The 92,961-nt window shown below is 46.5% G+C and carries 88 protein-coding genes and 2 riboswitches; of the genes, 81 read left to right on the top strand and 7 right to left on the bottom strand.

From position 1 onward, the window contains the following. Nucleotides 1–391 precede the first annotated feature (391 nt). From HP567_RS29675 to HP567_RS29485, 39 genes are all read left to right on the top strand, one after another. Entirely contained in the window at nt 392–1,228 is an 837-nt protein-coding gene (locus tag HP567_RS29675; RefSeq protein ID WP_173612171.1) for a hypothetical protein, read from the top strand. A 543-nt stretch (nt 1,229–1,771) separates the two neighbouring features. Beyond that, on the top strand, nt 1,772–2,719 hold the full coding sequence (locus HP567_RS29670; RefSeq protein ID WP_173612172.1) for an accessory Sec system S-layer assembly protein: 948 nt from the start codon (nt 1,772–1,774) through the stop codon (nt 2,717–2,719). Nucleotides 2,720–2,809: 90 nt separating this feature from the next. Then, entirely contained in the window at nt 2,810–3,757 is a 948-nt protein-coding gene (locus HP567_RS29665) for an SLAP domain-containing protein (protein ID WP_173612173.1), read from the top strand. A 41-nt stretch (nt 3,758–3,798) separates the two neighbouring features. Then, entirely contained in the window at nt 3,799–4,794 is a 996-nt protein-coding gene (locus HP567_RS29660; protein ID WP_173612174.1) for an SLAP domain-containing protein, read from the top strand. A gap of 179 nt (nt 4,795–4,973) precedes the next feature. Beyond that, nucleotides 4,974–7,550 carry a S8 family peptidase gene (locus tag HP567_RS29655; RefSeq protein ID WP_173612175.1) on the top strand — a complete coding sequence of 859 codons (2,577 nt, stop codon included), beginning with the start codon at nt 4,974–4,976 and terminating at the stop codon, nt 7,548–7,550. A gap of 61 nt (nt 7,551–7,611) precedes the next feature. Beyond that, a riboswitch (SAM riboswitch) is annotated at nt 7,612–7,713 on the top strand. A gap of 133 nt (nt 7,714–7,846) precedes the next feature. Continuing rightward, entirely contained in the window at nt 7,847–9,052 is a 1,206-nt protein-coding gene (gene metK / locus HP567_RS29650) for a methionine adenosyltransferase (protein WP_015893578.1), read from the top strand. Nucleotides 9,053–9,203: 151 nt separating this feature from the next. Continuing rightward, nucleotides 9,204–10,220 (top strand): polysaccharide deacetylase family protein, encoded by a 1,017-nt coding sequence (locus HP567_RS29645; protein WP_173612176.1) that lies wholly within the window; start codon nt 9,204–9,206, stop codon nt 10,218–10,220. Beyond that, nucleotides 10,217–11,359 (top strand): sensor histidine kinase, encoded by a 1,143-nt coding sequence (locus HP567_RS29640; RefSeq protein ID WP_047069765.1) that lies wholly within the window; start codon nt 10,217–10,219, stop codon nt 11,357–11,359. The genes HP567_RS29645 and HP567_RS29640 overlap by 4 nt, the downstream gene beginning before the upstream one ends. Nucleotides 11,360–11,392: 33 nt before the next feature. Further along, complete coding sequence (locus HP567_RS29635) at nt 11,393–12,100, top strand: response regulator (protein ID WP_015893575.1); 708 nt, start codon at nt 11,393–11,395, stop codon at nt 12,098–12,100. Between the two features lie 70 nt (nt 12,101–12,170). Next, the gene (locus HP567_RS29630) at nt 12,171–12,536 is read left to right on the top strand and encodes a glycosyltransferase family A protein (protein WP_173612244.1); all 366 of its coding nucleotides are present in this window, start codon (nt 12,171–12,173) and stop codon (nt 12,534–12,536) included. Nucleotides 12,537–12,684: 148 nt separating this feature from the next. Then, nucleotides 12,685–14,673, top strand: coding sequence for a DEAD/DEAH box helicase (locus HP567_RS29625; protein ID WP_173612177.1), 1,989 nt, complete (start codon nt 12,685–12,687; stop codon nt 14,671–14,673). Further along, nucleotides 14,670–15,449 (top strand): ComF family protein, encoded by a 780-nt coding sequence (locus HP567_RS29620; protein ID WP_173612178.1) that lies wholly within the window; start codon nt 14,670–14,672, stop codon nt 15,447–15,449. Before HP567_RS29625 ends, HP567_RS29620 begins: the two co-directional genes overlap by 4 nt. An 87-nt stretch (nt 15,450–15,536) precedes the next feature. Then, nucleotides 15,537–15,965, top strand: coding sequence for a TIGR03826 family flagellar region protein (locus tag HP567_RS29615; protein ID WP_173612179.1), 429 nt, complete (start codon nt 15,537–15,539; stop codon nt 15,963–15,965). Nucleotides 15,966–16,075: 110 nt separating this feature from the next. Beyond that, nucleotides 16,076–16,351, top strand: coding sequence for a flagellar biosynthesis anti-sigma factor FlgM (flgM, locus tag HP567_RS29610; protein ID WP_173612180.1), 276 nt, complete (start codon nt 16,076–16,078; stop codon nt 16,349–16,351). A gap of 71 nt (nt 16,352–16,422) precedes the next feature. Then, on the top strand, nt 16,423–16,914 hold the full coding sequence (locus tag HP567_RS29605) for a flagellar protein FlgN (protein WP_142065939.1): 492 nt from the start codon (nt 16,423–16,425) through the stop codon (nt 16,912–16,914). Nucleotides 16,915–16,926: 12 nt separating this feature from the next. Then, complete coding sequence (flgK, locus tag HP567_RS29600; RefSeq protein WP_173612181.1) at nt 16,927–18,414, top strand: flagellar hook-associated protein FlgK; 1,488 nt, start codon at nt 16,927–16,929, stop codon at nt 18,412–18,414. A 17-nt stretch (nt 18,415–18,431) separates the two neighbouring features. Then, nucleotides 18,432–19,334, top strand: coding sequence for a flagellar hook-associated protein FlgL (gene flgL, locus HP567_RS29595; RefSeq protein WP_173612182.1), 903 nt, complete (start codon nt 18,432–18,434; stop codon nt 19,332–19,334). A gap of 19 nt (nt 19,335–19,353) precedes the next feature. After that, entirely contained in the window at nt 19,354–19,932 is a 579-nt protein-coding gene (locus HP567_RS29590) for a DUF6470 family protein (RefSeq protein WP_173612183.1), read from the top strand. A gap of 13 nt (nt 19,933–19,945) precedes the next feature. Further along, nucleotides 19,946–20,362, top strand: coding sequence for a flagellar assembly protein FliW (gene fliW, locus HP567_RS29585; RefSeq protein WP_173612184.1), 417 nt, complete (start codon nt 19,946–19,948; stop codon nt 20,360–20,362). Between the two features lie 11 nt (nt 20,363–20,373). After that, nucleotides 20,374–20,622 carry a carbon storage regulator CsrA gene (csrA, locus tag HP567_RS29580; protein ID WP_173612185.1) on the top strand — a complete coding sequence of 83 codons (249 nt, stop codon included), beginning with the start codon at nt 20,374–20,376 and terminating at the stop codon, nt 20,620–20,622. Nucleotides 20,623–20,797: 175 nt separating this feature from the next. Beyond that, nucleotides 20,798–21,622, top strand: coding sequence for a flagellin N-terminal helical domain-containing protein (locus tag HP567_RS29575; protein ID WP_173612186.1), 825 nt, complete (start codon nt 20,798–20,800; stop codon nt 21,620–21,622). A 129-nt stretch (nt 21,623–21,751) separates the two neighbouring features. Further along, a complete protein-coding gene (locus tag HP567_RS29570) occupies nt 21,752–22,336 on the top strand; it encodes a hypothetical protein (RefSeq protein ID WP_173612187.1) in 585 nt (194 codons plus the stop codon). Further along, nucleotides 22,323–24,194 carry a motility associated factor glycosyltransferase family protein gene (locus tag HP567_RS29565; RefSeq protein ID WP_173612188.1) on the top strand — a complete coding sequence of 624 codons (1,872 nt, stop codon included), beginning with the start codon at nt 22,323–22,325 and terminating at the stop codon, nt 24,192–24,194. The genes HP567_RS29570 and HP567_RS29565 overlap by 14 nt, the downstream gene beginning before the upstream one ends. A gap of 15 nt (nt 24,195–24,209) precedes the next feature. Further along, nucleotides 24,210–25,220 (top strand): NAD-dependent 4,6-dehydratase LegB, encoded by a 1,011-nt coding sequence (locus HP567_RS29560; protein ID WP_173612189.1) that lies wholly within the window; start codon nt 24,210–24,212, stop codon nt 25,218–25,220. Continuing rightward, complete coding sequence (locus HP567_RS29555) at nt 25,217–26,404, top strand: LegC family aminotransferase (protein WP_173612190.1); 1,188 nt, start codon at nt 25,217–25,219, stop codon at nt 26,402–26,404. Before HP567_RS29560 ends, HP567_RS29555 begins: the two co-directional genes overlap by 4 nt. Then, nucleotides 26,391–27,557 (top strand): UDP-N-acetylglucosamine 2-epimerase, encoded by a 1,167-nt coding sequence (neuC, locus tag HP567_RS29550; RefSeq protein WP_173612191.1) that lies wholly within the window; start codon nt 26,391–26,393, stop codon nt 27,555–27,557. The genes HP567_RS29555 and neuC overlap by 14 nt, the downstream gene beginning before the upstream one ends. Nucleotides 27,558–27,591: 34 nt before the next feature. Beyond that, nucleotides 27,592–28,668 (top strand): N-acetylneuraminate synthase, encoded by a 1,077-nt coding sequence (gene neuB / locus HP567_RS29545; protein WP_173612192.1) that lies wholly within the window; start codon nt 27,592–27,594, stop codon nt 28,666–28,668. Further along, on the top strand, nt 28,665–29,288 hold the full coding sequence (locus HP567_RS29540) for an acetyltransferase (protein ID WP_173612193.1): 624 nt from the start codon (nt 28,665–28,667) through the stop codon (nt 29,286–29,288). Before neuB ends, HP567_RS29540 begins: the two co-directional genes overlap by 4 nt. 21 nt (nt 29,289–29,309) lie before the next feature. Beyond that, entirely contained in the window at nt 29,310–30,359 is a 1,050-nt protein-coding gene (locus tag HP567_RS29535; RefSeq protein ID WP_173612194.1) for a nucleotidyltransferase family protein, read from the top strand. Further along, the gene (locus HP567_RS29530; RefSeq protein ID WP_173612195.1) at nt 30,356–31,264 is read left to right on the top strand and encodes a Gfo/Idh/MocA family protein; all 909 of its coding nucleotides are present in this window, start codon (nt 30,356–30,358) and stop codon (nt 31,262–31,264) included. Before HP567_RS29535 ends, HP567_RS29530 begins: the two co-directional genes overlap by 4 nt. Beyond that, nucleotides 31,261–31,980, top strand: a complete 720-nt coding sequence (locus HP567_RS29525) for an acylneuraminate cytidylyltransferase family protein (RefSeq protein WP_173612196.1) — start codon at nt 31,261–31,263, stop codon at nt 31,978–31,980. Before HP567_RS29530 ends, HP567_RS29525 begins: the two co-directional genes overlap by 4 nt. Further along, the gene (locus tag HP567_RS29520) at nt 31,961–32,788 is read left to right on the top strand and encodes an SDR family oxidoreductase (RefSeq protein WP_173612197.1); all 828 of its coding nucleotides are present in this window, start codon (nt 31,961–31,963) and stop codon (nt 32,786–32,788) included. The genes HP567_RS29525 and HP567_RS29520 overlap by 20 nt, the downstream gene beginning before the upstream one ends. 39 nt (nt 32,789–32,827) lie before the next feature. Next, nucleotides 32,828–33,712 carry an SGNH/GDSL hydrolase family protein gene (locus tag HP567_RS29515; RefSeq protein ID WP_173612198.1) on the top strand — a complete coding sequence of 295 codons (885 nt, stop codon included), beginning with the start codon at nt 32,828–32,830 and terminating at the stop codon, nt 33,710–33,712. Then, on the top strand, nt 33,709–34,740 hold the full coding sequence (locus HP567_RS29510; RefSeq protein ID WP_173612199.1) for a Gfo/Idh/MocA family protein: 1,032 nt from the start codon (nt 33,709–33,711) through the stop codon (nt 34,738–34,740). The genes HP567_RS29515 and HP567_RS29510 overlap by 4 nt, the downstream gene beginning before the upstream one ends. A gap of 15 nt (nt 34,741–34,755) precedes the next feature. Beyond that, entirely contained in the window at nt 34,756–35,721 is a 966-nt protein-coding gene (locus tag HP567_RS29505; protein ID WP_173612200.1) for a Gfo/Idh/MocA family protein, read from the top strand. Between the two features lie 83 nt (nt 35,722–35,804). Next, nucleotides 35,805–36,140 (top strand): flagellar protein FlaG, encoded by a 336-nt coding sequence (flaG, locus tag HP567_RS29500; RefSeq protein ID WP_173612201.1) that lies wholly within the window; start codon nt 35,805–35,807, stop codon nt 36,138–36,140. A gap of 12 nt (nt 36,141–36,152) precedes the next feature. Continuing rightward, the gene (gene fliD, locus HP567_RS29495) at nt 36,153–37,628 is read left to right on the top strand and encodes a flagellar filament capping protein FliD (RefSeq protein ID WP_173612202.1); all 1,476 of its coding nucleotides are present in this window, start codon (nt 36,153–36,155) and stop codon (nt 37,626–37,628) included. 15 nt (nt 37,629–37,643) lie between these two features. Continuing rightward, on the top strand, nt 37,644–38,021 hold the full coding sequence (gene fliS, locus HP567_RS29490) for a flagellar export chaperone FliS (RefSeq protein ID WP_173612203.1): 378 nt from the start codon (nt 37,644–37,646) through the stop codon (nt 38,019–38,021). Nucleotides 38,022–38,031: 10 nt separating this feature from the next. Beyond that, on the top strand, nt 38,032–38,388 hold the full coding sequence (locus HP567_RS29485) for a flagellar protein FliT (RefSeq protein WP_173612204.1): 357 nt from the start codon (nt 38,032–38,034) through the stop codon (nt 38,386–38,388). A gap of 36 nt (nt 38,389–38,424) precedes the next feature. Here HP567_RS29485 and HP567_RS29480 read toward each other — a convergent pair whose 3' ends face one another. Beyond that, entirely contained in the window at nt 38,425–38,601 is a 177-nt protein-coding gene (locus tag HP567_RS29480) for a putative motility protein (protein ID WP_015893542.1), read from the bottom strand. Nucleotides 38,602–38,758: 157 nt separating this feature from the next. Between HP567_RS29480 and HP567_RS29475 the strand changes: the two genes are divergently transcribed. The 5 genes from HP567_RS29475 (at nt 38,759) to HP567_RS29455 (ending at nt 42,482) form a co-directional block, all read left to right on the top strand. Beyond that, nucleotides 38,759–39,568 carry a motility protein A gene (locus tag HP567_RS29475; RefSeq protein WP_173612205.1) on the top strand — a complete coding sequence of 270 codons (810 nt, stop codon included), beginning with the start codon at nt 38,759–38,761 and terminating at the stop codon, nt 39,566–39,568. Next, nucleotides 39,561–40,343, top strand: a complete 783-nt coding sequence (locus tag HP567_RS29470) for an OmpA family protein (RefSeq protein WP_173612206.1) — start codon at nt 39,561–39,563, stop codon at nt 40,341–40,343. The genes HP567_RS29475 and HP567_RS29470 overlap by 8 nt, the downstream gene beginning before the upstream one ends. A 292-nt stretch (nt 40,344–40,635) precedes the next feature. Then, a complete protein-coding gene (locus HP567_RS29465) occupies nt 40,636–41,439 on the top strand; it encodes a basic amino acid ABC transporter substrate-binding protein (RefSeq protein ID WP_173612207.1) in 804 nt (267 codons plus the stop codon). A gap of 88 nt (nt 41,440–41,527) precedes the next feature. Continuing rightward, nucleotides 41,528–42,202, top strand: coding sequence for an amino acid ABC transporter permease (locus tag HP567_RS29460; RefSeq protein WP_047069746.1), 675 nt, complete (start codon nt 41,528–41,530; stop codon nt 42,200–42,202). A gap of 82 nt (nt 42,203–42,284) precedes the next feature. After that, nucleotides 42,285–42,482 carry a cold shock domain-containing protein gene (locus HP567_RS29455; protein WP_047070322.1) on the top strand — a complete coding sequence of 66 codons (198 nt, stop codon included), beginning with the start codon at nt 42,285–42,287 and terminating at the stop codon, nt 42,480–42,482. 65 nt (nt 42,483–42,547) lie between these two features. Here the strand turns inward: HP567_RS29455 and HP567_RS29450 are convergent, their stop codons facing one another. Next, nucleotides 42,548–43,600: an HD-GYP domain-containing protein gene (locus HP567_RS29450; protein ID WP_173612208.1), complete on the bottom strand. Its 1,053-nt coding sequence runs from the start codon at nt 43,598–43,600 to the stop codon at nt 42,548–42,550. 209 nt (nt 43,601–43,809) lie between these two features. On the opposite strand from HP567_RS29450, the gene hpf reads away from it, so the two are divergent. The 4 genes from hpf to prfB all read left to right on the top strand — a co-directional run bounded on the left by hpf (nt 43,810) and on the right by prfB (nt 49,019). After that, complete coding sequence (gene hpf / locus HP567_RS29445; protein ID WP_015893536.1) at nt 43,810–44,367, top strand: ribosome hibernation-promoting factor, HPF/YfiA family; 558 nt, start codon at nt 43,810–43,812, stop codon at nt 44,365–44,367. Between the two features lie 198 nt (nt 44,368–44,565). Further along, entirely contained in the window at nt 44,566–47,085 is a 2,520-nt protein-coding gene (gene secA / locus HP567_RS29440; protein ID WP_173612209.1) for a preprotein translocase subunit SecA, read from the top strand. Between the two features lie 245 nt (nt 47,086–47,330). Further along, nucleotides 47,331–47,792 carry a hypothetical protein gene (locus HP567_RS29435; RefSeq protein ID WP_173612210.1) on the top strand — a complete coding sequence of 154 codons (462 nt, stop codon included), beginning with the start codon at nt 47,331–47,333 and terminating at the stop codon, nt 47,790–47,792. Between the two features lie 113 nt (nt 47,793–47,905). Then, nucleotides 47,906–49,019, top strand: a protein-coding gene (gene prfB / locus HP567_RS29430; RefSeq protein ID WP_173612211.1) for a peptide chain release factor 2 whose coding sequence is annotated in 2 segments (ribosomal slippage) — nt 47,906–47,986 and nt 47,988–49,019 — 1,113 coding nt in all. Because the reading frame shifts where the segments join, the coding sequence is not laid out codon by codon here. Here prfB and HP567_RS29425 read toward each other — a convergent pair. Then, nucleotides 49,009–50,445, bottom strand: a complete 1,437-nt coding sequence (locus HP567_RS29425) for a PAS domain-containing sensor histidine kinase (RefSeq protein ID WP_173612212.1) — start codon at nt 50,443–50,445, stop codon at nt 49,009–49,011. The two genes, prfB and HP567_RS29425, sit on opposite strands and share 11 nt — an antisense overlap. Nucleotides 50,446–50,588: 143 nt before the next feature. On the opposite strand from HP567_RS29425, the gene HP567_RS29420 reads away from it, so the two are divergent. The 10 genes from HP567_RS29420 to HP567_RS29375 all read left to right on the top strand — a co-directional run bounded on the left by HP567_RS29420 (nt 50,589) and on the right by HP567_RS29375 (nt 62,237). Beyond that, nucleotides 50,589–50,858 (top strand): YciI family protein, encoded by a 270-nt coding sequence (locus HP567_RS29420; RefSeq protein ID WP_047069739.1) that lies wholly within the window; start codon nt 50,589–50,591, stop codon nt 50,856–50,858. A gap of 76 nt (nt 50,859–50,934) precedes the next feature. Next, entirely contained in the window at nt 50,935–51,348 is a 414-nt protein-coding gene (locus HP567_RS29415; RefSeq protein WP_173612213.1) for a c-type cytochrome, read from the top strand. A 136-nt stretch (nt 51,349–51,484) separates the two neighbouring features. Then, nucleotides 51,485–52,525 (top strand): N-acetyl-gamma-glutamyl-phosphate reductase, encoded by a 1,041-nt coding sequence (gene argC, locus HP567_RS29410; protein WP_173612214.1) that lies wholly within the window; start codon nt 51,485–51,487, stop codon nt 52,523–52,525. Nucleotides 52,526–52,538: 13 nt separating this feature from the next. Then, entirely contained in the window at nt 52,539–53,384 is an 846-nt protein-coding gene (argB, locus tag HP567_RS29405; protein ID WP_173612215.1) for an acetylglutamate kinase, read from the top strand. Continuing rightward, on the top strand, nt 53,347–54,528 hold the full coding sequence (locus HP567_RS29400; protein WP_173612216.1) for an aspartate aminotransferase family protein: 1,182 nt from the start codon (nt 53,347–53,349) through the stop codon (nt 54,526–54,528). The genes argB and HP567_RS29400 overlap by 38 nt, the downstream gene beginning before the upstream one ends. Before the next feature lie 147 nt (nt 54,529–54,675). Then, nucleotides 54,676–55,782, top strand: a complete 1,107-nt coding sequence (locus tag HP567_RS29395) for a carbamoyl phosphate synthase small subunit (RefSeq protein ID WP_173612217.1) — start codon at nt 54,676–54,678, stop codon at nt 55,780–55,782. Further along, nucleotides 55,775–59,017 carry a carbamoyl-phosphate synthase (glutamine-hydrolyzing) large subunit gene (carB, locus tag HP567_RS29390; protein ID WP_173612218.1) on the top strand — a complete coding sequence of 1,081 codons (3,243 nt, stop codon included), beginning with the start codon at nt 55,775–55,777 and terminating at the stop codon, nt 59,015–59,017. The genes HP567_RS29395 and carB overlap by 8 nt, the downstream gene beginning before the upstream one ends. Continuing rightward, nucleotides 58,962–59,933 carry an ornithine carbamoyltransferase gene (argF, locus tag HP567_RS29385; protein WP_173612219.1) on the top strand — a complete coding sequence of 324 codons (972 nt, stop codon included), beginning with the start codon at nt 58,962–58,964 and terminating at the stop codon, nt 59,931–59,933. The genes carB and argF overlap by 56 nt, the downstream gene beginning before the upstream one ends. A gap of 95 nt (nt 59,934–60,028) precedes the next feature. Beyond that, nucleotides 60,029–60,109, top strand: a riboswitch (cyclic di-GMP riboswitch). Nucleotides 60,110–60,364: 255 nt separating this feature from the next. Continuing rightward, nucleotides 60,365–60,916, top strand: coding sequence for a DUF5317 domain-containing protein (locus tag HP567_RS29380; RefSeq protein ID WP_106785319.1), 552 nt, complete (start codon nt 60,365–60,367; stop codon nt 60,914–60,916). Beyond that, complete coding sequence (locus HP567_RS29375; RefSeq protein ID WP_173612220.1) at nt 60,900–62,237, top strand: HD-GYP domain-containing protein; 1,338 nt, start codon at nt 60,900–60,902, stop codon at nt 62,235–62,237. Before HP567_RS29380 ends, HP567_RS29375 begins: the two co-directional genes overlap by 17 nt. Before the next feature lie 28 nt (nt 62,238–62,265). On the opposite strand, the gene HP567_RS29370 is transcribed toward HP567_RS29375, so the two are convergent. Further along, a complete protein-coding gene (locus HP567_RS29370; protein ID WP_173612221.1) occupies nt 62,266–62,805 on the bottom strand; it encodes a histidine phosphatase family protein in 540 nt (179 codons plus the stop codon). Nucleotides 62,806–63,081: 276 nt separating this feature from the next. Between HP567_RS29370 and HP567_RS29365 the strand changes: the two genes are divergently transcribed. Together HP567_RS29365 and argH are read left to right on the top strand one after the other, a co-directional pair. Further along, nucleotides 63,082–64,341: an argininosuccinate synthase gene (locus tag HP567_RS29365; protein WP_056487125.1), complete on the top strand. Its 1,260-nt coding sequence runs from the start codon at nt 63,082–63,084 to the stop codon at nt 64,339–64,341. Beyond that, nucleotides 64,338–65,783, top strand: coding sequence for an argininosuccinate lyase (gene argH, locus HP567_RS29360; RefSeq protein WP_173612222.1), 1,446 nt, complete (start codon nt 64,338–64,340; stop codon nt 65,781–65,783). Before HP567_RS29365 ends, argH begins: the two co-directional genes overlap by 4 nt. A gap of 60 nt (nt 65,784–65,843) precedes the next feature. On the opposite strand, the gene HP567_RS29355 is transcribed toward argH, so the two are convergent. Then, complete coding sequence (locus HP567_RS29355; RefSeq protein ID WP_173612223.1) at nt 65,844–66,755, bottom strand: acetamidase/formamidase family protein; 912 nt, start codon at nt 66,753–66,755, stop codon at nt 65,844–65,846. A 139-nt stretch (nt 66,756–66,894) separates the two neighbouring features. On the opposite strand from HP567_RS29355, the gene HP567_RS29350 reads away from it, so the two are divergent. Then, complete coding sequence (locus HP567_RS29350; protein ID WP_173612224.1) at nt 66,895–67,995, top strand: GerAB/ArcD/ProY family transporter; 1,101 nt, start codon at nt 66,895–66,897, stop codon at nt 67,993–67,995. A gap of 56 nt (nt 67,996–68,051) precedes the next feature. On the opposite strand, the gene HP567_RS29345 is transcribed toward HP567_RS29350, so the two are convergent. After that, nucleotides 68,052–69,209: an iron-containing alcohol dehydrogenase gene (locus HP567_RS29345; protein ID WP_173612225.1), complete on the bottom strand. Its 1,158-nt coding sequence runs from the start codon at nt 69,207–69,209 to the stop codon at nt 68,052–68,054. A 331-nt stretch (nt 69,210–69,540) separates the two neighbouring features. Here HP567_RS29345 and ftsE point away from each other — a divergent pair, with 331 nt between their 5' ends. The 6 genes from ftsE (at nt 69,541) to HP567_RS29315 (ending at nt 77,112) form a co-directional block, all read left to right on the top strand. Further along, nucleotides 69,541–70,227, top strand: coding sequence for a cell division ATP-binding protein FtsE (ftsE, locus tag HP567_RS29340; protein ID WP_173612226.1), 687 nt, complete (start codon nt 69,541–69,543; stop codon nt 70,225–70,227). Next, nucleotides 70,217–71,113, top strand: a complete 897-nt coding sequence (gene ftsX, locus HP567_RS29335; RefSeq protein ID WP_047069723.1) for a permease-like cell division protein FtsX — start codon at nt 70,217–70,219, stop codon at nt 71,111–71,113. The genes ftsE and ftsX overlap by 11 nt, the downstream gene beginning before the upstream one ends. A gap of 27 nt (nt 71,114–71,140) precedes the next feature. Then, the gene (locus HP567_RS29330; protein WP_173612227.1) at nt 71,141–72,343 is read left to right on the top strand and encodes a murein hydrolase activator EnvC family protein; all 1,203 of its coding nucleotides are present in this window, start codon (nt 71,141–71,143) and stop codon (nt 72,341–72,343) included. Between the two features lie 92 nt (nt 72,344–72,435). Next, nucleotides 72,436–73,905: a S41 family peptidase gene (locus tag HP567_RS29325; protein WP_173612228.1), complete on the top strand. Its 1,470-nt coding sequence runs from the start codon at nt 72,436–72,438 to the stop codon at nt 73,903–73,905. Nucleotides 73,906–73,920: 15 nt separating this feature from the next. Further along, complete coding sequence (locus HP567_RS29320; RefSeq protein ID WP_173612229.1) at nt 73,921–75,282, top strand: PDZ domain-containing protein; 1,362 nt, start codon at nt 73,921–73,923, stop codon at nt 75,280–75,282. A 120-nt stretch (nt 75,283–75,402) separates the two neighbouring features. Beyond that, nucleotides 75,403–77,112, top strand: a complete 1,710-nt coding sequence (locus HP567_RS29315; RefSeq protein ID WP_173612230.1) for a hypothetical protein — start codon at nt 75,403–75,405, stop codon at nt 77,110–77,112. A 63-nt stretch (nt 77,113–77,175) separates the two neighbouring features. Here HP567_RS29315 and HP567_RS29310 read toward each other — a convergent pair whose 3' ends face one another. Further along, a complete protein-coding gene (locus HP567_RS29310) occupies nt 77,176–78,108 on the bottom strand; it encodes a flagellar hook assembly protein FlgD (RefSeq protein WP_173612231.1) in 933 nt (310 codons plus the stop codon). A 180-nt stretch (nt 78,109–78,288) separates the two neighbouring features. Here HP567_RS29310 and uvrB point away from each other — a divergent pair, with 180 nt between their 5' ends. From uvrB to hisIE, 14 genes are all read left to right on the top strand, one after another. Then, nucleotides 78,289–80,265 (top strand): excinuclease ABC subunit UvrB, encoded by a 1,977-nt coding sequence (gene uvrB / locus HP567_RS29305; RefSeq protein ID WP_173612232.1) that lies wholly within the window; start codon nt 78,289–78,291, stop codon nt 80,263–80,265. Between the two features lie 15 nt (nt 80,266–80,280). After that, nucleotides 80,281–83,148 carry an excinuclease ABC subunit UvrA gene (uvrA, locus tag HP567_RS29300; RefSeq protein ID WP_173612233.1) on the top strand — a complete coding sequence of 956 codons (2,868 nt, stop codon included), beginning with the start codon at nt 80,281–80,283 and terminating at the stop codon, nt 83,146–83,148. Nucleotides 83,149–83,214: 66 nt separating this feature from the next. Beyond that, nucleotides 83,215–83,844 carry an HD domain-containing protein gene (locus tag HP567_RS29295; RefSeq protein ID WP_173612234.1) on the top strand — a complete coding sequence of 210 codons (630 nt, stop codon included), beginning with the start codon at nt 83,215–83,217 and terminating at the stop codon, nt 83,842–83,844. Between the two features lie 39 nt (nt 83,845–83,883). Next, the gene (locus HP567_RS29290) at nt 83,884–84,252 is read left to right on the top strand and encodes a phage holin family protein (protein ID WP_173612235.1); all 369 of its coding nucleotides are present in this window, start codon (nt 83,884–83,886) and stop codon (nt 84,250–84,252) included. A 155-nt stretch (nt 84,253–84,407) separates the two neighbouring features. Then, nucleotides 84,408–85,343, top strand: a complete 936-nt coding sequence (gene hprK / locus HP567_RS29285) for an HPr(Ser) kinase/phosphatase (protein WP_106785335.1) — start codon at nt 84,408–84,410, stop codon at nt 85,341–85,343. A gap of 15 nt (nt 85,344–85,358) precedes the next feature. Continuing rightward, nucleotides 85,359–85,865: an acyltransferase gene (locus HP567_RS29280; protein WP_173612236.1), complete on the top strand. Its 507-nt coding sequence runs from the start codon at nt 85,359–85,361 to the stop codon at nt 85,863–85,865. Between the two features lie 181 nt (nt 85,866–86,046). Further along, nucleotides 86,047–87,222, top strand: coding sequence for an ATP phosphoribosyltransferase regulatory subunit (locus HP567_RS29275; RefSeq protein ID WP_173612237.1), 1,176 nt, complete (start codon nt 86,047–86,049; stop codon nt 87,220–87,222). A gap of 3 nt (nt 87,223–87,225) precedes the next feature. Next, nucleotides 87,226–87,873, top strand: coding sequence for an ATP phosphoribosyltransferase (gene hisG, locus HP567_RS29270; protein WP_173612238.1), 648 nt, complete (start codon nt 87,226–87,228; stop codon nt 87,871–87,873). A 19-nt stretch (nt 87,874–87,892) separates the two neighbouring features. Then, on the top strand, nt 87,893–89,191 hold the full coding sequence (gene hisD / locus HP567_RS29265) for a histidinol dehydrogenase (protein ID WP_173612239.1): 1,299 nt from the start codon (nt 87,893–87,895) through the stop codon (nt 89,189–89,191). Beyond that, nucleotides 89,188–89,787 carry an imidazoleglycerol-phosphate dehydratase HisB gene (gene hisB / locus HP567_RS29260; protein WP_017252226.1) on the top strand — a complete coding sequence of 200 codons (600 nt, stop codon included), beginning with the start codon at nt 89,188–89,190 and terminating at the stop codon, nt 89,785–89,787. The genes hisD and hisB overlap by 4 nt, the downstream gene beginning before the upstream one ends. Before the next feature lies 1 nt (nt 89,788). Further along, complete coding sequence (gene hisH / locus HP567_RS29255) at nt 89,789–90,403, top strand: imidazole glycerol phosphate synthase subunit HisH (protein ID WP_173612240.1); 615 nt, start codon at nt 89,789–89,791, stop codon at nt 90,401–90,403. After that, nucleotides 90,400–91,149, top strand: coding sequence for a 1-(5-phosphoribosyl)-5-[(5-phosphoribosylamino)methylideneamino]imidazole-4-carboxamide isomerase (gene hisA / locus HP567_RS29250; RefSeq protein ID WP_173612241.1), 750 nt, complete (start codon nt 90,400–90,402; stop codon nt 91,147–91,149). The genes hisH and hisA overlap by 4 nt, the downstream gene beginning before the upstream one ends. Then, nucleotides 91,139–91,897 carry an imidazole glycerol phosphate synthase subunit HisF gene (hisF, locus tag HP567_RS29245; protein WP_173612242.1) on the top strand — a complete coding sequence of 253 codons (759 nt, stop codon included), beginning with the start codon at nt 91,139–91,141 and terminating at the stop codon, nt 91,895–91,897. The genes hisA and hisF overlap by 11 nt, the downstream gene beginning before the upstream one ends. Then, a complete protein-coding gene (gene hisIE / locus HP567_RS29240) occupies nt 91,894–92,538 on the top strand; it encodes a bifunctional phosphoribosyl-AMP cyclohydrolase/phosphoribosyl-ATP diphosphatase HisIE (RefSeq protein ID WP_173612243.1) in 645 nt (214 codons plus the stop codon). Before hisF ends, hisIE begins: the two co-directional genes overlap by 4 nt. Nucleotides 92,539–92,961: the final 423 nt, after the last annotated feature.

The following is a 92,961-nucleotide window of genomic DNA, read 5'->3' as shown; positions in this document are numbered from 1 at the left end:
TAGCACTAACCCTTACAATAATTTCTAATTGTTCACCAATTCCAGCAAATCACGTCTTACCAGTATTTTCATAGTGTCCATGTTACCCATCATTTGTAGAAAAAAGGAATATGGATGTAGCTGATTGCTAAGTAATGGAAATCCCTACAATATGGAAGTGTAGTTTTACCTTTGGAAGTTGATGTTTTGAAAAAATAGCAAAATAAAACTGGTAAAAATAAAAAGAACCATTCTATTAACGAATGGCCCTCTAAACTAAGTAGTAAAAGCTTATCCTACCAAGGATAAGCTTTTTGTTTTTGTTGGTACGAAAAATACATATACAAAAATGTAAAAAATTTCTATAATCAACAACGATGTTATCAATTATAAAGTCATGGAGGTAAACGAAATGATTGAAAAGGACAGAAGCATTAGTTTCAATTCAATAGTTTCAAAATTTTTCATTTTTATTGTTACACTTGCACTGGTCGTTCCATTCTCGCTAAACGAACCGGTGGTAGCCTTTTCTAAAGGCAATAAAAGCGATATGGAAATCGCGATAGTAGAAACAGAAAAATACCACCAGACGGCAATGCTCGTGTTTGCAAGTAATGCCGGAGATGACGTAACCGATCAAATCATCCGTATAATAGAAGGGACTGAAAAAAATCCATTTGTCCAAGTCAGGGTACATCAGATTGAAGGCATGGGTGGCGGCAATAAACCATCCGAGTATTTGCAGATAAAAGATTCAGGAAGAATAAAACTCGTTCAAGTCAATCATACAAATCAGACAGTATATGAGCATGTGCACCTGATGTTCACAGTAGGCACATCAAGTACATCCAAGCGCATAGACGTATCTATTCCATCCCAACCTGTTGCAGACGAAAAAACAAATATGGAAATGGCCATAGCAGAAAGTGAGAAGTACCACAAAACAGCAACGATCACGGATGCAACTAAGATAGGAGAAGATGTGACTGATCAGATTATCCGCATGATACAAGGTAACGAAAAGAATCCGATCGTAGGTATTAAGGTACAACAAATAGAAGGGGCGGGCGGAGGGAACAAACCCTCGGAATATTTTCAAGTAGATGAATCGGGAAGAGTTACAGTAATGAAGATGAATACAACAGCATACCCCGTTACAGAGCATGTGCATGTGTGGTTTACCGTTGATAATGCTACTGCAGGATTACGAATTGATGTGACTATGAATCCAACAACACAAGGAAATTAGCAAATCAGAAAGAGCCCGTCGCATTCGTGATAGGCTCTTGTTTTTGAAAGCAAAAAAGAACCAACTGCACAAGACAGTTGGCCAAAAAGAAATTCCCCAAGTTATTTGTTTAGACCCTTACATTTTATCAATAATAAACAACGTTGTAAACTTTAACTCATTATGGAAATGTTATACACAAAATCTCTGACATCTCGATAGCATAAAAATTTTTTCTTCATTAGATATGCAACGAAGACACGGTGAGCGCTCAAAGGTGTTGGCACGGTATAGACGGACTAAGAAACGGTCCTTGAGGCTGCGAGCAAACCAGGCTCTCCGTTTTTGTCCCACCGCCCATCCTTCCATTCCTTGACATCCCCTGCTGCGTACGGGTATCCTAACATAACTAACAGTACGAATAGGGCAATGAAAAGGTTGCAAAAGCCGTTTGTTTTCTGCTTGGAATGCCAAGTTTTCTATGTTGCAAAAGGATGTCACTATGCTATAGTGGATGACGAATGTAACTATATATAGATGTAGAGAAAAGTTGGGAGCGACGATATGTTATCCTTCTTGAAAAATTTAATGGGGAATAAACCAACAACCAACGAGGTAAGAGAGCAGGTGCAGGAGGAATCAATCCTTTCCGCTGCTGATACCGAACAGTCACATCAGAAAGAACAACAGGTACAGGTTGAATCAACTGGCGTCACAACAACACTCTCTCTGCATGAATCTTGGGAGAGTCAGCTGAGTGCGCAAGAGAAATACTCGCTCTCCTTTATGGCTCAGGAACTGGAACCGTTGCAGCCAGGAAATATCTCCTTGGCAGGGACTTCACTCGTTCCGCATGATGACGGGATTGAAGTGGTAGCCTTCGTCCGGAACAGCACGGACCGTCCAATCAGCCTAAATGAGATGACACTGGTGGTACTGTTTGGGGATCAGGAGTTGTTTACTCGCCAATCCTTTGATTTGAGTGAGCTCGGAGAAATTCCGCCGCGTTCCGCAAGACCGTGGTCGTTTGTATTTGCCAGAGAGCACTTTTTACAAGTTGAAGTTCTTCTCGTGAATTGGAAGATTGCCTTTGAAATGGCGCAGAAGAAGATGGTCCTTCCACAGCAGCTGGAGTTGGAGGAATCCTGGATTAAGGCGCTGACTGATGAACAAAAAACGTCCTTAATTGAATTGGCGAAGAACCTCCCCGCTCTAAAAGAGGGAGAAGTAAATATACAGAGTGTGCAGATTCGTAGAACCGAAAGTGGTGCTCTGAATGCGATGCTTTTGATTCGCAATGGCTCTACACAGTCGCTGTCCTTCGAAACGTTGCCGCTGGCGCTGTATGATGCAAGCGGAGATAAAGTGGCAGAGGGTCTGTTTGAACTAGGAAGCCTGACTGTAAATGCCAATACGAGCAAGCCATGGCTGTTTATTTTCCCGCCTGAGAGCATTCAAAAGGAAGAGCTTGACTTGTCCCGTTGGAAAGTGAGCGTTCCCCAAGGAGCCTAATGCAAGAGAGCAAATTTGCATGGGTCAGTCAAAAAAGTTTATCATGATGAGAGAGCTTCGTTCGTGTTCGGACGTGTGAGGAGGTAGTCTATGTTTTCCTTTATGAAGAATTTATTAGGTAAGGATCAACAGGATCTGAAAAAAGATATTCAAGAAGAGTCTGCCATCGATGTTGCTGAATTGAAAAACACCGAGGTCGAAATGGAGAGCAACGAGCAACAGGAAGAGTCTGTAGGTGGGGTAGAAAAAATCCGTACGGAATTGTCTCTGAGCCCGATTTGGGAGAGCGAGCTGGATTCCGAGAAAAAGTATACGCTTCGCTTTTTGCAAGAAGAATTGCCTGAGATGCGTAAAGGCATGATTAGCGTAACGGGATTCAGTATGATTCCCCAGCCAAACGGCATGACGGTAGCGATGTTCTTCCGTAACTCCACGAATAAGCCAGTGCGGATTAAAAACGTTGGGTTAGCGATTTATCTTGATGATAAGGCGTTTGCAAGGATCAAGGTGGATTTGTCTGATATGGGCGCAATTCCGCCTCATACCAGCCGTCCGTGGGAAGTATTGTTCCCGGAAGAAAGCTATCTGCATGAAAACTTCATCTTTAAACGCTGGAAAGTGGTTATGAAGGCGGGGAGAAATTCGCATGTATGGCCTCGTAATCTGGAGCTCGATCCCGAAATGGAAAAGCGCATGACCGATCGCCAAAAGGATCGTCTGGAAGCGTTGACGCAGTCTTTGCCAGTGATTCCGATTAATACGGTACAGGTTACTGGTTTTGACATCGGTATGACAAAGGAAGGACATTTGGTAGCAGCGATGCTCTTCCGCAATGGGATGGCTCACGAATACCGTCCAGATGAAATCAAGCTGACAATTGCTGATGCAAATGGTGATCTGGTAGCAACAGGTGTACTGGACGCAAGCAGCATTAATGTGAAGCCGGGCCACAGCCGTCCGTGGATGATTGTATTCCCGCCAAATTTAGTGAAAAAGCCTGATGCCGACCTGAAAAGATGGACGCTTGAGGTAGAATAGAGCGCAATACTTTTGAGGTGTGGGAAAGAGGAGGTTGACTTATGAGTTGGTTATTGGAAAATTGGTTTGGTTCCAAGGAGAGCCTGGAACAAGTACGCGAAGATATTCATGAGAATCTTCATAGAGAGTTTTACTTGGGTGTATCTGGATTGGAGAATCCGCAACAATCTGCGAACCGTGTGGAATCCAAGGAATTGTTTTTGGTGCTGAACGGTCCGTGGGATGATCAATTGGACGAAGCGGAGCATGAGCTCTTGCAATACGCGCATGATGAAATGCCCCCGGTTGTTCGTAACGAATTAGGTATCATTCCTTTCTTCACACAGGTTACCAATGATGGTTACTTGGTTCTTACCTACGTTCGCAATGCGACTGACCGCAGCATTTTGCTGCAAAAGCTTCCGTTGTCTTTGGTGACGGAGGATGGAGAGGAAGTCGCGAGAAAGACTTTTGATCTGATTACATCTGGTCCAGTGATGGAAATGTCCAGCCGTCCGATGGAATTCATGTTCCGCTGGGATGAGTTCGACCGTATTCCTGAAAAAGAGGTCCCTCTAAAGCTGACCTATATCAAGCCGAAAAAGCACGAAGTAGAAGAGAACCAAAACTTTAATTTGGGTCTGAGTGCAGATGAGTCCAAGCAATACATGCAGCAGGCAGCAGAGAAGGCTCCGATTGTAGAGGGCGAAGTAGATTTGCAAGTTCTCGACATCAAGCCAGGTGAAGATAACGGCCTGAAAGTCATCGTTGCTTTCCGCAACGGCCTGGCAAAACGTCTGGAGTTTACCGAAGTGCCGATTATCGTTCATGATAAGGATGGCGATACCGTTGCACGTGTACACTTCACCTTGGAAAACATGAAGGTAGAAGCAAATAGCCATCGTGTATGGGCATTTGATATTCCGTTCTCCTCCATTAAAAAGGAAGAGGTAAATCTGGCGGAACTGACTGCTTTTATTCCAAAAGCTCAGCAAAGAAAAAAAGAAAAAGCTCAGGTAGCACCTGAAGTGGAAGACAATAAAGGTTTGTTACAGTAAGGAGAAAACCCTTTTTGCCCATGGTGAAAAGGGTTTTGTACTGTTATAACGTTCCAAATATTGGCTAATCAGGGTTGCGTGTCTCCCTTTTCATCCGCTATGCTAGGACGAGAAGATAAATACCTGAATTCCTTTTAGACTGCTGATTTTGCAGGGGAGAGAAGGAAGGACTGTTTTACATGAAAAAATCAGTGAACATGACAGTAGCGACTGCGATAAGTGTCGCGCTAATGATGGCAAACCACCAAACAATTTATGCTGCAGCACCACCAGCATCGAATGACTACTATTTGAGTAACCAGCTTCACTTGAATCAGATTAGAGCTCAGCAAGCCTGGTCAGTCGTAAATAGTAATGAACAGATTATCATCGCGGTGCTCGACTCTGGTGCAGATTATAAGCATCCTGATTTGAAGGACAACCTTCTGCCGGGTGTGAATCTGGTCAATCCCGGGAGATCGGCCCAGGACGATAACGGACATGGAACAGAAGTAACGGGTGTACTGGCTGCCAGTGGGAATAACAGCATTGGTGTATCCGGTGTCTTGTGGAATGCGAAGATTTTGCCGATTAAAGTTTTGGCCAAAAATGGAGATACTACGGTACAGACTCTTGCTAAGGGTATCAATACTGCCTTGGATCGTGGCGCCAAAGTCATTGTGATGTCTCTTAGCAGTATGTCCTACTCCAAGGAGCTGGCGAATGCTGTGCAACGAGCGGAAAGAAGCGGAGCTGTTCTGATTGCAGCTAGTGGCAATGAGAGTAGCCGAGTGGCTTTTCCGGCAGCCTATCCAACGGTGATAGCGGTAGGGGCTGTGAGGAGTAACAATGAAGTGCTGTATCAAAGCAATACGGGACCTGAGCTTAACCTGGTAGCGCCTGGTTTCAATGTTTATACGACCAAGCTTGGAGGAAAATACGGTTCTTTTAGCGGGACTTCAGCAGCGGCACCACAAGTTGCGGGGGCAGCGGCGCTCATACTAGCTCGTCATCCCAAACTAAGTCCATTTGATGTAAGACAATTGCTTTATCAAACGGCTACCGACTTAGGGGAAAAGGGATGGGACCGGAAAACGGGCTACGGGTTGTTAAACGTCGACAAGGCAGTTCGAACGCCTTTATCCTATGACTTTTTAGAGCCGAATAATCAGACGTACTCAGCTAAGGCGTTCCCGATCGAATCTCAGATACGTGGAAATTTGGGACCAAAAGACACGATAGACTGGCTGAAGATGGACATCCCTTACGATGGGAAGGTCAGCTTCACAGCGTCAGTGACTTCCGGTATTTCTTCAGCGATGGCAGCTACTTTTTACCCAGAGAATCGTCCGCCGATTACGCAGTACTTCGGGAATGGGGATACGATAACGGTCCCGGTTAAAGCGGGAAAAATGAATATCCGGTTAATGCGTAACGGAGGGGTCAACAACGCTTTTACTTACGTGTTGACGAGTAAGTTTACCATCAATCCGGACCGTAACGAACCGAACGATACGCAAGAGACGGCAAGGCCGCTCGTAGGCAACCAAATCAGTGTAACAGGCAATTTTCACGATGAAGGGGATCAGGATTGGTTCTCCTACTATGTTCGTGAATACGGGCATTTGGATGTCTCCGTTAGTCCTGATAACAAGCGTGTCGATCTATTGCTGAGTATCGGTAAACAAGAGGTCGGAAAAAAGATGGTTGTCTGGGACCCTAACTACGATAATGGAACAAAGGACAATCCGACAGAGCGCGTTCAAAAAGAAGTGTCACCAGGCAAGTATTACATCCGTGTGAGTGAGTACAATCGCAATGCGGTGAATGGCGAATATCAGCTGGATCTGGGATACACGCCAGTAAAAAAAGATTTTAATGAGCCGAATGACACCTACCAAAAAGCGTCTCCGCTAAGCGGGGGGACAGTGATGTCAGGGACGATACCGACAGCTACTGATTCCGACTGGTTCCAATTTACTGTGAATAGTGAATCGTATGTGACGTTCCGAGCGCCATACATTCCTGTCGATAGCGGCTTTCGTTTCGCGCTCTACAGCGATCGAAACATGAACTATGCGATTGCTTCGACGAATGAGGTAGCGGAGCTGTCTAACCGAGGAAACGATATTATCGGTTTGCGTCTGCAGCCAGGAAAATATTATGTGCGCCTTAATAGCGGTACTTCGTTCAAATATGAATCGTACCGACTCACGGTGACGCAGCAAAAATTGATAGCCGGCTATCGCGATATTTCGGACCACTGGGCGCGCTCAGAGATCGTCAGACTCAGCTCACGCGATATTGTAAATGGATTTAATGATGCGTCGTTCAAGCCGAATCAGGCAGTGACCCGTGCAGAGTTTGCGACCATGCTGCTTAAATCGATGCGTGCGACCGGTTCCAAGGTAGCGACTACCTATACAGGAAAAACGACCTTCCGGGATATGCCAAAGCGGCACTGGGCGTATCACAACCTGGGTGTAGCCTACCAATTGGGAATTTTGAAAGGGTATCCGAAGAATGAAATGAAGCCGGATCAGCCGATATCGCGTGCAGAGATGGCGGTAATGATCGCGCGAGCACGTAATGTGTTGATGTATAACCGTGGTACTTCCAATTATCAGGATGTGCCAACGAGTCACTGGGCTTCTCCTGCTATTGAGGCTTTGACATCAAGAAATTGGGTTAATGGGTACGGTTCTTCCTTTAAACCGAATGGAAGGGCAACTCGTGCCGAGGTAGTAGTGGTACTTTCCAAGGCCTATCAACTATAAGTAAAATTTTTCCTATTGACATCTCTGAAAAAAACAATTATTCTATTATCCGTAATGGATACTCTTATCCAGAGCAGGCGGAGGGACTGGCCCTATGAAGCCCGGCAACCGATCTAGAGCGGTGCTAACCAGCAGAACGGACATCTGTTCTGGCCGATAAGAGGATGAAGGAAGCAAAAAACGCTCAAACCTTTTCCTCCTAAAAAATGGAAAAGGTTTTTTATTTGCGTTTACGTAGATAAAATCCTGACTCGGCTACCACACTATTTGTATGAGGTCAAAGGAGGTATTTTCTCATGGCTTTGCAAAAAGGTCGTCGTCTGTTTACATCCGAATCTGTAACTGAAGGACATCCGGATAAAATTTGTGACCAAATTTCCGACTCCATCTTGGATGCGATCCTGTCCAAAGATCCTAACGCTCGCGTAGCTTGCGAAACTTCCGTAACTACTGGTTTGGTTCTCGTAGCAGGTGAAATCACTACAAACACTTATGTGGATATCCAAAAGCTCGTTCGTGAAACCATTCGTGAAATCGGCTATGACCGTGCGAAATTTGGTTTTGACGCTGACACTTGCGGTGTTATTACCGCAATTGGCGAGCAGTCTGCTGACATTGCACTTGGTGTAGACCAAGCATTAGAAGCGCGCGAAGGCAAAATGACTGACGCTGAGATCGAAGCTATTGGTGCTGGTGACCAAGGTTTGATGTTTGGTTTTGCTTGCAATGAAACACCTGAGCTGATGCCACTTCCTATCAGCATGTCCCACCAATTGGCTCGTCGTCTGACTGAAGTGCGTAAAAACGGAACACTTGCTTACCTCCGTCCTGACGGAAAAACACAAGTAACCGTTGAGTACGATGGCGACAAACCAGTTCGCATCGATACAATCGTTATCTCTACCCAACATGCTCCTGAAACAACTTTGGAGCAAATCAAGCAAGATCTGGTTGAACACGTAATCAAACCAGTTGTTCCAGCTGAACTGTTGGACGCTGAAACCAAATACTTCATCAACCCAACTGGCCGTTTCGTAATTGGCGGACCACAAGGGGATGCTGGCTTGACTGGCCGCAAAATCATCGTAGATACTTACGGCGGTTATGCTCGTCATGGCGGCGGTGCGTTCTCCGGTAAAGATCCAACAAAAGTTGACCGTTCCGGTGCTTACGCAGCTCGTTATGTAGCGAAAAACATTGTGGCTGCTGGCCTCGCAGACAAATGCGAAGTACAAGTTGCTTACGCAATTGGTGTAGCACAGCCAGTTTCCATCGCAGTAGATACTTTCGGTACAGGTACTATTTCCGAAGAAGCTCTGGTGAAATTGGTTCGCAAACACTTCGACCTGCGTCCTGCTGGTATCATCAAGCAACTCGACCTGCGTCGTCCTATCTACAAACAAACAGCTGCATATGGCCACTTCGGACGCAATGACCTGAATGTTCCTTGGGAGCAAACAGACAAAGCAGAAGTTCTGAAGCAAGAGGCTGCTCAACTGTAATATTGCTGAATGACATAAAAAGAGCCTGGTATTGCTACTGGGCTCTTTTTCATGTTAGGTGCAAAGTCATCCAATTATTGGGTCAATTGTTGCACAGGAATTTGTAGGACTGTGTCGAATCTCCTAGTGAGGAAGTAGAGGAGGGGTTTTTTTGCCGAACAGAAGGCTCTTCCTGATCGTGTTTCTTACTTTTTTGTTTTTTGCAGTGGCTATTGGGTTGTTAGGCGAATCTTTTCTGGAAAAAAAGAATAAACAAGAAGTGCAACCTTTTCCCCAAGTGGATACGTCTATAAGCATAAGTGAGACAAAAAATGCTGAGCCAAACGTCACACCAATTGAAGAAGCAGCGGTTCAAACGAAAAAGTGGTATAACAATCAGGTTGTGGTTTTGACGTACCATCATGTCACGGATCAATCGAATCAGCGGTATGTCATAGCTCCTGATCAATTTGCCCGACACATGAAATTTTTGCATGATAACGACCTGAATCCGATTTCGTTGGAGGAGTTCCTGCGATTTATGGAGACGGGTACCTTACCGACTGAGAATGCTGTTTTGATTACGTTTGACGATGGGTATGAGAGTTACTACAAAGAAGCATTTCCGATCTTACGTACATACGGCTACCCTTCAGTGAACTTCGCGATTGCGGGGCGCTTAAGAGATGTAGCTGACCGAAAACGGGAGAATATGACGCCACCACTTACGCGTCAACAAGTTAACGAAATGATTCATTCGGGACTGGTTACGATCGGGTCCCATACGTACAGTCTGCATGAAGAGGAAGAACGAAATGAGTGGGGCGATCTTGGCCCAGAAACAGCTCCGGTCTATCTGAAGGACTTGCATCGTTTAGAGGACGAGAAAGAGTACAGAGACCGCCTCTATGTGGATTTTAGTATATCTCGCGTCAGTTTAAGCGAATGGATGAAGCAAGAGATCGAAGTTATCTCCTTGCCGTTTGGCTTCACAAGTCCAATCGTACTGGAGACAGCTCGTCAAGCTGGCTATCGCTATGTATTTACATCCAATCGTGGATTCGTTAAACAAGGAACAGATCCGTTTGCCATTCCGCGCAATGACATGGGACTGCGAGATGTAGAAGAAGAGCACCTCCAACAGTTGTTCACGAAGGCTAAAAAAGAGTTTGAAGGAGAGCAATCATGAACAAAGCGATAGACATCAGCGTGCTGGACGGGGTGATCAAGCGAACGATTGAAACCGTAGAAACGAGTAAAACCCAAATATTTGATATAGCTGAAAACGCCAGACAGCATGGCAACTCATTGAAGTTTGATTTACATGAACTTCGACAAGAGATTTCCAAAGTAATTCAAAAAGTCGATGCGCTTGAACTGGCGTATCGCAAATCGCGCAACAAGCTCGTGCTGGTCAGTCGTAATTTTCATATGTACACGGAGGAGGATATCCGGGTTGCATATGAAGAGGCGAGCCGTATTCAGGTAGAACTGTCCATTTACCGCGAGCGGGAAAACAATTTGAAGCGAAGAAGAAATGATTTGGAGCGTCAGCTGCGTACCTTGGAAGAAACCATCGTCCGTGCGGAAAAGCTGGTTTCTCAAATGGGCGTCGTGCTTGGTTACTTGACGGGTGACTTAAGCAAGATAGGTGAGGCGCTGGAATCGGCTAAGCAGCATCAGTTGATGGGCCTAAAGGTCATCCAGGCTCAAGAAGAAGAGCGTAAGCGTGTCGCGCGCGAGATTCACGACGGTCCAGCTCAATCGATGGCGAATGTCGTGCTACGTTCGGAAATTGTAGAGCGCATGTTGAAAAACGAGCGCATTTTGGAAGCGCAAATGGAACTTCACGAGCTGAAAGAAATGGTACGCTTGAGCTTGGCAGATGTTCGACGTATTATTTTTGATTTGCGGCCAATGGCATTAGATGACTTAGGGCTAGTACCTACCTTGCAAAAATATATTCAAACGTGCGAAGAGCGTATTCAGTCTTCCATCGATCTGGTAGTATTTGGTGTGGAGCCTCCTTTGCGCAGTTCGGTAAAGGCTGCGATCTTCCGTTTGGTTCAGGAATGCCTGAACAATGTGGAGAAGCACGCAGGCGCTACGACCGTACAAGTGAAGCTGGAATTTGTACAAGATTCGTTAAGCCTTGTCGTAAAAGACGATGGGGTCGGATTCGATCTGGAAAAACGCATGGCGAATGGCAACTCTTTTGGACTCTTGGGAATGCGTGAGCGTGTACAGCTCTTAGAGGGCAGTGTCGAGCTGCAATCTGCTCCGGGAGAGGGAACCAAGGTTATATTCCAAATACCGATAAAATTGTGACGTGATACGTAAATAAGTACTGGGGGATGAACCATGGATAAGAGACAGCAAGAACTCCGCATCGTAATTGTGGATGACCATCAATTATTTCGCGAAGGCGTAAAGCGAATATTGGAAATGGAAGAAGATTTCAAGGTCGTCGGGGAAGGTGCGGACGGAGGAGAAGCCACAGTATTGGCGGAAGAGCACAAGCCGGATGTCTTGTTGATGGATATTAACATGCCGAACATAAATGGCGTTTCTGCTGCAGAAAATGTGATTTCTGTTAGCCCTTCTACTCGTGTGATTATGCTCTCGATTCATGATGATGAGGGTTATGTGTATCGTACACTTCGCGCTGGAGCGTCTGGCTACCTGCTGAAGGAAATGGGAACGTCAGACCTCGTTGACGCTGTGCGTGTAGTGGCGAGTGGTGGTGCTTACATACATCCGAAGGTGACGGGCAAGCTGATTGAAGAATTCCGTCGTCTGAGCGAGCAGGAAGGGACCGCCGAGCGTAGCTTCTCCGTAGATGAGTCACAAGCTATCGATCCAAAAGTGATCGAGTCGCTTACCCGTCGCGAGCGGGAAGTATTGCAGCTGATGGCTGAAGGGAAAAGTAATCGTGCCATTGGGGAATTCCTGTTTATTAGTGAAAAGACAGTTAAAAATCACGTCAGCAGCATTCTGCAAAAGCTTAATGTTCAAGACCGGACACAAGCGGTTGTCATCTCCATTAAAAACGGCTGGGTGAAATTGTAGGAAGCGCTTCCTATTTGCACGCTGTTCAAGCCGTGCGGCATACCTTGGTATAGGAGGAGGTATGACCGTGATGGAAGAGCTGATTGTATGGCTTTTGGCAGCATTTGGCTGCTCCTCTTTGCTGGTAATGATCGCAGAGCGCTGGACCAATCGGACAGATAGCGTGAGCGAGCTCCCGCATGAGCATTATCGGTTGCTGGTGCGCAATTCGGAACAGGTGCTGGAACGTGTAGTGAGGAGTCTGCTGTTTCGCTCGTATTGGAGTGGCAGACCGATCCGAATTACCTTGATAGATGATGGATCTGACGATGATACGAAACGGATGACAGCCGTCTTGAATCGTTATCCGTACGGCTATTGTTTAGGAGACGTACAGGAAGAGATAGCGGCTGGAACCATTGTCATTGATCTGCGGGAGAATAAAGAGGGAGCATAAAAGTTTGCTGAGCGTAAATATTATGAGCTGTCGACAATAGATCGGCGGCTTTTTTATTTTTTACGACCTGATTTTGGCTCTGAAATTTATTTGCTGGACCAGTCTGTCTTTTTGCACACTAAGAGCAAGAAGGCGGAGGAGTGAGCGTATGCGTGAGTATTTGCTGTATATCAAAGCTTGCGGCGGATCCATACCACAGGTGCAGACTTATGTTACGCCAAGCTTTTCTGTAGATCGGTCTTTTTGGCAGGAGAGAGAAGGATGTGTTTTGCATGTCATCGGGAAGACCTCGTCGCTTGCTCTTGCTTTTTCCTTGCGAGCAAAAGTGAACGGGTATTTGACGGATCAAGTCGGTAAAGGACGGGTACTGACTGATGGATATGTAAAAGAGTTGAGAGCGCTGGCAGTAAGTAGCGTGTGCGAAGCGAGCAGCTTATATGGGCGGGAAGCAGTGAACATACAGGACCGCCGAGAGCATGGGTGGTTTTCTTGGGAGTCGGTTGAGGAGAGTGTGGAGGTTTCGTATCAAGGTGGCAATGAATCCGGGAAATTGCCGGGTGCTCAGTTGGGCTATTCGGGTGGTCGTGAACTTCTCCAAAGGAGCTCCGCGTACGAGAATTTACAAAAAGCTGTTTTGAGCGAGATTTTGGATGGGCGTGCGCTTCTATGGGATGAAGTGGAGTCCTTGCTGAAAAAGCGAGGGGTGGACGTGCATGATTTACCAGCCACTTTGCATTCATTCGTGCTTGCAAACAAAGCAGAGTGGCGACCTGGTATTCGTTTTACGGTCACAAGAGGATGGTGGCGCAATCGGCTAGAGTTGGTCTGTGAGCGCTGCGGAAGTGCAGGAATGAAGGTGGAGATTACTTATTGTCATACGTGTGAGCAAGGTTGTGCTTATTGCACAGCTTGTTTAGGGATGGGCAGGAGTAAGTGTTGTACGCCGTATTTTTTAATGGATGTAGGGTCATCGCTAATCCGTAGCGCAGACCACTTGCAAAACGTGGCGAGATTGGAGTGGGTGGGACAGTATTCGGCAGATCAATCGCGGGCAGCTGACCGAGCGCGTAGCTTTGTAGCCAATCCGAGACCAGGGCTGTCTGAGTATTTGATTTGGGCGGTTTGTGGATCAGGAAAAACTGAGCTATTATTCCCTTCGATTACGGAGGCACTTGCTGCTGGCGGTCGCGTTCTGATTGCGACACCTCGAAAGGACGTCGTGTTGGAGCTGGCTCCGCGCATTAAGCGAGTCTTTCCGGGGGCTAAAGTGATTGCCGTCCATGGTTCGAGCGCGGAAAAGTGGGAAGAAAGTGACATCACGATTGCGACCACGCATCAGGTCATGCGCTATCATCGACGTTTTTTGCTGGTGGTTCTCGACGAAGCCGACGCGTTCCCTTATCATAATGATCCCATTTTGTATCGCGCGCTATCCAGAGCAGTGAAAAAGAATGGGAAGCTCCTTTACTTAAGCGCGACACCTCCGGAATATTTGCAAAAGCGGCTCGTTAGAAAAGGGCGTTCAAGCCTAGGCTCCTCTGGCGCGATACCGCTATTCTCTGATACACATGTTCTGTTGCCTGGACGCTATCATGGTGCTGCGCTTCCTGTCCCCAAGATTCTCACGGTACAAGGCTTACATAAGCGCGTTCAGACGAATCGAGCAGTGGCACCGCTAATTGACACGGTCAACAACTCCTTGAATGAAGACCGGCAAGTATTTGTTTTTGTCCCTCGAGTTGATGAAATTGACAGGATGCTATCATACCTTCAAAAGTGGCTTCCTGCTCACGCAGGGGAGATGGCAGGAGTCCACGCGGCAGACCCTTTGCGGGAGGAGAAGGTACTCGCATTTCGAGAAAAACGGTATACCGTCATGGTGACGACGACAATTCTGGAGCGGGGTGTGACCATACCGAAGAGTGACGTTGTAGTGGTAGGTGCGGAGGCACCCGTTTTTGACGAGGCGTCATTGGTTCAGATAGCAGGGCGAGTAGGACGATCCGTTGATGATACGTCGGGTAGCGTTCTATTTTTGCAAGCAGAACGATCTACTTCTCCAAAGCGGGCTGTTAGACAGATTTCACAGATGAACTGCTTGGCTCAAAAGCTCGCGGAACAAAGAGGCCTTTCATGACCAGTGGGATGTGTGTTCGTTGTGGTGGGTGTATCGTAGCATCCCTAAAGGAATCGGTCGCTCGAGAAAAAGCGCGACAGCTATCAGACCAGGCGGGCTATCCGATCACCTATCGCATGTTAAAAGGGATTATGTTATGTGGAGCTTGCCTTGATGCTTTGCCGTTGATTGGGCATGATATTTGCCAGCGGTGCGGGCGGGATAGGGAATTTCAGGATAATATCAGCCACGAAGGGTTGTGCAGGGATTGTATTCATGGAGAAGATGGTCAGAGTTTGGTCGCAAATCGGAGCCTGCTTCGCTACGAAAAGGGAGAGAGGGATTTGCTCGGATTGTTTAAATACCGCGGTGATGAGCGGCTAGCTTCATACTACGGTACACTTCTCGCCATTACCGTTCAGCGTTATTACAAGTCTAGGGGGTTTACCTGTATCACGACGGTTCCTCTGCATCCGCAGCGATTACGGGAACGCGGCTTTAATCAGGTTGATTTGCTGGCTCGTCATTTAGGAGCAGCAATCAAAATTCCTGTAAAACCGTTGCTGCTCCGGGCGAGGGACACCCCAAAGCTGAGTAAGCAAAAAGGGCGCGCTGCACGTCACGAAAGCATGCACGGAGCTTTTGTGTGGAATGGTCAGGATATGCCCTCTGCTGCTAAAATCCTGCTCCTTGACGATATTTATACAACTGGTTCGACGTTGCGTTCGTGCGCGAGGACAATCAGAGAACATTTGAGGCCAAGCTGCGAGATGTACTCCTTGACAATATACCGATAGCCAGTTTGGAAAAATTAAGCTATGATGTATGCATACAACGGATGCGGAACCGTATGAACTTTCTGAACGGAAAAGGGGTTGTCCGATATGTCTATGGGCAAGTTGGCAAACTGCTCGCGGTGTGATGCTGTATTTGTACAAGCAGTCCGTGACATTTGCCCCAAATGCTATAAAGAAGTGGAACAAGAATATGAGGCATGCGCCCAGTATTTACGCAAGCGTGAAAATCGCGGATCGAATATTCATCAAGTGAGCGAAGCCACCGGCGTGAGCGTGAGGCAAATCACGAAGTTTATTAAAGAAGGGCGTATTTCGGTTGCGGGAAATCCCAATCTTGGCTATCCATGTGAGCGCTGCGGTTTTTTAATTCGAGCAGGCAACATTTGCGAATCTTGTCTAAAAGGCTTGAAGCATGAAATTACGCAACAACTCGAGGTAGAGCAACGTTTGGACGAATTCCAACGCGCCGAACTGGCTAATGCAGCTTATCGAAGAAAGCAGAATAGTGACGAATAGTTTTGTGCAAAAAAACTAATCGTACATGATGAAATTGCCGATGATACTACTAAGAGGTGTCATCGGTTTTTTCTATGAAAAGACCGTTGGTATGAGAGGATGGTAATCAGATGCGGATTAATGAACCTAACCGTGTCGGGATGATCAATGCCTACAACAAGACAGGAAACAATCAGGTAGGCAAAAGCGGCAAAGTCCCGATGGGCAAGGATGAAGTAAACATTTCCACAGAGGCGCTGGAAATGCAAAAGCAAGTAGAAGATGTCAACTCTCCACAACGTCGGGAAAAAGTGGAGCAGTTGAAGAAGCAATTGGAGGAAGGAAAATATCACGTCTCAAGTGAGCGGATCGCTGATAAGCTCCTGTCCTTTTGGAAAAAGTTGTAACACAGATCTGAAGAGGGCTTTTTGAATAGCCTCTTTGAATAGTTTCGATGGAAGATGAGGAGAAGCAAGGAATGAACAGACTCTACGATCTGCTCGACAACTTGATCCAGTTGCACAAAGCCTTGTACACCTTAGCCATGCACAAGAAAGAAGTGCTGGTAAAAGGAAATGTGGATGAACTTATAGCCATTACACGCCAGGAGCAAAAACTGATCAAGGGCGTCACAGAAGCTGAAGCAGCCCGCCAGCAAGTCGTAAAAGAACTGACAGCACAGAAGGGCTTTGCGCTGCAAGAAGGCACACTGGCTGAATTGATCAAGTTGACGACCAGTGCGGAAGAGAAGATGCGACTCACTTCCTGTCGTAATGAGCTAAGCCGGATTGTGACTGAACTGCGGGATGCTAACGACCTGAATCAGCAGTTACTGGAGCAATCCCTTTCTTTTGTCAACATGACGCTCGACCTGATCACAGATACGCCCGAGGACGACTACATCTACGGAAGGCCAACCTCGGATACTTATCGTCAGGCTAATCGAACATTTTTCAATAAAAAAGCGTAAAGAGGTGTCGAAATGCGCTCAACTTTTCATGGAATTGAAGTCAGCAAACGCGGCTTGTTCGCTCAACAGTCCGCGCTAAATACAACGGGCCACAATATCTCCAATGCGAATACGGAAGGCTACAGCCGCCAGCGCGTGAATATGCAGGCTACGAATGGTTTGCCTTATGTAGGGATGCAAGCGAGTATCGAGCCAGGGTTGCTCGGGACTGGGGTTCAAGCTACTAGTATCCAGCGTCTGCGGGAAGAGTTTCTGGATATTCAGTATCGGAATGAGTACAAACGTCAAGGTTACTGGGATGGGCGTTTGGAAACGTTGGAGAAATTGGAAGGCATCATGAACGAGCCGTCTGACACTGGTTTGCAAAAGGTTATGGACCAAATGTGGCAAGCATGGCAGGACTTGGCCAAAGACCCTACTGATACATCAGCTCGCGCAGTTGTTCGAGAACGAAGCAAGGCAGTAGCGGATACATTTAATACGCTGACCAATCATATTAAGGAAGTACAAACTGATCTCAATAACGTGGTCAATGTAAAATCAATGGAGATCAACTCCTTGGGCCAACAGATTGCAAACCTGAACAATCAGATTGCAAACGTTGTACCTCACGGCTATCAGCCAAATGATCTCTACGACCAGCGTGACGTGCTTTTGGACAAGCTCTCCAAGCTGGTGGAGGTCCGTGCGACTCAATCAACAGCGGGTATGGTTAACGTGACCATTGAAGGTCGGGAATTTGTTACTGGAATTACATCGCAGCCGGTAGCTACTGTACAGAATCCAGCTACGGGCATGAGTGACATGACGCTGGGCGGAGCGGCGTTTGTGCCGACAACCGGCTACATGGCAGGAACCCTCCAATCTCGTGATCAGATCGTGCCGGGCATGCTGAAACGCTTGGATGTTTTGGCGGTGAATCTGACGAAAGAAATTAATGATCTGCATCGGGCAGGACGAAGCTTGAGTGATATTAACAATGGGACTGTACAGGATTTGCCGTTCTTTGTGGATGCGAATTCACTGGCTGCTAACCCAGCAACCAAAAATTATCCAACGAGTGCATCTGGGATTGTCATTAATCCGGAAATTATGAAGAGCTTGGATGCGATTGCGGCTGCACAAGCAGAAGCAGGAGGCACCCCTGTAGGAAATAACAAGAGCGCTCTGGCTATTGCTTCAATTAAGTTCAAGGTACTGGCTGCCGGCACTGGACCTAACGATTTGGCTGAAAGCTCTACGCTGGATAATTACTATCGGTACACGATCAGCCAATTGGGAGTTGACGCCCAGGAAGCTGAGCGTAACCAATTAAACGCTGAAATGCTCGTGGGCACTGTTGACAACCAACGTCAATCAGTATCTGGCGTATCGATCGATGACGAAATGGCAGAAATGGTGAAATACCAGCATGCATACAGTGCTTCTGCTCGTGTCATGACAAGTATGGACGAAGTTTTGGACAAAGTCATCAACGGTATGGGCCGAGTGGGCCTCTAATTGGGAGGGAATAGATTATGGCAGTACGTGTGACGCAGAACATGCTGAATAGTAATATGCTGCGGAATTTGCATAAATCAATGCGGAATATGGATAGTTTGCAAGATCAATTGTCTTCTGGAAGCAAAATTGAGAAACCTTCTGATGATCCAGTCATAGCAGCGCGTGGAATGTTTTACCGCTCTTCGTTGATGGAGAATGACCAGTATAAGCGGAATGTGGGTGAGGCACAGTCTTGGATGGACATGACAGACAGTACCATGGATGAAGTGGGCAGCGTCATGAAGCGTATCAAGGAGCTGTTAGTGTACTCTGGGGATGGCGCCATTTCGCCTGACGACTTGAAAACAATGGGATCTGAAGTTCAGGAATTGAAGAATCATTTGGGGACTCTTGCCAACCAGCAAATAAATGGAAAGTATATATTTGCAGGAACTGATACAAATAAAGCTCCCTATGATTCAAATGCAAACGGCGGTAAAGGAGATTTTGTAAGCACAAATAGTTCTCCCATTAATTTAGAAGTGAGTCAAAATGTCTTTGTTACATCGAATATCAACGCCCAAAACATATTTAATTTCCCTGACAATGCAAATAATATGTTTAAATTGCTTGATAACATTATGACTGAACTGAATAACGGAAGAAGTGCCTCCCAATTTATTGGAGGATTAGATCAGCAGTATGATAAGCTCTTAGCCGAGCGAGCATCATTAGGTGCCAGTGTAAATCGTGTAGACTTAATTGCGGAGAGGCTCAATTCCCAAGAAGTAAGCATTACGGGATTAATGTCGAAGAATGAAGATGCTGATATGGCTGAAGTTATGACCAATCTAAAAACGCAGGAAAGTGTACATTCAGCAGCATTGGGTTCTGGAGCCCGCATTATTCAACCAACTCTGTTAGACTTTTTGAGATAGAGAGTAGGAGGATAGCGTGATGCAGATTCCACAGATACGCATGGAAAGCACTTTTGCGCAGCTTGGTCTAAATATCCGAAAACCGATACAGGAAATCAAGCAGCCTCAAGCGGAAATGAACCTTAGTCAGAAGCCTGCAGAGCTTAATATTGAACAAGGAAGGATCGAGCTACAGATCGATTCTAGTCAGGCACGCGCAAACATCGGCATCATGACCTCGATGCAGTTTAGTGACAAGAATGCAGCCTATGGGCGGGAAAAGTGGTTACAAGCGATCGCTGAGAAAAGTCAAGATGGCGACCGTATGATGAAAATTTATACAAAAGAGAATGCAATCGCGGAAATTGGCAGAGAAAAAGGCTTAAAAGTCTTAGAGGGTGGATACAGACCATCGTCAACATCTAATGATGAAGGTGTAGATATTAATTTTCAGGTACACCCGGTCTCCATCCATGTCACGCGGAATGGCATGAGCATTGATCCTGTATCAAGACCTCCAGAACTTTCCTATACACCGGGTAAGGTAGAGCCTTATATGATACAATATAATAGCCTGAAGATTAGCGTGGCAGGAAGTCAACTGGATCAAATGATGTAAGCGAGGGGAAAACATGAGTGGAAGTCAACAGGTTGAATTGGGTAGGCTCTTTTTTGAGGATGGCATCCCAGGGTTTTCTCATTTGCAGTTTTTTCAGTTGATGCAAGAAGAGGATAGTCCCTTTTTTCTAATTCAATCGACAGAAGAGAAGGATATTGGTTTTTGGGTCATTGATCCTTTTTCCTTTTTTCCAGACTACAAGTTTGAATTATCCAATGTAGCAAAAGAAGCATTACGAGTGGAAGAGGACTCGCCAATCGGAGTGTTTTCTATCGTTACAATTCGCGGAAACAATCAAGCAACAGTAAACCTAAAGGCTCCAATTGTTGTCAACCTGTCGAATCGGATGGGAAGGCAGGTCATTATACAGGAAGATATATACTCCATTCGTCAGCCGTTGTTCGAGCAACAAGCTGTCAATAGAAAGTAGGTGGTGTTTGCATGCTCGTCCTTTCTCGAAAGAAAAATGAATCGATCATGATTGGAGACACCATCGAAATTAAAATTATTTCCGTTGATGGAGATCAGATCAAACTTGGCATCGAAGCACCGCGTAATTTGGATGTGCATAGAAAAGAGATTTTTGAAGCCATTCAGGAAGAGAATCGACTTGCTACGAAGAATCAGAGTGATTGGGCTGCTGTGAAACAGCTTTTTGAAACCAGCAAGGAGAAAAAAGATGGTCAGTAGATCATCTTTTTTCTTTTTTTGCAGAAAAAAGTAGAAAAAACACTAAACACACAAATGCTCCCAACCGATAACTATAGTGTAGAGACAAAGTCACAAGCGCGCGATTGTGAATCGTCTCAAAATATTGCAACAGTCACAGGGACGTGACTGTCGACAACTCAAGGAGGAACTTTACATGATTATCCAACACAATATGTCTGCTCAAAACACTCATCGTCAACTGGGTGTAAACTCCAGCAACCTGTCCAAAAACGTTGAGAAACTGTCTTCCGGCTACCGCATCAACCGTGCTGCTGACGACGCTGCTGGTCTCTCCATCTCCGAGCGTATGCGCGCACAAGTTCGTGGTATGGAACAAGCTTCCCGCAACTCCCAAGATGGTATCTCTCTGATCCAAGTTGCTGAGGGTGCATTGCAAACAGTTAACAACATGCTCGTTCGCGTTAAAGAAATCGCTACTCAATCTGCGAACGGTACTTACCAAGATACTACTGACCGCTCCCGTCTGCAAGAAGAGTTGGATGAGTTGACTAAAGAGGTAACAAACATCATGTCCAACACCAAGTTCAACAGCATCTCTTTGCTGGATGGTAACGGTGGCAAAGACATCGATTTGCAAATTGGTCAAGAAAAAGCTCAAACTTTGACTCTTGTTACTTCCAAATTTGACCTGAAATCCGTTGAGGATATGGTTAAAAAATGGAAAATCGGTACTCAAAGCGGCGCTAAGAGCGTATTGGGTAGCATCGATACTGCGATCAACCAAGTTTCCGCAGCTCGTTCTTACCTGGGTGCGAACCAAAACCGTCTGGAAAACACAATCAACAACCTGAACATCACTGCTGAGAACCTGACTGCTGCTGAATCTCGTATTCGTGACGTAGATATGGCGAAAGAGCAAATGGCGTTCACTAAGAACAACATTCTGACTCAAGCTTCTCAAGCAATGTTGGCACAAGCAAACCAATTGCCACAAGGTGTTCTGCAATTGCTGCGTTAATCTTTTCTCCATTAAAAAAGCACGAACTTCTTTACAGAAGTCGTGCTTTTTTTTATTTCCATCTTTATCATATAATTGAACGTCTAAAAGTTTCCGATATACATAATGACTGACACTAAGGAGGCACTTATGAAAATTATTGCGAATAATCAAGAGTTTCATATACAAGATCAACAAACCAATAGCGTTACCTCTATCATATCTTTTATAAACCAAATCATTGCTGAAAGCTCAATGGTTTTCTGTGGGATGAAAGTGGATGGAGAAGAAATTTACGATCATTTTGAAGAGCTCTTATCCGAGAGGGAATCGATTCAAGTTATTGAGCTAATTTTGGTGACAAAAGAGCAACTTGCAAAAGAAACGCTTATCTCCATTCGTGAGTATGTGAGCAGAGCGTTAACACTTCTCCCAGGGGTTGTTGAGGCGTTCTATTCTGATAGCCCTTCTTCAGAGGAGTGGACGAAATTATCTCAAATGATCGAGGGTGTACAGTGGATACAGAACTCTTCACAATATTACGCTGACCTTGATTTTGTTGATAGCTTTGTTTTTACTCAACAGCTTGAAGACTTGAATACTGCTGTTATGCAACAAGACCATACGATGATTGCAGATATTATTCAATATGAAATCATTACAAAATATGAAGCATTGCATCAAGGAATTGGTGAACTCTCCATGCATGAGGTGGGCCAGCATGATGCAAATTGATAACCTAACGTGTTTGAAAAAGTACTACCCACAGCTATGGGACAACTTTCAGAAATATGATCGAAATGAGAATGAAAAAGTACGTGTGGAAGAAACGAAAACAGGTGGAACCACGATCGCAGTTCTAGCCAATTCCGGATGGAACTATATACATAGCAAATACAATCCGGTACAAGAAGCACAACGCTTTATTCAAACTCTCGAAGATATCGGAGATCGCCATGTCCTGTTTTATGGTGTCGGTTTCGGTTATCACATTGATGAATTTATACAATTGCATCCAACGGCTATGTTTTCCATTTATGAGCCTAATGCTGCTATTTTTTCAAAGTTAGTGGAAAGTAGATCGCTGGAGGATTGGGGTCCTTCGAAAAAGCTTGTCCATTTGATGCTAGAGGTACGGGCAGAAGATGTGAAGAGCCAATTATCGCAGTTTACGCATTTGCAAGATAAAGAAGTATATGTGGTCGTTCATCCAAGCTACGAGAGAATTTTTGCAGAACAAACAAAAGCTTTTATTGATACATTTAGAGATGTTGTCTATGAGGCGCGTAACAGATTGTTAACAGGTCAAGTCTTTGCGAAAAGGATGGCTATCAATGGCTTGTTCAACATGCCCCATATTATGAAAACACCCAATATTTTAGATGGTCATGGAGGACATTTTAAAGACAAGCCGGCTATCATTGTGGGGGCAGGTCCATCCTTAAACGATGAGTTTGAGAACTTGCGCTACATCAAAGAAAATGGACTTGCATACATTTTTTCCGTAGGTTCAGCCATTAACCAATTGATTAATGCTGGTATTACACCGGATGCGACTTTTGCTTATGATGGTAGTGCATTGAACTCCAAGGTGTTTGAGAAAGTGATTGATAGCAAAATCGATAATGTTCCCTTAGTGTTTGGTAGTACAATGGGGTTTGAAACCGTTAATAACTATCATGGCAAAATGGCAAACTTCTTGGTTCGTGACGATTACATCATGGACATGTTTATTAAAAGAAATGACGATAATGCATTCCATTACATTGATAGATTTGGAAGTATTGCGACCTTAACACTACAAGTTTTGAGTCACATTCAATTTTCACCGATTATTTTAGTGGGGATCAACCTTGCTTTTCGTGGAAATGAAATATATGCAAAAGGTATCAATTATACGGAAACTGAGTTGACTGATTGGAGAAAAGAGCAGGCTATCGTTGTAAAGGATGTTGAAGGGAAAGACACATACACCAGTAAGCTCTTCTTGTCTATGAAAGATGAGATGGAGCAGTTGATCGAACGTGTCTCACATCCAGATATCATCAATTCCACAAAAGAAGGGGCTCATATTGAAGGAACAGTCTTCTTACCCTTGGAAACCGTCATTCGTGAAAGACTCAGTACAACGGGGATTGTTCAACAAGATTGGCTAGATTTAATTAAAGATACGTTTTCTTACGACTTGGAACATTTCAAGATGACTGTGAAAACAATGACAAAAGAAAGTACGGAACTAGATGTTGTTTTCAAGCGCTTTGAAGAGTTGTTTGATGAGATGGAGCATTACATCTCTAGTCAAAATTCCCGACAGCTTGATCTGTGTTTTAACAAATTTGATAAGCTTTTTGATCGCTTGCAAAGAAATAAGTACTACCTAAGAATAATTCAATCCATGAATTATATTGAGTTTAATTTGATACTTAAAATGTTTGATGAGGTACGATCCTCTTCAGATATCGTGATGAAAGCACGCAGAGTTATCGATCAGTTTAAAAACTATTTGTTTGCCACTAAAAATGACAGTATCGCAATTAAAAGATTACTAGAAGATATGTACGAGAAAGTGATTGAGGAAGGCAGTGCAACTTGATACGGAGATGATCTAATGGATTTGAAAAACAAAAAAATACTAGTAACAGGAGCAGATGGTTTCATCGGCTCACATTTAACAGAAGAACTAGTACGTCAAGGTCATGATGTAAAAGCTTTCGTTTATTACAATTCATTTAATTCATGGGGATGGCTCGATCATTTACCGAAAGAAACCTTGAAAGGAATTGAGGTATTTGCCGGGGACATTCGTGATCCCTATGGAGTTAAACAAGCGATGAAGGGATGCGATGTTGTTCTTCATTTGGCTGCCTTAATTGCGATTCCATATTCTTATCATTCTCCAGAAACGTATGTGGACACGAACATAAAAGGTACATTGAACATACTGCAAGCTGCTCGAGAATTAAACGTGGAAAAAGTGGTACACACTTCAACCAGTGAAGTTTATGGAACTGCTCGTTTTGTCCCGATTACTGAAGAACATCCACTTCAAGGACAATCTCCTTATTCTGCGAGTAAAATTGGTGCCGACCAGATGGCGATGTCTTTCTTTAGCTCATTTGATTTGCCAGTATCCATAATCCGTCCTTTTAATACGTATGGTCCTAGGCAGTCAGCACGTGCGGTGATTCCTACAGTTATCACACAAATTGCCAATGGACAGAAAACCATTCAACTTGGTTCGCTTTCACCTACAAGAGACTTTAATTATGTGAAAGATACAGTTAGAGGATTTCTGTCGGTCGCTCAATCTGACAGATCCATTGGAGAAGTAATAAATATAGGAAGTAATTACGAGGTCTCAATCGGCCAGACAGTAGAGTTTATAGCAGAGTTAATGGGTGAAAAAATACACATTGAGACAGACAACCAGCGTATTCGTCCAGAGAAGAGCGAAGTAGAGCGCTTATGGGCGGATAATTCGAAGGCGAAGAATTTAACTGGATGGCACCCCGAATATGGGGGAGTAGAAGGTTTCAAACGGGGACTAAGTGAAACAATCGAGTGGTTCACTAATCCCGTTCATCTATCCCAATACAAGGCAGGGATTTATAACCTATGAGTCAGCTAACCTCGCTAGAACAAATAGTCGCCAAACTGAAAGAAGTCACCCATTTTGCGGACAAGTTTATTCCTTTGCATGAGCCATGCTTTCAAGGGAATGAGTGGAAGTATGTGAAAGAGTGTATAGATACTGGATGGGTATCATCAGTAGGAAAATACGTAGATCAGTTTGAAGAAAAGCTACAAGAATATACGGGGGTGAAGCGAGCTGTGGCCGTAATGAATGGCACGGCCGCTTTGCATATATGTCTGAAATTAGTTGGAGTAGAGCCGGAAGATGAAGTATTAATGCCGGCTCTCACGTTTATTGCTACCGCTAATGCAATTGCCTATTGTGGAGCGACCCCACATTTTATCGATAGCAGTTTTACTACTCTTGGTGTAGATCCCAAGAAATTAAATGATTATTTGCTTGAAATTGCAGAGGTAAGGGGCAAGGAGTGCTTTAATAAAATAACTGGCAAAAGAATAAAAGCTGTCGTTCCTATGCATACATTTGGGCATCCTGTTGAATTAGATGAATTGATAGATGTATGCGAGAGGTTTCATCTTGAACTTGTAGAGGACGCAGCTGAATCACTAGGTTCCTATTACAAAGGGGTTCATACGGGAAATTTGGGACGTGTGTCGGCTCTCAGTTTTAATGGAAATAAAGTAATTACGACTGGTGGCGGAGGAGCAATATTAACGAACGATGAGGCCTTAGGCAAATACGCAAAGCATATTACAACAACTGCGAAAATGCCGCATAAATGGGCCTTTGAACATGACCAAATCGGTTACAATTATCGTCTTCCAAACATCAATGCAGCATTAGGATGCGCGCAATTAGAACAGTTGCCAATGTTTATTGAGCGGAAAAGGGCACTGGCACAAAAATATGCCCAGGTATTTGCGTCTATTCCTGAAATCACATTCTTTCATGAGCCCAAATTAGCGACGAGTAATTACTGGTTACATGTGCTTTTGCTATCGCCTGAGTTGGAGAAAAATCGTGATCAATTGCTGGAAATGACAAACGAACAAGGTTTGATGACTCGTCCCGCCTGGAAACTGCTTCACGAATTGCCAATGTATAAGAATGCTCCGAAGATGGATATCGTGGTAGCAAAACAGCTAGAAGAAAGAATCATAAATATTCCAAGCAGCTCTAACCTGGGGGCTAGTTATGTCACAACGTAAACTTTGTGTAGTTACAGGTACACGTGCCGAATATGGCCTTCTGTATCACCTTATGAAAGAAATACAAGAAGATACAGATTTGCAATTACAGATTATTGTAACTGGCATGCATTTATCTCCTGAATTTGGGTTGACTTATCGCTCGATAGAGCAGGATGGTTTTGCTATTGACGAAAAAATTGAAATGCTTTTATCCAGCGATACCTCGGTCGGAATTGCAACTTCGGTTGGCATAGGGACAATTGGGTTTTCACAGGCGTATGAACGTCTGAGACCTGATCTGGTCGTATTGCTTGGGGATCGTTTTGAGATTTTGGCTGCGGCTCAAGCTGCAATGATTGCAAGAATACCCATCGCTCATTTGCATGGAGGGGAAACAACCGAAGGAGTCATTGACGAATCGATAAGACACGCCGTGACCAAAATGTCGCAACTACACTTTGTAGCAGCAGATGAATACAGAAAAAGAGTTATTCAACTAGGTGAGAATCCAGATCGAGTGTTCAACGTGGGCGCAATTGGGCTTGATAATATACGAAAATTACCGCTTCTAAATAAGGAAGCCTTTGAAAAGTCTATCGATTTTGCTTTAAGCAAGCCAAGTTTTCTTATTACTTATCATCCCGTTACATTGAAGAAGAACCATTCTGAATCTGCAATGCTCGAGCTTTTACAAGCACTTGATCATTTCTCTGATGCAACCTGTATATTCACAAAGCCAAATGCGGATATGGGGGGACGCATCATTTGTGAAATGATCGATAGATACGTGGAGATTAATTCTTCCAGATGTGTTTCATTTACTTCTCTTGGGCAATTACGTTATTTAAGCGCACTGCAACATGTAGATGCCGTAATTGGAAATTCATCAAGTGGCATTATCGAAGTGCCTTTTTTTCAGAAGGGCACCGTTAATATCGGGGATCGCCAAAAAGGGAGGATTCGAGCGGAATCCGTTATTGATTGTGTAGAACAAAAAGATTCCATTATTTCAGCGATTAGACAGGCTCTCTCAAACGAGTTCCAGGAAAAGCTACGAAGTATGGAGTCTCCTTACGGTAAGGAATACGTTTCGGCGAAAGTGAAAAATGTACTGAAGGAAGTAAGCCTGGACAATTTGCTGCATAAAACTTTTTTTGACATCGAGGATTAGTAGAGATGTGCAAACATCTCTAGGAGGTACTATTATGACGAAGACATTTATTATTGCCGAAGCTGGTGTAAATCACAACGGATCTTTGGAGATGGCCAAAGAGCTCGTCTATTGTGCTGCAGAAGCAGGTGCTGATGCGGTGAAATTCCAGACGTTTAGGGCCAAAAGTATTATAAGTAAATATGCAGAAAAAGCCGATTATCAGAAGAGAACGACCGGTGTTGAAGAATCGCAATTAGAAATGGTGCAGAAATTGGAATTGTCGTTGGAAATGCATCATGAACTCGTAGAAACTTGTAAACAATGTAACATTAAATTTTTGTCCACCCCGTTCGATCTTGAAAGTGTAGACCTGTTGGCTGAGGAAATCGGTGTAGATTTACTTAAGCTACCTTCGGGAGAAATAACAAATGCGCCGCTTTTATTAAAAGCAGCTCTAACGGGGCTACCTATTATCCTCTCCACTGGAATGTCTAATCTAGGAGAAATAGAAGAGGCTCTAGGAGTTTTGGCTTTTGGCTACTTACGTTTCTCGCAGGCGCCATCTATCAGAGAGTTTCAAGAGGCGTATGCAAGTGAGGAGGGGCAACAAGTTCTTCGTGAAAAAGTAACGTTACTTCATTGTACAACTGAGTATCCAGCACCATATGTCGATGTGAACTTGAGGTCAATGGATACCTTGGCTGCGGCCTTTCAACTTCCAGTAGGATTCTCCGATCATACCGCTGGAATAGCTGTTCCGATTGCGGCTGTGGCTAGAGGTGCGCAGGTCATCGAGAAGCATTTTACGCTGGATAGAACTTTGCCAGGGCCTGATCATCAGGCCTCCCTAGAGGGGGCAGAACTCAAGCAAATGATTGATTCAATTCGGCAAGTGGAGCTATCGCTGGGTAAAGCGTATAAAATGCCTACACCTTCGGAACAAAAAAACAAATTTATCGCCCGCAAGAGCTTGGTTGCAGCATGTAGTATTCAAAAAGGTGAAATATTGACAATCGACAATCTAACTGCAAAACGACCAGGAACAGGTATTCCTCCGATTCGAATCTGGGACTTGATTGGGAAAGTCGCAAGTAAAGATTACGAACAAGATGAGTTGATTCAGGAATGAAGCCTGTAATTGTACTTGGTGGCGGTGGACATGCCAAAGTATTATTGGATACGTTAATTTTACAGGGTCATAATATCTTGGGATTCACGGACCTCCAGTCCCAAGCTAGCATATGGGGAATTCCGTATCTAGGTCATGATGTAGAGATCGAAAAATTTTCTCCCAAAGATTTGGTACTAGTAAATGGGATCGGTGCAGTCGGCAATAATTCAATCCGAAAGAAATTATTCTGTTTTTATAAAGAGCGGGGATACAGTTTCGCAAGTGTTATTCATCCAACTGCGATCATATCCCCTCGAGTAGTAATTGGTGAAGGCGCTCAAATAATGGCTGGCGCTGTCGTGCAAGCAGATGTACATATAAGCGGTAATGTTATTGTAAATACACGAGCCTCTATTGATCATGATTGCAGGATTAATGACCATGTACACATAGCACCAGGGGCAACTCTTTCCGGTGGTGTACATATTGAAGAAGGTGCATTCGTTGGCGCTGGTGCTGTAGTTATTCAAGGTATTCAGATTGGGACAGGAAGTATTGTTGGGGCCGGAGCTGTTGTTATCAAGGATGTTCCGAAAAATAGAAAAGTAGCAGGTGTGCCTGCACACGTGATTGGATAAGCAACAAGAAAGGGGTGGGGAGTGGTGAATTGGAGAGACCTTTTGGTATCACCGCAAACGCCTATCATTCATACATTGGAAATTATCGATAAGAATGCCAGACAAATTGCTTTAGTTGCAGATGAAAATGATAGATTGCTCGGCACTGTAACAGATGGTGACATCCGGAGAGGCTTGTTAAAGGGAAGGGGGCTTCAAGATCCTACCTCCACGATTATGAATCCATATCCTACGGTAGCTTCTCCGTATGACTCAAAAGAGAATATCCTTGCCCTCATGAAAATCAAGCATCTTCATCAAATTCCGATTGTTGATGAAGACGGGCGAATTGTGCATGTAGAGATGTTAAATGACCTTTTGCGTCCGAAAAAAAAGGACAATTGGGTGGTTCTAATGGCCGGTGGATTGGGAACTCGCCTTCATCCATTAACGCATGATTGCCCCAAACCTTTATTGGCAGTTGGGAACAAGCCATTATTGGAAACGATTTTGCAGAGTTTCATTGATCAAGGATTCCATAAGTTTTATATCTCAGTGAAATACAAGGCAGAGATGATTCAGGACTATTTTGGCACCGGTGAGCGATGGGGTGTTACTATTTGCTATTTGCAAGAAAAGGAGTCATTGGGTACGGCAGGAGCATTAAGTTTATTGCCAGACAAGCCAGTGGAACCTTTTTTTGTCATGAACGGTGACTTACTAACAAAGGTGAATTTTGAACAACTATTAGATTTTCACAAGACGTATCAAGCAAAAGCAACAATGTGCGTTCGAGAGTACGAATATCAAGTTCCATATGGTGTTGTCCGGTTAGATAAGCATCGACTGACAGCTATAGAGGAAAAGCCGATTCAGCGATATTTTGTCAACGCAGGCATTTATGTCATGGATCCGCAAGTTTTAGAACACATTCCACATAATGAAAACTTGGATATGCCAAGTTTGTTTGAGCAATTGATGAAGCAAGAACAGCAAACAATCGCATTCCCGATTAGAGAGTATTGGTTGGATATTGGGCGCATTGCTGATTTTGAAAAAGCGAACAAAGAGTATATGGAGGTATTCAGTTGAGGGCGCTCGTCATTGGCTTTGGATCAATCGGAATGAGACATGCACGTGTATTGAGAGAGTTAGGGTGCAAAGTTTGTGTGGTTAGCAGTCGAGAGGTTGATTGGGATTGCTCCTACCACGCTCTTTCCGAAGCCTTGCAAAAAGAGAACCCTCAGTATGTTATTGTTGCAAATAAAACATCTGAGCATTATCAGACGCTTTTGGAATTAGAAAATCAAGGCTATAGAGGGAAGGTTCTTGTAGAGAAGCCGCTTTTTCATTTGGAAGCAAGTATGCCGCCTCATAGCTTTGACATTTTTGTTGGCTATAATCTCCGTTTCCATCCTGCAATTCAGAAGCTGAAAATGCTCATGCAGGGTCAAAAAATACTATCTCTTCATGTTTATACAGGTCAGTATCTTCCCCAATGGCGCCCTCACGCAGACTACCGAAAGACGTATTCAGCTAAGAAAAGTGAGGGTGGAGGGGTTCTCAGAGACTTGAGTCACGAGTTGGATTATGTAAATTGGTTATTAGATGGATGGGAAAGCTTAACCGCAGTCGGCGGGAAATTCAGCTCTTTAGAAATAGATAGTGATGATATTTACTCCATTATGCTAAAGACGAAGAAGTGTCCTATTGCAAGCATAAATATTAATTATATCGAGAAGAGTCCTAAGCGATTTATTATCGTGAATACAGATCAGGATACGATAAAAGTGGATATGATAGGAAATACATTAACCGTGAATGAACGGACAGAGCCATTTGAGGTTTCTAGAGATTATACATATAAAATGCAACATGAAGCGGTTTTGTCAGACAATGTATGGGATGTCTGTCATTCAGAAGAAGCAATGGATGTAATGAATATGATAAACGCAATTGAAGAGGCAAATGAGAAAAGGAGTTGGGTCTCGAAATGAAAAGGCTGTGCACGATTTGCGCAAGAGGAGGCTCAAAAGGGGTGAAGAATAAAAATATTCGTCCCTTGATGGATCGTCCTCTTATTGCATTTAGTATAAAACAGGCGAAACAATCGGGCTTGTTCGATTGCGTAGCAGTTAGTAGTGATTCTAGGGAAATACTGGAAGTAGCACGGGAATATGGGGCAGACATTCTTATTGAGAGACCCGATCAAATGGCAACGGATGAGTCAGCAAAACTTCCTGCTATTCAACATTGCGTTAGTGAAGTTGAAAAACAATTAAAGGTCACGTTTGGTACCCTTGTTGATTTGGATGCAACATCCCCGTTGCGAATAGTTGAGGATATTCAAGGAGCAGTTGAATTGTTGGAGAGGAAGCAGTGCTCCAATGTGATAACGGCTGCACCAGCTAGAAGATCACCCTACTTTAATTTAGTGGAGTTAAACACAAATGGATTTGTTCAACTATCAAAAAAGCTAGACCAAGCTATTGTAAGAAGACAAGATTCACCAAAATGCTATGACATGAATGCTTCGATATATGTTTGGAGTCGCGATGCGTTCTACGGGGCAAATTCGGTTTTTTATGAAGATACCATGCTTTTTGAAATGCCAGAGGAGCGGTCTATTGATATCGACTCTGAAGTTGATTTTATGTTTGTTGACTTTTTACTAAACCAAAAGAGGGATCTATATGAAACCTTATTCTTATAAAAAATTGTTCGATTTACAGGGAAAAACAGCAATTGTTACAGGCGGACTAGGTATCTTGGGAAGGCACTTCTGCAGAGGATTAGCCGAATTCGGAGCTAATGTCGCAGTAGTTGACCTTGATTTAGAAGGTGCGAGGGCATTTGCTCAAGAACTCGAGGCCTCGTATAGAGTAAAGTGCTTAGGTGTCTCTTGTGATGTTTCTTCTCAGCAGTCGGTTAATAAGATGGTAGAGGAAGTCGTAAATGCATTTGGGGAGATACATATTCTGCATAATAATGCTGCTAGTAAATCAAAGGATCTAGATGCTTTTTTTGCGCCATTTGAAGAATATTCAATGGAACAATGGCGGGAAATTATGTCTGTCAATATAGATGGCATGTTTTTAGTTGCACAAGCCGTTGGCAAGCAAATGGTCCTTCAGGGTAAGGGGGGCTCCATTATACAAACAGCCTCTATTTACGGAATTGTTGCACCGGATAATAGAATATACGATGGCTCGTTTTATTTGAACAGGCAAATTAATACCCCAGCAGTCTACTCCGCATCGAAATCATCTGTTCTTGGGCTGACGAAGTACTTGGCGACGTATTGGGCACCACAAGGGATTCGAGTCAATACACTCATACCTGGTGGTGTAGAAAGTGGCCAAAATGAGGAGTTTAAACAAAAATATTCGAATCGTGTACCTTTAGCAAGAATGGCGCAGCCAGAAGAGCTGGTAGGAGCATTGGTGTATCTAGCTTCAGATTCATCTAGTTATGTTACCGGCCAACAAATAGTAGTTGATGGCGGTTTGTCAGTCTGGTAATCGATCACTACTAATTACATCACAAAGTTGGGGATTAACATGAAAATAATCATACTTGGGGACTCGCTTGCCTTACCAAGGCCACATCGAATAAAAAGTTTCGATCCTGAAGTGGATAAAGAATTGGCCGTTCATTTTGATGAAACTTACGGTTGTTTGTTACAGAACGAACTACTGAACGCATACCCGACAGTTCGGTTTACTGTTACCAATCGTGCGCAACGGCTTACAACCATTAAGGATATAGCTGCCCAATTTGGCGATCATCTTTTTTACTTTCAGCCAGATGTTATCGTTATGCAGGTAGGCATTGTTGATTGCTGGATAAGAGATGAGCTTGGTGGTAAACAACTGGTCAATATTGTCGAATTTGAACAGCATTATCGTGCTATTCTTACCCTTTTGCAGAAACGGCCAGAAACCAAACTTATTGTCGTGGGAATTTGCCCTACTTCTATTAAGATGGAAAAGCGCTATCCAGGAATCCTGCAGCAGATAAACTTGTACAATCAAGTATTGAAGAGTGGAGAAAATCATCACCAAGTATTTTTTATGGAGATGGAGTCGTACATTAACAGTCACAATCCTCATGTCTATCTCTTGCCAGATGATCATCACTTGAATAAGAAAGGCAATGAATTAATCAGTAGACGTCTTGTAGAGATAATAAAGGCATTTCAAGAAAATGTTACAGGTTGCAAGATGTTTGAGACTGATGCGGAGCTTAGCTACAAGCATTTTATAAAATCGTATGAAATTTTTCCGTACTTTGGTGATAATTTATACAATTTGATTTACTTATCTTACCAAATGCAAGACTGGGGAAAGACAGTTGAGTATATAAAATTTGTTCGGATGAATCAAATACAGCATCCAGCCTTACCTCAACTTGTGGACATGATAAAGGAGCAAATGAACTCATGAGTATGAGTACCATAGGGATTATTGGCTTAGGACCGATGGGACATAGGTACGTAGAAGCAATTCAAATGTTGCCTGAACCAGTTAAAATCGCTGTTACAGATCTAAGAACAGATGTGATCGAACAAGCAAAGGCAAAGTATCCGAAACAGGAATTTAGTGTCTACACCAATCATGAGGACATGTTGAAGAGTGAGCAGCTAGATGTCTTGATTATCGCTACAAATGGACCTAGTCATTACTCTTTGTTTTTAGATGCAATAAAATTTGGAGTTAACAGGGTTATCTGTGAGAAACCTATTGCCACTTCAATTCACCAGGCGCAAGAAATGGTGTCGATTGCACGTGAAAAAGGAGTGAAGCTAGCTGTCAATCATGGTCGGAGATGGGCGGCTGACTACTTACTTTTACGGGAAAAATTGAAATCTGGCGTTATCGGTCCTGTAGAAAGCATGATGTTTTCTATGGGAGGTGGTCAAATGGGGTGTAATGGTACTCACTTTATTGATCTTGCTAGTTTCCTATTGGACGATAAGGTTGAACAAGTATGCGGATTTTTAAATGATGAAGGTGTACCGAATCCAAGAGGAGCAAATTTTAAAGACCCTGGTGGATATGCCATTATACACTTCAGTGCTGGAACTCGTATGTTCTTTGAATTAACCGAAGATCTTGGCATTCCTCCTGTGCTAGTTATTAACGGGAAATATGGGCGGATTACTGTTAACGAGCTCCAACGATCTTATTTTATAGAAGCGCGGAATGAGCAGGATCGGGAACTTCCTGTCACTCGTTATGGGACACCTTTACATGAAACGCAAACGTGTAAACTGGAGTTAAACATTATTGAGTTTTGCCAAAATCTATTAATGAACATGTTACAGGACCACATACCAGCCAATCCTCAATTTGCTGTCGATGCGTTAGAAACAGTCATTGGGATTCATTACTCTCACCACTTAGGTAACAAAGTAATCAATTTACCTATAACCGATGAAGAATATTGTAACAAACTGTTTTCGTTTACGTAGTGAGGGGGGAGACAGATGATATCGCTAGGAATAATAGGTACGGGGTCAATAGCCCCCCATTATATACAAGCCATCCATTGGTTAAATCAACACAGAGAAACGGAAATAAAAGTAATTGCAGCTGTTAATCGCACAGAAGCCAGTAATGAAAGAGCAAGAAATGTGCTAGGCATCCCAAAAACTTACACTAGTATTCACGATATGATTTCTGCGGAGAAACTGGACGGTATTATCGTTGCTGTTCCTTTTCCTAGCATTTATGAAGTAACTATGAATCTAATTCCTACGCGGATTCCCCTGCTAATTGAAAAACCGCCGGGTCTAACTATGGAGCAAACCCGACAATTGTCGCAGTTAGCGAGAATGCATCAGGCAAGTGTAATGGTAGGATTTAACCGCCGCTTCTATAGTGTAGTCGATCAAGCGAAACGACTGATAGAAGAATCAGGCGGTCTGCTGGGAATGAGAATGGATGTTTTTGAACGCTATAGACTATTGCGAGAAAACGGTTATCCTTCAGAGAAATTAGAGAAGCTGTTCACAGCTAATAGTATTCATTGCATAGATTTAATACGCTATTACTGCGGGGATCTTGATGCCATTCATGCTTTTTCTAATCAATCGTCTGAGGAGCCTTTTAATCATCGATATGCAGCATTGATCGTCGCAAAGAGGAACATACCGATTACATTCCAAGCGTATTGGCATTCAATGGGGAACTGGAATTACGAATTGTATTTGCAGGATGGAAAAATTCAGTTTACCAATATGGAAGAGGCACTAGTTTCTTTTCGAAATAAAGAGCCTTATCGTTTAACCCCCAATCAAGTGGATCGGGATACAAAGCCAGGATTTGCTGAACAAATGATGCATTTCTTGAATCAGGTAATACACTTCTCCGGTAATGCAGGTTATGAAGGTGAAATGTCCATCCATGACGCAGTAAATACGATGGCTCTCGTAGAATCGTTGCAAACGTAAAATAATATAAATAGAGAAGGTAAAGCTTTTTCCCGAAAAAACCGATAACTATCTTAGGAAAAAAATCCTAAGGAGGATTGAGTATGGACGTTGGATCAGTACAAGGATTCGGGAAATCGAAAGCGCATAATAATTTTCCTCAAACGAATAGTCAGCCTCAGGAGCAATCGGTACCGGTAAAAGAACATCAGCAGAATAATAAGAATCTAGAACAAGAAATAGCTGGCATAAATAAATGGCTTCAATCAACTAGCTCGCATGTGAAGTTTACCCTTCATGAAGATCTCAATGAATACTATGTGCAGGTCATCAACGATCAAACAAATGAGGTCATTCGTGAAATTCCTTCAAAAAAAGTAATGGACATGGTTGCGAAGATGCATGAAATGATCGGAATACTAGTGGACGAGAAAAGATAGGAGGTAAGTAAGATGGGAATCCGTTTGTCAGGTATGGCTTCAGGAATGGATACGGAGAAAATTATTAAAGATTTGATGAAGGCTCAAAGAGAGCCTGTTAATCGTTTGCAACGTACTAAGTACAGTACTGAGTGGAAACGTGATGCTTACCGAGAGATGAATACGGTCTTTGCAGATTTTCAAAACTCGGTGAAAAATCTGCGTTTGTCTAGTAGCTTTAACAAAAAAGTAGCGACATCCGAAAATGACTCTATCGCTTCAGTAAAAGTTGTGGGGCAGACATCATTGTCCAGTTATACGATAGAGATAGAAAACCCGGCAGTAGTTGGAAAACCTGCTACTGCTGCGTTTACTTCAACTTTACCTGATACGAAGACAGCTATCGGGTCAACATTTGACTTAACACTCAAAAAGGATTCAAGTGCGGCAAGTACAGTTGTTAAAATTGAGGATAAAGATACGATTGAAACGATTATCGGTAAAATTAACAGCTCTAACTCAGGTGTGAAAGCTACCTATTTCAATAATCAATTCGTATTGTCTTCAGATGATGGTAGTAATTTTACTGTACAGGCTCCAGCTGGGAATAGTTTAGGATTGAAGGATGCAACCGCGACGAAAACAGATGGCACACCTGCTTCCTTTAAAATTAATGGAGTATCCTACACATCTGATAAAAATACAATTACTTTCGATGGCATGGAAATTTCATTGAAGCAAGCCAACAAAAATGCGCCAATAACGATTAATACGAAGTCTGACGAAGATACGATTTACAACATGGTGAAAGATTTCGTCGACAAGTACAATGCTGTCCTTGAAACGGTTAATAAAAAGATTTCAGAACCAAAGTACAAGGGTTACCAGCCGTTGTTGGATGAGGAAAAAGAAGCATTACCTGAAAAAACGGCTGAGAAAATGGATCTCATGGCAAAAAGTGGTATACTTCTGCGGGATCCCATTCTATCAAGTGCCTTAAGTGAACTTCGCAGAGCTACAAGTACTCCTTTGCAAATCGATGGTGTAAATAAAGCTTTTGATACATTATCCGAAATCGGTATTGGCGGTCCACCAAGCGGGAAAAACGCATATCAAGAAAACGGAAAGTTGTTCATCAATGAAACCAAACTTCGCGAGGCAATTCGGAACAATGGCGAAGATGTAATGAAACTGTTTACAAGTTTCAGCAATGAAAAAAATGACCTTGGAAAAAAATATAATGAGAGTGGCGTTGCTGAGCGCTTGTACGGTCAATTGAGTGAGGTCATGGATAAAATAAAAATCGAAGCTGGGTCATCTGGATCTATTTACGACGATAGCTATCTTTCTAAAAAAATCGAGCAAACCAACAAAGACATAGATCGTTGGGAAGATCGCCTTAAAATGATCGAGAACCGTTATTGGAAACAATTCTCTTCAATGGAAAAAGCTATGTCCAAGTCACAATCACAAGGCTCATGGTTTGCACAAATGCTAGGCCAGCGTTAAGAAGGAGTGATGCAGATGTTACAGAATGCTGCTCAGGCGTACCAATCAAATCAAGCAACAACCGCAACTCCTGCCGATTTAACACTGATGCTCTATAACGGTGCGCTAAAGTTTATCAAACAAGCCAAAAGCGCAATCGAGGAAAAAAATGTAGCGAAAGCTCATGAGGCATCACTCAAAGTACAGAACATCTTGTATGAACTAATGTCTACCTTAAAAAGTGAATACGAAATCTCGAAAGAATTCGGTATGCTCTATGAATATATGCTCCAGCGTACAATCGAGGCAAACATTCGGAAGGATCTCGATATACTGAATGAAGTGGAAGATTTGTTCATCCAATTCCGTGATACATGGAAAGAAGCTATGCAATTAGCAAAAAGGCAAGGGTAAGGAAATACACATGGAAATGACAATAAATGCTCTCTTGGGGGAGTTGCTTCAGGCTACCCAACGCCTAGAGCAGACTGTGACGCTGAAAGATTCAGACGCTGAGGAATGGCTTGCGATACTCGACGAGCGAGAAGTATTGATCGGCACTTTGAAAGAACGTGTAGAAGAGGTGGAGTTGACACCCGCCCAACGTGTGCAAATGGTAGAGATTCACGAGATCAACCAACGCGTAATTCCTTTGATCGAAGGGCGGAAGCAAGGCGTCCAGCAACAACTTAACACCCTCCAACGCAGCAAGCTCGCAATGAATACGTACAACGAAGCAGGTCCAAACGGCTATGGTGCCTTTTTCGACCGCAAAAAGTAAAAACGGCCGGGGAACCGGCCGTTTTCTTTTCACCACTTATGCACGAATGTCGATCGTTTTTCCAAGAGATGGATGACTTGCCTGAGCCGCTTGAACATTTTGCTGCGTCTTAGCAAAACCCTCCAACATGATGGAAGCTTGTGCTTGCGCAGTCTCCTGCACTTGCTTCGTCAAGCTAATAGTAACAGCTTGCTTTAATTGTACGGCATTCACAGATGATCACCTCTTTACTAGAATTACTTTCTTTATCATTATCGACATTTTCTATACCAAGCTTCACTATAACCATGACTCTATTCTCTCATCTTTTTACCACCATCTGCTATACTTTAAGAACAACTTGTTGAAAAACTAGGAAGGTGAAACACTTGTGTCCACAAAACGCCGCTCACTCGTCTTAATCGGAGCCGTCCTCCTCATCTTCATACACGCGGTCTACCTAAACGGAACCTTATCGGACCTCCTCAATGTAACCGCCATCGAGCTAGTCGCGCTCTCCGTAGTCATGTCTTACGCAGTCAAACGCAAGCATCTCGACTTGAAAAAAATCTGGCGCCTGCTCATCCACGGCCGGCAAAGCAACGTTGAAGAAACGATCAAGCGCTTTTACTACTACGCGCTCGTCCAGAAGGAACAGGGCTATATCGCGCTCGAAAAGGAACTGCACCAGGAACCCGATTCATTTGTCCAACGCGGATGCTTGCTGGCGGTCGAGGGTGTTCCGGAAGAAGAGCTGCGTCTGATCCTGGAGAACGAACTCAAGGGCGAGCAGTATCGTTACCAACAGTCAGCAGGGTTCTTCCGCCTCATTAGTTTGCTGGCACCAGGGATGGGGTTGGTCGGTACGCTCTTGGGGATGACGGGCGTACTGAAGTCGCTCGAAGACATGGCCTTGACCGGACACAGTCTGAGCGCAGCGGTCGTAGCGACGCTGTATGGCGCGCTCTTGGCGAACTTGTTCGCGCTGCCTTGCTACTACCGCCTGATGGACTTGTACGACCGGGAAATGTTTGAAAAGCGTCTTTTTATCGAAGGTTGTGTTGGTCTCCAGCGCATGGAGACACCACGCTTGTTGTTTGAAAAGCTGAACTCATTCTTGCCAGGTGACCAAAAGCTGGTGCTGATTAAAGAAGCAGGCAGCATGAAGGGCACGATTGAAAGGCAGGACCGCTATGCATGACGAACGGTTATACGACGAAAAAGAGCTAGAAAAAAGCTGGCTGCTTAGCTACAGTGACTTGATTACGCTGTTGTTCGTGATCGTGATTATTATTGCGGCGATGCAGACGAAGAGCATTCAGTCACAAAAGGAAGATGTCCAAAAGGAAAAAGCGAGCTTGAAGCAGGTGCATGAGAGTCTCGACCTGCTCAACCTGCAAAAGCTGGAGCTGCAGCGAGAGGTCTACCAATTGGAGGCTCGCCAGAAGGAGCTCAAGGGCGAAAAAGTAAAAGAAGGCTCCGAAGACACCGTAAACGTGCCGAAGCCGCCAATGGGCATGTCTGACTCGAGTGAGCGCGATATGGAGACGGTACGCAACCAGCTATCCTCCGCTTTGGCTGAGCTGAATCTCGACTACGAGGAGACCGAAGAAGGCTTGCGTATCCGTTTGCCGGAAACGATTTTGTTTACGAGTGGTTCGGCAGACCTACAGGCCCAAGGGAAGCAAGTCGTCGGGACGGTAGCGGGGGTGTTGAAGCGCTTTGAGCACAAGGTGCGAATCGAGGGCTATACAGATGATGTGCCGATCTCGCGCAGTTCCTTCCAATCCAACTGGGAGCTGTCTTCGGCGCGTGCGATCTCTGTCATGCGTGAAATGGTGGATGCAAACTCCTTACCGGCGTCTCGGTTTACCGTGGCTGGCTTGGGTGAATACAAACCGCTTGTGGACAACTCCAACGCGGAGAACCGTGCGAAAAATCGTCGGGTAGAGATCGTGATTTTGGGGGAAAAATAATAATTCATTATTTTCAGATAAAAGCAGGATTTTTATATGCAGGATAGAACTATATCCCGTATATATGAATCCTGTTTTTTTGCTGCTAGATCCACTTATTCTCCCATTTCGTTCCCCTTACTTTCGTACTAAAGTGGCAGAATATACAGGAAAATAGTTATACCCAGCTTGTGCACAAGGGTATGTGGATAATGTGGATAACTCTGTGGAGAACGCAAAAAATCCGTAATTTCCATGTGGACATAGCTGGGGACAAAATGGGCAGATAGTGAGTCACAAGGGGGATTTCGAAATGCGTATCGGGACAAATTGGTTCAAATCGCTCGCGTTGGTCGTCGGTGTGGGGGTACTCCTCGCAGGCTGTGGATCGGGTGGTCAGCAAACGTCTGGCAGTGGCGGAGCAAGTGGTGGCTCGGGTGACAAGGTGTACATAGTCGGTACAGATGCGGCATATCCACCGTTCCAAATGCTTGAGGCTGACAAGATTAGTGGCCACGACATCGATGTGATGAACGCGATCGCAGAAGCTGGCGGATTCAAGATTGAGTGGAAAAACACAGGGTGGGACCCGCTTTTTGATGGACTGGACAAAGGGACGGTTGATATTGGGATCTCGTCCATTACGATCACGGAGAAGCGCAAGGAGAAATACGATTTTTCGGACTCATACTTTGAAGCGAATCAACTCATTCTGGTAGCGGAAGATTCTCCAGTGACGAAGCTGGCAGATTTGAAAGGAAAGAAGATCGGGGTTCAAGCTGCGACCACGGGTGAAGAAGTGGTCAAAAAAGCGTTTGGAGATACGTATGAAGGCTTGAAGGGCTATGACGATATGCCATCTTCCGTCGATGACTTCTTTAATGGTCGAGTCGATGCAGTGATTGGCGACAATGGCGTTTTGTCATACTACGTGAATAAAGTAAAAGATAAGAAGTTTAAGCTGATAAAAGATGATTCCTTTGAAAAGGAATTTTACGGAATTATCGTGAAAAAGGGCAATGCCGATGCGATGAACAAAATCAACGACGGATTAAAAAAGATAAAAGAAAATGGAAAGCTGCAGGAAATTTACACCCAGTACTTTGGCAATAAGTAGGCAGCAAAATGGCCGGGTGCGTCTGTCGACGTAGCCGGCGTTTGTTCGCAGCTTGGCTTGCTGACATGAAGAAGGGAGGATTTTGCCATTGGACTGGAGTGTCATCTACGACTACCGTGAACTGTTTATCCGAGGCATTATTAATACGATTTTACTTACGGCAGTGGCTACGGTTTGCGGAACTTTTTTGGGGTTGTTCATCAGCTTGGGCAAAATGTCCTCCAAGCGAATCTTGCGTTGGACCTGTTCGATTTACGTAGAGCTGTTTCGGGGAACTCCGATGCTGGTCCAAATTTTGCTGATTCATTTTGCGGTGATTCCGTCGATTTGGGGTATTCTGTACCCAGGAGCGAGTAGCCCTGAAGCGATTTATTCAGGCTTCGTCGCGCTTTCACTCAATGCGGCTGCCTATATGGCGGAAATCTTTCGAGCTGGTATCCAATCGATTGATCCGGGGCAAATGGAAGCGGCACGATCACTTGGCATGAACAAGGGGCTTGCCATGCGCCAAATTATACTTCCGCAAGCGTTTACGCGAATGCTGCCCGCGATCGGAAATGAGTTTATTGCTCTTTTGAAAGATTCATCCCTTTTGGCAGTAATCGCGACACCGGAATTAAACTATGCAGCCATGAACGTGGCAAAAAGTACATTTGAGCGCTACCCCCCGTATTTAACGGAAGCGGCAGTTTACCTGGTACTTACGCTGTTCTTGTCCCGTGTAGTCGTGAGAGGACTAGAGAAAAAATATTCCACGCGGTAATGCGTGTGTAGAATGATTCGCCTGAATTGGGGAAAGCTAGGCTTGATTTTTATTTTCACAAAAGAAAGGGTTGTGCTGTTTCATGCAAGGCAAAGTAAAATGGTTTAATGCAGAAAAAGGGTTTGGATTTATTGAGCGAGAAGACGGTGATGACGTATTTGTCCATTTTTCGGCGATTCAGTCTGATGGATTTCGTTCGTTAGATGAGGGACAGGCTGTAGAATTCGACATTGTGGAAGGGGACCGCGGTCCACAAGCGGCGAACGTCGTGAAGTTATAAACGAAACAATAGCAAAATCCCCCTGGTTCCTTGATCGGACAGGGGGATTCGTTTTTTCCACGTGTTTAACTGATCATTCTTTGAATGCGTAGGGAACGCTGGAGTCTCAGGTCTATAAAATCATTCCCTCTACGAACGAGAGGCCGCATAGGCTCATCAGTATGAATCATAATGATTTCGACGTGGTCGCCATTGTTCAAAAGCGCATGGGAGCCGACGTAAAGCAAGATAATGTAATGGATAAAACGAGATACAATCATCGGATTTAATTGGCCTGTACAAGCTGACTCCCACAGAACATTCGCGGCTTCAAAGGGAGAGGTTCCCTTCCGATACACGCGGTCTGTGCATATCGCATCAAATGTGTCTGCGACACTGATGATTTGGCATTCAAAAGGGATGCCATCTTTTTTTTGTCCGAGAGGATATCCACTTCCATCCCAACGTTCGTGGTGCATCAGAGCGCATTGTGCCAGCAAGTCGTCGGCATCGTCCATGGTGCGCAGGAGCTCGTAGCCGTATACGGTATGCTTTTTCATAATCGTATACTCTTCGTCTGTCAGACGTTCTGGCTTGGACAGCAGCTCATCGGGAATTTTCATCTTGCCGATGTCATGGAGAAGACCTGCAAGGCCCAAGAAATGAACATCACGTTGCGGCAATCCTATGATTTTTCCGATTAAGGCTGCCACGATACCTACATGCAGGGAGTGGCGATACGTATAACTTTCTGTTCCTTCATTCAAATAAATGAAGCGCAGAAACCTCATGTGATGAAGAACTTGGTCGAGCATCGGATGAACAGCGTCGCTAAATTGTTGCAGTCTGGGAGTATCCCCATTTGCGAGCTGGTTAAATAAATACTCGGTTTTTTGTACGGCTACCATATAGGCCTTTGCAGCCTCTGCCTCACTCCAATGAAGGAGAGGAAAAGGCATTTCGGGTGCTTCCGAGTCAGTCGTAACGTGTACGGCTTCCACTTGATGAGCCTCTAGCAGTCGGATATCACTAAGATGAAGGTTTGCACCAGCGGGTAATAAAAGCAGACCGTATTCATTGTAGACGTCTTGAGCGAGCGTTGTTCCGATAAGTGAATGGGAAGGTTTTACCTCGGCCATGAGGATTCCTCCAGTGCGATGTACGACCGCGATATAAGATAGGATGACTACCTCTCCTATTATAGCATAGGGAATCTAGTAAGTATTGGTAAAATAATGTCGGATATTGATGGTTTGTAAAAGATTTGCAAAGATTTTTTTAAGCAGAGTGGAAGGATTATTTACAGAGGTGGCGAATAAGTATGTATAGACGGAAGGAGGTTGGAACCATGAAATTTAACATTCGTGGAGAAAACATTCAAGTCACCGCTGCACTTAGAGAATATGTCGAAAAGAAAGTCGGCCGTCTGGAAAAATATTTTGAAACGCCACAGCCTACAGAAGTACAAGTCACCATGCATGTACATCGCGGAGAAGGCACGATCGAGGTAACTATCCCGCTGAGTGGGGTCATTATCCGAGCGGAGGAAACGCACGAAGATATGTATGCTGCTATCGATCTGGTAGTAGAAAAGCTGGAACGTCAGATTCGCAAACACAAAACGAAGCTGATGAGGAAGCTTCGAGTGGATTCGACAGGAAGAATCGCACAGCGTGAGAGTCAGCCAGTAGCAGTCATGATCCCTGATGTGGATGAGGAAGATATCGACATCGATATCGTTCGAACCAAACGCTTCGATCTGAAGCCGATGGATGCACAGGAAGCGGTCATGCAGATGGATATGCTGGGACACAGCTTCTTCGTTTTCCAAAACAGTGACACCAATGACGTCAGTGTGGTATATCGCCGCAATGATGGGCGTTACGGATTGATTGAACCAAAATAACGAAACTTTACACATTCTCATTCGTATAAGACTAGGGAGTTGCTATTGGCAACTCCCTTTACTTGTGTAGAGGATGCTCTATTTGATAAAATATCTTTTTAGAAAGTATTATTTTCGTAGAATCGGTATCCTTTTTTATTATTGGACTCATGCCGGCTTGTGCATTTTTGTTTGGCAGTATATGGAAGGGGTGTCCTCATGCTAGGACTCGTTAAAAAGATATTCGGCGACAGCAATGAACGTGAAGTAAAGAAAATGTTTAAGCGTGTAGAAAGCATCAACGCGCTGGAACCAACGATTAAAGCACTCTCGGATGACCAATTGCGGGAGAAGACAGCTGAGTTTAAGGCGCGTTTGGCAAATGGAGAAGAACTGGACAAAATTTTGAATGAAGCGTTTGCTGTTGTACGTGAAGCATCGATCCGTGTACTGGGCATGCGTCACTTCGACGTCCAAATGATTGGTGGTATGGTGCTTCAGGAAGGCCGTATCTCCGAGATGAAGACGGGTGAAGGTAAAACGCTGGTTGCGACACTGGCGACATACCTGAATGCCCTGATGGGAAAAGGCGTCCACGTCGTTACTGTGAACGAATACTTGGCTGAGCGTGACTCGACTATCATGGGTAAGCTGTATAACTTCCTCGGACTGACAGTCGGCTTGAACAAGAATGGACTGAGCCCTGAAGAAAAACGCGAAGCGTACGCGTGTGATATTACGTATGGTACGAACAATGAGTTCGGCTTCGATTACTTGCGTGACAATATGGTTCTGTACAAGGAACAAATGGTGCAACGTCCACTCTTCTTCGCTATCATCGACGAGGTGGACAGCATTTTGATCGACGAAGCACGTACGCCGTTGATCATCTCCGGTTCTGCTAACAAATCGACAGAGCTGTACTACATCTGCTCGCATTTTGTGAAGCGTCTGGAAGAAGAAAAAGATTTCACTATCGATGAGAAGTTGAAAATCGTCAGCCTTACAGATGATGGTGTGAGCAAGGTCGAACAGGCATTCAACATCGACAACCTGTACGATACGGCACATACCACGTTGAACCACCACATTACGGCGGCGTTGAAGGCTCAAGTGTTGTTCAAGCGCGATGTTGATTATGTGGTGCAGGAAGGCGAAGTTGTGATCGTCGACGAGTTCACCGGCCGTCTGATGGTTGGACGTCGTTACAGCGATGGCTTGCATCAAGCGATTGAAGCCAAAGAAGGTCTGCGTGTCCAAAGCGAGAGCATGACACTGGCGACCATTACTTTGCAAAACTACTTCCGTATGTACGAGAAGCTGGCGGGTATGACTGGTACAGCGAAGACGGAAGAAGAAGAGTTCAAAAAGATTTACGGTCTCGATGTTGTGGTTATTCCAACGAATAAGCCAGTACAGCGTATCGATTCACCTGACTTGGTTTTCAAAACAGAGGCAGCCAAATATCGTGCGGTTGTAAACGACATTGTCGAGCGCCATAAAAAGGGCCAACCGATCCTGGTAGGTACCATCTCCATCGAAAACTCGGAGCGCTTGTCCCAAATGCTGAAGCAAAAAGGCGTACCGCATAACGTATTGAACGCGAAGCAGCATGAGCGCGAGGCAGAAATCGTTGCGCGTGCAGGTGTGTACGGAGCGGTTACCATTGCCACAAACATGGCAGGTCGCGGTACGGACATTCAGCTTGGCGAAGGTGTTGCGGAGCTGGGCGGTCTTCATATTATCGGTACAGAACGCCACGAGAGCCGTCGGATTGACAATCAGCTACGCGGTCGTGCAGGTCGTCAGGGGGACCCGGGTTCATCCCAGTTCTTCCTCTCGATGCAAGATGAGCTAATGCGTCGTTTCGGTGCGGACAATATCATGAATATGATGGATCGTTTGGGTATGGAAGAGGATATGCCGATCGAGAGCCGCCTGGTGACTCGTGCAGTAGAATCCGCGCAGAAGCGTGTAGAGGGATCGAACTTCGATGCACGTAAAGGCGTTCTCCAGTACGATGACGTCATGAATCAGCAGCGTCTGGTTGTCTACAAACAGCGTAAAGACATTCTGGAACAGGAAAACCTCAGCGAAGTTGCTTTGAATATGATTTATGCAGTGATGGAGCGTGCAGTGTCTCTGCATTGTCCAAAAGAAGAGGTACCTGAGGATTGGGATCTGCAAGCATTGGCCGATGCTGCCAATAATGGATTCCTCCATGAAGAAACGATTACGGCAAAAATGCTGAAAGGCAAGGAAGCAGAAGAAATTCTCGAGCTGTTGAAAGCAGAAGTCGATAAGCAATACAAACAGCGTGAAGAAGAAATCGGTGAATCGATTCGCGAGTTTGAAAAAGTCGTCATTCTGCGTGCTGTCGACAGCAAGTGGATGGATCACATCGATGCGATGGATCAGTTGCGTCAAGGTATTCACCTGCGCGCCTACGCACAAAACGACCCGCTTCGTGAGTACCAGTTCGAAGGATACGAAATGTATCAAGGTATGCTGGCTGCTGTTCAGGAAGAAGTCGCTATGTATATCATGAAGGCTGAAGTCAGCCAAAACCTGGAGCGCCAAGATGTCATTCGCGGTCAAGGAATCGATCCGAGTAACTTGCAAACCTCCGGACCATCTGATCGTCCAGATCCGGAGACCTCCGGTGATGCTGATCCGAAAAACCGTGCACAGCGTCGCGCTCAGGAGCAAGAACGCAAACGCCAAAACAAGAAACACTAAACAATAACAGAGCATTCTTCTCGTATCGGCAAATTCGGTACGAGGGGAATGTTTTTTTCTTGCCCATTCCTAATGCCTTGACAGTATTCGTCCTCATCTATTCTTCCTCGTCTGATAAAAACAATCTATTTGTCTAACACTGGTAAATGTGATCGAACGATTCAGGTGGTAATTATCTGAAAAATAAATAGAATCGTAAGTACAACACTTTTACCAAAAATTCACGAAGACGGGGGAATGAACAAATGAGAACGTCAGTGAACGTGATGGGGATACAAACAAAAAATATAATGGAGCGCATTGCCGTTACTTTAAAAGCAGTCCTAAAGACAGGAAAAGAAAATAAAAAAGTACAGCTCATTGAAAAGGAGGAGGGAATCGAATTACCGAGAGTCATCTCAGCGCAAAACCCGGTCTTTGAGGACAAGCGACTGATGGAGGAAATTCCGGAGCCGAATTGGAATGAGGCTTTGATCGCACCGCCGAATGGAATGGTGGATCGAACGCGTGAAAGTCCGCTAGCCAATAAATATCGAAAAACACACAACTGGAAGCGACAAGCTATCATCAAACGAGCATTCCAGCTAAAAGCAAGCGAAGCTCGGCGTACCCATCTCTATCTGGTTGCTGCACCGCAGGCGGAAAATAAACAACCACTTGAAATCCGAGACCTGAGATCCTCGCCATCACCACCAGTGGCAACGTGAAAAAGATAGCGGCAAAGTCCCTTTTCTAAACGTGACAAGCTGCCGTATTTGCGCATCCGGCAAATTACGTTACAATAAAACATAGCTTACGTAAAGAGAAGGTGATTCGCAACATGGCATTAATCGATATTGCGGACATCAAACAAGAGATGTCTAGTATGGCTAAGCGTTTAGCGGATATCAGGGGGTCTCTTTGACCTCCCAGTAAAACAGGAACGAATCGGTGAACTGGAAGAGCGTATGCTGGCACCCGATTTTTGGGATGACAACGATGCAGCGCAGAAGACAATCAGTGAACTGAATGCAATCAAAAGCCTCGTGGAGACGATGGCCAAGCTGGATTCCCAGTACGAGGATCTCCAGGTAATGTTGGAACTTGTCATCGAAGAAGGGGATTCCTCTCTCATTCAAGATCTGTATGACAGTACGCAGGAGCTGCGGAAATCATTTGAGAGCTTTGAGCTGGAATTGCTTTTGAGTGATGAATACGACAAAAACAACGCCATTCTGGAGCTGCATCCGGGAGCGGGCGGTACGGAGTCCCAGGATTGGGCGTCCATGCTTCTGCGTATGTATACACGTTGGGGGGATGCGAAGGGCTTCAAGGTCGAAACATTGGACTATTTGCCTGGCGATGAAGCCGGCGTAAAAAGTGTCACTCTCCTCATTAAGGGCTACAATGCGTATGGTTACCTCAAATCAGAAAAAGGGGTTCATCGTCTTGTGCGGATATCTCCGTTTGATGCCTCTGGACGTCGTCACACATCGTTTGTGTCTTGCAACGTCCTGCCGGAGATCGAAGACGATAATGCGGTAGACATACGTACTGAAGACCTGAAAATCGATACGTATCGTTCCAGTGGTGCGGGTGGTCAGCATATCAACACGACTGACTCCGCTGTACGTATTACTCACTTGCCTTCTGGAATTGTGGTGACGTGTCAAACAGAACGCTCCCAGATTAAAAACCGGGAGCGTGCGATGAAGATGCTGACGGCACGACTGTTTGAGAAAAAACGGGAAGAACAAGAGAAAACGTTGGCTGCTATTCAAGGGGAACAAAAGGATATTGCCTGGGGCAGCCAAATTCGTTCCTATGTCTTCCACCCATACAGTCTGGTAAAAGACCACCGGACGAATATGGAGGTAGGAAACGTTCAAGCAGTCATGGATGGTGAGATTGATTCGTTTATCGATGCTTATCTGCGCGCGCAGATTAATCGTTAAACGAAACAGTAGGCTTCAAGGCTTTTGGTATGGAGATCGATACGGTGGTTCCTTTGCCGACATCGCTTTCGATGTTGATTGTACCGCCGTGATCGCGAATAATTTTTGTGCTTACCATTAACCCGAGGCCAGTTCCTGTTTCTTTAGTGCTATAAAAAAGCTCTCCTAATCGGGGAAGTAGCTCAGCAGGGATACCTTGTCCTTGATCGCTGATTCGGATGATAACATCGGAAGAACGCTCTACAACCTTGATTGTGAGATTTCCACCTAACGGCATGGCTTCCATGCCGTTTTTTATGATGTTTATAAAGACTTGCTTGATTTGATATTCCTCACACAAAATGAGGGACGTGACTTGTGGAAAATCAGTGAGAATGGATACATTTTTAAGAAGGGCTTGCGGTTCCAGGAGCTTAATGACAGACGAAAGCAATGGCAAAAGGCCGTTGGGAGCAAAGCGCAACGCTTGCGGCTTCGCCATTATCAAAAGCTCACTGGTAATCGAAGTGATCCGGTCGATTTCGGATCGCATAATTTGCAAGTATTGCTGATTGGCGAACTCGTCCCCTTCCATGAGTTGAATAAATCCTTTCAAGGCCGTAAGTGGATTGCGAATTTCATGGGCAATACCCGCAGCAAGCTCTCCTAGAACGGACAGCTTGTCAGAGTAACGAAGCAATTCCTCTGATTGCCGACGTTCCGTAATATCACGTGCCACAAAAACCGTGCTGAGAATATGGCCGTTTGAACAAATGTCAGGTGTCCCTTTCACATCGAACAGCAACATTCGACCGTCTGGGTGCAGGTAATGGTACTCGGCATCGAGTGTAATCTTCCGGTTCATCATTTGAGCAAAATCGCTCTTGGCGTTGGTTACTTGCTCAGGATGAACCAAGATCGAAAAATGCTGATTGATCACTTGATCAATCGTGAGACCAGTAACGGCCTGAACAGATGGGGACGCGTAGGTAATAATTCCATCCACATTTACTATAAAAATCAAATCCATAATGTTTTCGGATATTAACCGAAAGTTCTCTTGCATCTGGTGAAGAGCCTCTTCCACTTTCTTTTGCTGCGTGATGTTTTTGGCAATGGAATAGCGACTGATGATTTCGCCGTTTCGAAAAATGGGAAAGCTGGAAGCGATAATATCCACAACCTGCCCGTTTTTATGTAGCAACTGATAATGCTTATCTTTTCTGATTCCTGCAGAGAGGATTTGTTGTTGTTTCTTATTGTCGAGACCCTCAGTAGAAGCGAGAATTTCCCAAATTTGCATGCGCAGCAATTCCTGAGAGGTGAATCCTACTAATGCTTCACCAGCAGCGTTTACGCCTGTGAATCTGCCCTGCATGTCGAACATGAAAACAGCGTCAGGATTGTTGTGGAAGAGAGATGTATATAACTGTATCTGCGTGTCCATACCTATCCGCCTCTCTGTTGCTACTTGCTACCTTTGAATCGTTCGCTGTAGAAAGGAAAAATCCTACCAGACCAAAGTCCGTATTCATAATTATGTTATACTTCATGAAAGAACAAGGTCATGAAAAAGGAGAGAAACCGTCCATGTTGTATGCCGCATTTTTGCCAATCGTGAATCAAGAGCTGAATGCTCAAGTAAGACCAGCGCATCTTACGTATATCAATGATTTGTACAAGCAAGGAAAAGTGTTCATGGCGGGACCCTTCACAGACAAGCTTGGCGGATTGGTCATTTACAAAGCGGATTCTCTGGAAGAAGCCCGCAAATTGGCTGAGGCTGATCCAGTTGTCGTGGAAGGCGCACGGACGTTGGAGTTACGTGAATGGAGTCCGTTGGAATTTCCTTTATCCTAAATGGCTGTAGTAAGAATGAGAAGTGGTAGTTGGAGGCATACTTAGCGAAGAAATCCGAATAAAGGAGGGAACAGCCTTGAAACGTATTCCACTCGTTTTAACAGCGGCTGTACTCGCATTCTCGCTAAGTGCCTGTGGTACCAGCAAGCAAACACAGCCGCCAGCACAACAACCAGCACAACAGCCATCCCAACAACCAGCGACAGAAACGCCGGCAACTGAAAAACCAGCGACAGAAACTCCTTCGACGACTCCATCCGGCAGCTATGATGCAGCAACTGCAGAAACCACGTTCAAAAATACTTGTTCAGCCTGCCACGGACAGACATTGGAAGGGGCAGTTGGACCGAACTTGCAAAAGATCGGTAGCGAGTTGAGCAAGGAACAGATATTGGCTATTTTGGAAAAAGGAAAAGGAGCAATGCCTCCGGGTCTCGTCAAAGGAAAAGATGCGGAAAACATCGCTGCATGGTTAGCGGACAAAAAATAAACAGGGCAACAAACCAGCGCTCGAGCAATTGGGCGCTTTTTTCTTTGGGCGTAAAAAAGTTTTTCTGTTGTATTCTATATGGATTTTTATTATTATTCATGTATAAAAATACAGAATGGGATAAAGGGGAGAGAGCATGGTTCGGGTCGGGATTGTTGGAGCAACGGGGTATGGTGGCGCGGAGTTGATCCGTCTTTTGGCTGGACATCCGCATGTGGAGATTGCCAATTTGTATTCAAGTTCATCAGAAGGAGATAGCTTGGAAAAATCGTTTCCGCATGCAGCTGGGCTCGGCTTGCCCACATTGTCACCAATTGATGCAGACAGCATGAGCGGTGTGAACGATTTAATCTTCCTCGCTACACCTGCGGGAGTAAGTAGCGGGCTATCTCCGAAGCTGGTCGAAAGAGGCGTGAAGGTCATTGATTTATCCGGGGATTTTCGTCTGGAAAACGGTGCGGTCTACAAAACGTGGTACAAACATGAGCCGGCTCCGTCCCAATGGGTAGAAGCGGCGGTTTACGGTTTAACCGAGTGGAACCAAGAGCAAGTGGCTGGTGCCAGTCTCATAGCGAATCCAGGGTGTTATCCCACTGCTACACTCCTCGCCTTGCTTCCGCTGGTAAAGACAGGCTGGGTACAGCCTAACAGTTGGATCGTTGATGCCAAATCAGGTGTGTCCGGCGCTGGGCGTGGAGTATCGCTTGGTGTTCATTACAGCGAGATTAATGAAAGCATCCATGCTTATAAAGTTGCGAGTCATCAGCATACACCAGAGATTGAACAGGAGCTGCAAAAACAGGGCGGGGAAGAGACGCTTGTTCAATTTACGCCACATCTGGTGCCAATGACCCGAGGGATTTTAGTCACGGCTTACGGACAACTAACAACTGACGTCACCCAAGCGCAAATCCAGGAGCTATACGAAGCTGCTTATGCGGGTAAGCCTTTTGTGCGTGTACGTCCTGCAGGCAGTCATCCACGTACCAAAGAAGTTCATGGCTCCAATTACTGCGATATCGCCATCCATGTTGATCAGCGCACGAAGCGTGTCATCTTGCTGTCGGTAATTGATAACATGATGAAGGGCGCGGCTGGTCAAGCTGTACAAAACATGAATGTTATGTTTGATTTGCCTGAGAAAACGGGCTTGCCGCTCGTACCTGTATACCCGTAGAGGAGGAGAGCGGATGCAAGGAATTGTTGTGATCAAATGTGGTGGAAGTACCATGGATCAGTTGCCTGACTCCTTCTTTCAGGCCATTGCCGGACTGCAGGCGCAAGGAAAAGAGATCGTCATCGTCCATGGAGGCGGACCTGCCATTAACAGTATGCTCGATCGAGTTCAGATTACTCCGCAATTTGTCGATGGGCTGCGTGTTACTTGCGAGGACACACTGCGTGTCGTAGAGATGGTCTTATGCGGCAGTATAAACAAGGCGCTGGTAAAAAGGCTGACGCAGGCAGGAGCCAAGGCTTGGGGAGTTAGTGGAATCGATGGTCAGACCCTTTTGGCAACAAAAACGTCAAAGCCACTCGGGTGGGTAGGAGAAATCAAGAAGGCTGATACGACTATTCCGAAAACGATTCTTGAGAGGGGCTACGTTCCGGTGATTGCTCCCCTTTCTGTTAGTGAAGACGGCACAGAGACATATAACGTCAATGCGGATGTAGCCGCAGGAGCGATTGCAGCAGCACTTAGCGCCGAAAAACTGATCATGGTGACAGATGTTCCGGGCATTATGCAGCCACAGCCAGACGGAACCAAGGCAGTAGTGCCAGCTACAAGTGCAGAAGAGATACAGGAAATGATTCGGACAGAGATTATTACTGGCGGAATGATTCCGAAGGTTCAGGCAGCTCTCGACGCTCTCGGACAGGGCGTAGAGCAGGTTGTCATCTGCCGGGGAACCGCTGAAGATTTGCTCGGTGTTTGTGCCGGGGAGGCAGTCGGGACAACAGTCCGTATGAAAATGCTCAATGAGGAGGGAAATGAATATGCATACAACAACAGCTCCTGTGCATCTCATGAATAACTATGCGAGATGGCCAATCAGTTTGGTAAAAGGACAAGGAAACCAGGTGTGGGATGATCAAGGCAAGCAATATCTCGATTTTACCTCAGGAATTGCCGTGACCTCGTTAGGGCATGTTCCGCCAAAAGTAACGGCAAAGCTGCACGAACAGCTCGATACGTTGTGGCATTGCTCGAATCTGGTGCATGTTCCTCAGCAAGAGATTTTGGCAGAAAAGCTGAGTCGTCTGTCTGGGCTGGATCAGGCTTTTTTCTGCAACAGTGGAGCAGAGGCGAATGAAGGCTTGATCAAGCTCGCCCGTCGCTATGCACAAAAAATAAAAGGGACCGACCGTTACGAAATCATCAGCTTTAAACAGTCTTTTCATGGGCGGACGTTGGCTACCCTGACGGCTACTGGACAGGAAAAGGTGAAGGACGGATTCGGACCACTGCCGCAGGGATTTGTCAGCGTTCCTTACAACGACCTTGATGCGGTCAAGTCAGCCATTACAGACAAGACATGCGCGATCATGCTGGAGCTGGTTCAGGGAGAAGGCGGCGTTCATCCAGCAGAAGAGGCGTGGGTGAAGGGGCTGCGTGAATTGTGCGATGCGCATGGATTGCTCCTGCTAATCGATGAGATACAGACCGGGATTGGCCGCACGGGTACATGGTTTGCCTTCCAGCACTATGACATGAAGCCAGATGCGATTTCATTGGCAAAAGGCTTGGGAAGTGGTTTCCCGATTGGAGCGGTCGTCGCGACCAAAGAAGCAGCAGAAGCGTTTGATCCCGGTACGCATGGCACTACTTTTGGCGGGAATCCATTGGCAGCAACCGCTGGAATCGCGACGCTTGCGACGATGGAAGAGGAGCAGATTTTGGAGCGGGTAGCCCATATCCATGGCGTATTGATCAAAGAGCTGGAGAAGCTCAAGGCAGAGCATCCAGACAAAGTGGTTACGGTTCGGGGAAAAGGGCTGCTTCTCGGTGTGGAGCTAACAATTCCTGCTGGTGAGCCAGTCGCGTATGCACGGGAGAAAGGTGTCATTCTGCTGATGGCTGGCCCACAAGTAGTGAGACTCTTGCCTTCGTTTGTAACGACCGACGATGAAGTAAAGCAGGCCATTACTGTATTAAGCGAGGCGCTGTCGAAGGTTTAGAGGAAAAAGCAAAGAATGCAACGAGTGGAAGAGGTCAAAAAACTCGTTGCATTTTTATAATCCCAAATGTATATTAATACAAAAGGTTGCATAAATTTTCGGTAAGAGGATCAGGCCGGTGCCCATTGGAGAGGAGTGGCTTCATAGATGGATAGAGAGAATCAATCGTTAGGAACAGGATATTTAACGCTGGAGAGCGGCGAGGTTTTTACAGGGAAGCTGTATGGCGCCCCCATTAACGGATTCGGAGAAGTGGTTTTTCATACAGGAATGACGGGATACCAAGAGGTGATGACAGATCCCTCTTTTGCTGGGCAAATTGTTACCTTCACGTATCCCTTGATCGGAAACTACGGGATCAACGAAAAGGATTATGAGGCAGCCAAGCCAGCGTTGACAGGGATGATTGTCAGCGAGCTATGCACGGAGCCAAGCCATTACGAATCAAACATGACTTTGGCCCAAGCCGCAGAAGCATTTGGCTTCCCGATCCTTGCAGGGATTGATACGCGAACGATTACCAAGCGCGTCCGTCAAGACGGTACCGTATTCGGTGTCATTTCCGATCAGCCTATGCAGGTAGAGGAAGTGGTGTCACTGCGCTACAAGCACGCCAAGAAATCATTAGTTGCCAACGTATCCAGACAACAAGTGGAGCGTTATCCGGGAACAGGCGAGCATGTTGTCTTGATTGACCTCGGCATGAAGCAATCGATTTTGGATGCCCTTCTACAGCAGGGCTGCCGTGTTACAGTCGTTCCATTTGATACGAGTTTTGCTCAAATCAATGCTCTCGCACCAGACGGCTTGTTGTTTTCCAATGGGCCTGGCGATCCGGAGCACTTGCTTGCGTATTGCAGTGAATGGCGCAAAGCCGTGGAGCAGTACCCGACGTTGGGCATTTGTTTGGGGCATCAAGTATTGGCGCTGATGTACGGCGGCAAGACAGAGAAGCTCGCATACGGTCACCGCGGCAGCAATCATCCGGTCAAGGATCTGATGACTGGCAAAGTATATATGAGTTCACAAAATCACGGGTACGTGGTCAAGGAAGAGTCTTTGGATAAACGTCAATTAACGGTTTCCTACCGCAATGTCAATGACGGTTCAGTCGAAGGAATGCGTCACGTTAGTTTGCCTGTTTTCAGTGTGCAGTTCCATCCGGAGGCACATCCGGGTCCGAGTGATACATCCCACATTTTCCACCAATTCTTGCAGTCGATGCGCGTAGTAGGAGCGAAGAGATATGCCTAAATTGCCAAACATTCATAAAGTATTGGTCATCGGTTCTGGTCCGATCGTCATCGGGCAGGCAGCGGAGTTTGATTATGCAGGTGCACAGGCTTGCCTTTCCCTAAAAGAAGCCGGCGTGCAGGTCGTGCTGGTGAATAACAATCCGGCAACGATCATGACAGACGAACAAGTAGCGGACAAAGTATATTTGGAGCCGCTCACGGTGGAATCCGTGACAGCTATTATCGCAAAAGAGCGTCCCGATGGTCTCTTGCCTACGTTAGGCGGCCAAACGGGACTTAATCTTGCTGTTTCGCTGGCAGAAGCGGGGGTGCTGGAAAAGTACAGCGTCCAACTGTTGGGTACGCCGCTGGCTGCCATTCAAAACGGGGAAGACCGTGAGCTGTTCAAGCAATTGATGCAACAAATCGGGGAGCCTGTTCCAGAGAGCGATACAGTCGAATCTGTAGAAGCAGCCATCGAGTTTGCGAATACAATCGGCTATCCCGTGATTGTGCGCCCTGCTTATACGCTCGGAGGAGCAGGTGGCGGGATCGCGGGGGATGAAGCGTCCTTGCGAAAGGTTGCAGCAGGTGGTATTGCGGCTAGTCCAATCGGTCAGGTACTGATTGAGCGCAGTGTAAAAGGCTGGAAGGAAATCGAATACGAGGTCATGCGGGACGCAAATGATACCTGCATAATCGTGTGCAATATGGAAAATTTGGACCCGGTAGGTATTCATACGGGAGACAGTATTGTCGTTGCACCTTCTCAGACGCTGACAGATCGTCAGTACCAAATGCTGCGCAGCGTATCAACGAAAGTGATTCGTTCGCTTGGGGTAGTAGGCGGTTGCAATATACAATTTGCGCTCGATCCGAATTCCGATCGGTATGTGCTGATCGAGGTAAATCCTCGTGTAAGCCGTTCAAGTGCGTTGGCTTCCAAAGCGACAGGCTATCCAATCGCGCGGATCGCCGCCAAACTCGCATTGGGCTACGGGCTGGATGAGGTGTTAAATCCAATCACGGGCTATACGTACGCTAGCTTTGAACCAGCGTTGGACTACATCGTGGTCAAAATCCCGCGCTTCCCGTTTGACAAATTCCCGCTGGCAGACCGCAAGCTGGGGACGCAAATGAAAGCGACTGGCGAGGTCATGTCGATCGCCCGCAATCTGGAAGCAGGGCTTTTGAAGGCAGTCCGCTCCCTGGAACAGGGCTGCACACATTTGACTCGACCAGAGCTGGCATCCTGGACGCGCGAGGAGCTTGCCCATTCCTTGCAGGAAGCGACTGATATCAGACTGTTTGTTTTTGCTGAGGCGATCCGTAAAGGCTTTACAGAAAGTGAGCTGCATAATCTGACTGGTGTCGATCCGTTTTTCTTGCGGAGCTTGCGTAAAATCGTGGACTTGGAAGTAGAGCTGTCTTGCCACGATAGCAAAACATTGACCCCAGAGCTGTTGTTGGAAGCAAAGCGTCGCGGGTTTGCGGATGAAACCATCGCTTCACTGGTTGGCGCTACACCTGCCGAAATCAAATCACTTCGTCAAGAATCTGGCATTACGCCTACTTATAAAATTGTGGATACTTGTGCGGCAGAATTTGATGCCCAAACCCCTTACTACTATTCGGATTGGCAAGGAGTAGATGAGGTTGAGTCACTGTCTGGCCGCAAAGTACTGGTCCTTGGCTCAGGTCCCATTCGAATTGGTCAGGGAATCGAGTTTGACTATTGCTCCGTGCATGCAGCCAAAGCGCTTCAGGCAAGGGGTATTGCGGCAGTCGTTGTGAACAACAACCCAGAGACGGTCAGCACTGACTATGAAACAGCCGACCATCTGTATTTTGAACCGCTTCACGTAGAAGATGTGCTCCATATCGCAGAGCGTGAACAGGTGGAGGGCGTCATGGTTCAGTTCGGTGGTCAAACCGCGATTAATCTGGCAGCCAAGCTGGAGCATGCGGGGCTGAAAGTAATGGGTACATCGCTTACAGCCATTGAACGCGCGGAGGACCGCGAGCTGTTCTACGCCATGCTGCGCAAGCTGGACATTCCGCATATTCCCGGAAAAGGAGTATCGTCCTTGGAGGATGCAACCGCGATCGCGGAGGAAATCGGCTTCCCTGTTTTGATGCGACCTTCGTATGTCATCGGCGGGCAAGGTATGGTCGTTGTCCACAATATCGACGAGCTGCAGGCTACCATTCACGACTGGTTGAGCCATCCGGACATGAGCATGTTTTTCCCACTCCTCGTGGATAAATACGTTCCAGGCAAGGAAGCAGAAGTAGATGCGGTATGCGACGGACATTCTGTCATCATCCCAGGGATCTTCCAGCATGTGGAGAGAGCGGGCATCCACTCAGGCGACAGTGTAGCCTTGTTCCCGGCTCCTCAGCTGACGGATGACATCAAGCACAAAATCGCGAGCTATACAGAAGCAATCGCGAAGGAAATGGAAGCGGTCGGGTTAATCAATATTCAGTTCGTCATTGATGGCGAAACGGTTTATGTACTGGAGGTAAATCCTCGTGCTTCACGGACAGTACCGATTACGAGCAAAGTGACTGGTATCCCGATGGTTCAATTGGCGGTTCGTGCACAATTGGGTGAGAAGCTGTCGGAGATGGGCTACGGTACAGGGCTTTTGCCAGAGATTCCGTTTGCCGTCGTCAAGGCGCCAGTTTTCTCCACGATCAAGTTGAACGGCGTAGACCCGGTACTAGGTCCAGAGATGAAATCGACGGGCGAAGTTCTCGGCTTGGGTCATTCTTTTGAAGAGGCTGCAGGCAAAGCCTTTGCTTTCAAAGACAATTTGTACGGCGACTGGCAAAAAGGTCAGTTGGTCATGATTTCTTTGGCAGATGGAGATAAGCAGGGCGGCGTGAGAGAGTCAATCGGACAAATACAAGCTGACGGTGCCAATCTGGCGGCGACTCCGGGAACGGCCGAGTGGCTGAAAAACGAAGGAATTGTCGTGAAGCATATCGTTGCAGATGAAGCAGCGTGGATCGATCTGTTGCAAGAGGAACAAGCGGCCTTTGCACTCGTTACTGCGACGAAAGGCAATCGTCATGGCCGGACCGGATTTGCTCTGCGAAGCCGGATGGTACAACAAGGTGTGCCATTGTTCTCCGCTGTCGATACGTTCGAGTTATACGTGAAGTCTATTATGAAGAAAAGAGGTGGCTCGCATGCAGCCAGTGAAGATATTGGAACACTTTCAAAACTTGCCGTTACAAAAGCATAAAGGAAAAGATTTCTTGCGCGTCGATGAATTCAATGGAGAAGAATTGATGGAGCTGCTCCATCTGTCTGCTCACGTCAAGCAATTGCAAAAGCTGGGACAGCCATTCCAGCCTTTGCAAGGCAAGACGTTGGGGATGATCTTTGACAAGGCTTCAACCCGCACCCGCGTCTCCTTTGAAGTAGGGATGCATCAGTTGGGCGGCTTGGGAATGTTCATGAGCGGAAAAGAGCTCCAGCTCGGACGTGGGGAGCCGATCAGCGACACAGCAAAAGTTCTCTCTCGGTACGTGGATGCCATCATGATTCGCACCTTTTCCCACTCCTATGTAGAAGAGCTTGCCGAGCACGCGTCGATTCCTATTATCAATGGCTTGACCGATCTGTACCATCCTTGTCAGGCTTTGGCTGATCTGCTGACGATCTGGGAGCATAAAGGCAAGCTGAAAGGAGTCAAGCTCGCTTATGTAGGAGACGGAAACAACGTGGCGAATTCACTGGTGCTGGGCGCAGCTCTGCTAGGTCTGGATGTGCGGGTAGCAACTCCGGTAGGCTACGAAATGGATGCAACCATTGTCGCAAAAGCTACGGGGTACGCGAAACAAAGCGGTGGAAAAATGATGGTGACCACCGATCCGATAGAGGCTGTCATGGGGGCAGATGCTGTATACACGGACGTTTGGACTAGTATGGGTTTTGAAGAAGAAAATGAGGTACGATTGAAAGCATTTGCCGACTATCAAGTGAATGAAAAATTGGTAGCAGCGGCAGATCGTGATTATCTCTTCTTGCACTGCTTGCCTGCACATCGTGGGGAGGAAGTGACGACCGGGGTTATCGACGGATCGCGCTCTGTCATTTTTGATCAGGCTGAAAATAGATTGCACGCACAAAAGGCGATTTTGGCGGCGCTGGTGTGAACATAGTTCTAGTTAAATAGAACTAGCCGGAATTAAATCCAATAGACTATGAATCTATGATTGCCGAATTTTGTCACTTATGTGTAAAATAAAGGTAGGAAAGAAGCGAAGAAGTACGGACTGTATCTGGTCGCTTGGTCCGTATGGAGCCAGTAGCGAATCCAACCTTTTTCGTAATGGAAAAGGAAAGGGGAGCAGGGGCTGTACTTGGTCGCTTGGCCTCTGCATCACGGACAGTAGCGAAGCCAGCTTTCTCCACTATGCCTGAAGGGGGGAAAAGAAAATGAAAAAATGGTTCGCGGCAATTATGATGGTGGTAGCAATCGTAGCAGCTACTTCTGCAAACTTCCATATTGGATAAATAAGCGTATTGGAGAAACAAACACCGCTTGGCTGAGTGGTGTTTTTTCTTCAAGCTTGGAGGAAACAACATGCTATTGGATGTAATTGCCCTATCTTTTCTCGTAGCATTGCTGCGAGGGGGAAGAATCAAAGAATTACCTAAATTCAACCAAAAGAAACTTCTTATCGTTACCATATTGCTGCAGGCTTGTGCAGCCTTCTTCCCTACGATCGGTGGCATTTTCATATCGATCGCGTATGTGTTTATTTTGGCCTTCCTCGTTTTTAATCGAGAATTTGAAGATATGCGGATTTTTTTAATCGGCTGGTTTCTGAATGCGATTGCAATTTGGTCTAACAATGGAAAAATGCCAATCGATTTAGTTCAAGCAGCAAAGCTCCCTTATGATTTAGAGCCAGTTATAAACGGAACGAATTTCAAGCATAGTGTATTGACGGAAAGTTCAAATTTTCCGTTTTTGACGGATGTCATTTACATGCCATCTTTCATTCCTCGGATTATTAGCATCGGCGATATTTTTATTATGTTAGGTGCCTTTTTACTTGTTCAGCGATTGATGAATAAACCGATTTCATTACTACAACTTCGCGAAGGTAAAAGTTATGCGACAAAAAACTGATTTTGCGGTTTGGATAAAAGGGATTGTTGTCAAGGTTGGCTTTGTCATTGCAGCAATCTATATTTTTTACACATCTTCATCTGAATGGGCTGCTCGTGAACATTGGGGGGTAATATCTACCTACACCCTCCTGACCATTTTTTCCTGTTTTGCTCCCGTGCGTATATCTAATACGATTTTAACAGTGAACAATGCTGTTATCTTTTCGGGTATCTTGTTGTACGGAGTCTGGGTCGGAGTATGGGCTGCTGTTATTGAATCTTTAATCATTGCTTTCCTGGTAAGGTTTAATCCGCTAAAAGCTATTATTAACATTGGGCAATTGTTAATGACAATATGGACAGTAGCGTTTTTGAAGGATTGGATCGAGGGCTTCGGAACTGTTTCTCCCATTATTAGCGATTTGTTTTTGGCTGTTGTGTATTGGTTTGTGAACCTGACTTTATGTGGATTGGGTATCTCCTATTTTCATCAAATGACCTGGGCGCGAACCGTAAAGATGATGGCAAAAGGCTTTACCTCGACTTACTTGTTGCTTTTGATTCTTGCCGGGGTAGGTTCACGATTAGTAGAGTTATATGGTCCGTTAACACTAATTCCTATGATGATTGCGTTTATTACGATCAGCTACGTATTTCATCATTACTATGACAATCTTCAAAGGCTTCAGCAAAAAGTAGAAGAGGTCAAATCATTCAATCACAACTTCTTAACGACGATGGCTGCTTCCATTGACGCACGAGATCGATACACAAGTGGACATTCTCAGCGTGTAGCTTACTGGGGAAGAGAAATTGCGAGAGATATTGGTTTGGCCGAACGAAAAGTGGAGGATGTTTATATCGGGGGAATCCTGCACGACATTGGAAAAATCGGTATCGAAGACGAAATTCTTAATAAAAAAGGAAAGCTCACTCCCGAAGAGTATGACAAGATCAAGCAGCACACGGTCATTGGCTACGAGATCATTTTGCAAGCAGGGATGTTCAATGAATTGCTTCCTGCGATTCGCTCCCATCATGAGCGTATAGATGGCAGGGGATATCCGGATGGTTTAGCCGGGGATGAGATTCCGCTGATGGCGAGAATTTTAGCCATTTCTGATGCTTTCGATGCGATGGTTGCGGACAGGCCTTATCGAAAAGGATTGCCCGTGGAGGAAGCGCTTCAAGAAATCAGACGGGGTTCTGGTACCCAATTTGATCCGATATTGGCGGAGCATTTTATCAGAATCGTTCAGCGACTGCCGTGCGAAGAATTACAGAGCATTATCGGAATAGAGTCCATCCCACAAAAACAGTTACAGGAGGCAATCAGATGAGCTGCCCCTTGTAACTGTTTTTATTCGTTTACGACCATATGCGGACGATCTCTCTGGATTCTAAATGGCAGGTAAGTTTGAAGACATCTGGATTGCTTAATTTCTCCCAATCGTGAAAGCCAAAGCGGTCATCTATTGATTTCATGAGTAAGGCCAGCAGGCATCCGTGGCTGACAAGCACAATATCTTTATGCTCGTCTGCCAAAATCTCAGTGAGCAACGAATTTGCCCGATTTATAGCAGTAAGACTGGATTCGCCACCTTCGAATTCAAGAGTCAGATCATCGAACGTATCGCGCAGTCGCTCGAACCAATCCTCACGTGGTACTCCGCTAAGAACGCGCTCGACCAAACGGGTATCTTCTTCAATCACGATTCCGCGTTCCTGTGCAAGTGGCTGGATGGTGGCAACCGCCCGATGATACGGACTCGAAATGATTCGATCAACGGGGGAACCTGCGAAGAAGGTGGCAAGCTCCCGAGCTTGTACTTCTCCCTTTTCCGTGAGCTGGGCATCGGGTTCTTGGCCAGCAGCCTGACAATGACGGACCAAATAAATTGTTTTCATAATCCCTCCAAGAGCCTTCTCCTATGGAATTCCTCCTTTCACTCATTCGCTACCCTGGATAAGTTTCCCTTTTATCACGCAAACGTTTATGCATAAACAGATGATGAGCATGCATAAAAACAAGATAAGCTTTATACGAGAAGTGCATAATTTCTCTGCATCTCCGTTTTTGTCTGCGAATTCACAAGAAATATACAAGAAAAATAGTTGTATTTTTATTAGTTCGTTTGTATAATTACTCGCATAAGAGAAACTTCGAAACGGGGAGAGAGAATGATGGCAAAAGAAAAAATTGTGTTGGCCTATTCAGGCGGTTTAGATACATCGGTAGCAATTAAATGGTTGCAAGATACGTATAACTACGATGTCATTGCAGTTGCATTGGATGTAGGGGAAGGGAAAGACCTCGATTTCGTACAGAAAAAAGCATTGCAGGTAGGGGCATTGAAATCAATCGTAGTGGATGCCAAAGATGCATTCGCAGAGGAATTCGTATTGCCAGCCCTGAAGGCAAACGCGATGTACGAAGGCAAATATCCATTGGTGTCTGCACTGTCGCGTTACCTGATTTCGCGCGTGCTGGTTGAAATCGCGGAAAAAGAAGGCGCGGTAGCTGTCGCACACGGTTGCACAGGAAAAGGAAACGACCAGGTGCGCTTTGATGTTTCCTTCACAGCGCTGAACCCGGATATCAAAATCGTTGCGCCGGTTCGTGAATGGGGCTGGACGCGTGACGAAGAGATCGAATATGCGAAAAAGAACAATATCCCGATCCCAATCGATCTGGACAATCCATACAGCATTGACCAAAACCTGTGGGGCAGAAGCTGCGAGTGCGGTGTTCTGGAAGATCCTTGGGCTGCTCCTCCAGAAGGTGCATACGATCTGACGAAGTCGATCACGGATGCACCAGACGAAGCAGAAGAAATTGAAATCACTTTCGTACAAGGGAAGCCAACTGCATTGAACGGCGAAGAGCTCCCACTGGCTGAGTTGATTCTCAAGCTGAACAAAATTGCTGGAAATCATGGTGTAGGCCGTATCGACCATGTGGAAAACCGTTTGGTGGGCATCAAATCTCGTGAAGTTTACGAGACACCGGCGGCGACTACTTTGATTTTGGCGCACCGTGAGCTGGAATTCTTGACCCAACCTCGTGAGGTCGCTCAATTCAAACCGATTGTCGAGCAAAAACTGGCGCAAGTGATTTACGAGGGTCTCTGGTATTCGCCAATTCGTAATGCTGTCCAGGCATTTATTGAAGAAACGCAAAAACACGTAACGGGTGTCGTACGCGTGAAGCTGCACAAAGGACATGCGATTGTTGTAGGCCGTACCTCTGCATCGTCTCTCTACAGCCATGAGCTGGCGACTTACAATGCAGGTGACCAATTCGACCACAAAGCAGCACTCGGTTTCATCAAGCTGTGGGGTCTTCCTACAAAGGTATATGCACAGGTGAACGAAGGTGTACTGCACGAAAATAAAAACACAGCCATTAAGATTTTGGATGAAAAGGATGCGATCAAGCAATGAAACTCTGGGGAGGACGCTTCACGAAGCCGACGAATCAACTCGTAGAAGAGTATACTGCTTCTATTTCTTTCGACCAGAAAATGTGGCGACAGGACATCGTCGGAAGCCTGGCTCATGTTGCCATGTTGGGCAAGTGCGGCATCCTGCCGATGGAGGAAGTAAGACAGATCATCGCTGGCTTGAAAAAAGTAAAAGAGAAAATTGAGCGCGGGCAAGCTGAGTTTCTCGTTGCGCACGAAGATGTGCATATGAATATTGAAAAGATGCTGATTGAAGAGATCGGTCCGGTGGGGGGCAAACTCCACACCGGCCGCAGCCGCAATGATCAGGTTGCGTTGGATATGCACCTGTACCTCAGAGAAAAGCTGATGGAGATTATCCAATTGGCGATGTATTTGCAAGAAGCATTGCTTGAGCAAGCCAGCCAGCATCTCGATACCGTCATGCCCGGGTATACACATTTGCAACGTGCGCAACCGGTATTGTTTGGTTATCACTTGATGGCGTATGTGTCCATGCTGCAACGCGATATCGAACGGATGACCGAGACTTGGAAGCGTGTGAATATGCTGCCGCTTGGAGCAGGTGCCCTCGCAGGTACGACATTCCCGATCGACCGCACATTTGTAGCGGAATTGCTGCAATTTGACGGAATCTATCAAAACAGCATGGATGCAGTGAGTGATCGCGATTTCATCGTCGAATTTTTGGCAGACGCTTCTTTGGTCATGACCCATCTTTCCCGTCTGTGCGAAGAACTCGTCATCTGGAGCAGTCAGGAATTCTCCTTTGTAGAGCTAGACGATGCATTTTGCACGGGGTCCAGTATCATGCCGCAAAAGAAAAATCCTGATGTAGCAGAGCTGGTTCGCGGAAAAACAGGGCGTGTTTACGGCAATCTGTTTGGATTGTTGACCGTATTGAAAGGATTGCCGCTGGCTTACAACAAGGACATGCAAGAAGATAAAGAAGGCATGTTCGATACGGTAGCTACCATTCATGGTGCACTAGCGTTGCTCACGCCGATGATGAAGACGATGCAAGTCAAAGCAGATCGCATGCGTCAAGCAGTTACCAACGATTTTTCCAATGCGACAGACTTGGCAGATTACTTGGTTCGCAAAGACATGCCGTTCCGTCAGGCGCATGAAGTCGTAGGAAGAACTGTCTTGTACTGCATCGAGCAGCAAAAATATCTTCTTGATTTGACCTTGGAAGAATTCCAGAGCTTCTCAGAGGCTATTGGGGCAGATGTGTATGACGCTCTAGCTGTTGAGACCGTCGTCAATGCACGCAACGTGCTGGGTGGGACCGCTCGTAATCAGGTAGAAGTCCAAATAGATTGGTACCGCAAGCAACTGGTAGAAACACATGCTTGGGTGGACAAAAACAGTCAAAAGGTCATGATCGAATCCTTGATCGATGTCGGTTCACCTGCATAAAAACGTACATGAATGAAGAACAAAAACCCCAAAGCTTTGGGGTTTTTTTGCGTTCTATCCTTATCTACCGACTATTTTCGAATCAAAGCCTACTGCGGTTGCGTATGCAAGAGGCAGCTCCATGCGGGCTGTCTTTAAGGGATCGACGACCTGACAGATACGCAAATCGCCCGCAGCGGAGAGCAGGAAGGTGGCTTCGGCCTTTTCTACGCCCAGCTCTTCGTGTAGAAATTGTACCATGTTGATGACCGCTCGATCCGCAGCCTTGTCCAGCTCTTTTTCCGACGCAATCGTGATCAGGTGCTCTTGGTTGACTGCCATCGGTAACGGCCACTGTTTTCCTTTTATCACATCGAGCTTTACGGTTACTTCCCCTGCGATTTCCACACCACATACAGCTACTTCACCGTCAGCCATTGCAGCATGGAGGTCACCCAGGGCAAATAATGCGCCAGGAACATTTACGGGTAAAAGCAATGTAGTACCTTCCCGCATTTGCTTGCAGTCCATGTTGCCGCCGTGATCGCCAGGCGTACCGCATGAAATGGTTTCTTTGGCAGGAGCTGTTCCAATTACGCCAATCATGGGATTGATCGGAACTTGAAGCTTGTCTGACAAGACAGCTTTTCCATCTTGTATCGGTATCATTTTGATCACATTTTCTTGCAGGGCGAATCCCATTACACCCAGTTCTGGCCCAGTAACCATTACGCCTTGATTTTTAATCTCAATTTTCTGAATATGAACAACCAAAATATCGCCTGGTTCTGTTCCTTCTATATAAATAGGGCCGGAAGCAGGGTTGATCCGATTCCAATCAAGCTCTTGAAACACGGTGTCAGCCGATTGGATTTGGTCCTCGAAGCAATCGCAGGTTTCAAACGTTACGGTACTGCCTGCTTCCACCTTCAAGACCGGCCGATTCTCAGGAGACATGGCATAAATCACATCCTGCTTTTTTACTCTATACATGGTTGCAGTCCTCCAGTCCAATTCGGAATTTACATATATTTCTTTATCATAGCATGAAATGCCTATGTGTTTAGCGCCGAATCATGGGGGAAATAATTGTACAAAAGGATCGAAGGCCTAAAGAGAGCAGGGAGCAATCATGCAAGAGAGCTATAAGATCAGTCCCCGTCAACTATTGATGCTCGTCACCCTTGTTACCATTGGGGACTCGGTTCTCGTCCTGCCTGGCATGACGGCTGCACTCGCTAAACAGGATGCGTGGATATCCGTCCTGATCGGGCTTTTGGTGGGACTGCTCAATATTGTCTTACTCATAGCTGTGGGGAAGCTGTATCGGAATCAAAGCTTTTTCACCTTCGTTGATCAAACTGTCGGGAGAGTACTGGGAACCATCATTACACTCTCGTTTATTAGCTATACCTTGTTTTCAGCAGGGGCGCATGTCATGGAGATTGGGGACTTTGTTGGTACGCATCTATTAGTTTCGACTCCAAGATTCGCGATACAGCTATTGTTTGTCATTGTGATTATGTTTGGTGTGCGTTTGGGACTGCAAACAGTCGCAGAATCGGCAGAAATCTATTTTGTCTGGTTCTTTTTCTTTTTTGGGTTACTCATGATTACCCTGCTGCCACAGGCGGAAATGTCGAGAATTCAACCTGTTTTTGAAAATGGGTGGAAGCCTATTTTGCAGGGATCTACTGCGGCATTCGCCTTTCCTTTTTCAGAGCTGGTCATTTTTATGGCAGTTCTTCCGTTTGTCTCGCCCATCCAAAAACGGATGAGAGCTTTTTTTCTGGGGACGTTGCTAGGGGGAATTGTGCTGTTAATCATCATGGTGATGTGCATCCTTGTTTTGGGGGCAGATCAGACTGCGCGGCATTTTTATCCGACCTATGTTCTCATCAAACAGCTGAAGCTCGGGGATTTCATTCAGCGGCTGGAGGCAATTATCGCGGTGATCTGGTTTATCGCGGTGAGCGTCAAAATTACGCTGTACTGCCTGTTTTTTCATTTGGGAATCCGTCATGTCTTTCGAATCGACAACTTCAAGGTTCTAATCCTTCCGTACATCGTTTTGCTCATGGTGATGTCTACGATTTTCTCGCCCAATATCGTCGTCTTTGGGGACATCATTGCGAAGTACTGGCCGTTCTATGATTTTACCTATAGCATCGGTATACCGTTGGTGCTGTTATGCGGAAATCTAATTCGGAAAAAATGGCTGAATCAAAACTGACCATCAAATTAACAAACGCCGTACTCCCATTTCTGGAAGGCGGCGTTTGTTTGTGTTTACAAAGACATGCGAAGAATCTGTGCCACATCATCGCTCGTTAACGTTTTAAACTGACCAATCGGGCCATAAGGAGTAGCTTTTTCGGCCATGAGCTGCAAATGCTCGTCGGTGATACCGTAATCAGCCAAGCGAGTAGGGGCACCGATACGCGCAAAGAAAGCTTCTGTAGCGGAAATCCCTTCCAAAGCGATCTCATCGTCTGTCTTGCCGGAAGGATCGACATTCCATATCTCTGTCGCGAACCGCACAAAGCGAGCGACGTTTTCATGGTACACATAGCGCATCCATTTCGGGAAGATGATCGCCAGACCGCCACCGTGTGGGATGTCGTAAACAGCACTCACAGCATGCTCAATGGAGTGGGTTGCCCAATCTGTTGTGACACCAACCGGGAGAGTGCCGTTCAATGCCATTGTTCCGCAGTACATAATGTTGGCCCGCGCATCGTAGTCTTCCGGATTGGCGAGGACGCGTTCTGCATTTTCGATGACGGTTTTCATGATCGACTCGGCAAAACGTGTTTGCAATGGAATTTCGGTTGTATGCGTGAAGTACTGCTCGAATACATGGGACAAAATGTCGCTGATTCCGTAGATCGTTTGGTCTCGAGGCACGCTGAACGTATGCTCTGGATCCAAAATCGAAAACGCAGGAAACGTCGTGCCAGCCCCATGCTTTTCTTGTGTCTCCCAATTGGTGACGACACTTCCCCGGTTCATTTCAGAACCAGTAGCAGCAAGTGTCAGTACGGTACCGAGGGGCAAAGCCTCTTGTGCGACCGCTTTACGCGTATAAAAATCCCATACATCTCCCTCGTAAGGCACACCAATCGCGACTGCTTTGGCCGCGTCGATTACACTGCCACCACCTACAGCAAGTATCCAATTGACGCCCTCTTGACGGCATAATTCAATTCCTTTGTTCACGGTACTCAGACGTGGATTTGGCTCCACTCCTGCCAACTCATGCACGCGGCAGCCGGCAGACTGCAGCAGAGAAATCACTTTGTCGTAGAGACCAGTTCGCTTTATACTGCCACCACCATATACCAAAAGAACAGTGGGACCTAGCTGTCTTGCTTTTTCCTCGAGCTGGGCCAATTGACCCCGTCCAAAAATCAGCTGTGTCGGGTTATGGTAAACAAAATTTTCCACGTTATAACCAGCTCCTTTTTTATGATGCCCTCTTGTCACACTCATTGTAGCCAACTGTTTTCCATGATGCTAGTTGGGAATGTGCAGTCTTATTTTCTCCCAAATTCGTGACAGTTGTTAACAATCGAAGCTGTTTCGACAAGAAATGAGAGATTTAGTGGATACCATCCGTGAATCGTGGTGGTATAATGGATAAGATGGGAAATCCCGCTGTTTTTCAACAAGGTATAGCAGCGGTTGCTAGAGGGTAGAGGGGTTTTGTCGATTTTTACTTTAAAATTCAGGATCAAGATACATAGACAAGGATCTGACGAAGTAGGATGTGATTGGCTTGATCGAAATGTTCGATGTATGGAAAACATACCCGAATGGAACGAATGCTTTGAAAGGTATCAACATTCGGATTGAGAAAGGTGAATTTGTGTACGTAGTAGGCCCCAGTGGTGCGGGTAAATCTACGTTTATCAAATTGATGTACCGTGAAGAGAAGCCGACGAAAGGACAAATCTTTTTGGGGGGCTTCAATGTCAGCAGAATCAAAGAGCGCCAAATTCCATTAGTCCGCCGCAGTATCGGTGTCGTGTTCCAAGACTTCAAGCTACTGCCGACGTTAACCGTTTTCGAAAACGTCGCATTTGCGATGGAAGTAATCGAGAGCAATCCGAAACAAATCAAGCCGCGCGTGATGGATGTTTTGGGTCTCGTAAAGCTCAAGCATAAAGCCAAAATGCTGCCAAACGAGCTGTCCGGTGGTGAGCAGCAACGTGTTGCCTTGGCGCGCGCATTGGTGAATAGTCCGGGAATTATAATCGCGGACGAACCGACGGGGAACCTGGACCCAGAGACCTCTTGGGAAATCATGAAGCTGTTTGAAGAAATTAATCAACGTGGAACGACAGTCGTTATGGCTACCCACAATAGGGAAATTGTAAACACCATGAGAAAACGGGTGGTTGCGATCGAAGCAGGCCAAATTGCCCGTGATGAGCAGAGAGGGGAATATGGTTATGAAGATTAGGACGCTGGGGCGCCATGTCCGTGAAGGGGTCAAAAACCTCGGGCGGAACGGCTGGATGTCGTTCGCTTCAATTAGTGCCGTGACCATTACCCTCTTTATCTTGGGCGTTTTCCTCATTCTGGCGATGAACGTCAATTACTTTGCGCAGTCCGTGGAAAAGCAAGTAGAAATTCGGGTCTTCATGGACTTGCTGGCGACAAAAGAAAACATCACACAGGTTGAGAACAACATCAAGAAACTTCCGCAAGTAGAGTCTGTTTCATTTGTTCCGAAAGACGAAGGGCTGAAGCAATTTAAAGAGAGCCTTGGTGAAAAAGCGTATTTGTTCGAAGGATTGGAGGAAAGCAACCCTCTTCCGGATGCGTTTACCGTAAAAACGAAGCAACCGCAAGACACTGCTGCTGTTGCCGCTCAAATTAAAAATATCCAGTATGTCAAAAGCCTAACCTATGGGGAAGGCACTGTGGAAAAGCTGTTTTCCTTGACAGGAGCAGTCCGTAATGTCGGGATTGCCTTTATTATTGGACTTGGTTTTACAGCGATGTTCTTGATTGCCAACACGATTAAGCTGACAATTGTGGCACGTCGCAGAGAGATTGAAATCATGAAGCTGGTTGGTGCCACGAACTGGTTTATCCGTTGGCCATTCTTTGTGGAAGGGCTCATGATGGGTGTGGCAGGGGCATTGATTCCGACCATTATGCTAATGGTTGGCTATTACTACCTCCTGGATGCCATTCACTCCAGTTTTGAAGCTTCCCAACTGTTTAAATTGTTGCCGTTATTCCCGCTCGTGTACCAAGTGGCGTTGGCTTTGCTGGCGATTGGTGCATTCATCGGGATTTGGGGAAGCTTGGTGTCCGTACGTCGCTTCTTGCGAGTTTAATAATTTGTAGAGCGTGGGAGGAGTATCATGAGAAAGAGAATCCTGCTAGCACTCGTAATCACTGGGCTTGTAGTCGGTACTGTGCTCCCGACAAATGTGAGCTTGGCAGCGCCTAGTAAGGCCTCTTTGGACAAGATTAATCGAGAGCTAAAAGAGATCCAAAAGAAGAAGAAAAGCCAGCAGCAGCAGATGAAGAAGACAGAAGAACAGATCAATGTCGTGCAAAAAGAGAAAAAGGGCTTGGAAACGCAATTGATGCAAATCGATTTGCGTCGCAACGATACACAGAAAAAGCTGGACAAGCTTGAGCAGCAAATGGATGAAACCAAGGAAAAAGCAGCAAACGCGCAGGATAAACTGGATGAGGCAAAAGATCGCGTAGCGAAAAGGGATGCCTTGCTCAGAACACGTGTGACTTCCATGTATGAACGCGGTACGGTCTCCTATTTGGATGTCCTTCTCGGTTCCTCTGACTTTGGGGACTTTTTGACGCGTATGCAGGCCTTGCAGCTTATTTTAGAGCAGGACACGCGTATTTTAGAGGATAACATTCGCGATAAGGAAACCATCGAGACTAAAAAGAAAGAAATTGATCATCAACTGACTGTGTACGCCGGGATGTTCGATGAGGCTGAGGAGCTCAAAGTCGAATTGGACAAGCAGTACAAGCAAAGTATGGTGGTCAAGGCTGAACTGGAAAAGAAAGAATCTGCTCTTGAAGTGGATTTGGAGCAGTATGGACAGGAGCTTTTGACTATCACCAAACAAGAGTCAGCCAAATACGCGGAGCGAGTACGTGCAATGAGCGCATCCAGTACAGGGTACAAGGGTGGGAAGTTTGCCTTGCCTGTTGCAAGCGGACAATTTCGCTTCACTTCGGGCTTCGGAATGCGGTCAGACCCGTTTACAGGCCGCTCGGCTGGGCATAATGGTGTAGATATGGCAGCACGGAAGGGAACGCCAATTTTGGCTGCGGCTGACGGAATCGTTCTCTTTGCAGGATATAACGGCGGCTTCGGGAATACAGTAATGATCAAGCATAACGCGGAATATACCACTCTGTACGGTCATATTCGCGAGGGAGGTATCAAGGTTTCTGTTGGGCAATCCGTATCGAGAGGTCAAAAGATCGCAGAGGTAGGATCAACAGGTCGCTCAACCGGAAATCACGTACACTTTACCGTCTATAAAAACGACGTAGCAGTTAATCCAATGCCGTACTTGAAGTAGACCCTCGTGCGACCAGACAAATATTGTGATCGGAACATGCATACACTAGCAGCATATCTTTTTCCGGTAGCACAAAGGATGGTGACGTAACAGTGAGATGGAAAGGACGTACCGTAATCGCGCTTGTACTCATCTCGATGGTAGCCAGTAGTTTTATTACGATGGCGATCATGAAGACATCGGCTAGCGCCAGTTCGAGTCAAGGTGGTGCTTTAACAGCATCCAGCATGGCGCTGTTTTCTGGGAGCGGAGATTATCCGAAAGAGTTCCAGAAGCTGTACGAGGCGTTTTCAGCAATCAAGAAAGATTACATCCAAAATGTCACCAACGAGCAGTTAGTAGAGGGTGCAATTGGCGGAATGGTCGGGTCGCTAGAAGATCCGTACAGTGATTATATGGACCCTCGTTCTGCTGAGGAGTTCACATCTACCCTACACTCGACTTTCCAAGGGATCGGGACAGAGGTAACGATGCAAAATGGTCGGGTAACGGTTGTTTCGCCATTCAAAAACTCTCCAGCGGAGCGTGCAGGGCTGCGGCCAAACGACCAAATTTTGAGCGTAAATGATGAATCCCTTGAAGGATTGGACCTGCATCAGGCAGTGACGAAGATTCGTGGTCCAAAAGGAACGAAGGCGGTTCTCAAAGTAGTGAGAGCCGGGGTGCCAGAGCCTCTTACCATCGTGTGTGTGCGTGACGATATCCCGATTGAGACGGTAAACAGTCAGATTATCGAGAAGAACGGTGTTAAAGTAGGGATGATCAACATTACCCAATTCTCTACAGACACGGCTAAGCACTTCAAAGAACAGCTGGCTGCTCTCGAGCAGAAGGGGATTGGCGGTCTGGTAATTGACGTTCGAGGCAATCCGGGCGGATATTTGTTAGCTGTGAAAGAAATCGGAGAAATCCTCGTGCCGAAAAAAGGCAAGATCGTGCAGATCGAGTATGGAAATGGCGGACAGCAAAAAGAAGAGTATTTCTCGACTACAGAAGCTGGCAAGCCTTATCCAATCTCGGTACTGATTAATGGCGGAAGCGCCAGTGCATCGGAGATTCTGGCGGGTGCTCTGCGGGATAGCGGAAACTACAAGCTGGTTGGTGAGAAGACCTTTGGTAAAGGAACCGTTCAGAGCACTATGGAAATGAACGACAAGAGCCAATTGAAGCTGACGATTGCCAAGTGGGTCACACCGAGTGGTGAATGGGTCCATAAAAAAGGCATTAAGCCAGACTTTGAAGTCAAGCAACCAGACTATTTCAATGCAACTCTGTTGCCAGCAGATAAAGTATTGCAGCGCGACATGGCTGGTACTGATGTGAAAAACCTGCAGCTCATCCTGAAGGGCTTGAATCTGTCTCCAGGACGAGAAGATGGCTATTTTGATGAAAAGACAGAGGAAGCAATCAAGCAGTTCCAAACCTCCAACAAACTTGAGGTAACTGGCAAAGTAGATGCGAAGACACGCTCTTCGCTGGAAGAAAGTCTCCGTAAAACGATGACGAAGCCAGAGAATGACCTGCAATTGCAAAAAGCTCTGGATGTAGTCACGGGCAAGTAATGAATAATCAAGAAAATGGAAGCAGGTAAATACCTTCTATCCGTAGAAATGATAACCACGGCAAATCAAATGCCGTGGTTTTTCTTTCTTTTAGTTGAGGTGAGGCAATTGGCGATACAGGCAGATATGCTTACCATTGCATATGGCTTTGCCGCATTTTTTATCAATCCTGTCTTCTATCTCTTTCTGGTGTTTATTTATTTGCATTATCGCAGACAGATGAACCTGGAAAGACAGCTTTTTTCTGCACGCATTCAGTCCCCTTTGCTCTCGACGATACGGGCTGTAGGGATGGGCTTGGTGGGAGGCTTGCTGATTTCTCTTCTTAGTGCAGGACTCGGCGTGGTCGTGCAAGCACAGGATTTGTGGATACTATGGGGATTGGCGCTCATCTTGGCGCTGATTCGTTTACGGTTTCTCTGTTTTGCATATGCTGCAGGGGTATTGGCGATTTTACACGCGATCACACTGGTCATTCCACCGGTTACGGATGTTCCTGGATTGAGCTATGTCTGGGAATTGATTCATCAAGCGAAACCTTTGCCGTTGCTTGCGTTAGTTGCGGTTATGCATCTGATTGAAGCGATGCTCGTACGCTGGAATGGCGGGCGGGATGCTTCTCCGCTGTTTGTAGAAGGGCAACGTGGTCGGATCGTGGGTGCCTATTTGCTTCATTCTTTTTGGCTGACGCCAGTCGTGCTGTTCGTACAGATGGAGCCAAGTGCTATCAGTGGCGCGTTGTATCCAGGGTGGCCGTTCTTTTCACCGGAAGTCGCTTCTTTCGGATTGATGCTTTTGCCAACAGTGACCGGATTCTCTGACATGACGCAAACGATGACTCCGTATAGAAAAGCAACGCAGGTTGCGAAAAATTTGACGCTGTATGCGATTATTTTGTTGGGGTTGTGTGCTCTGGTAGTATGGTTTTATCCGTTGATCTTGCTGGCTGCGATCTTTGCACTATTCGGTCATGAGGCGCTGTTTTTCTGGAGTCAGTATCAAGAAAGAAAGCGTTCGCCTTATTTCATCCAGTCTTCGCGTGGTGTAAAAGTGATGGGTGTCATTCCGGGTACGAGAGCAGAGGAGATCGGTATCACGCCTGGTGAGATTATCGTGAAAGTAAATGGCATTGCGGTGCGGGAAAAAGAAGATCTGTATCCAGCGCTACAAGCCAATCCTGCCTTTTGCAAAATGGAAGTACTCACGCGTGAAGGTGAGCTGAAGTTCGTACAGTGTGCGGTCTATGCGGGCAATCATCACCAACTGGGGATCATTGTGGTTCCGGATGCAAATACCCGTGCATTTGTTGATTTGAAACGCTCCAGTGTAGTCGAGCTGATCAAGCAAAAGCTGGAGAAACTGAATGTTGGAGCTTAAGGATAGTGGGGAGAAGGTATGCAGACAAACATGCATACCTTCTTTTTTTCGAGAAAAGCTTGTCCATTCGGAAACTTACTGGTGGCTGTTGCGTCTCAATGTAGGAGGAAAAAAAAGGGAGTGGGGTCGGTGTTCAAGGTAAAAAGAACGGTCTCGTGGTATTTGTCGGGTACATTAGCTGCTGCCACGGTTTTTGCCGCACCCTTATCAGGAGCTGGCGCAACGACTTCTGTGACCGTAGCACAGGCACAATCAGTTGTGGCTGTGCCGATGCATGTGACCAAAGGTGTCCAAAAGCTAGTCAAACTTTTACCGGAGTTGTCTTCGCGTTATGTCGTTTACGGTGGCGATGTGGATGGACCTGGTGTGAGCGGGGTGGCGGTCACGTTTGCGCTGTCTGCGGCTGAGGCTGAATCGTCCATGGATGATGCGATTTTTGACGGACAAACAGGTGAGCTGCTCAGACTGAATCTTACCCCGAAAGCAGCAACAAAGCCTGCCTACCCGACTGAGCAGCAGGCAAAAGCACGTGCGCTGGCTTTTGTCGCTGGATTGCAGGGAACTGCCACAGGAAATGCTTACCAAGCAAGAGAGGTTTTTAAAAATAAGGACCTATTGACGGTTCGGTTGGTGCGAGTCCTGAATAATGTGGTGCTCGATGACGATTATGATTGTCTCGTCAGTTTTGATGCCTCGGGAAGAATCGTTTGGTTTTCTACGTTTGATGGCAGGCTATACGAAAAAGTAAGTCCCTCTTCACTCCCATCTCCGCAGCGCATCATCTCCCCCGAACAAGCTGTTCGAAAGTGGCAAGAAAGCCGTCCATTGGAGCTCGTTTATTTATTGCCCATTCATAATCAAAGCGATCAGGTAGAAGCAAAGCTCGCTTATGTCCTGAAAAATGGAATTATCACGCAACAACATACAGGTAGTGCATTGGATGCCTTTAGTGGCAAACGATTGGTCACAACGAATTCCCGAGCGACAACCAACCCCTCTCAGATCATCAATGTGACCGGAACAGGTGAGAGGTGGGTAGCGCAAACAGAGACGCAAGCGCGTGATTTGTTACGCATGTTGTTTAGAATCGAAACAGAAAAGCTGCCGCTGTCCATCTACGAGGCGAGTTACGATGATGGTCCAGCCCTTCGTTATTTCATATGGGGAAATTTTGGTGAAGGGGTTCCCGATGCTGACAAGATATCTCGAATGGCTACCTTTCCTGAGGGAAGCAATAACGGCGAGCAGCATCATCTACTCGTGACAGATGCAAAGACTGGTGAACTGCTTGAATTTTCCACAAAGGTGAACAATCCACAATGGTCTAATGTGAAAACGGATAAGAAGCGGGATCGGATGGAAGCGGATAAGCTTTTGAAAAGACTGGCTCCGTCTGGAAGCAATCAGATCCAAATAACGGAGGATGGAGATGAAAGGTACACCTCGATCATAGCTGATCCCCTTGTAAACGGCATTCCAGTTTATGGGGTCAATCAAAGTGTGGAGAACGGGATGTATACGATTCAGATCGATTCATGGACGGGTACATGGGAGCAGGTGAGCATAAACAAACCGGCCAGTGTCAAATACCCGGCCCGTTCCCAAGCCCTTAAAGAACAAGTGGCCATGACCCGATTACTGCAAACCTATCCACTTGAGCTGACCTATATCCACCAGCCAGATTATAAGAAAGGCACGATTACATGGAAGCTCGGCTATGACCTTTCGTTTCGCCAAACTCGCTCGCATTGCTTCTGCGGGGGAGAATTTAAAGTAGATGATACGTTTTATGTGGATGCGATAACCGGAAAAGTGATCGTAAACGAATAGGTATTTGTAAAAGAAAAAGCCGCCTTCTCCGATTTCGAAGATGTGCGGCTTTTTGTATAGGTTCTAGGCAGTTGCTTCGAATCCTGTGATTTGATTGAGAGCAACTTTCTTATCATCCTGGAGGACGAATTCGACGACTCCGTTTTTCATGCTGACAGCCTTAACTACTCCGGTAAGAGGAGTAGTGCTAGTGGTGCCATCCGGATTCGTTTGAGACTGGTTGTACGTGATGTTGTAGCCGATCATTTGCGCGTAGGCAAGGGAGTTGCCCATTGTTCTGTTTTCAGGTTTCACCGTCATGCCTACGATTTCTTCGGCTTTTACGGTTGATCCATTATCCAGTTGGAATTGTGCGGTACCGTTTTTGGTGGTAAAACCAGTGATGACGCCATTCAAGATTTCATCAACTTTGGAAATGTCGTTTTTGGTATCTGGATTGCCATCCCGGTCGACTTCCTTTGTTACTTTATAGGAAATCTCACGACCGATCATTTCCATGTACTTCACGCTGTTGTCGAGCGTATTGCCGGCCAGACCTTGCGATTCCAATCCGGAGACGTCTGCCAGCGGAATCGGCGTCGATTCGCCTGCAATACGGAAGTAGATTTTGCCTTGATCCATGTAGACGGCATCAAGTACGCCTTCTTTCTTCTCCGTCTTGGTTTCTCCCGTCATCTCGTCTTTTGTAGTAAGGGAATACGAGGCAGTACGACCTACCAGCTTTTCATACTTTTCCAAAGTGACCATGCTGTTGTTCGATTGCTCCATCAGCGTGGTCATTTTTGTGATTTTTTCTACCATGGTCAGCATACTTGTTTGTTGGATGAACTGAGAGTTGTCCATGGGGGACATAGGGTCTTGATGCTTTAACTGCTCCAGCATGAGCTTCATAAAGGCATTTTGGTCGAGCTCTGTGGAGAATTCTTTTTTGCCTTTATAGCTCATATGCGGTTGTATATAAGGGTTATTTTTGACGGTTGTTCCGGTATCTGACATGTCAATCCTCCCTGAAGGTGGCGAGTGTATCTGCGTATGTTTGTGCTTCCTTCATCTTATATCGGAAAAATTGGTGGAAAGATGAAGACAAACGTTTGTTCGAATTTTGGGCTTAAACTAGCCGGAATTGTGTTATAATGGAAGTAGAAACAGTCATGCTATGAGGAGATGAACGAGGGAATGGAGCGTTTTGAATTGGTATCGGAGTTTCAACCGTCCGGTGACCAGCCGACTGCCATTGCCGAGCTGGTGGCAGGGTTAAAGGCTGGCAAGCGACACCAGACATTGCTGGGTGCGACGGGAACGGGAAAGACTTATACGGCTGCCCAGGTAATTGCTCAGGTGAACAGGCCGACACTCGTGATGGCTCACAACAAAACTCTGGCCGCTCAGCTGTGTGCAGAGTTTAAGGAGTTTTTCCCGAACAACGCGGTGGAATACTTCGTCAGCTACTACGATTACTATCAACCCGAAGCATACATTCCCCAATCGGATACGTTTATTGAAAAAGACTCGAGCATCAACGAGGAGATCGACAAGCTCCGTCACTCGGCTACCAGTGCGCTGTTTGAACGCCGAGACGTGATCATCGTTGCCTCCGTCTCCTGCATTTACGGATTGGGTTCGCCGGAAGAGTATCGCGAACTGCTCTTGTCTTTGCGTGTTGGCATGGAAAAAGGACGGGACGAGATTTTGCATCGGCTGGTCGATATCCAGTACACACGCAACGATATCAACTTTACACGTGGTACGTTCCGCGTGCGGGGTGACGTGGTGGAGATTTTTCCTGCTTCACAGAGTGAGCAGGCGATTCGCGTAGAGTTTTTCGGAGATGAAATTGAGCGGATTACTTCGATTGACGTACTGACCGGGGAGATTTTGGGACAGCGTGATCACATTGCCATTTTCCCTGCCTCTCACTACGTGACGCGCGAGGAGAAAATGAAGCTGGCTATCCAAAGCATCGAGGCCGAACTGGAAGAAAGACTGAAAGAATTCCGTGATGCGGGCAAGCTTCTGGAAGCACAGCGACTGGAGCAACGCACACGGTACGATATTGAGATGATGATGGAGATGGGCTTTTGCTCCGGTATTGAAAACTACTCACGTCATCTGACGGGACTTCCTGCCGGGCATGCTCCGTATACCTTGCTGGATTACTTCCCAGAAGATTTTATCGTCATGATGGATGAGTCGCATATGACCTTGCCGCAGGTTCGGGGGATGTATAACGGTGACCGCGCACGAAAGGATGTACTCGTCGATCACGGATTCCGTCTGCCTTCTGCACGCGATAACCGCCCACTCAAGTTCGAAGAGTTTGAAGGAAAGCTGAAACAAGCGATTTACATTTCAGCTACGCCTGGTCCTTATGAGCTGGAGCACAGCCCGGAAATGGTGCAGCAGGTGATTCGTCCGACAGGCTTGATTGACCCAACAGTTACGGTACGTCCGATCAAAGGACAGATTGACGATTTGATTGGCGAGATTCAGGCTACGATTGCAAAAAATGAGCGAGTTCTCGTCACGACTCTGACGAAGAAAATGTCTGAGGATTTGACGGACTATCTGAAAGAAATCGGAATCAAGGTCCGCTATCTTCACTCGGATATTAAAACGATTGAGCGGATGCAGATTTTACGTTCGTTGCGTTTGGGCGAGTTTGACGTGCTTGTCGGGATCAACCTCTTGCGGGAAGGTCTAGACCTGCCGGAGGTATCGCTTGTGGCGATTTTGGATGCAGACAAGGAAGGGTTCCTGCGCAATGAGCGCTCGCTGATTCAGACGATCGGTCGGGCTGCGCGGAACGCAGAGGGACGCGTTATCATGTACGCGGACAAAATGACAGATTCGATGGCTTCTGCGATTCGAGAGACAGAACGTCGTCGTTCCATTCAGATGGCGTACAATGAAGAGCACGGCATCACGCCGCAAACCGTGAAAAAGTCCGTCCGCGACGTGATCGAGGCGACCAAGGTAGCGGAGGAAAAAGCGGATTATTTGCCACATGCAGACTTCAAAAAAATGCCGAAGAAGGATCGCGTAGCTGTCATAGAGCGTATGGAAGAAGAAATGAAGGAAGCGGCACGCAACCTCATGTTCGAGCGTGCGGCCGAATTGCGTGATTTGATTCTCGAGCTGAAGGCGGAACTCTAAGGAGAGGTTTTTTTCATGCCATTAGAACATATTGTCGTAAAGGGTGCACGTGCCCACAATTTAAAAAATGTTGATGTAGTCATTCCGAGGGACAAATTCGTCGTTCTGACGGGTTTGTCTGGCTCGGGTAAGTCATCGCTTGCTTTTGACACAATTTACGCAGAGGGGCAACGACGCTATGTCGAGTCTCTGTCTGCATACGCCCGTCAATTTCTTGGGCAGATGGACAAGCCGGACGTGGACTCGATTGAGGGACTTTCCCCTGCGATCTCGATTGACCAGAAAACGACGAGCCGCAACCCTCGTTCCACGGTAGGGACGGTTACGGAAATCTACGACTATTTGCGCCTTTTGTATGCGCGTGTAGGTAGAGCGGTTTGCCCGGAGCATGGTATCGAGATCCAATCCCAGACCATCGAACAAATGGTCGATCGACTGATGGAGTATCCTGAGCGCACGAAAATGCAGATTCTAGCTCCCATGGTGCAAGGTCGCAAGGGAGAGCACGTCAAGCTGTTGGAGGACATCCGCAAGCAAGGCTTTGTCCGCGTGCGGGTCAATGGTGAAATTACCGATTTGTCCGAAGATATCAAGCTGGAAAAGAACAAGAAGCATAACATTGAGGTTGTCGTTGACCGGATCGTTGTGAAGCCGGATGTGCAGGCGCGTCTGGCAGACTCCTTGGAAACGGCACTTCGCTTAGCAGATGGCAAGGTCATCGTCGATGTGATGGAGCAAGAAGAGCTGCTGTTCAGTGAAAAACATGCTTGCCCGGTGTGCGGATTCTCCATCGGAGAGCTGGAGCCGCGGATTTTCTCCTTCAACAGCCCGTTTGGTGCCTGCTCGGAGTGCGACGGATTGGGTGTCAAACTGGAGGTAGACCCGGATATGGTCGTTCCTGATGCGACGAAGACGCTCAATGACGGGGCGATTGGCGCATGGGAGCCGAAGACTTCGACTTACTATCAACAATTATTGGAATCAGCTTGCCGCCACTTTAACATTCGGATGGATGTACCTTATGAAGAGCTTACGGCAGCGCACCGACAAATCTTGATGTACGGTAGTGAAGGCGAAAAAATTCACTTCCGCTATGAGAACGAGTTTGGGCAAGTGCGCGAGGCGGTCGTACCGTTCGAGGGTGTCGTCATCAACCTGCAACGACGTCATCTGGAGACCAGCTCGGATTACATCCGCGAGCAAATCGAAGGCTTCATGAGCCAGAAGGCGTGCCCTGTCTGCAAAGGTCAACGTTTGCGTCAGGAGAGCTTGGCGGTAAAGGTAGGGGAGCGCAGTATTTCCGAGCTGACTACGCTGTCGATTCTCGATGCGCATCAATTTGTCGATGGACTGGAACTGACAGAGCGGGAAACAAAGATCGCGAACCTGATCGTAAAAGAAATCAAGGCACGACTGAACTTCTTGATTGATGTCGGACTGGATTACTTGACGCTGAGCCGTGCGGCGGGAACACTGTCAGGGGGAGAAGCGCAACGGATTCGACTGGCTACGCAGATCGGTTCTAGTCTGATGGGCGTTCTCTACATTTTAGATGAGCCGAGTATCGGACTGCATCAGAGGGATAACGCGCGTCTGATCAAGACACTGGAGCATATGACCAAGCTGGGGAATACATTGATCGTCGTCGAGCATGACGAGGATACGATGATGGCCTGCGATTATATTATTGATATTGGACCAGGAGCTGGCATACATGGCGGTCAGATCGTAGCGGCAGGAACTCCGGAAGAAGTCATGAAGGACCCTAACTCTTTGACGGGTGCCTATTTAAGCGGGCGCAAATTCATCCCTGTTCCGATGGAGCGTCGCAAGCCTTCGGACAAATGGATCAAGATTGAGGGCGCGAAGGAAAACAACCTGAAAAACGTCACTGCGAAGCTTCCTCTAGGCGTTTTTGTTGCCGTAACAGGTGTATCTGGCTCAGGAAAAAGTACGCTGATCAATGAAATTTTGCAAAAGACATTGGCTCGCGATTTGAATAAGGCAAAGGTGAAGCCTGGGGAGCATCGCCGCATCCTGGGACTGGAGCATCTGGATAAGGTGATCGACATCGACCAATCTCCAATTGGACGTACACCACGTTCCAATCCGGCGACATATACAGGTGTCTTTGACGATATTCGCGACCTGTTTGCTTCCACTAATGAAGCCAAAGTTCGCGGCTATAAAAAAGGTCGCTTCAGCTTTAACGTCAAGGGCGGCCGTTGTGAAGCATGCAGCGGTGACGGGATTATTAAAATCGAGATGCACTTTTTGCCGGATGTGTATGTGCCTTGCGAAGTTTGCCACGGCAAGCGTTACAACCGCGAGACGCTTGATGTGAAGTACAAAGGCAAGAGCATTGCGGATGTTTTGGAAATGACGATCGAGGATGGGGTAGAATTTTTCCGCAATCTGCCGAAGATCGAGCGCAAGCTGCAGACCATCGTAGACGTGGGGCTGGGATATATGAAGCTTGGGCAGCCTGCTACCACGCTCTCTGGCGGGGAAGCACAACGCGTCAAGCTAGCCTCTGAGCTATATCGACGCAGCACAGGACGTACCCTGTACATCTTGGATGAACCGACAACCGGTCTGCATACAGACGATATCGATCGTTTGCTAAAAGTACTGCAACGATTGGTGGATAACGGCGATACAGTGCTGGTCATCGAGCATAATCTGGATGTCATCAAAACGGTTGATTACATCGTAGATTTGGGGCCTGAGGGTGGTACCCGTGGCGGAGAAATTGTCGGTACGGGAACACCGGAAGAAGTGGCAAAAATGGAAGGATCTTATACGGGTATCTATTTGAAGCCGATTTTGGAACGCGATAGAGAACGGACGAATGCCAAGCTAGAACAATTCGTTGCGAAGTAATCGAGAGGCTGCCTCCCTGAATCAGGGGGGCATCTTTGCTTGGTGAAAGCTAAGGGGGAGGAAAAGATGGATTACGTGAAAGATTCTCTTGCCGCACTGCCTGCCGATCTGGTGGCAGAAGCACAGAAGCGCTTTGATGGACAAGATCCTGCACACGATTGGCAGCATAATTTGCGTGTGATGGCGATGTGTGAGCGGATTGGTAGCGAGGAAGGAGCGGATATGGAAGTACTGCGCCTCGCTGCTTTGCTGCATGACATCGGGAGAGCAGAAGAACGGCAAACAGGAGAGTGCCATGCCGAAATTAGCGCAAGACTAGCAGGGGAATGGCTCTCCGAGCGCGGTATGACGGAAGCATTCATCTCGCGTGTACAGTCTGCAATTCTCGCCCATCGTTTTCGTAAAGAACGTCCTCCACATACCTTGGAAGAAAAGGTCTTGTTTGATGCAGACAAGCTGGATTCGATTGGGGCTATTGGAGTAGCTCGGGTTTTTGCTTATACTGGGGTTATTGGGCAACCCATACAATCGGATGACCCCAATCAGCATACACCTTATAAGGAATACACTTGGAAGCTGCAGCGCATCAAAGACAAGCTTTTCACCCAGACTGCCCAGAAAATCGCCGAAGACAGGCATCGATTCATGACAACGTTTTTTGAGCAATGGGAATGGGAAGTAACGGGGATTCGTTAATCGTTGCGCGAAGGCTAGACTGTACAGGGGGAATGCACCATGAGCCGCTGGATAATCAAAATGCTTTTAAATGGGGCTGCGCTGCTTTTGATCAGCAATTGGTTCCATTCCATTTATGTCGCGAATTTCACAGTAGCATTATGGGCTACGTTGATTTTGGGGATGGTGAACACAGTGATTCGGCCGATTCTGCTGTTTTTTACTTTTCCCTTGCAAGTATTGACGATCGGCTTGTTCTGGTTTGTCATTAATGCCGTGACGTTTGCGTTGACTGCCTACTTTATTGATGGATTTGAAGTGGGGCCATGGCCTGACAACATTGGCACTGTCATCGTGGCAGCAGCACTGATGAGTATTTTTGGCTACCTCATTGAAGTTGTGGTAGGGATGAAAAGAGAAAAGAGGTAGTATGTGCGAAAAAGCCCCGTATTCTCTCAAAAGAGTCGCGGGGTTTTTGCCTAATAAGGATGCTCGGTCTTATTAGGTTGTCGTAAGCACAGAGGTTTCGATACAATAGAGACACAACCATAGGGACGGAAAATCCCATGTGAGGGGGAAGCTTCATGCGTAAGACGAATGTGAGCCATTTAGTGGACCATTTCAATATGACGATCTTGAGCGGGGAAGAGGGCTTGGGGCGTGAGATTACTGTTACGGATTTGAGTCGTCCGGGCCTGCAGTTAGCCGGTTACTATTCGTATTATGCGCAAGAGCGGATTCAATTGTTCGGCTTGACGGAAATCAACTTTTTTCAAACGCTGACTCCAGAGGAACGGCTGGAACGGATGAATTTTCTCATGCAAAGTCAGGTTCCCTGCTTCTGTGTGACCCGTAATCAAATGGTGCCGGAGGAGATGATTGACGTTTCCAATCGGTTGGGGGTACCTGTACTTCAGTCCCCGCTGGCAACGACTACGCTAGTCGGGAAAGTAACCAACTTCCTGGAGAATCGTCTTGCACCAACGACGACGATACACGGGGTACTCACAGACATTTACGGGGTCGGCGTTTTGATTATGGGATCGAGCGGGATCGGGAAGAGTGAGGCTGCACTTGAGCTAGTAAAGCGCGGACACCGACTCGTAGCAGATGACGCAGTAGAGATTAAGCAGACACAGGGCGGGCAGCTAAGCGGTAGTGCCCCTGAGCTGATTCAGCATCTTTTGGAGATCCGCGGCGTGGGAATTATCAACATTATGACGATGTTTGGGGCAGGTGCTGTGCGCAATGTGAAAAACATCGAGATGGTTGTTCAGCTAGAGCTGTGGGAGCCTCATAAAATGTACGAGCGGTTGGGGCTCGATGAGGAAACATTGAAGATCATGGATACCGAGATTCCGATTATTACCGTTCCTGTTCGACCAGGACGAAATTTGGCAGTCATCATTGAGGTTGCAGCGATGAATTTCCGTTTGAAACGGATGGGTTACAACGCAGCGATGCACTTCACACGGAAACAGTCGAATGCCATTTTAGAAGATGCCGATTCTGACTTGTAGGAGAAAGAGACGCATATGAGGAAGACAACACGTTATCCCGTAAATGGGGTAAACCCGCTTTGGCACATGTATCGAACGGTAAGCTTCTGGAAAGTCATGAAAAATTTTATTGTCATCCAACTCTCCAGGTATACGCCGATCGTTTCGTGGAAGAACTGGATGTACCGCACATTTTTGCGTATGGAAGTAGGACAGCATAGTGCGGTTGCGTTGATGGTAATGATGGATATCATGTTTCCCGAGAAAATCAAGATCGGTCGTAATTGCGTGATCGGGTACAATACGACCATACTTGCCCATGAATATTTAATTGATGAATACCGTTTGGGAGAAGTGATTATTGAAGATGCTGTCCTGGTGGGGGCCAACACTACCATTTTGCCGGGAGTAACGATTGGCAAAGGGGCCATTGTCGCCGCGGGAACGGTTGTTCATAAAGATGTCCCGCCTGGCGCCTTTGTAGGTGGGAATCCCATGCAACTCATTCGAACGAAAGCTTCAGAGGAAGAAGAAGGCATGTAGCGTCTCTTCCCTTGTGATCAGCCGTCAGGTGTTTATCCTGGCGGTTTTTTGTTTTGTGTTAAATTTTCCGACTATTCTTATCTTGGTTGACCTAAGATTCTCGACGTGGTAATCTTCTTCATAACACTTTAGTTTGTTACCATATTAGCAGAGTAAAGCGAATGTGATGGAGGGAACAAGGATGGCAAAACCCTTGGGATTCGAAAAGCCGCTCGGGATGCGGGACATACTGCCGGAATCGCTGGCGAAACAACGGCACTTGGAGCGGGAGCTGCGGCAGTGTATCGAGAGGTGGGGCTATGACGAAATTTCCACGCCCTCTCTGGAATACTTCGATACGGTAGGAGCAGCAAGTGCGACACTGACAGACCGGATGTTTCGCCTTCTGGATAAACAAGGTCACACGGTAGTTCTGCGTCCGGATATGACAACGCCAATTGCAAGGGTTGTTTCCTCCCTTTATAAAGATGTTCCATTGCCAATACGGTTGTATTACCAGGCAAATGTGTTTCGGGCACAAGAAAAGGAAGCGGGGCGGAATGCAGAGTTTTCTCAAACCGGGATTGAACTGATCGGAGATGCGTCTGTCGATGCGGATGCGGAAGCCATTGCCCTTGCTGTCTTTTGCTTGCGGGCAGCGGGTGTGGAAACGTTTCGTATTGCCATTGGGCATGTCGATTTCGTAGACGGTCTTTTGGAGGAGGAGATTGAGGATGAGCCTATTCGCAATCAATTCCGCCAGTTTTTGTACGAGCGGGACTTCGTTGGCTTCCGGCAACTACTTGCGACAGTAGACATTCCGACAGAGGCAAAAAGCCGATTGGAAGCCTTGCTGCGGCTGCAAGGGGGAAAAGGGAAAATCGAAGTAGCCCGTGATTTGGCAGGCAACGGAAAAGCAGGGAGGGCAGTCGAGACGATTGCTTCCTTGTGGGAATCGTTAGAAGCCTACGGGGTGACGGAAGATTTGTTGATCGATTTCAATCTGATCATCAATTTGAACTACTATACAGGGGTCGTTTTTGAAGGATACGCGGCAGATTTGGGCTCCCCGCTATTGGGCGGAGGACGCTACGATCAATTGCTCTCCCAATTTGGGCGGGCTGCATCCGCCACAGGCTTTGCGATCAAGATGGATCGGCTACTTCAGGTCACTCCATCCGTAAAAAGGCAAGCACCTACCCGCGTATTGCTCGTTTACACGGAAGATTGCCGCAGCGACGCTTTGGCAGAGGCACAGCAATTGCGTGAGGACGGGCTCGTAGTAGTGACACGTCTCGTCTCCAAAATAGATGAGAAACAGGTTGGACAAGAAGCGGGATTTACCAAAGTCATTTGCATAACACAACAGGAGGAGTAGGAGATGGCACTCACGAGAAACGATCAAAAGCTGACGATCGCCATGCCAAAAGGGCGGATTTTTGAAGAGGCTGTCCACTTCCTCCAACAGGCTGGCTTGCAGGTCACTGCAGATCTACAAGATTCACGCAAACTGATCATCCCTGTGGAAAATGCCAAGCTTGAATTCATTATGGCGAAGCCTACCGATGTTCCTACTTATGTCGAGTATGGGGTGGCTGACGTTGGCGTGGTTGGCAAGGATGTTTTATTGGAAGAAGAACGAGATGTTTACGAGCTGTTGGATTTGCATATCGGCTATTGTCGCATGATGGTAGCGGGTCTGCCAGACTGGAAGCCGACGGAAGCTCCTCGTGTTGCGACGAAATATCCGAAGATTGCGTCACGTTATTTTCGTGAGCGGGGACAGCAGGTTGAGGTAATCAAGCTGAATGGTTCAGTAGAGCTTGCACCGATGATTGGGCTGGCTGATCGTATTGTGGATATTGTTTCGACAGGTAGGACATTGCGGGAAAATGGCTTGGTCGAATTGGAGAGCATTTGTGAAATTACGACGAGGCTCATTGCTAATCGAGCCAGCTATCGGATGAAAAGTGAAGCAGTGGATGAGATCGCCGGAAAATTTTTAGAGGTCATTCCTCACGGGAACTAGAGAAAAAGGGGAGACAGCTATGCGTATCATGTCAGCCAGTCAGTATGACGGGAAACGATCGGTAGACGCAGGAACGAGAGAACAGCAAGAAGCGGTGAAGGCGATCCTCACCTCGGTTCGCCAGCAAGGAGACGAAGCGCTGCGCTATTACACGGAGCGATTTGATCGTGTGCTACTACAAAACTTCCGTGTGAGCGAGAGCGAGTTTGCTGAAGCAAGTGAGCTCGTGTCTCCACAAGTAAAGGCGGCATTGACGGAAGCAGCCGAAAATATTCGGGTGTTTCATGAGCGGCAAGTGCGTCAGTCCTGGTTTACCACCAAAGAAAGTGGCACATTGCTAGGCCAACTAATACGTCCATTGCAGCGCGTAGGTCTGTATGTTCCAGGCGGAACGGCAGCTTATCCTTCCAGTGTTTTGATGAATGCTATCCCTGCCAAAATTGCAGGTGTTCCTGAAGTAGTCATTACAACACCTCCAGGAGCGGATGGGAAAATCAATCCGGCGATACTCGTTGCAGCTCAAATTGCAGGAGTAAGTGAGATATACAAGGTAGGCGGAGCGCAGGCGATTGCGGCATTGACCTATGGGACGGAGCAAATCAAAGCGGTTGATAAAATCGTTGGTCCCGGTAATATTTTCGTGGCACTGGCAAAGCGAGAAGTTTTCGGATTGGTCAGTATCGACATGGTGGCAGGGCCCAGTGAAATTGCGGTGATCGCAGATGAGACGGCCAACCCGCGTTACGTCGCGGCAGACCTTCTTTCTCAAGCCGAGCATGATCCAATGTCAGCCGCTATATTGGTTACGACATCGCAAGCGTTGGCGGAGCAGGTATCACAGGAAGTCGAGCGACAGCTTGCCGATCTTCCACGCAAATCAATTGCAGAAACGGCGATACGCGACTACGGTGTTATTTTACTCGTCGACGATTTGGACGAAGGTTTTGCCGTAATCAACCGCATCGCCCCCGAGCATTTGGAAATCATGATAGCCGAGCCGTTTGAGCGTCTCGGAAAAGTGGAAAATGCAGGTGCAATTTTCCTCGGCCCATACAGCTCAGAGCCAGTCGGAGATTATTTTGCCGGAACCAATCATGTGATTCCTACGAATGGAACGGCGCGTTTTTCCTCGCCATTATCCGTCGATGATTTTATTAAGAAGTCGAGTGTTGTTTCCTACAGCAAACGAGATTTGCGGGAAAATGGACATAAAATTGTGGCGCTGGCAGAGCAGGAAGGATTGTCTGGACACGGTCGAGCGATCCTTGCGCGATTGCAAGATTTTGAGACAGAAGAGCAGGAGAGTGAAAAGAGATGAGTGAAGGGAAACAACGTGCAGCACAGATCGAACGCAATACGAATGAGACGCAGATCGCGCTTTCCTTTGGTGTAGACGGCGCGGGTGAGAGCAAGCAAAACTCGGGTGTTCCATTTTTAGATCATATGCTTGACCTGTTTACCCGCCATGGACATTTTGACCTGACTGTAAAGGCAAAGGGGGATATCGAAATCGACTATCACCACACGGTGGAGGATATCGGGATTTGTCTTGGGCATGCTCTACGGGAAGCGTTGGGAGACAAAAAAGGCATCAAGCGTTATGGAAATGCGTTTGTCCCGATGGATGACGCACTCGCGCAGGTCGTCATTGATATCAGTAACCGTCCTCATCTGGAATATCGCGCTACGTACCCTACGAATATGGTTGGTCAGTTTCCGACGGAGCTGGTGCACGAGTTTTTATGGAAGCTCGCACTGGAGGCGCGGATCAATCTACATGTGATTCTGCACTACGGTCACAATACGCACCACATGATCGAGGCGATTTTCAAAGCGCTGGGCCGTGCACTGGATGAAGCGACGACGATCGATCCGCGTGTAAAAGGGGTCCCGTCAACAAAAGGGGTTTTGTAACATGATCGGCATCATCGATTACGGCATGGGGAATCTGTACAGCCTGAGCAAGGCGTTGGAAAGATTGGGCTATTCGTACGAATTCGTCTCTCAAGCAGAGCGTCTGCAAGAATATAGCGGAGTGATTTTGCCGGGAGTCGGGGCGTTCGGGGATGCTATCGTCAACATACGTGAGCTTGGATTAGAGCAAGCGATCAAGGGATACGCAGCAACAGGTCGCCCGATCTTGGGCATTTGTCTCGGCATGCAGCTTTTATTTGAGAAAAGTGCAGAGCATGGCGAGCATACAGGCTTGGGATTACTTGGTGGTGAGGTCGTTCGTTTTCGCGGGGATTACAAGGTTCCGCACATGGGCTGGAATCAATTGATAATAAAGCAAAAGCAACCGTTACTAAACGGTGTACAGGATGGCGATTACGTCTATTTTGTCCATTCGTATCATGTCTTGTGCCAGTCTGATGTCTTGCTCGCGACGAGTGACTATCACCAGGAGGTCACAGCTATTGTGAATCGTGACAACGTATACGGTATGCAGTTTCACCCGGAAAAGAGCGGAGAGACAGGAATGCTGCTGCTACGTAATTTTGCCGTTCAATGTGAGGGGGTTTTGACATGAGCTTTATCGTTTATCCGGCGATCGATATTCGCGGGGGCAAGTGTGTTCGACTTTTCCAAGGAGATTACGGTCAAGAGACAGTGTACGCTGATTCACCGCTCGCGATGGCGAAACGATGGGTAGAGCAAGGTGCGTCCTGGGTCCATCTCGTAGATTTGGATGGGGCAAAGGAAGGCAAGCCTGCCAATGCAGCGCTCATCAAGGAGATAGCGCGCTCGATCCCTGTACCCGTGCAGGTTGGAGGCGGCATTCGAACAGAAGAGCAGATTGCGGACTATTTGGAAGCAGGTGTCGCGCGAGTGATCGTCGGGACTGCTGCTATCGAAGACGAGCCTTTTACGAAGCGAATTCTTCAAAACGATGGAGACAAGATTGCGATAGGTCTGGACTGCCGGAATGGGCTGGTGGCTACCAGAGGTTGGTTGACCACGACAGATGTGCAAGCAACGGAGCTTGCCAAGCGGTTGGTTACGTATGGCGCGGAGACGTTTATTTACACCGATATCGCTCGTGATGGCACGATGACAGGACCCAATGTAGAAGAAATTGCAGCCTTGGCGATGGCTACAGGAAAATCGGTGATAGCTTCGGGAGGTGTCAGTCAACTGGACGACTTGTTGACACTGGCTACCCATGCTTCGGACGGAGTCTCTGGCGCCATTGTTGGCAAAGCACTCTACACGGACGCTTTTACATTGGAAGAGGCGCTCCAGCGTATGGAGGAGCGTGAATCGCATGCTGGCTAAACGAATCATCCCGTGTCTCGATGTAAAAGACGGACGGGTAGTAAAAGGTGTGCAGTTCGTGGGACTGCGCGATGCAGGCGACCCGGTTGAACTGGCAAAAAAGTATAGCGACGAGAGAGCAGACGAGCTGATCTTTCTCGATATTTCTGCGTCCCACGAAGGGCGCAAGACGATGGTAGATGTCATCGAAAAAACAGCCGCAAACATTACGATTCCTTTCACGGTTGGTGGCGGCATTAACAGCGTCGACGATATGAAAAGGATTTTGCGTGCAGGTGCGGACAAAATCTCGTTGAATACTGCGGCTGTTTTGCGTCCGGAATTAATCCGTGAGGGAGCGACGGTCTTTGGCTCACAATGTATCGTCGTGGCGATAGACGCAAGAAGTGTCGGGGAAGATCGCTGGGAAGTGTATACCCACGGTGGACGGAATGCGACGGGGAAGGACGTCATCCGCTGGGCGCAGGAAGCAGAAGCGCTCGGAGCGGGCGAAATCCTTTTGACCAGCATGGACGACGATGGAGAAAAGAAAGGCTTTGGACTCGGATTGACCAAGCGGGTATCAGAAGCGGTCGGAATTCCGGTCATTGCTTCTGGTGGAGCGGGCTCGAGGGAGCATTTTTACGATGTGCTGACGCAAGGAAAGGCAGACGCCGCGCTGGCCGCATCCATTTTTCACTATGACGAGACGTCGATTCAATCGGTTAAGGAGTATTTGCAAACCAAAGGAGTTGTCGTACGACCATGACAGGAGCAGGAGCATTTGCAGTAGATAAATTGCGTTTTGACGAAAAGGGTTTGATTCCTGTCATCGTGCAGGATGCCGGAAGCAAGACCGTTTTGACGCTTGCCTATATGAATGAAGAATCGCTACAAAAGTCATTGGCTACCAAAGAAACATGGTTTTGGAGTCGTTCCCGACAACAGTTGTGGCACAAGGGTGAGACCTCGGGTCATACACAGCGGATCGTCTCTATGCGGTATGATTGCGACGGAGATGCACTGGTCGTGATGGTCGAGCCGAATGGGCCTGCTTGTCATACGGGAGCATACAGCTGTTTCTCGCAGGAAGTTCTCACCGAGACAGATGATGAGTCAGTACAAGAAGATCGATTTGCGATCTTAAGTGAGCTGGAGGAACTAATTGCTGCGCGGGAGGCAGAACGCCCGGAAGGCTCCTACACCACCTACTTGTTCGAAAAAGGCGTAGACAAAATCCTGAAAAAGGTTGGGGAAGAGGCTGCCGAGGTCATTATTGCAGCGAAAAATCGAAGTCGTGAGGAGCTGCGATATGAGGCATCTGATCTGATCTTTCACTTGATGGTTTTGTTACGGGAGCAAAAGCTGCCGCTGGGTGAAGTGCTGACGGAGCTTCAGAGGCGTCGTTAACAAATAAAGTAATAACCACCTCTGTTTCCAGAGGCTCAGATCTTCGGGAACAATTGTCTTAGCGGTTATGGCATTGGCTGCTGCAACAGAAAGATTTTTGTTCGCTCATACTACGCTGGAGTAGGAATCTTGCAATATCATCTTAAGAAAAGAAACGGGTACGTAGTTCAAGCCTGAATATAGTAGAGGTATTTGATAGAAAGAGTGAGATGCTTTTCTCGCTCTTTTTCCTTTCGTATCGCGATATTTTAGCTGTTTCTCGTTTGCCGATAAAAAAACTTTTAAAATTACTCTTGATTTTGATTTTTATATATGATAGATTATTCCTTGTCGCCAAGAACGACGACAAAATACGAGAAAAGAAAACGAGATTCGATAAAAAACTTCTTGACTCGCAAATAGCGAACGTGATAAGATGTAAAA

Origin of the sequence: Brevibacillus sp. M2.1A (assembly GCF_013284355.2) — a bacterium.
Lineage (GTDB): Bacteria > Bacillota > Bacilli > Brevibacillales > Brevibacillaceae > Brevibacillus.
The sequence above is the reverse complement of the archived record's forward strand: the minus strand, read 5'-3'. Positions and strand labels throughout refer to the sequence as shown.

Bases quoted from the DNA above. Each gene is read 5' to 3' on its own strand.
- HP567_RS29675 (WP_173612171.1), top strand. From the start codon at position 392: ATGATTGAAAAGGACAGAAGCATTAGTTTCAATTCAATAGTTTCAAAA.
- HP567_RS29670 (WP_173612172.1), top strand. From the start codon at position 1,772: ATGTTATCCTTCTTGAAAAATTTAATGGGGAATAAACCAACAACCAAC.
- HP567_RS29665 (WP_173612173.1), top strand. From the start codon at position 2,810: ATGTTTTCCTTTATGAAGAATTTATTAGGTAAGGATCAACAGGATCTG.
- HP567_RS29660 (WP_173612174.1), top strand. From the start codon at position 3,799: ATGAGTTGGTTATTGGAAAATTGGTTTGGTTCCAAGGAGAGCCTGGAA.
- HP567_RS29655 (WP_173612175.1), top strand. From the start codon at position 4,974: ATGAAAAAATCAGTGAACATGACAGTAGCGACTGCGATAAGTGTCGCG.
- metK (WP_015893578.1), top strand. From the start codon at position 7,847: ATGGCTTTGCAAAAAGGTCGTCGTCTGTTTACATCCGAATCTGTAACT.
- HP567_RS29640 (WP_047069765.1), top strand. From the start codon at position 10,217: ATGAACAAAGCGATAGACATCAGCGTGCTGGACGGGGTGATCAAGCGA.
- HP567_RS29635 (WP_015893575.1), top strand. From the start codon at position 11,393: ATGGATAAGAGACAGCAAGAACTCCGCATCGTAATTGTGGATGACCAT.
- HP567_RS29630 (WP_173612244.1), top strand. From the start codon at position 12,171: ATGGAAGAGCTGATTGTATGGCTTTTGGCAGCATTTGGCTGCTCCTCT.
- HP567_RS29625 (WP_173612177.1), top strand. From the start codon at position 12,685: ATGCGTGAGTATTTGCTGTATATCAAAGCTTGCGGCGGATCCATACCA.
- HP567_RS29620 (WP_173612178.1), top strand. From the start codon at position 14,670: ATGACCAGTGGGATGTGTGTTCGTTGTGGTGGGTGTATCGTAGCATCC.
- HP567_RS29615 (WP_173612179.1), top strand. From the start codon at position 15,537: ATGTCTATGGGCAAGTTGGCAAACTGCTCGCGGTGTGATGCTGTATTT.
- flgM (WP_173612180.1), top strand. From the start codon at position 16,076: ATGCGGATTAATGAACCTAACCGTGTCGGGATGATCAATGCCTACAAC.
- HP567_RS29605 (WP_142065939.1), top strand. From the start codon at position 16,423: ATGAACAGACTCTACGATCTGCTCGACAACTTGATCCAGTTGCACAAA.
- flgK (WP_173612181.1), top strand. From the start codon at position 16,927: ATGCGCTCAACTTTTCATGGAATTGAAGTCAGCAAACGCGGCTTGTTC.
- flgL (WP_173612182.1), top strand. From the start codon at position 18,432: ATGGCAGTACGTGTGACGCAGAACATGCTGAATAGTAATATGCTGCGG.
- HP567_RS29590 (WP_173612183.1), top strand. From the start codon at position 19,354: ATGCAGATTCCACAGATACGCATGGAAAGCACTTTTGCGCAGCTTGGT.
- fliW (WP_173612184.1), top strand. From the start codon at position 19,946: ATGAGTGGAAGTCAACAGGTTGAATTGGGTAGGCTCTTTTTTGAGGAT.
- csrA (WP_173612185.1), top strand. From the start codon at position 20,374: ATGCTCGTCCTTTCTCGAAAGAAAAATGAATCGATCATGATTGGAGAC.
- HP567_RS29575 (WP_173612186.1), top strand. From the start codon at position 20,798: ATGATTATCCAACACAATATGTCTGCTCAAAACACTCATCGTCAACTG.
- HP567_RS29570 (WP_173612187.1), top strand. From the start codon at position 21,752: ATGAAAATTATTGCGAATAATCAAGAGTTTCATATACAAGATCAACAA.
- HP567_RS29565 (WP_173612188.1), top strand. From the start codon at position 22,323: ATGATGCAAATTGATAACCTAACGTGTTTGAAAAAGTACTACCCACAG.
- HP567_RS29560 (WP_173612189.1), top strand. From the start codon at position 24,210: ATGGATTTGAAAAACAAAAAAATACTAGTAACAGGAGCAGATGGTTTC.
- HP567_RS29555 (WP_173612190.1), top strand. From the start codon at position 25,217: ATGAGTCAGCTAACCTCGCTAGAACAAATAGTCGCCAAACTGAAAGAA.
- neuC (WP_173612191.1), top strand. From the start codon at position 26,391: ATGTCACAACGTAAACTTTGTGTAGTTACAGGTACACGTGCCGAATAT.
- neuB (WP_173612192.1), top strand. From the start codon at position 27,592: ATGACGAAGACATTTATTATTGCCGAAGCTGGTGTAAATCACAACGGA.
- HP567_RS29540 (WP_173612193.1), top strand. From the start codon at position 28,665: ATGAAGCCTGTAATTGTACTTGGTGGCGGTGGACATGCCAAAGTATTA.
- HP567_RS29525 (WP_173612196.1), top strand. From the start codon at position 31,261: ATGAAAAGGCTGTGCACGATTTGCGCAAGAGGAGGCTCAAAAGGGGTG.
- HP567_RS29520 (WP_173612197.1), top strand. From the start codon at position 31,961: ATGAAACCTTATTCTTATAAAAAATTGTTCGATTTACAGGGAAAAACA.
- HP567_RS29515 (WP_173612198.1), top strand. From the start codon at position 32,828: ATGAAAATAATCATACTTGGGGACTCGCTTGCCTTACCAAGGCCACAT.
- HP567_RS29510 (WP_173612199.1), top strand. From the start codon at position 33,709: ATGAGTATGAGTACCATAGGGATTATTGGCTTAGGACCGATGGGACAT.
- HP567_RS29505 (WP_173612200.1), top strand. From the start codon at position 34,756: ATGATATCGCTAGGAATAATAGGTACGGGGTCAATAGCCCCCCATTAT.
- flaG (WP_173612201.1), top strand. From the start codon at position 35,805: ATGGACGTTGGATCAGTACAAGGATTCGGGAAATCGAAAGCGCATAAT.
- fliD (WP_173612202.1), top strand. From the start codon at position 36,153: ATGGGAATCCGTTTGTCAGGTATGGCTTCAGGAATGGATACGGAGAAA.
- fliS (WP_173612203.1), top strand. From the start codon at position 37,644: ATGTTACAGAATGCTGCTCAGGCGTACCAATCAAATCAAGCAACAACC.
- HP567_RS29485 (WP_173612204.1), top strand. From the start codon at position 38,032: ATGGAAATGACAATAAATGCTCTCTTGGGGGAGTTGCTTCAGGCTACC.
- HP567_RS29470 (WP_173612206.1), top strand. From the start codon at position 39,561: ATGCATGACGAACGGTTATACGACGAAAAAGAGCTAGAAAAAAGCTGG.
- HP567_RS29465 (WP_173612207.1), top strand. From the start codon at position 40,636: ATGCGTATCGGGACAAATTGGTTCAAATCGCTCGCGTTGGTCGTCGGT.
- HP567_RS29455 (WP_047070322.1), top strand. From the start codon at position 42,285: ATGCAAGGCAAAGTAAAATGGTTTAATGCAGAAAAAGGGTTTGGATTT.
- HP567_RS29450 (WP_173612208.1), bottom strand. From the start codon at position 43,600: ATGGCCGAGGTAAAACCTTCCCATTCACTTATCGGAACAACGCTCGCT.
- hpf (WP_015893536.1), top strand. From the start codon at position 43,810: ATGAAATTTAACATTCGTGGAGAAAACATTCAAGTCACCGCTGCACTT.
- secA (WP_173612209.1), top strand. From the start codon at position 44,566: ATGCTAGGACTCGTTAAAAAGATATTCGGCGACAGCAATGAACGTGAA.
- HP567_RS29435 (WP_173612210.1), top strand. From the start codon at position 47,331: ATGAGAACGTCAGTGAACGTGATGGGGATACAAACAAAAAATATAATG.
- HP567_RS29425 (WP_173612212.1), bottom strand. From the start codon at position 50,445: ATGGACACGCAGATACAGTTATATACATCTCTCTTCCACAACAATCCT.
- HP567_RS29420 (WP_047069739.1), top strand. From the start codon at position 50,589: ATGTTGTATGCCGCATTTTTGCCAATCGTGAATCAAGAGCTGAATGCT.
- argC (WP_173612214.1), top strand. From the start codon at position 51,485: ATGGTTCGGGTCGGGATTGTTGGAGCAACGGGGTATGGTGGCGCGGAG.
- argB (WP_173612215.1), top strand. From the start codon at position 52,539: ATGCAAGGAATTGTTGTGATCAAATGTGGTGGAAGTACCATGGATCAG.
- HP567_RS29400 (WP_173612216.1), top strand. From the start codon at position 53,347: ATGCATACAACAACAGCTCCTGTGCATCTCATGAATAACTATGCGAGA.
- HP567_RS29395 (WP_173612217.1), top strand. From the start codon at position 54,676: ATGGATAGAGAGAATCAATCGTTAGGAACAGGATATTTAACGCTGGAG.
- carB (WP_173612218.1), top strand. From the start codon at position 55,775: ATGCCTAAATTGCCAAACATTCATAAAGTATTGGTCATCGGTTCTGGT.
- argF (WP_173612219.1), top strand. From the start codon at position 58,962: ATGCAGCCAGTGAAGATATTGGAACACTTTCAAAACTTGCCGTTACAA.
- HP567_RS29380 (WP_106785319.1), top strand. From the start codon at position 60,365: ATGCTATTGGATGTAATTGCCCTATCTTTTCTCGTAGCATTGCTGCGA.
- HP567_RS29375 (WP_173612220.1), top strand. From the start codon at position 60,900: ATGCGACAAAAAACTGATTTTGCGGTTTGGATAAAAGGGATTGTTGTC.
- HP567_RS29370 (WP_173612221.1), bottom strand. From the start codon at position 62,805: ATGAAAACAATTTATTTGGTCCGTCATTGTCAGGCTGCTGGCCAAGAA.
- HP567_RS29365 (WP_056487125.1), top strand. From the start codon at position 63,082: ATGGCAAAAGAAAAAATTGTGTTGGCCTATTCAGGCGGTTTAGATACA.
- argH (WP_173612222.1), top strand. From the start codon at position 64,338: ATGAAACTCTGGGGAGGACGCTTCACGAAGCCGACGAATCAACTCGTA.
- HP567_RS29355 (WP_173612223.1), bottom strand. From the start codon at position 66,755: ATGTATAGAGTAAAAAAGCAGGATGTGATTTATGCCATGTCTCCTGAG.
- HP567_RS29350 (WP_173612224.1), top strand. From the start codon at position 66,895: ATGCAAGAGAGCTATAAGATCAGTCCCCGTCAACTATTGATGCTCGTC.
- ftsX (WP_047069723.1), top strand. From the start codon at position 70,217: ATGAAGATTAGGACGCTGGGGCGCCATGTCCGTGAAGGGGTCAAAAAC.
- HP567_RS29330 (WP_173612227.1), top strand. From the start codon at position 71,141: ATGAGAAAGAGAATCCTGCTAGCACTCGTAATCACTGGGCTTGTAGTC.
- HP567_RS29320 (WP_173612229.1), top strand. From the start codon at position 73,921: ATGGAAGCAGGTAAATACCTTCTATCCGTAGAAATGATAACCACGGCA.
- HP567_RS29310 (WP_173612231.1), bottom strand. From the start codon at position 78,108: ATGTCAGATACCGGAACAACCGTCAAAAATAACCCTTATATACAACCG.
- uvrB (WP_173612232.1), top strand. From the start codon at position 78,289: ATGGAGCGTTTTGAATTGGTATCGGAGTTTCAACCGTCCGGTGACCAG.
- uvrA (WP_173612233.1), top strand. From the start codon at position 80,281: ATGCCATTAGAACATATTGTCGTAAAGGGTGCACGTGCCCACAATTTA.
- HP567_RS29295 (WP_173612234.1), top strand. From the start codon at position 83,215: ATGGATTACGTGAAAGATTCTCTTGCCGCACTGCCTGCCGATCTGGTG.
- HP567_RS29290 (WP_173612235.1), top strand. From the start codon at position 83,884: ATGAGCCGCTGGATAATCAAAATGCTTTTAAATGGGGCTGCGCTGCTT.
- hprK (WP_106785335.1), top strand. From the start codon at position 84,408: ATGCGTAAGACGAATGTGAGCCATTTAGTGGACCATTTCAATATGACG.
- HP567_RS29280 (WP_173612236.1), top strand. From the start codon at position 85,359: ATGAGGAAGACAACACGTTATCCCGTAAATGGGGTAAACCCGCTTTGG.
- HP567_RS29275 (WP_173612237.1), top strand. From the start codon at position 86,047: ATGGCAAAACCCTTGGGATTCGAAAAGCCGCTCGGGATGCGGGACATA.
- hisG (WP_173612238.1), top strand. From the start codon at position 87,226: ATGGCACTCACGAGAAACGATCAAAAGCTGACGATCGCCATGCCAAAA.
- hisD (WP_173612239.1), top strand. From the start codon at position 87,893: ATGCGTATCATGTCAGCCAGTCAGTATGACGGGAAACGATCGGTAGAC.
- hisB (WP_017252226.1), top strand. From the start codon at position 89,188: ATGAGTGAAGGGAAACAACGTGCAGCACAGATCGAACGCAATACGAAT.
- hisH (WP_173612240.1), top strand. From the start codon at position 89,789: ATGATCGGCATCATCGATTACGGCATGGGGAATCTGTACAGCCTGAGC.
- hisA (WP_173612241.1), top strand. From the start codon at position 90,400: ATGAGCTTTATCGTTTATCCGGCGATCGATATTCGCGGGGGCAAGTGT.
- hisF (WP_173612242.1), top strand. From the start codon at position 91,139: ATGCTGGCTAAACGAATCATCCCGTGTCTCGATGTAAAAGACGGACGG.
- hisIE (WP_173612243.1), top strand. From the start codon at position 91,894: ATGACAGGAGCAGGAGCATTTGCAGTAGATAAATTGCGTTTTGACGAA.